The sequence below is a fragment of the Bacillus sp. AK124 genome, assembly GCF_053903085.1.
Genome location: NZ_CP096378.1, coordinates 2,211,054 through 2,326,396 on the forward strand (window position 1 = coordinate 2,211,054; position 115,343 = coordinate 2,326,396).

Here is a 115,343-nt window from a genome sequence, read left to right on the forward strand (position 1 = left end):
GGCGGTGTGTTGTTTCACGATTCGGCAGACAAAGCCGCAAAGTTTATCAATTTGTGCGATGCCTATCATATCCCGCTGCTGTTTCTGGCTGATATCCCCGGCTTTATGATCGGAACAAAAGTCGAGAGGGCGGGTATTATCAGACACGGTGCGAAAATGATCTCAGCGATGGCCGAAGCAACCGTGCCGAAAATATCTGTCATCGTCAGGAAAGCTTATGGCGCAGGCTTGTATGCGATGGCGGGACCGGCCTTTGAGCCTGACTGCTGTCTGGCGCTGCCTACGGCTCAGATTGCTGTGATGGGTCCGGAAGCAGCGGTAAATGCCGTTTATGCCAAAAAAATCGCACAATTGCCTGAAGAAGAGCGGTCCGCCTTCATTGCCGAAAAACGGGAAGAGTACCAAAAAGACATAGACATTTACCGGCTTGCTTCAGAAATGATTGTCGACGGGGTCATTCCGGCCGATTCGCTTCGTACGGAACTCATCAAACGGCTGAATGCATATATGACCAAATACATGATATTTACGGAACGGAAGCATCCTGTTTATCCCGTCTAAAGGCCAATGAAACGAAAAGGGGGAAACGGTATGGCCGAAAAAGCGGTTTGGCAGCCTGATCCGGAATTTGTAAAAGCGACCCGGCTGTTTCAATGGATGACAGCTCTCGGTTTTTCCGACTATGATGATTTTTTGAAAGCAAGTACAGACGATATCGCCTGGTTCTGGGAAGAGGCCGAAAAAGCGCTCGGCATCAGCTGGTACAAGCGGTACAGCCAAACATTGAATCTCGATAAAGGCATAAAATGGCCGAAATGGTTTTCCGGCGGACGCTTAAATGCCGTTTGCAGCGCCGTGGAAAAATGGTCCCGACAGCCTGATACGGCCGAGAGGACAGCCCTCATCTGGGAAAGTGAAGACGGAAAAACAGAACGGATCACCTATTCTTCTTTACATCAAAAAGTCGCCCGTGCGGCAGCAGGCTTTAAAAAACAAGGCATATCAAAAGGGGATGTCATTGCGATTTACATGCCGATGATCCCGCAAACGGTCATCGCCATGCTTGCCGCCGCTAAAATCGGCGCGGTATTCTCCCCGGTTTTTTCAGGCTACGGGGCCCATGCGGCAGCCGCGAGACTCAGCGCTGCCGGAGCAAAAATTCTTGTCACGGCAGATGCCTTTTTGCGAAGGGGAAAGAAGGTCTGTATGAAGAAAGAAGCTGACAAAGCAGCAGACCGCGCCCCCACTGTCCAAAAAGTTGTCGTCTGCCGGCTTCACGATGGCGAACAAGATTGGAATCATAAGAGAGATATAGACTGGAATGAATTGATGAAAAGCGATCCTCTCCAGATGACAGAAGAAATGGACAGTTCAGATCCGCTCATGCTGCTTTACACATCAGGCACGACAGGACAACCGAAGGGAGCGGTTCATACCCACGCCGGTTTTCCGCTGAAAGCTGCATTTGATGCGGGCTTCGGGATGGATGTCAAACAAGGGGACACGTTTTTCTGGTTTACAGACATGGGCTGGATGATGGGACCGTTTTTAATATTCGGGGGACTCATAAACGGAGCGGCAGTTTTGCTGTATGACGGAGCACCGGATTTCCCGGCCCCGAGTCGGCTGTGGGAGCTTGTCAGCAGACACCAGGTGTCGCATCTCGGCGTCTCTCCGACGCTCATTCGCTCACTGATGCAGCACGGCGAAAATTTTCTTCATCAATGCGACCTGAGCAGTCTGAAGGCAATCGGCTCAACGGGAGAACCATGGAATTATGAACCGTGGATATGGCTGTTCCGCCATGCTGGAAAAGAGCGGATTCCTATTTTTAATTATTCAGGAGGAACGGAAATTTCAGGCGGCATTTTGGGCAATGTGCTCCTGCGGCCAATCACGCCGATGACGTTTAATTCGCCTCTGCCTGGCATGGCGGCCAATGTCTTCAACGAAAAAGGGGAGGAAGTCGTCAATGAAGTCGGGGAGCTTGTCCTGACAAAGCCGTGGGTCGGCATGACGAACGGTTTTTGGAAGGAGCCTTCCAGATATGAAAAAGCATATTGGAGCCGCTGGACTGACGTCTGGGTGCACGGCGATTGGGCAAAACGTGATGAAAACGGCTACTGGACGATCAGCGGACGTTCTGATGATGTGATCAATACTGCTGGGAAAAGGATCGGGCCCGCCGAAATAGAGTCCGTACTGGTCGGCCATCCAGCGGTGGCGGAAGCAGGCGTTATCGGCGTTCCGGATCAGCTCAAAGGTCAGGCTGCCGTCTGCTTTGTCGTCCTCACACAGTCGGAAAAGCCGTCGGAAAAACTAAAAGATGATTTGCTGAACCTCGCCTCTGACGCGATCGGTAAAGCGATCAAGCCAAAAGCGGTTTACTTTGTCAGCGGTCTGCCGAAGACGAGAAATGCAAAAGTGATGAGACGGCTGATCAGAGCTGCCTATTTGAACGAGCCGGCAGGCGATTTGTCAACATTGGAAAATCGTCAAACATACGATGAAATTGCCGGCCTTTCAGCGCAAAAAAATCTGTAGTATACTGGATAAGGCTTGCAGACAAAGAAGAAGGACACGTCCTTCCTCTTTTTATTTTAAGACCAAAAACTCACATTCTGACGATAACCGAACCTCCGCCGGCCGCGCAGACGCGGTTTTGCTGCTCTTCAATTGAACGCAGCAGCTGATTGTTGCATTCCATGAGTTTGATCAGCAATTCCATTTGATCTTCGAGATTTTTCAGCCTTTGATTCATCTGCTGAGAAGATTGGCCGGTGTGCATGTGCGGGGCTGAAGGCGGATAAGACGTTTCAGAATTCCATTTTGAATACATAGAAATAGGCCTCCATCATCTAAACTGATATATCTTATCGTATGATCCTAAAATCGCAACGTTCGCCTAAATCAAAACGAGAGGAACTAAAACATGTACTTGACGATAAAGGAAACCGCAGAATATTTAACGCTTTCAGAAGCACATGTTGAACAGCTTGTGAGAGAAAAGAAAATTCGCACCGTCTTCGACGGACAGCAGCATTTAATCAACAAAGATCAATTCAATACCCATATGGAACAGATGGAAAAGTATAAAGAGTGGGCGGAATCCGTTCTGAACGAACCCATCCCCGAAGATCCGGATGTTAAAGATGAAGATTAACCGAGATAACGATAATTTCATTATGTAAACTAGATGCGTTTCTGGGAAATATTCGCACGACTCTATCATGACGTGTGAATGGGACGTTTCGTAAAAAAAGACACAATATAGGAAATGAAAGGGATGAAAGAAGCCCTATATATAAAGTTTTCTATGATTTTATTTCATTTCCGAAACAATCACGTTCATTTTTTGTTCAAAAAGTGTTATCATTTAGTAGTAAAAAATACAGCGTGTTTTGAGATTGCGGGTTTTCGGGAATTCCAGACTGAAAACAGCAAAACAAACACAAAAGGGGAGAACCTTTTTGCGGACTTGTTTGTGCACAAATTCACAAACTGTGAAAAAGGGGTTCCTTCAAAAAACAGCACATCGCTTATTGAAAAGGAGAATTGGTTATGCCGGAAACAATCGATCAAACAGCTGATCAAACAAACGAATCTGTAAGCCAAAGCCAACGCGATCTTATCGATCAACTGCTAAAACCTGAAGTACAGGAGTCTTTGACTGTTTTAGTCGACCAGCTTCCAAAGCTGACAGAACTGGTCAACATTTTGACAAAGTCTTACGATTTCGCACAATCCGTTGCAACTGATGAAGTATTAAAAAATGATACGGTCGGTGCCATCACAGAAATTCTTGAGCCTGTCAAAGATACGGCAAAAGAAATCGCGGCTACCGCCATTGAAGCAAAAGACCGCGCTGACGAAAGCAATGAAGTCATCGGACTTTTCGGTTTGCTGAAAATGCTTAAAGATCCGCAGGCCCAAAAGATGTTCCGCTTTGTTCAAAGCTACCTGCAAATCATGTCAGAACGCGAAAAACAAAAATAATCACTATACATTCAGAATAAGGACGGAGGATTCACGATGTCAAAACATATCGTCATTTTAGGCGCTGGTTACGGCGGATTACTGTCTGCTTTAACAGTTCGCAAACACTACACAAAAGAAGAAGCAAAGGTCACAGTGGTTAACCAATACCCGACACATCAAATCATCACAGAACTGCATCGCCTTGCTGCGGGCAACGTGTCAGAACAGGCCATTGCGATGCCGCTTGCAAAGCTTTTCAAAGGAAAAGACATCGATCTTAAAATCGCCAAAGTCAACTCGTTCTCAGTTGACAAAAAAGAAGTCGCTCTTTCTGACGGCTCTACCCTGACGTATGACGCGCTTGTCGTCGGTCTTGGTTCTGTCACTGCTTACTTCGGCATTCCTGGCCTTCAAGAAAACAGCATGGTGCTCAAATCTGCAAACGATGCAAACAAGATCTTCAAACATGTTGAAGAGCGCGTGCGCGAATACGCTAAAACGAAAAACGAAGCGGATGCTACGATCCTAATCGGCGGCGGCGGACTAACAGGCGTCGAGCTTGTCGGTGAACTCGCCGATATCATGCCGAACCTTGCGAGAAGCTACGGTGTCGATCCGAAAGAAATCAAGCTGAAGCTTGTTGAAGCCGGTCCGAAAATCCTGCCGGTTCTTCCGGATGAGCTGATCGAACGTGCGACAAAGAGCCTTGAAAAACGCGGCGTTGAATTCTTGACAGGACTGCCTGTCACAAATGTAGAAGGAAACGTTGTTGATTTGAAAGACGGGCAAAAAATCGTCACAAATACATTTGTCTGGACCGGCGGTGTTCAAGGCAATCCGCTGATCGGCGAGTCAGGTCTTGAAGTGAACCGCGGACGCGCAACTGTAAACGATTTCCTTCAATCCACATCACATGAAGACGTATTTGTTGCAGGAGACAGCGCCGTTGTCTTCGGTCCGGATGGCCGTCCGTACCCTCCGACAGCTCAAATCGCTTGGCAAATGGGCGAGCTGATCGGCTACAACCTGTATGCATACTTAGAAAACAAATCAATGGAAACGTTCAGCCCTGTCAACTCAGGCACGCTTGCAAGCCTTGGCCGCAAAGATGCAGTTGCCGTTATCGGCGCGAACAGTACATCTCTTAAAGGCCTGCCTGCTTCATTGATGAAAGAAGCGAGCAACGTCCGTTATCTGACTCATATTAAAGGTCTGTTCAGCCTTGCTTATTAATGGAAATGAAGCGCTACTTATAGTTTAAACTATAAGTGGTGCTTTTTTTTGCTTTAAATTTGACGGGCAAATGAAAATATTGTGGTAAATTTGAACCAAAATGCATTGACAAAAAGACGGTCTCATCGCATTATATGAATATAAAATAAAAATATTCACATGTTTATAAATCAAGGAGAGACTGACATGCCGAAATTTACCGAAAAAGAAAAGGAAGCGATACGCTCAGCTTTAGTGCAAAGCGGAAGAGAGCTTTTTGCGCAGCTTGGATTGAAAAAAACGAGCGTTGGTGAGCTAACAGCCTCGGCCGGAATTGCCCAAGGCTCATTTTATACATTTTTCGACTCGAAAGAGGAGCTTTATTTTGAGATTTTGCAGCAGGAAGAAAGTAAGATCCGCGCCCAGCTTGAGGCATCATTTTCTGAAAGCGGGGAAACATTTGCACAGTTTTTGCGTGAAGCATTGGCGGTGGTGGAAGATAACCCGTACATTCGCCAAGTTTACGATGACAACTTACTCGAGACACTCTTCCGCAAACTCCCCGAAGAAAAGCTGCAGGCGCATTTCGACAGCGACGAAGATTTTTTCAAGCCTTTAATTGAAATGGGCCAGGAAAAAGGTTGGCTTGTCAGAAAAAAACCGGAGACGATCGTCAGTGTGATTCGCGCCATTGTTCTTTTATCCTTTCAAAAAACAAATATTGGGGAAGACCGCTATGACGAAACGATGGATTTGCTTATCGAATTGATCGGACAGGGGCTTTCGGCCAAGGAGGATGCATCCCATGATTGAAGTCAGCGGGCTTCGCTTCACATACCCCGGACAAAAAACGCCCGTATTGAAAGGAATCGACTTTTCGATTCAAAAGGGTGAAATTTTTGGATTTCTCGGCCCGTCCGGTGCTGGAAAAAGCACGATTCAAAAAATATTAATCGGTATTTTAAAGCAATATGAAGGCCGGGTTTCTGTGATGGGGAAAGAATTGAGTCAAGCCGACAGCTCCTTTTATGAGAAAATCGGCGTCGCCTTTGAATTTCCGAATTTCTATCAACGATTAACGGCACTGGAAAACTTAAATTTGTTCCGTTCCTTGTATGCATCTGAAACCGAGGAGCCGGAAACGCTGCTCGCTTTTAACGGGTCTTGAAGAGTACGGCCGGACAAAGGTATCCGCTTACTCAAAAGGCATGAAAATGAGGCTGAATTTTTTGAGAGCCCTGATCAATCAGCCTGATCTTTTATTTCTAGACGAACCGACCTCGGGGCTCGATCCCGTGCATGCCAAAAAATTAAAACAGCTTATCCTGAACAAAAAGGCGGAAGGGAAGACGATCCTGATCACAACGCACCACATGCAAACAGCTGAAGAAATCTGCGACCGCGTAGCTTTCATCGTTGACGGCAGGGTGGCTTTGATTGATTCTCCACGCGCCTTAAAAGTGCAAAAAGGAAAAAGGCACGTAAAAGTGGAGTACCGCAGCCGCAGGCAGCTGGAAACTGCTCAATTCGACCTTGATCAGATCGGCAGCAGCCCGGAATTTTTGAACTTGATCAAGGAGCACCCTGTGGAAACCATTCATTCCCAAGAAGCATCGCTTGAAGACATCTTTATCGATGTGACGGGGAGGCGTTTAAGTTGAGGATCTTATCAGCGATTTCCCATGATATCAAACTTCAGTTCAAGCACGGTTTTTATTATGCCTATTTGCTGATCAGCGCGGTGTATATCGCCGTGTTGCAGTTTCTTCCGGCTGATTACAGGGAGGCGGCCAACATTGCCTTGACGTTTTCAGATCCGAGCTTCCTGGGGTTTTTCTTCATCGGGGGTCTTGTTTTACTGGAGAAAGGGCAAAACATCCATGACAGCCTGTTTGTAACGCCGCTAAGTCCGAGTGAGTATATTTTTTCCAAAACGGCGTCCTTGTCCGTTTTGTCTCTTGGATCGAGCATTTTCATCCACAGCAGTGTGTTTGGCTATGGAACAAATTCCGGTTTGTTCGCTTGCGGCGTGGTGTTCACTTCATTTTTCTTCACGATGATCGGCTTAGGTTTGGCGGTGCGGTGTGAAACCTTAAACGGATTTTTCTTTTTGTCTTCTTTGAGCACCTTTGTGTTCGTTCTGCCTTTGTTTGAAACAGCGGGCATTTGGAGCAGCCCGCTGTTTTACGCTCTGCCGTCAAAGGCCTCATTAATGCTGTTAGGTTCCGCCTTTACCGGCCTTCAGCAGTGGGAGCTCTTCTACGCGATTTCCACTCTCTTGTTGTGGAACGGAGCCGCGTATTTCTGGGCGAGGCATTCACTTCAAACATTCATCACATTAAAGCTTGGCGGAGGTGATACACGATGATGAAAATCATTCAGCTGATACGCGGAGATATGAAACAGATCAAACGTGATTCAATGCTTGCTTTTTACGGTCTGGCGCCTTTTCTGCTCATCATCGTGACAGCCGCTGGCATTCCTTTGTCAGCGGAACTGGCGGCATTCAATATCACCCCATACCGTCATTTGATCATGAGCTTTGCCATGCTTTTCATCCCCCTGATTCTCGGTATCATGTCGGGGTTTGTCCTGCTTGATGAGCGCGACGAAAATATGATTCAGTATTTTGCCGTGACGCCCTTGTCGAAGCGCGGATATGTCTTGATACGCCTCATCCTGCCAATGGCGCTGACTTTTTGCTACAGCATTTTGCTGTTTGCATCCGGCGGTTTAATGGCGCTCGGCTCTGTGTACCTTTTGTTCATCCTGATCATGGTCACGCTTGAAGCCCCGATTTACACGCTGCTTTTAGCCGCTTACGCTTCGAACAAAGTGGAAGGGCTCGCTTTAATGAAAGGGTTCAGCCTGCTCACTTTCATGCCGGCCGCGGTTTATTTTATTCCTTTGCCGTGGCAGCTTTTCGGCGTTTTCACGCCGACCTACTGGACAGCGAAAACGTACTTGGCAGGAACTTCTCATGAAGGGCTTGTTTTCGTTTTCGGGTTCATCGGAGTTGTGCTGCATGTAATGATACTGCTGCTTTTATACCGGAGGTTTTTGGTGAAAACCGACCAATAGGAGTATATCCCGCCGCGTTTTGCAATAAAGTATTAGAACCATCAGCGGGAGGCGGGATATTCTATGAAGAAAAATATGAAGCTTTGTCTGTGTATGATGATGATCTTTGTATTGACGTTGGCCGGCAGCATAGACGGCTTGGCCGCCGGGGAAAAAGGCGCCGGGCTCAAAGAGCAAATTGATCAGCTGTTAAAGACCGAGCCTGATTTAAAAGGAGCGCTCGCAGGCATCAGCGTCAGGTCCGCAGAAAGCGGGAAAATGATATACGGCCATATGGGCGATACACGGATGAGACCGGCGTCCAATCTGAAGCTTTTAACGGCAGCAGCTGCCTTTTCCGTCCTGGGTGAGGACTATACCTTTCCCACAGAAGTGATGACAGACGGCGCACGATCCGCGAGCACACTCAAAGGCAGCCTTTATCTAAAAGGAAAAGGCGATCCGACGCTTTTGAAAGCCGATTTTCAGCAAATGGCCAAGGCACTCCGAAAACAAGGGATCACTGTCATCCGGGGAGACTTGGTCGGCGATGATTCCTGGTATGATGAGGTCCGCTACTCTCAAGACCTTTCCTGGAGCGATGAAGACGCATACTACGGAGCGCAGATCTCGGCTTTAACAGCTTCGCCAAACGAAGACTATGATGCCGGAACGGTCATCATCGACGTGAATCCTGACGGCAAAACCGGGAAAAAACCCGTTGTATCGCTTACTCCGCAAACTAATCATGTCAAAATCGAAAACGGTGCCAAGACCGTTGCTGCAGACGGAAAAAAAGATATCACGATTAAAAGGGAACACGGCGGAAATACCATCCAAATCAAAGGGACGATTCCACAAGGCGCTTCAAGGGTCAGACAATGGGTTGCGGTTTGGGAGTCGTCAGAATATGCACTCGATTTATTTAAACAGGCTTTACAGCAACAAGGCATTCGAATCCTGGGAAAGACTAAAACCGGCAAAGCGCCAAAAAAAGCGCGCCGCATCACCGCACATCAATCCATGCCGCTTTCAGAGCTGATGATCCCCTTTATGAAGCTCAGCAACAACGGCCATGGCGAAACACTGATCAAGGAAATGGGAAAAGCCGCGAGCCGTGAAGGAAGCTGGGATCAAGGTCTTGAAGTGTTGAATAAAGAACTGCAGGGATTTGGAATGGACACAGAAAAGATCGTTCTCAGAGACGGCTCAGGCATCTCGCATATCAATTTGATTTCTGCCGACCAGATCACAAAGCTATTGTATTCCGTTCAAGAAGAGAAATGGTTTCCGTCGTTTGCCCGTTCACTCCCGGTTGCGGGGGAAAGCGACAGAATGGTCGGCGGCACATTAAGAAACCGGCTGAAAGACCCGGCTCTAAAAGGCAAAGTCAGAGCGAAAACAGGCTCTCTTTCAACCGTCAGTACCTTGTCGGGCTATATCGATACTGCAAGCGGCAAGACATTGATTTTCTCCATTCTTCTCAATCAGCTCGTGGATGATGAAAAAGGAAAGGATATTGAAGATAAAATCGTTCAAATATTAGCTTCTTCATGACAGCTCCCATTGCTTAAGGCAATGGGTTTTCTTTATTGAAAAGGCTTTCCATTCACTTCGTACTTTTTTCAGCTGAGGCCATATAATGCTAAGAGATTTCATTTTCTATAAGTTTAACAGCAGGCAGGGGGAAATATATGAACATTTTGCTGGCTTATTATCGATACTCTCCACATACAAACGGCCCGTCTACCTATATTGATATCCTTAGAAAAAGCTTGGAAGGAGAAGGGCATTCTGTCGATTTAATGTCGCACGATACCCGATGGCTCAACATTCAGGTCGCCGATCAGCAGCCGGCCGATAAACACCGGTTAAAACATGAGCTGATTCACCGTCTTCAAACAGCTTATACCGAAAAATATCCCCTGTGGATATATTGGCGTGAAATGGAGCGCTACAGTTTGGAACAAGCTGTTAAACAGTTTGATCTTAAGAAGTATGATTTGATCCACTGCCACGATTTTATGACGGCAAGAGCACTGGCCCGTTCCAAACCTCAGCACACGCCTTTAATCGTGTCCCTCCATAACTTTAAATATCATGAAGCAAAGATTACCGGGGAATTTGACGAGAAAAGCGGCCAGGAACAGCAATACATGAAAATCGAAGAATGTTTGGGCGCAATGTCTGGAGACGTTGTGGCCGTTCCGTGCGAATGGCTGAAACACGAGCTGATTCAAATTGGTGTGACGCCTTCGAACATCCGAGTCATCCCGTATGGAATTGTAAAAACACCCTTTATCGAAAAGAAAAATAATCTCCCTAAAAGCCTCCCGCATCAAGGAAAAAAGATCATTCTCTGTCCGGCGCGGCTCGTTCCGGTGAAAGGACACCGCTATTTGATCGAAGCGCTTTATAAACTGCGGTGCGAAAGGGATGATTTTCACTGCCTTCTCGCAGGCGAGGGTCCGGAGCTCGAAACTCTGCAAAGCCTGTCCGAAAAGCTCGGTATCGCGTCGGCGGTCTCTTTTCTCGGAAAGCGAAAAGATATACCTGACTTAATGAATATTAGTGATGTCATTGTTTTGCCGTCACTTCACGATACATTTCCGCTCGTCATCCTGGAAGGGCAGTTCTCCGCAAAACCTGTGCTGGCGACAAACGTAGGCGGGGTAAAAGAAATCATTGATGACGGTGCGAACGGATTGCTTGTTCCCCCGGCAGACAGCGAAGCGCTTACTGAAAAGCTGCGCCTGCTGCTCGACGATGACAAAACCCGGCAAAAATTGGGGCGCCAAGCGTTTCAAAAAGCTATGAAACATTGGGATATCAGCTTTCACATGAGGTCGATCGAAAACCTGTATCAAACATTCGAGACACAAAAAAGAGCAGTGCGGTCCTGCAAAAATCATCGAAAAGAGCAGGGGCTGGACCTGGAAATCCTCGAACAAATCGGTGAAAAGAAAACGTCAGAAGCGGAGTACACGATTGCCGGGGAAATCCCGGAACATCTCAAAAGCCAACTTAAAAAAGAGGACCATTACATTCATGTTTATGATTTGTCAGGCGTTTTACTGCAGACAAAAGCGGTCGATTCGAAAGGGTGCTATGAATTTCACCAGCTCCCCCGAGGCAGCTATGTCTTGAAAAGCACTATCGAAGCATTCGGCAATCAGTTCATATCCCTCGACTGATGATAAATACTTCTGCGCAAGCCGGCTGTTTAGCCGGTTTTTTTATATAACAGTTTTCATTTTATTTGACTTTATTATAATACAGATTCAAATAAGAAAATTGCTTCAAACAACATCCTATATTAGGAAAAACGCGATGTTCAAAGAACTTTCTTAAATTTGTTAACTATTTCACAAAATATGTGATTTTTATCACATTCAAAACTGTTATATTAAACATAAGATATAAATGCAACAACTGTTATATCATTTCAACTTGAAAAGAGGGGGATTTAAATGGAACAATGGAAAGGTTTCACCACAAACGTTTGGCAAAAAGAAGTCAATGTCCGCGATTTTATTCTCTCGAACTTTGAGCCATATCAAGGTGACGAATCGTTTCTCGAACCTCCGACGGAAGCTACATCGGCATTATGGGATCATGTAATGGACTTGACAAAAAAAGAGCGTGAAAACGGAGGCGTCCTCGATATGGATACAGAGATCGTCTCAACGATTACCTCGCACGGTCCCGGCTATTTGGACAAAGACTTGGAAAAAGTCGTCGGCGTTCAAACCGATGAGCCGTTTAAACGGTCGCTTCAGCCTTTCGGCGGCATTCGCATGGCGAAACAAGCATGTGAATCCTATGGTTTTGAATTGAATGAAGAAGTGGAAAGAATCTTTACCGATTACCGCAAAACCCATAACCAAGGCGTGTTTGACGCGTATACGGACGAAATGAAACTCGCCCGAAAGGTCGGAATCATTACCGGACTGCCTGATGCTTACGGGCGCGGGCGCATCATCGGCGATTACCGGAGAGTGGCGCTTTACGGCGTGGACTTCCTGATCGATGAAAAGAAAAAAGATGCGGCCGGCACCTCTCGCGTGATGTCTGAAGAAAACATCCGCCTTCGTGAAGAATTGTCAGAACAAATCCGGGCATTGAATGAACTTAAAGCACTTGCAGCAAGTTATGGCTTTGACATTTCCGAGCCTGCGGCGAATGCAAGAGAAGCATTTCAATGGCTGTATTTTGCCTATTTGGCTGCCATTAAAGAGCAAAATGGAGCAGCAATGAGCCTTGGCCGCGTGTCCACGTTCCTTGATATATACATCGAAAGAGATTTGAAAACGGGCGCATTAACAGAACAGGAGGCCCAAGAGCTTGTCGACCATTTTGTCATGAAGCTGCGCTTGGTCAAATTTGCACGCACACCTGACTACAATGAGCTGTTCAGCGGCGATCCGACGTGGGTGACAGAATCAATCGGCGGAATAGCGCACGACGGACGCGCACTCGTCACGAAAAACTCGTTCCGTTTCCTGCATACGCTTGACAATTTAGGTCCGGCGCCGGAACCAAATTTAACCGTCCTTTGGTCTGTCAGGCTGCCGCAAAAGTTTAAAAACTACTGTGCCAAAATGTCGATTAAAACGAGCTCGATTCAATACGAAAATGACGATATCATGCGTCCTGAATACGGGGATGACTACGGCATCGCCTGCTGTGTATCGGCAATGGCAATCGGCAAACAAATGCAGTTCTTCGGAGCACGCGCCAACTTGGCGAAAGCGCTTTTATATGCGATTAATGGCGGAAAAGACGAAAAGCATAAAATGCAAGTCGGTCCGGAAATGCCTCCGGTTGCTTCCGATGTGCTGGACTATGACGAGGTCATGCATAAATTAGATCAGACGATGGAATGGCTTGCAGGCTTGTACATCAATACGCTCAATGTCATTCACTACATGCATGATAAATATTGCTATGAAAGAATTGAAATGGCGCTACACGACACGGACATTTTGCGGACGATGGCCACCGGGATCGCCGGCTTGAGCGTTGTGGCCGATTCGTTAAGCGCTATCAAATATGCCAAAGTCAATGTTGTCCGCGATGAAAACGGCATTGCGGTCGATTTTGAAACAGAAGGCGACTTTCCTAAGTACGGAAATAATGATGACCGCGTCGACGCGATCGCCGTTGACATTGTCAAGCGCTTTATGAAAAAACTGCGCAAGCACCAGACATATCGCCAGTCTGTTCATACCATGTCAATTTTAACGATCACGTCAAACGTCGTTTACGGCAAGAAAACCGGAAATACGCCGGATGGACGCCGGGCGGGAGAACCGTTTGCTCCAGGCGCGAATCCGATGCACGGCCGCGATACTAAAGGAACGCTTGCATCGCTGTCTTCAGTGGCAAAGCTGCCTTACAGCTATGCGCTCGACGGCATATCCAACACCTTTTCGATCGTCCCGAAAGCGCTTGGCAAAGACGAAGAGAGCCGCGCCGTCAATTTATCAAGCATCCTTGACGGTTACGCCGCAAAAACAGGGCATCACTTAAATGTAAACGTATTTAACAGAGAAACATTGCTCGACGCCATGGAACATCCGGAGGAATATCCGCAGTTAACGATTCGCGTCTCAGGCTATGCGGTCAACTTTATTAAGCTGACGAAAGAACAGCAGTTAGACGTTATCAGCCGTACCTTCCATGAATCGATGTAACGAGCATAAAGCGGAGCGCGGCCGAGGCGCTCCGCCCCATAAAAAGAGGTGATCTTCATCATGGATGGAAATATTCATTCGATCGAAACATTCGGCACCGTTGACGGTCCGGGCATCAGATATGTCGTCTTCACACAAGGCTGCCTGATGCGCTGTCAATTTTGCCATAATGCTGATACATGGGAAATCGGAACCGGAAAACAAATGACGGTTTCCGAAATCGTTCAGGATGTCCAGCAATATCTCCCGTTTATTCAATCATCAGGCGGAGGCATCACCGTTAGCGGAGGCGAGCCGCTTTTACAACTGCCATTTTTAATCGAGCTGTTCAAAGCCTGTAAAAGCCATGGCATACACACGGCGCTCGATTCGTCCGGCGGATGCTATTCGGCGGCGCCGGCATTTCAAGAGCAGATCAAAGAGCTGATCCAGTATACAGACCTTGTTTTGCTTGATCTCAAGCATATCAACAGGAAAAAACATATCAACCTGACAGGAATGCCGAATGACCACATATTGGATTTTGCCCGGTTTCTCGCTGATCATCAAGTCCCCGTCTGGATCCGCCATGTACTGGTTCCGGGGATCTCTGATATCGATGACGATTTAGCAGCCCTCGGCACGTTTATCGGCACGCTGGGGAACGTTCAGAAGGTGGAGGTTCTTCCTTATCACAAACTCGGCGTCTACAAGTGGGAAGCGCTTGGCCTGGATTATCCATTAAAAGGGGTTGAACCGCCAAGTGCCGCCAGGGCCGAAAACGCATACAGACTACTCACCGCCCACTTGCAAGGCGGAGCCATGCTGCAAGAAACATAAACCCTTTTAACCGGACAGACTTTTTCCAACAAAAAGCTGTCCTTTTTGTCTTACCGCACAACCGTATAAAAAATCCCTTTTTTTACAATAGTAAGATGAGAAAGATGCGCCTGCTGCGGCAGGCCGACAATAAAACAGCAAGGTGGGCGGGAAGCATGTATCATTTGTATTCTCACAACGACTTGGACGGAGTCGGCTGCGGAATTCTCGCAAAGGTGGCCTTTGGCGAACGCGTCGAGGTCCGCTACAATTCGGTCACCGGACTTGATATGCAAGTCGGACGTTTTCTGGAACGGACAAAAGGAAAAGAAAAACAGCATGAAGGCCTGTTTATTACGGACTTGTCCGTTCATCAAGAAAATGAAGAAAGGCTGGACCAATATGCTGAAGCGGGCGGAAAGGTCAAACTCATCGACCACCACAAAACTGCGCTTCATTTGAATGAACGCTCTTGGGGCATGGTAAAAGTTCAATATGAGGACGGCAGGCTCGCTTCAGCAACTTCTCTTTTTTATGAATACTTAATAGACAACGGCCATATTCAAGAGACAAAAGCGATGGATCAGTTTGTCGAACTCGTACGCCTCTATGATACATGGGAATGGGAACAGACGGACGCGCTCGAAGCAAAGCGCCTGAATGACCTGTTTTTTATGGTCTCCATTGACGAATTTGAGGAAAAAATGGTCCGGCGCCTTAAAGAAAGCGACGCGTTTTCATTTGATGAATTCGAAGAAAAAATCTTGGATATGGAAGAAGAAAAAATTGAACGGTATATCCGCAGGAAACGGCGGGAAATCGTTCAGACCTTCATCAATGCACACTGCGTCGGCATCGTGCATGCGGAATCCTATCATTCCGAAGTAGGGAACGAACTCGGAAAAACGTATCCGCACCTTGACTATATCGCCATCTTAAATATGGGCGGCAAAAAAGTGAGCCTTCGCACCATCCATGATGAAACAGATGTATCAGAAATCGCCGGCACGTTCGGCGGAGGCGGCCATGCCAAGGCAGCGGGGTGCCCGCTGACAGATGAAGCATTCAAGCTGTATGTGACTGAACCGTTTCCGCTGGAGCCCTTGAGAGCGGATGCCTTTAAAAACGTCTATAATGTAAAAGAGTCGGACAACGGCAGCCTTTATATCAACAGGGACGAAGACCAGTTTTTTCTCTTTCCTGGAGAACACGGCTGGAACATTCAATTAAACGGCGTGACTCAGCATGAGACATTTACTTCATTCGAAGAGGCAGAACGGTTTATTAAAAGAAATTATGCTGCATGGCTCGCAAGGGATGAAGCATTTGTCCAATATTTGATGCAGCAGGTCAAACAGGCGATCCAAACGACAGGCTAAAGACTTCGACAGTCTAGGCCTGTTTTTTTATATACAAAAAAGAACAGCCGGCATATAATAACAGAAAGTTCCGATTTTTCCAAAAGGGGAGATGTTCATGAAAGAAAAGAACACAAGCTGCGAAACAAAAGAATTTCGGGCCGTGTGGATCGCCACCGTCACAAACATTGACTGGCCTTCGAAAAAAGGGCTGACAATCGAAGAGCAAAAAACAGAATATGTGAAGCTTTTGGATGCTGTGACAGCCATGGGGATGAACGCAGTTGTCGTTCAAATTAAGCCGGCGGCGGATGCGTTTTATCCTTCCGCATACGGGCCGTGGTCGGAATACTTAACAGGCGTTCAAGGAAAAGACCCCGGCTACGATCCGCTGTCATTTTTGCTCGAAGAAACCCACCGGAGAAAGCTTGAATTTCATGCATGGTTCAACCCTTATCGGATCACGATGAATCATACGGATTTGAACAGGCTCTCACAGGATCACCCGGCTAGAATGCACCCCGATTGGGTCGTTGCCTACGGCAGACAGCTGTATTACAATCCCGGCATTCCTGAGGCACAGGAATTCATTGTCCAAGGCATAGCAGAGGTCGTCAAGAATTACCAAGTCGACGCCGTTCATATGGATGACTATTTTTATCCGTATAAAATTGCGGGCGTCGAATTTCCCGACTTGAGCACGTATGAACAATATGGAAAGGACCGTTTTTCAAATATTGAAGATTGGCGGAGGGACAACGTCAACCAGCTTGTCAAACAGATCAACGCCGCCGTCAAAAAAGAAAGAGCATCGGTCAAATTTGGAATCAGCCCCTTTGGTGTATGGCGCAATATAGCAGATGATCCGACGGGATCGAATACAGCCGCCGGAATGACAAACTATGACGACCTTTATGCTGACACGAGGGAATGGATCAGGCAGGGATACATCGATTACATCGCCCCGCAAATCTACTGGAGCATCGGCTTTGCCCCGGCTTCCTACGACATTTTAGTAGACTGGTGGAAAAATGAAGTCAGCCAACGCCCCGTTCATTTATACATCGGACAAGCAGCCTATAAAATCAATCAAAACTCAGATCCTGCCTGGTCAGACCCTGAAGAATATCCGCGACAGATCGCCTTAAACCGCGACTCAATGGTGATGGGAAGCATCCATTTCAGCCTGAAAGATTTAAACCGGAACCCGCTCGGCATAAAAGACAGGCTGATCCAGGACTTGTACAAAAAACCGGCAGCTATTCCCGGTATGCCTTGGCTTGACAGCGTAAACAGCAAACAGTGAAAACTGATATTTTAGTGATACGGCCGCCGGTAACAGTACCAATCCATTTTGACAATGTTCAAAATGGATTTTTTGTGTTAAAAATCGCATGAATAGAGCACCTTAATAGATAAAAACAAGGAAAGAAAGGTTTACATCAAATGGACATTTTCTTAGCGATTTTACCAGCGATTTTCTGGGGAAGCATTGTGCTCTTTAATGTAAAGCTTGGGGGCGGACCGTACAGCCAGGTGCTCGGTACGACATTCGGCGCTTTAATTTTTTCAATCGGAATCTACTTCGTCGTCCAGCCTGAATTATCCCCCCGTATATTTGCCGTCGGCGTCGTCTCCGGACTATTTTGGGCGCTCGGTCAGACCAATCAGCTGAAAAGCATCAAGTTGATCGGCGTGTCTAAAACGATGCCGATCTCAACGGGACTTCAGCTTGTATCCACTTCTTTGTTCGGCGTGCTTGTTTTTCGCGAGTGGGCGACGACAATCTCGATTGTTCTCGGGATTCTGGCGTTGATTTTCATCATCGTGGGAATCGTGCTGACATCGCTGGAAGACCGCAGCCAAAAATCGGAGGAAAAAACCGGCGACATGAAAAAGGGAATCGTGATTTTGCTGATTTCCACATTCGGCTATCTCGTGTATGTCGTCGTCGTACGGCTTTTCGATGTCAGTGGCTGGGCGGCTCTTTTTCCTCAGGCTATCGGCATGGTAGCCGGTGGCTTGATCTTGACATTCAGGCATAAGCCGTTTAATTTTTACGTCATCAAAAATATCATTCCGGGTTTAATCTGGGCAGCCGGAAACATGTTTTTATTCATTTCCCAGCCGCGGGTCGGCGTAGCGACCAGTTTTTCGCTATCGCAGATGGGAATCGTCATCTCAACGCTCGGCGGCATTATTTTGCTCGGCGAAAAGAAAACGAAGCGGCAGCTGATCGGTATCGCCATCGGCATTATATTAATCGTCGCAGCCGGCGTTTTGCTGGGCATTGCAAAAGCTTAAAGGACGGCTTCTCAAGCCGTCCTTTAATATGTGACAATGCCCTTAAGCGGCAGGTGGTCGGAAGCGTTCGGATCAACGGCGACAACTTCAGCCACTGACACATGAAAAGACCGGCTGAGGAAGATGTAGTCCAAGCGTCGTCTCGGGCGGTGCGAAGGGTGAGTGAACCCCTGTCCGTATTGTCTTTCATCCCACAGGTCGGCCAGTTTTTCCGCGACCTTTTTCCACCCCCGTGAATGAGGTTTCATATTAAAGTCTCCCATGACGATCACAGGCAGATCACTCTCTTGAACCCTCTCGATTAAAAAATCCGTCTGCTTGCCGTGAAGCCACGGATTCAGGCTCAAATGCGTAACAAAAACGCGAAGGAGCCGATCACCGATCCGGACATCAGCCTCAAGAAGAGACCTTCCTTCGATCAGCCCTTTGACAAAGTTGAATGAATGATGCCGTTCTTTCACAATCGGAAAACGCGTTAAGAGAGCGTTCCCGTATTGCCTGTTCACTGAAGAATCACCGGAACTCAATGAAAGGGAGGGGCAGTACGCATAGTGCATGTTCAATTGTTCTGCTAACGAGCCGATTTGGTCTTCGTAATCGCTTCTATTGGAGAAATGCTGATCTACTTCATTAAGGCCGACGATGTCGCAGCCGCTCTCGGCGATCACACCGGCTGTTCTCTCTAAATCAACACGACGGTCCCTTCCTTTTCCATGATGGATATTAAATGTCATGATGCCAAATTTCATAATCAACCCGCCTCTTCTTTAAGCTAAGCATATTGTACCTCCGGAACGATTAAAATATTTCTGCTGTCGGCGGAGCGAGATTAGGTTAAAATGACATTATGATATAAAGAGGAGTGTTCCTTGATGACAAATAGCAGAACGAATCCAAAGGTTGATGAATTTTTAAGCAAAGCCGAGAAGTGGAAGGGAGAGTTTGAGAAGCTGCGTCAAATCGTTCTTGACTGTGAGCTGAACGAAGATTTCAAGTGGAAGCATCCTTGCTATACGTTCGAGAATAAAAACATCGTATTAATCCATGGATTTAAAGAATATTGTGCGCTCTTGTTTCATAAAGGCGCCTTGTTAAAGGACCCCAACGGGATTCTTATCCAGCAGACGGAGAATGTACAAGCCGCGCGGCAGATTCGATTCACCAATGTACAAGAAATAGCTGAAATGGAAACCATCTTGAAAGCTTACATCAATGAAGCGATTGAAGTGGAAAAAGCCGGTCTTGAAGTAGAGTTTAAAAAGGCTGCGGAATATACGATTCCAGAAGAGCTTCAAAAAAAATTCGCTGAAATCCCAGCTTTAAAAACGGCGTTTGAAGAATTGACGCCGGGACGGCAAAGAGCATATATTCTTTATTTTTCTAAACCAAAACAATCCAAAACCCGAGAATCGAGGATTGAAAAATATACAAAGCAAATTCTTGATGGAAAGGGATTGAATGACTAGTCTATTTCGCAACTACCGTTTTCATGAGAGAGGCGAATCATAACCATATGGCCGAAGAAGCGGTGAATTGATTAGTGAAGGGCCGCTCAATTTTTCGAATGGCACGAGATCCATACCTTGATGATCACCGCTTGATTATATAAAAAGACATTTATATAATGGAGGCAATATACCGGCTGCAAAGCGCCTGAGATTGGAGGGAATGTCATGACCGTACAAACGAAGCTTGATTCGAAAAGCACGGTGAGCTGCATGAAGATATTGAACGATTCGACCCGGCTCTTGATCCTGAAACTGCTTCAGGAGAAACCTTATTGCGTCTGCCAGCTTGTCGATATGTTTGAAACAAGCCAGCCCGCCATCAGCCAGCATTTACGAAAGCTGAAAAGTGCAAATATGATCAAGGAAGAAAGAAGGGAGCAATGGCGCTTTTATTCGCTTCATGACAACTTTCCGGAACGCGAATTGGTCCTTGCCATTCTCAATCAGATCGATGAACACGATGAGGTTCTTCAAACCGTTAAAAGAAAAGAAAGACCCGTTTCGTGCCAATAAAAAAGCAGAGGGAGGACGGTTCCCTCTTTTTCATTTCACTTTTTATATAAGCATTGACTTATATAACGATTTTATTATAAGATGTGTCCGGAGAGGCAACCTATGAAGGAGGCGTACACGCGATGACGACAGTCTTAGCCATTTTGATTTTTCTGCTGACCCTCACGCTTGTCATTTGGCAGCCGAAAAATCTATCCATCGGCTGGTCGGCCTGCGGAGGTGCGGTGCTGGCTTTAATTGCCGGGGTCGTCAATTTTCAGGATGTATTAGATGTGACGGGAATCGTATGGAATGCGACTTTGGCTTTTGTCGCGATCATCATCATCTCCCTGATTCTTGATGAAATCGGATTTTTCGAGTGGGCCGCCCTGCACATGGCCAAGGCAGCGAAAGGAAACGGCATTCGGATGTTCGTCTATGTCTCCCTGCTGGGAGCCATAGTAGCCGCGCTGTTTGCCAATGACGGAGCTGCTTTAATTTTGACGCCGATTGTGCTTGCCATGGTACGCGCGTTACATTTTCAAGAAAAGCTCGTTTTTCCTTTTATTATCGCAAGCGGATTTATCGCGGATACAACATCGCTGCCGCTTGTTGTCAGCAACCTTGTCAATATTGTCTCAGCAGACTTTTTCAACATCGGATTTATCGAATATGCAACAAGAATGATTGTTCCAAACCTGTTTTCGCTTATTGCAAGCATCATCGTGCTTTTTTTGTTTTTCAAAAAAAGCATTCCGCGGCATTATGACATGACAAATGTAAAACAGCCGGCGGAAGCGATTAGAGACAGGAAAATATTCCGCTTGTCATGGCTCATATTAGCCGTTCTATTGGCCGGTTACTTTATCAGCGAGCTGTTCTCGATCCCTGTCTCGATCATCGCAGGCGTGATCGCCGTCATTTTCTTAATTACAGCGAAAAACAGCCCCGCGGTACAAACGAAGAAAGTGCTGAAGGGAGCGCCTTGGGCGATCGTTTTCTTCTCAATCGGGATGTATGTCGTGGTATATGGTTTAAGAAATGCCGGCTTAACAGATATTCTCTCACAGGTCATCCAGACCGTCAGTGATCAAGGGCTGTTTGCCGGAACAATCGGAATGGGCTTTATTGCAGCCACCCTGTCTTCATTCATGAATAATATGCCGACGGTGATGATTGATGCGCTTGCGATTCACAATACCGACACACACGGGATTCTCAGAGAAGCGCTGATTTACGCCAATGTCATCGGCTCTGATCTCGGTCCGAAAATCACGCCGATCGGCTCCCTGGCGACGCTTTTGTGGCTTCACGTCCTTTCACTGAAAGGCGTAAAGATTTCTTGGGGAACCTATTTTAAAACAGGTGTCATTTTGACCATTCCAACCCTGTTCATCACGCTTGCCGGACTTTATGTGTGGCTGCTGATTATCCACTAAACATGATAGGAGACGATGACCAATGTCAAAAAAGACCATCTATTTTTTATGCACAGGCAACTCCTGCCGCAGCCAAATGGCTGAAGGCTGGGCGAAGAAACACCTCGGAGACGAGTGGAACGTCTACAGTGCAGGGATTGAAGCGCACGGTTTAAACCCGAACGCGGTCAAAGCCATGCGAGAAGCAGGCATCGATATTTCTGAGCAGACGTCCGATATCATTGATCCCGATATCTTACACAACGCAGACCTCGTCATTACGCTGTGCGGGGACGCGGCTGATAAATGCCCGATGACACCGCCGCACGTCAAGCGCGAGCATTGGGGTTTTGACGATCCCGCCAAAGCAGAAGGGACAGAAGAAGAAAAATGGGCATTCTTTCAGCGTGTACGCGATGAAATTGGAGAGCGGGTCAAGCGTTTTGCGGAGACAGGCGAATAAATACAAAGCTCAGGTATTGTTACCTGAGCTTTGTATTTTTTAGAAACATCTATTTTTGATAAAGAAAGAACGTACCAAAAGGCATGCGGCCGTTCATGTAAAAATTCAAAAATCAATTTACCGAGAAATTCTGTAAGATCCATTGCCAGAGGCTGAATGAGTACCAAGGGATTCCCGGCAAACACTAAAAAATCCCCAGGCCGGGGATTTTTCACTTTAATAAGAAAAGATGACCTGAAAGACTCGTTTTAAATGTTAATTGTTTTCTTTACCTAAAACTGCTGGAGAAGCGCATGACATTCTGACGTTTAATTCAGGGTCCATTTTTTGAGTTAATGGTATTGAGCCCGGCTCACGAATAAGAGACAGCAGAGAATCGACCATTTTGTGAGCCAATTGATCGATTGGAACCCCTACGCTCGTCAGCGGGGTTTCAAGGCTTGCCATTTGAGGAATATTATCATAAGAAATTAAAGATAGGTCTTCGGGTATGCTGAGCTGTTGTTCCTTTACGGCTCGTAAAATCCCTACACTGATATCGTAGCTTCCGCTAATAATAGCTGTAGGTTTTGAGGTTTGTTGTAACAGTTTTTTCGCAGCGGTGTAACCGTTATACCAGCTTAACCCATTAGTATTTAAAATACTGTTTCGACTTAACTTTAAACCGGCTTCCATCATAACCTCTTCAAACCCTTTGCTTTTTTCAATCTGACGCTTATCGGCAGGGGAAAGGTCTCCGACGTAGCTAATGTTTTTGTGGCCAAGTTGATACAGATACGCAACGGCTTTGTAAATTGCTTTTTTATGATTGACATCGATAATAGGATGTGTATGTTCACCTGACACTCCGTAAGATAAGATAGGAATCGTTAATCCAGTATCATCACTGAGCTGAGTTTCGCCGCCTTCTTCAAAAATCATGATCCCATCCACGCGAAAACTCTTGAACAATTCCACTGCCTCTTTAGCTCTGTTAACGGATAAAATCATTGAATAGCTGTTCTTTTCGACCACTTCATTTATTTTTGTAACAAGTGCCGATAAAGCGATTCTTTCAATTGTAGGCCAGACAAGTCCGATCGTTTGACTTTTTTTAGATGCCAAGCTTCTCGCTGCAAAATTCGGAGTATACCCTAATTGTTCGGCAACTTGCAAGACCTTTTTCTTTGTATCCGGTTTTACAAGAGGGCTGTTTCTTAAAGCCTTTGAGACTGTTGAATAGCTTACTCCGGAAGCGTGGGCGATGTCTTTAATAGTTACAGTCATTTTGGACCTCCAAAAAATCCTTAAAAATATAATATTGCAAATTTTCGAAAATGATTTTATGATAATAAATAACAACGTTGTTATTATAAATGATACATTATAAAATAACAATCATATACATCTTCCGAATAAAATAACAACGTTGTTAAAAGGGTTTTCGGATGATGAAGCAGCGTTGATTTTTAACAACGTTGTTAAACTTTACATAAAGGAGGGGAAGTGTGAGAAAGACGATCATCTAATGTCTTGCGCCGCTAAAATATTACACAAATTGTTACTGAACATCATCGGAAACGGTATTCAGGGGATAAACCGAAACATACAATGCAAAAATTTTACTTATTCGTTCACTATTTGAGCGAAATTGTAAACGCTATCAAAAAAATATGACGATGAAAGAAATCATGAATCGCAATCAATCATTGCTTAGAAAGCAACGGTCATGAGATTCAAGGAGGGTAGTTCATGAGAAAAATGCTATCCGTGTTTTTTGTATGCGCTTTAATCTTTGGGATGCTTACGGGATGTAAAAGCAGCGATGTAATAGGCGCCGATAAAACCGTAACGTTACGGCTTGCTCACAACCATAATGAGGAGCACCCCATCCACAAGTCTTTACTCAAATTTTCAAAAGACGTAGAAAAGAAAACCAATGGCACCGTTAAAGTGCAATTGTATCCAAATGCTCAGCTCGGTTCAGAGCGTGAAGTGATTGAATTGACACAAACCGGGGCTGTCGATCTGGCTAAAGTAAGTGCGAGCGCTTTAGAAAGTTTTTCAGAGGTCTACTCCATCTTCAGCCTGCCTTATTTATTTGACAGCAAACATCATTTCTATGAAGCCATGGACAGTGATATTGCAAAAGAAATGTATGATACAACGAAAAACATAGGTTTTATTGGATTAACCTACTATGATGCCGGTTCACGGAACTTTTACACAAAGAACAAACCGATTATGCACCCAAATGACCTTAAAGGTTTAAAAATTCGGGTGCAGCCGAGTGCTACAGCGATTCGAATGGTCGAACTCATGGGTGGAGCACCTACTCCAATGGCTTATGGAGAAGTGTATACAGCATTGCAGTCAAGTGTAATCGATGGCACCGAAAACAACGAAATGGCTTTAACAAGCAGCAATCACGGGGAAGTGGCAAAAGAATATTCATACTCAGAACATGCGATCGTTCCGGATATTTTAATCATGAATTTGGACAAAAAGGATCAATTAAGCGAAGAGCAGCAGCATGCGGTGATCGAAGCGGCGAAAGAATCTACTGAGTATCACAAAATCGTTTGGGCTGAAGAAACTGAAAATGCGGTTAAGAAGGCAAAGGAAATGGGAGTGAAGTTCCACAAACCAGACAAGACTCCATTCCGGGAAGCGGTAAGCCCGCTTCATGATGAGTTTGCCAAAAAAGAATTGATCGGAAAATACTATAGGAAAATTGTGCGAAAGCTAAAAAAGTAAAATGACTCTGGATGAATGAGGGACTCGAATATGTTTCGATAAGGGGGGATGTATATGCTAGCTTTAAAAAAAGCAGTGAATAAAACGATTGAATGTTTGACTTGCACACTAATGGCCATCATGGTTTTGGTTGCGATATGGCAAGTATTTACGCGATATGTACTGAATTCTCCCAGTACGTTTTCAGAAGAATTTTTACGCTATTCACTGATATGGATCTCTATGTTGGGCGGTGCCTATGCATTTTGGAAAAAAAAGCACTTGGCGATTGAATTTATCGTTCGAAAACTTCCAATAAAAGCAGCTGTTTTCGTTCATACTTTCATTCAGATTCTTTTGATTGCTTTTGCTCTGATTGTGTTGGTCTTAGGAGGTTCGAAAGCAGTGATCACCACAATGGAGCAATCTTCAGCAGCATTAGGGATACCGGTGGGATTTGTTTATCTATCACTTCCTGTTGCAGGCATACTCATCATTGGATACAACTTGGCCGGTTTATATGAATCTTTACATGAATTCAATTCAAAACAAAAGTCAGGTGATGATGTAAAAAAAGCAGCAAAGATGTGACTGAGGCTTTTTGAAAACTAAAAAAGAGGTGAAATGATATGGCCATAGCAGCAGGTCTCATTTTATCGGCAGTATTCTTCATATTGTTGTTTCTCGGCGTTCCGATTTCTGTAAGTATTGCGGCGGCATCCATTGTAACAATGCTTACCATTTTTCCTTTTGATGTTGCCATTTTCACTTCGGCGCAAAAAATGGTCACTGGAATCGACAGCTTTGCTTTATTAGCGGTACCGTTCTTCATTTTATCAGGCATTATTATGAATAATGGCGGTATTGCAATGCGGCTCATTAACTTCGCAAAATTGATCAGCGGCAGGCTGCCCGGTTCTCTGGCCCATACAAATGTTGTCGGAAACATGTTATTCGGTTCCATTTCCGGTTCGTCTGTAGCTGCGGCGGCGGCAATCGGCGGGGTCATGTCGCCGCTGCAAGAAAAAGAAGGATATGACCGGACTTACTCTGCCGCAGTAAATATTGCTTCTGCACCAACTGGTTTGCTTATTCCGCCTAGCGGTCTTTTGATCATTTTCTCATTAGTCAGCGGCGGAACATCTGTAGCCGCTTTATTTATGGCGGGCTATTTGCCCGGAATCTTGTGGGGGCTGGCTACGATGGTTGTCGCCTGTATGATTGCAAAAAAGAAAAAGTACCCTGTTGCGCCAAAAATTACGATTAGTCAAGGTTTTAAAGTGCTGCTCGATGCGATTCCAAGCCTGTTGCTCATTGTAATCGTAATCGGGGGTATTATCGCCGGTGTTTTTACAGCAACTGAAGGAGCGGCAATAGCGGTGGCTTATTCCTTATTGTTATCGCACTTTTATAGGACATTGAAATGGAAACAGCTCCCCCAAATGCTGCTGGAAACGGTAGAAATCACAGCCGTTATTATGTTTTTGGTTGGGACATCAACGATGCTCTCATTGGTCATGGCGTTTACAGGCATACCGACGGCAATCAGCAATGGAATTCTAGGGATTACAGATAACCCAATTTTGATCTTGCTGTTGATGAATATCATCTTATTAATAATCGGTACATTTATGGACATCACTCCGGCTGTATTAATTTTCACTCCAATCTTTCTGCCAATTGTTCAAAGCTTTGGCATGGATCCCGTGCATTTTGGAATTATGATTGTATTTAACCTTTGTATCGGCAATATCACTCCTCCTGTGGGAAGTGCTCTGTTTGTGGGCTGCAGCATAGGTAAAGTTGATATTGAACGAGTGGTTAAACCGATTCTGCCATTTTATGCTGCGATCATGATCGTCCTTTTAATTGTTACCTACATTCCACAAATCAGCTTAATGCTGCCTCAATTATTTGGACTTTAAGACAGGAGGCGTCTATTTAATGTCAATTAAAGAAACCTACATGTTTACATTTATGAAAGAAGAGAAAAATGTGCTACATTTTCATTTAAATGACGGTCATGCACATGCGAAAATATTCATTCTTGAAGAAGATATAATTCGGATTTTACTGACGGAGGGAGAAGCGTTAACGCTTGAAAAAACGTGGAGTGTCGCGCCTGGACAGATCGATGTGCCATGGGAGGGACGCCATCGTTTAGACATGAGCGGATTTACATTGCCTCAATACGAATTCCAGCAAGTCAAAGATGTTTTTATCGTGAAAACCGGTAAGGTCAAGCTTCATGTTCAATTGAACGGCTTTAGAATCAGCTGGTTTTATCACAATGGTTCTGAATGGATCAATGTTGCAAACGATCGGCAAACACAAGGGTATAATTTTGAAGGGGCTTTTGGAAAGGACGTATACCATTATTTACAACGCGATGTCCAGGAACAATATTTTGGATTTGGCGAGAAAACGGGAAACGTCGATAAACACGGGAAACGCTACCGGATGTTAAATATCGATGCGATGGGGTACGACGCAGAGTGGTCAGATCCGCTATACAAACATATCCCATTCTATATTACACGTCATAAGAAAACAGGCATCTCCTATGGAATGTTCTATGATAATCTATCAGCTTCCATTTTTGATATGGGTTCAGAGCTTGATAACTATCATGGACTGTACCGCTATTATCAGGCTGAAAAGGGGGATTTAGACTACTACTTCATAGCCGGTCCGAAAATAAAAGATGTAGTCGAAACATTCTCTTGGCTGACAGGCAAAACGATCTTGCCGCCAAAATGGAGCCTGGGCTATTCAGGCTCTACGATGAGCTATACCGATGCGCCAAATGCACAGGAACAATTAAAAAACTTCGTTCGTCTTTGTGAAGAACATGATATGTTATGCGATTCGTTTCAATTATCGTCAGGATACACATCTATCGGTGATAAACGTTATGTCTTTAACTGGGATGAGAGCAAAATCCCTGCTCCAAAAGAGATGGTGCAACACTTCCATGAGAAGGACGTCCGTTTATGCGCCAACATTAAACCGTGTTTGCTAAAGGATCATCCGTACTTTGATGAACTACAAGAAAAAGACATGTTCATTGTAAACAGAGAAACACAAAAACCGGAAATGGCCCAATTTTGGGATGATATCGGAGCTTATTTAGACTTCACGAAGCGCCAAACGTTCGACTGGTGGAAGGCTCAAATAACAGAAAAGCTGTTGGAATACGGAATTGATTCAACTTGGAACGATAATAACGAATTTGAAATATGGAGTCAAAACGCCAAGTGTCACGGCTTCGGCAAAGAAGTGGAGTTTGAACTGATCCGCGCGCTTCATCCGCTTTTGATGATGAAAGCGTCTTTCGAAGCTCAGCTAGAATACAACCCGGAATTACGCCCGTACCTGATCTCAAGATCCGGATGTCCCGGCATGCACCGTTATGCACAAACTTGGACCGGTGACAACCGAACAAGCTGGAAAACATTAAAATTTAACATTAAAACAGGCATCGGTCTAAGTTTATCAGGCATTTACAATTTCGGCCATGATGTCGGCGGATTTTCAGGACCGGCCCCTGAACCGGAGCTATTCGTAAGATGGATTCAAAACGGCATCTTGCATCCGAGATTTACCATTCATTCGTGGAACGATGACGGGACAGTTAATGAACCATGGATGTTTCCTGAAACAATCGATGAAATCCGTGAACTCATTAAGTTTAGACATAAGATCATCCCTTACATTTACACCGCGCTATATGATGCGCACGAACATTATCAGCCGATCATTCGACCGACATTTTATGATTTTGAACATGATGAGAAAACATTTGAAGAGAACGATGAATTTATACTTGGTGAATCTTTGCTGGTTGCATCTGTCGTCGAAAAAGGAATGACGGAGCGGGAGGTATATTTACCGAACCATGAAAAAGGCTGGTATGATTTCCATACGGGAACATGGTATGAAGGAGGGAAGACAGTCGTTCTGCCGGCACCATTACATTATACTCCGCTATTAGCGAAAGCGGGAGCGATCGTTCCGGTAAATGGTGCAAAAGTGACATTCCAAACAAAGAACCAAGATGAAAGAGGATTTTTGTTATTCCCATTCAAAGGAAAAGGAAAATCGACTTATCGTTTGTATGAAGATGATGGGTTAACAAATGAATATACTCGTACATTTGCCTTTATACATGTCGATATGGAGACAACAGAAGACGGGATCAATCTTTCAATACAAAAGGAAGGAACATACGAGTTATCGTATGATCAACTCACTTTTCACGTACCAAATGGAGAAAAGAGAAAACTGATCGTAAATGGCACAGAGCTGGAAAGCAAGAACGGAGCGTTTTCTTACAGTTTGCCGTATGATTAAAAGATTAAGGCCACATGATGATGATGTTTCCATTAATCGAGCAAGAATCTTTGTCCGCGGTTACATCCCGGCCAGCTGAATTTTGTCATCTAGCACGACACATGAATCATGATCATGAAAATTTATGTAAGCGGATACTAATCGGCAAATTCTTTTAAAAAAAACCGCTCCAATATATTGTTTTTGTCATGCGAAATGATGATATCGATTGTTAAATAATAAGAGTGAAGAGGATGGGAGAACCATGCAAATGACGTTTCGATGGTACGGAGACAGCGACCCGGTCACATTAGAGTATATTCGCCAAATTCCCGGCGTTACTGGAATTGTTTCGGCCATTTATGATATTCCTGTAGGGGAAGCATGGCCTTATGAGAAAATTGTAGAGTTAAAAGAAAAAATTGAAAATCATGGTCTATCGTTAAGTGTCATTGAAAGTGTACCTGTCCATGAAGATATTAAATTAGGTCTTCCGACAAGAGATCAATATATTGAAAACTATAAAACGACGATACGCAACTTGGCAAAAGCGGGAGTTAAAATCGTTTGTTACAATTTCATGCCTGTATTTGACTGGACTCGTTCTTCTTTAGACTATGCACTAGAAGACGGTTCTACAGCATTAATTTATGAAGAAGAAAAAGTTAGACAAATGAATCCATTACATGGTGAACTAAAACTTCCCGGTTGGGACACAAGCTATGAAGATGGACAGCTAAAGAATCTTTTTCAACAATATCAGCACATTACGGAAGAGGATTTATGGGAAAATCTTTCGTATTTTATTAAAGCGGTTATACCGGCGGCAGAAAATGAACAAGTCAAAATGGCGATTCACCCGGATGATCCGCCATGGCCTATCTTTGGACTGCCTCGAATCATAACGAACAAAGAGAATTTGGAGCGATTGATTAATCTCTATGACAGCTCCTTTAACGGTTTGTGTTTATGCAGCGGGTCACTGGGTGTGAATTCAACAAATGATATTCCGGAATTGATTCGTTATTTCGGAAAAAAAGGAAAAGTCAACTTTGTGCACCTGAGAAACATTAAGATCATTGGAGAAAAGTCATTTCAAGAATCCTCCCACCGTTCAGAAGACGGTTCTTTAGATATGTATGAAATCGTAAGAGCATTAAGAGATATAGATTTTGCCGGACCAGCCAGACCGGATCATGGAAGAATGATTTGGGGAGAGGCCGGTAAACCGGGTTATGGTTTATATGACCGTGCGCTGGGTGCAGTGTATTTAAATGGAATGTGGGAAACATTGACGAAAGAAAAGAAGCGGATAGCCTTTGAATGCAATAAATGAACAAGCACTAACTAAAATGCAGAGACGAGGGATGAATGTGCAGATTCCTTTTCATGTCAACTTGAAAGATAAGGTGGCTGTAGTGACAGGTGGAGGCGGCATTTTATGCAGCTGTTTCGCTAAAGCAATAGCTCAATGCGGTGCAAAAGTAGCAGTAGTCAGCCGAAGAGCTGAATCGGCAGACAGAGTAGCGAAAGAGATCCAAGAAAACGGAGGCGAAGCACTTGCCGTTACAGCAAACGTCCTTGATAAACAAAGCCTTGAACAAGCGAAACAACTCATTAACAGAACATTCGGCAGATGCAATATCCTAATTAACGGTGCAGGCGGCAACCATCCAAAGGGAACAACAGATAAAGAATATTTTTATAAAAAGGACTTGAATACTAAAGAATTGACTACGTTTTTTGATTTAGAAATAGAGGGTGTAAGGTCTGTATTTGATGTAAACTTTCTTGGCACACTGTTAACCACTCAAGTATTTGCAAAAGACATGGCTGATCACGACGGAAATGTGATCGTTAACATCTCATCCATGAACGCCTATACGCCGCTGACGAAAATTCCCGCCTACAGCGGTGCAAAAGCGGCCGTCAGTAACTTTACCCAATGGCTTGCTGTGCATATGTCAAAAGTCGGAATTCGTGTCAATGCCATTGCCCCAGGCTTTTTTCTTACCGCCCAAAATAGGAGCCTATTGCTCAATGAAGACGGAACATATACGGAGCGAGCACAAAAAATTATCAACCAGACGCCGTTGGATAGATTTGGGGTTCCGGAAGATCTAATCGGAACGTTATTATGGTTGGTAAGCGATAAAGCCTCGCGATTTGTCACTGGAACCATCATACCGGTCGATGGAGGATTCTCCGCCTATTCTGGAGTATAACTAAGAGAGGATTTGCTTCAAAAAGCTGATTTTCAACACTGAAAAAATCCCAATTTCTCTGTGCCACATTGAGAAATTGGGATTTATTAATTCAATTTTTCCTTTTTACAGGCAAGAAGATAAACAATTGTATGATCTGCTTCCTTATTTCATCAATATTACCGAATCACTACCGCCGTGCAGGAAGCAGGAGGTTTTCCGCTGCTAATATGTATTGTTTTGTTATTGTTTGACAAAGGTGTTATATCTGTTTATATTGTATATATACAGTTATAACGAATAGAGGGATGTCATGCATTGAATATCATCATTTCAAATTCATCGGATGAACCGATTTATTTGCAGATCGTCAACCAATTAAAAGATCAAATCGTCAAGGGAGAACTCTCGGAGTCAGAGGCGCTCCCATCGATCAGAAACCTGGCCAAAGAGCTTAAAATCAGCGTAATTACAACAAAAAGAGCCTATGACGAACTGGAGAGAGAAGGGTTTATCGTCACAGTCGCGGGAAAGGGCTCGTATGTCGCAGCGATCAACAAAGACGTGCTTCGAGAAACAAAAGTCAAATTGATCGAAGAACACATAGCAGAAGCCGTCACTGAAGCGAAACAAATCGGCTTTACATACGAGGAACTTCAAAAGATGCTCAAACTGGTTTATGAGGAGTGGTAAAAATGACCAGCATACTGGAATTAAAAAATGTATCAAAACATTATCAAGATTTCTCTTTAAAAAACATCAACTTCTCGCTTGAAAAAGGATATATTATGGGCTTTATCGGCCCGAACGGAGCCGGAAAAAGCACGACCATCAAGCTGATCATGAACCTGATCAAAAAAGACGAAGGAGACATCAGCATTTTCGGTCTCGACAATGAAAAGCACAATATCGAAATCAAGCAGAGGATCGGCTTTGTATACGATGAAAATCATTTTTACGAAGAACTGACACCGAACGAAATGAAAGGAATCATCAGACCGTTTTACAAAAAGTGGGATGAGGCTGTTTTTCAGCGGTACGCAAAAGACTTCCAGCTCCCTTTAAACAGGCAGATCAAAAACTTGTCAAAAGGAATGAAGATGAAATTCTCACTGGCGGTCGCGCTTTCCCATCATGCCGAATTATTGATCATGGATGAACCGACATCAGGACTCGATCCTCTTGTCAGATCGGAGCTCCTCGACGTGCTGCAAACATTGCTGCAGGATGAAAACAAGTCGATTTTCTTTTCGACGCATATTACCTCTGATTTAGAAAAAGTAGCGGACTATATCACTTTCATTCATAACGGCCGGCTCGTGCTGAGCAAAACAAAGGATGAGCTGTTGGAGGAGTACTGCATTGTAAAAGGAGACCTCGATACGCTGCATAAAGGAAACGAAGACGCCTTAATCGGCATTAAGAAAAACAGCTATGGCTTCGAAGCGCTCTCCAAAGATAAGCGGGGAGTCGTTCAGCATTTCGGGGATTCGGTCATGATCGAAAAACCGACTTTGGAGGATATTTTGGTATTTTCAACCGGCAGGAGTGATCAACATGTATCATCTTATTAAAAAGGATATTTTAATGCAGAAAAGAGCAATGAAACTATCGCTGTTATTGATGATATTTTTTACTTTTACATTGTCACAGCTTGAGCTCGTCGGATATACAGTGGCGGTTTTGGCTGTCACATATCAGCTGGCATTAGGCGCAAGCTCCTTAGAAGACAAAAACAACAGTGATAAAATCCTGATCAGCTTGCCCATTAAAAGAAACATCATCGTCTTATCAAAATATGTATCGGTTTATGTCTATGCGGCTTATGCCATTCTCTTCTATTCTTTGATCAATGCAATCGGACATATGCTGCACTTGCCGCTTGATTTCCCATTGACACTTTCAGGCGTCATGGGTGCTGTTGTGGCTGTCACATTATTTAGCTCGATCTCATTTCCTCTGATTTTTAAGTATGGCTATTTGAAGTCCAAAATGGCCAATATCATCATATTTTTCGTCATTATATTTGGAGGGACGGCCTTTTTTAAATTTATAAATGCGGGGGAAAACCTTGCACTAAGCCAAAAATTAACGGCTTTTCTGAGTGAAATGTCAAATGCGGGCACATTCATCCTTTTAGTTGGCGTACTGCTCGTGATGATTTCTGTTTCATATGCGATATCGCTCAGCTTTTATAATAAAAGAGAATTTTAGTTTAAGGATCAGCGGGAGGAGCTTTCGCTGATCCTTTTTTCGTTGCTTAGAACCGTACGGCTGTTTTACTTTCCTCCCACTATCATCTATTATAAAAAATTCCTATAAAAGAAAAATTTCCGTGTTGATAAAAGCATTTTTTCCGGAAGTTTCGGTAAAAAACGAAACTTTTGACCCTTTTATTTCACTGTATAATGTAAACGGTTACGTTTGTAGTATACTTATACTATCATTTCTTTTTAGGGAAGGATAGAAAAACAGGTGAGAGAGATATGAATACAAGGCAAAAAGACATTCTGAATCTGTTGTTATCTGAACCTGAAGACTATTTAGTCGTACAAGATTTCGCAGACAGGGTAAAGTGTTCTGAAAAAACGATCAGAAATGATCTAAAAACGATTGAAGATTATCTCAATCAGCACTCTGATGCTCAATTGATTCGCAAACCGGGACTGGGCGTTTATTTGAATATTGAAGATCATGAAAGGGTCCGTTTAAGCCGGCAGTTATATACCGAACATCACGCCGCACAGCAGCAATCCGATGAAGAAAGGATGCTGCAAATCGCTTATCAGTTATTAATGAATCCAAAGCCGGTTTCTGCAAAAGAAATGGCTGCCGAGCACTTCTTGAATAAGTCTTCCATTAAAAGGGATTTGAATCAAATCGAAGTTTGGCTCCAGCGGTTTGGCCTCACTCTTGTGTCCAAGCAGCGCCTCGGTTTAAAGATCGAAGGAAGTGAAAAAAATAAGAGAAAAGCGCTGGCGCGCATCTCGGAGTTGATTGATAACCCGGAGTTTACAAGCCGATTTATTAAAAGCCAATTTTTAAGCCATGAAGTGGAATTTGTTAAAAGCGAAATCAGATCATTGCAAAAGCGACATTCTTTATATTTCACTGATGAAACGTTCGAAAATTTACTGTTGCATACACTGCTGATGATTCGCCGCATCAAAATGAAACAGCCGATTACCATTTCTCCGGAAGAAATAGATGCAGTCAAAAAGAAAAAAGAATTTCAGTGGACGTTTGCTTGTTTAAAACGGCTGGAAGCTGTTTTTGCGATCCGCTTTCCTGAAGAAGAGGCCGTCTATTTAACATTGCATATATTAGGCGGCAAAGTTCGTTATCCATTTGGGAAAGAAGGGGAGAACGGACTGGAAAACCCTTTGCTTCCAAAGGTTGTCGAATATTTAATCCGGCGTGTCTCAGAGTTGAAAATGATGGATTTCCGCGAGGACCGGGTTTTGATTAACGGATTGAAAATTCACCTTAATACCGTTTTAAACCGGCTGAGCTATGACCTTTCCGTATCAAATCCGATGCTCAACGATATCAAAAAAATGTACCCATATCTGTTTCATATTGTCATTGATGTTCTTGAAGACATCAACCAAACGTTTTCACTTTCAATTCCCGAGGAAGAAGCCGCCTATCTGACATTGCATTTCCAAGCGGCGATCGAGCGCTTCAGCTATGGAAAAGACAAGCATAAAAAAGCGATCATTGTCTGTCATATGGGCATCGGGATGTCACAACTGCTGCGGACAAAAATTGAACGGATATTCTACCAAATTGCCGTGATGGACTGCATCGCAAAAGCTGATTTGGCGGACTATACTGCACGACATGAAGATATCGATCTTGTCATATCAACGGTCAGCCTGGAGGATTTATCAATTCCCCATATCGTTGTATCTCCGCTGCTCGAGTCGGCCGATGAGAAAAAGCTCAGCGCTTTTATGGATCAGCTCGGTGAATCGTCCCGGCAAATACAAAAAACGTTTAAAGTGCTGAATGACACGACTCCTTTCCTCGTCTTCCTGCAGCAAGAATCAGAACACCGCTACAAGCTGATTGAACAGCTGGCGATGGCTTTATACGAGAAAGGCTATGTAGAAAAAGAATATGCTGTACAGGCAGTCATGAGAGAAAAAATGTCGGCGACAAACATCGGAGCGGGCATCGCCATTCCTCACGCGAACGCCAAATTGATTAAACAATCAGCCATTGCGATCGCCACATTAAAAGAGCCGCTTGACTGGGGCTCTGAAAAAGTATCGCTCGTCTTTATGCTGGCTGTCAAACACGAGGATCAAAACATGACAAAACAATTGTTTCAAGAGCTGTCCAGCTTAAGCGAGCAGCCTGCTTTCATCCAAAAGCTGACGAAAGAAACAAATGTCATGACGTTTTTATCTTATTTGGATTATTAAAGGCGGGGCGCTGCCTTGACCTTCATTAAAATTCAAGAAAATATCGATATGCATTTGATAAATGACAACAGAATGGGATAGGTGAACAGTGACCAGTTCTGCTTATCCTATTCTTTTTTGTATTGCTGAACTGAGCAAGAATCCAGATGAATACACTGGGTAATTTATCCAATCGAGAGCAAACTGCTCTTTTTTAGTTCGTAATAACTGTTTCTCGTAAATCAGAAGGGGCTCGTTTAACCCACCAACCTCAATGATCTGTTTAACATCCATCTCTTCTGATATAATTTAACAATACAGCAAACAATTGGAGACTTTCAATCCAACGGGAGTCGTTCGCTCATCTGCTTAAATATAAACCTTCTTTGGATATACCTAAATATTTTTTAATAGAATTAAGAAGGGCATGATATTTTATGAGAATTCTTTTGGTTTTTTTAGGTGGTGCTCTGTTTGGAATAATAATGAGTACTATTAGAGAAAATTTTTCGTCTGCTGTGACAACAACTGTTTTAGTGGTTCTTATGACTGCTTGTTTGATTTTTGACCTGGTTAAACATAAAAAGAGCCAAGAGAAGGGTGATAAAGAATATGAGTTTGTATGGTGGATTACAACACTCCTCATGCTTCTAGTGATGACTTTTAATACTTTCTTTTTAAAAATTGACCCTAAGTATAATATCATCGTTGTATTGATTTACATTTTGTTCATGGTGATTGTTAAGAGTAGATGGAAGAAAACTAAGACAGATTAAGCAGGTGGACGGCCTGCTTTTTTTGTTCCATCCTGGCAGAATCATTTCCGGTTTCTGCAATGATTTTTCACCCCCTTCAATTTCAAAATAAAAGAGACATCCATTAGGATGCCATTTCTTTCTCCGATTTCATCTGTTCAAGTAGCTCCTATATTGTGCTGCTCGTGATCGATGATCACTTCCATTTTTAATAACGAATATAAACACGAAGAAAATAAAGCCTGGATACAGATCAATTGAAATTTTTCATCATCTGTATAAAAATTGAAAACTTGAGTACGCATAAAACACAGTTGCCGCTATAAAACAGGGAACTGTCTTCGAATTGTCAAAAGACTCCTCGATTTCTTTCATCCTTGCGATACCAAGTATTATTGTATGTAAATCAAGCCGTCTAAGTCGAGGTATTTTATTAAAAGTCAAGATATTTATTGGAACCCTTAATAATATGGGTTTCTTATTTAATGTCAGACATTATAGATACCTCTTTATTGAAGTATCGCACCCAGTAGTCTAAGCAAAACCCCTCTCAAATTTATTCATTTTAATCAACCATATTTATTTTTAATCACGGTTATTTAGAGCTATTACTATAGTGTCTAGGCGAAAATACGTTTTTTAATGCACTTATTATTCCTGGCACAAGAAAGAAGACGCCAAAAAAGACAGTAAGTAAATTTAATTGTGGTGTTTCATAAAAAGTAAACCATTCTTTAAAAATTGACGATTCCGTAATTCTCCCAAATAGTGTTCCATCAATCTCTCTATAATTAGGTATCCATCCTGTTGTTTCAAATGTAATAAAAATTATCTGTGACAATAAAAATACACCAATTTGAGAAACCCAATATTTTTTAAAAAATGGAACCCTTTTTTGCTTTTCAGCCAACGAATATTCCTCCCCGCATTAGATGCCATTTTTATATTGATATACGGAAAATTAAAGAATAAGTTTCAAAATTTAATCCTCTCGACATGATAGGAGGAAATACCTTCTTTTTTACATTTCACTAAAAAGCAAAACCCCTCAAGAAAGGGATCTTGGTTTTTGAATAAAAGAGTGATTTTACATAAATATTTGATTCGAAGATCATAGTTTTTCATTGTAGTGGAAACATCTTCGTGTTCAGCAAGGGATTTGCTGACAAGTTCAACCTTGATTTTCTTGATTTCGAGATATCCTTCATTAAAAAGGAATGTCCTCACTTTACACCTCTTCGAAAAATTTCAGTCCCCAATTGTTGCAATACGGCACATTTTCACAATCAGTCCCAAGTGTTACAAGTCGCCCCTTATTGCAGTCCGGTTTTTTTAAAAAAGCCGGTTTTTCCGGAACATGCGGTAAAAAACAACGCTTTTACACGCACGTTTTTATTATAAAGTAATGACAAGAGCTGCTCACTACTTTAGTTTCAGAAGGAGGATTCGCATGAAACTGTTAGCGATTACATCATGTCCAAACGGAATTGCCCACACGTATATGGCTGCGGAAAATTTGCAAAAAGCGGCCGATCGAATGGGCGTTCAAATGAAAGTCGAAACACAAGGCGGCATCGGGGTGGAAAATGAGCTGACCGAGCAGGAAATCCGCGAGGCAGACGCGATTATCATAGCCGCAGACCGCTCGGTCAACAAAGACCGTTTTATCGGGAAAAAACTTCTGGCTGTCGGTGTTCAGGAAGGCATCCGAAAACCGGAAGAATTAATACAAAAAGCGATCAGCGGCGATATACCTGTCTATCGGCCGGCTGCGAAAACGGAAGCCTCAGCTCAAACTGAGAAAAAACAAAATCCGATTTACCGGCATTTAATGAACGGTGTATCGTTTATGGTTCCTTTCATCGTCGTCGGCGGATTATTGATTGCGGTCGCACTGACGCTTGGAGGTGAAAAAACGCCGAAAGGGTTAGTGATTCCTGATGAATCTTTTTGGAAAACGATTGAGCAAATCGGGGCTGCCTCATTCTCATTCATGATCCCGATTTTAGCCGGTTATATTGCCTACAGCATCGCCGATAAACCGGGGCTTGTGCCAGGGATGATCGGCGGATACATCGCAGCGACAGGAAGCTTTTACGGCAGCGGAAGCGGTGCGGGGTTCCTCGGCGGCATTATCGCGGGCTTTTTAGCCGGATATGCGGCGCTGGCCATCAAAAAATTAAAAGTGCCAAAAGCCATTCAGCCGATCATGCCGATCATCATCATACCGGTGGTTTCCTCGCTTATTGTCGGCTTGGCATTCGTATTGCTGATCGGCGCGCCTGTCGCGCAAATCTTTGAATCTTTGACGGTTTGGCTGGCTGGTATGCAGGGCTCAAGTTCGATTCTTTTGGCATTAATTTTAGGGGCGATGATTTCGTTTGATATGGGCGGCCCCGTCAATAAAGTGGCATTCCTGTTTGGTTCGGCCATGATCGGTGAAGGAAACTATGAAATTATGGGTCCGATCGCCGTCGCCATTTGTATTCCTCCGATCGGGCTTGGCATCGCAACGTTTTTAGGAAAAAGAAAATTTCAGGCGCAAGAAAGAGAAATGGGAAAAGCAGCATTTACAATGGGGTTATTCGGTATTACTGAAGGTGCTATACCGTTTGCTGCACAGGACCCGCTTCGCGTCATACCAAGTATTATGGCGGGTTCAATGACTGGTTCTGTGATCGCCATGATCGGTAATGTAGGGGACAGAGTCGCCCACGGCGGACCGATTGTAGCAGTGCTTGGCGCTGTCGATCATGTGTTGATGTTCTTCATCGCCGTTATTGCCGGATCCCTGGTCACCGCTCTTTTGGTCAATGTACTCAAAAAAGAGGTCGCAGCCGCTCCTGCAGGGGCAAGTGAGACTGCTGCAGTTCATGACATTCCGCAGCCGAACATCGAAATAAAAGCGGAAAGCAAAAAATCCGAAATACCGGAAATTAAAAAGCTCACAGACATCATTGATACAGATTTGATCGAACCTCATTTATCAGGGGATACGAGAGACGACATTATCGATGAAATGATTCAAAAATTGTCCCGTAAAGGTGCACTGCATTCGGAAAGCGAATTTAAACAAGCGATCATGAACCGCGAATTAGAGGGGACAACGGCAATCGGCATGAACATCGCGATCCCGCACGGGAAGTCTGACGCCGTCAAGAAGCCGAGTGTAGCATTCGGCATCAAACGTTCGGGCGTCGACTGGAAGAGTCTTGACGGAACTGACGCCAAACTGATCTTTATGATCGCCGTCCCGAAAGAAAGCGGGGGAAACGAGCATCTGAAGCTTCTGCAAATGCTCTCCCGAAAACTGATGGATGACACCTACAGGGACAAGCTTCTCTCTGCTCAAACAAAAGTAGAAGCATACAAACTTCTGGATGAAATCATCTAAAAAAGGAGGATGCCCGTCATGACTGAACCATTATTTTTCGAGCCTGTTTTTAAAGAAAGAATTTGGGGCGGCACAGCTTTAGCCTCTTTCGGCTACGAGATTCCATCCGAACAAACGGGGGAGTGCTGGGCTTTCGCCGCCCATCAAAATGGGCAAAGCGTCGTGAAAAACGGCATGTATAAAGGGCTCACACTCAGCGAATTATGGAATGAACATCGCCATTTATTCGGACATATAAAGGGAGACCGCTTTCCTCTTCTGACAAAAATTTTGGACGCCGACCAAGACTTATCCGTACAAGTGCATCCAAACGATGAATATGCAAAACTGCACGAAGACGGGGAGCTTGGAAAAACGGAATGCTGGTATATCATTGATTGTAAAGAAGATGCGGAGATCATTTACGGCCACCATGCCAAAACGCGGGAAGAACTGGTCTCAATGATCGAACACGGGAAATGGAACGAGCTCTTGCGCCGCGTCAAAGTGAAGCCGGGAGATTTCTTCTATGTGCCGAGCGGAACCGTCCATGCGATCGGAAAAGGTATTTTGATTTTGGAGACGCAGCAGAATTCAGACACAACCTACAGACTATATGATTATGACAGAAAAGATGCTGAAGGAAACCTGCGCGAGCTCCATTTGCAAAAAAGCATAGAAGTGATCGACGTCCCGTCTTCGCCTGGCCGCGAAGACGTTCGATATGAAACATCGGGTAATGTCAAGACTGCCGCACTGATTGAGTGTCCTTATTTCTCAGTAGCAAAATGGGATGTAAAAGGATCAGCCTGTTTCAAACAGGATAAACCGTTTCTTCTTGTCAGCGTCATAGAAGGGGAAGGGCAGATCAATGCGTCTTGCGGCAACGACTTTTCTTTTAAAAAAGGAGATCACATGCTGCTGCCTGCGGGCTTTGGAGAATTTACAATCGCCGGCCGTGCAGAATGTATCGTCTCAAGCCTGTCAAATGAATAAGCCATCAACGGTCACTTTCTAAACAGACCATCAAAACGATGGTCTGTTCAGACTGTTGACAAAATAGGTCGGATTTTTATAATCCGACCTATTTTTGTCCAATTTATTCTGTTTTTTCGATGAGAATGCTGGCGAATTGGACTTTTCCAAGTCCAATTCGCCAGCTTTTTGAGATTCATGGCAGCGAAAACAAGCATCGCCTGCATGGACAATTTTTTCTTTCCCCGCAGGGTTGTCCAGCGCAGGCCATGCTTGTGTTTTAAATCCGCAAAAACTCGTTCGATCGTTTCTTTGCGTTTGGCGTAGATTCGCCTATTCTCATCCGTGTGGCGAAGATGGTCGGCTTCATCCAAATGATCCTGCCAGAGATGCCTGTGAATCATCTTTCGATGATTTCGACTTTCCGTACATTGCTTCAGAAAAGAACAGTGTTCACATCGGTTTGGATCTGATGCATAAATCCGATAGCCTTCACGGTTGGTTGTGCGATATGTCAGAACGTGATCGTCAGGGCAAATATAAGCATCGTAATATTCATCGTATACATATTCATGTTTTCTCATGAACCCTTTTTTAGTTTGTGGTCGAGTGTAAGGCATGACGGGACGGACATTTTGATCACTTAGAAACTTTGCGATAAACGGCGTTTTATATCCGGCATCAACTGCGACTGTATGAGGCTTAGCGACGTGCTCTTTCACCTGTTGAAACAGGGTCGTGAACACTTGGCTGTCATGAATATTGGCAGGCTCAACAACCGCCCCCAGCACAAATCCATTCCGGTCACAAGCTGTATGAAAACCATAAGCAAAAAGACGTTCCCGTTCACCTTTTACAAAATAACCGCTCTCAGGATCTGTCGTACTTTCTTTTATTTCCCGTTCTTCTGAGCATTGCCTGGGCTTTAAGGGCTTTTTGCCGTTGGCTTCGCGATCGGCATTAATTTCTCGATCTAATTGTTCCTGATAAGCTCTTGTTTCTTTTCTCACAATCTTCTTCACAAACTTTTTCTTATTCGCATTGGCTTTGACATGGGTTCCATCGATAAAGGCGACCGACGGGTCGACAAGACCGAGATCCATGGCCTGACGCAAGATTTTATAGAAGATTGTTTCAAATAGGTCCGTATCATGAAAACGGCGCTCATAGTTTTTACTGAAGGTTGAAAAATGAGGGATTTTTTCAGAAAATCCATATCCAATAAACCAGCGATAAGCGACATCGGTTTCGATCCGTTTAATGGTTTCGCGCATCGAGCGGTGGCCAAACACGTACTGAATCAGAACCATTTTGATCAATACAACGGGATCAATGCTTGGGCGCCCTTTTGAAGAATAAAGGGGAGCAACTTTTTCATAAATAAAAGAAAAGTCCATGGCTTCTTCTATTTTCCTGACCAGATGGTCTTCCGGGACAAGTTCACTTAAGGCAAAGACTTCAAGCTGTTCGCGCTGATCTTTAGAGTGCTTAGACAACATGGCAAAACCTCCAAAAACTAGATTTCACTCACATTTTAACAAAAAAAGCTTGTCGATCAAGCCACTTTTTGTGGCTTTGTCGACAAGCTGAACAGACCATCAAAACGATGGTCTGTTTTATTTTTTCAAAAAAAGCATGCCGGCTTGCCAAAACGCGTTCGCCACAAGGCGGACAATGCATATTCCCAAGCTTTCACAAGTAAAATAGAGTAAACCAAAAAAACATTTGGAAATCTTCCAATTATTTGATAAGCTGATATTAAAAGCTTCATAACTTACACATCAGCTGCACTGCCCGGAGCTTTTCGCGGAACAGTTGCTTCATGAAACAAAAAAGCGGGGCTGTGTTCCGGCGACAGGCAGAAGAAAAGCCTGCTAAATGACCGAAACAACCGTGCCCTTCATAATTGGTTGGTCCTTATCTGGATGAGAAAAGGAGACGATGATTCGTATCAAGTAAAATGTAAGCGGATTCATCGTCTTTTTATCTCAGTTTATCACTCTTTTTAGCGGAAGCGAGGAGGAAAGCAATGGGGAAAGCAAAAATTCGATGGAATGAACCCTTGATTTCTCAACACGAATCGGCTGCTGAAGGATTTACGCCGGAAGATTTCACAGAGGAAGATCAACTGATTTCAAAAACGACAGAATCATTTGTCAAAAATGAAGTCATGCCCCTTCTTGAATCGATCGATCAGCAGGATCACGAAAGCGTGAAAAAATTGTTTCAAAAAGCGGGAGAGCTCGGATTGCTCAGTATCGAAGTTCCTGAGGAATACGGCGGCCTTTCACTCAGCAAGAAGCTTTCCGGGTTAGTAGCAGAGAAAATGGGAGCCGGCGGATCGTTCAGCGTCTCCTTTAATATTCATGCGGGCGTCGGGACATTGCCGTATATTTATTATGGAACAGAAGAACAAAAACGAAAATACCTTCCGAAACTGGCATCGGGCGAATGGATCGGAGCATATGCTCTGACAGAGCCGGGCGCAGGCTCAGATGCTTTAAACGCAAAAACGACGGCCGTCTTGAATGGGGAAGGAACAGCCTGGGTTTTAAACGGGGAAAAACAGTGGATTACGAACGCGCAAGTAGCTGATGTATATGTTGTCTTTGCAAAAACGGCGGAAGGCATGACAGCATTTATCGTCGAACGTTCGTTTAAAGGCGTTTCCATCGGACCTGAAGAGAAGAAGATGGGAATCAAAGGGTCTTCGACGGCAACCTTAATCCTCGAAGAAGTCGAGGTGCCAAACGATAATGTTTTGGGTCATGTCGGGAAAGGTCATCACGTCGCTTTGAACATTTTAAACATGGCCCGCTTAAAGCTCGCGTTTTCGAACATTGGAATGGCAAAGCAAGCATTGAACCTTGCCGTTAGCTACGCCAAACAGCGCAAACAATTTAACAAGCCGATCATCGGTTTTTCAATGATTCAAGAAAAGATTGCCGACATGGCAATTTCGATTTTCGGCGCCGAAAGCGCTGCTTACAGAACGGCAGACTGCCTGGACCATGTTTTAAATTCGGCTGAGCCATTAGACGACAGACTGAGAAAACTCACAAACTATGCATCCGAATGCGCGATCAATAAAGTTCACTGCTCCGAAATACTCGACCGAAATGCAGACGAGGCGGTACAGATTCATGGCGGCTACGGATACATGCAGGAGTACGAAGTCGAACGTTTGTACCGGGACGCGAGGATCAGCCGGATTTTCGAAGGGACAAACGAGATTAACCGTTTGACGATCGCCAAACTGATGATGAAAGAAGTGAAGCAAAACGGCATCTCAGAGCCGGAAGCTCAATTAAGCAGCGGGGAAAACCGAAACCGGCGGTTTATTCAGCTGTCCAACAGGCTTTTCGGCAAAACATTAAAAGCGCTTAAACGCTCCCGCGTGAACATTCAAAAGGAGCAGGAATACGCGCGGATTCTCGCCGACATGCAAAAAGAACTCTATGTGATGGAATCCGCCGCCCTCCGGACCGAAAAGGCAACCAAAAGATACGGAAGCGAAAAAGCACGGTTGAAAGAAATGATGACGAACGTTATTTGTGAAGAAGGCTTCCGCAAAATCGAAGAGATGGCGGTAACCGCCTTATCAGGCATAGAATCTGATGAAGCTGAAAGAAAGCTCGAATTGGAAGAGGTTCACAGCCTTACTTTGCCCCTTTTCAGCAATCTGTTTGCTCAAAAACGCGAAATCGCAGAGAAAATAGCCGCTCATGAAAAATATACGGTGTGATCGGAGGGAAACCGTTTGAAAAAAATCGGGTTTATCGGTTTGGGCAACATGGGTCTGCCCATGTCGAAAAATTTGCTTCAGGAGAACTTTGCGGTATATGGAACGGACCTTAACAAAGAAGCTGAATTGGCCTTGCATCATGCAGGGGGAACGATCGGGATTTCAGTTGAAAAGATGGTAAAAGAGTGTGACGCCATCCTGACAAGCCTTCCTTCATCAAAAGCTGCAGAGGAGGTTTTTCTGGGGAAAAAGGGGCTCGTACACCTGGCTGAACCAGGCGTCCTTCTGATTGATACAAGCACGGTCGCTCCTGAACTGAATATCCGGATTGCAGAGGAAGCGAAAAGCAAAGGAATTGATTTTCTTGCGGCGCCGGTCAGCGGCGGTGTAATCGGAGCGGTCAACCGGACGCTTACCTTTATGGTCGGGGGGCCGAAGTCTGTTTTTGATAAAGCATTGCCTATTTTCAACGTATTGGGCGAGAATATTTTTCATGTGAACGAAAACATCGACAGCGGAACGAATACGAAGCTGATCAACAACCTCTTAATCGGTTTTTATACAGCCGGCGTCAGTGAAGCCTTGCATCTTGCCAAAAACAGCAATCTCGATCTCGAAAAATTGTTTGAGATGCTGAACGTCAGCTATGGGCAGAGCCGAATCTATGAGCGCAACTATAAAAGTTTCATAGCGAATGAAAACTATGAACCTGGCTTTTCTTTGAAGCTGCTGCTGAAAGACCTTGGCTTTGCACTGGATTTGGCTGAGAAAAATGAGGTTGAACTGCCGGTAAGCAAGATTCTCTTCGGCATCTATGAAGAAGCCGATCAGAACGGATATGGCGACAAAGATATGTCTGTTTTATACAAAAAAATAAGCGAACAGAAGACAACTTATCGGTAAGGAGAGGTGAGAAAGTACATGATCACAACGAATGCCAAGAAAATTATGAACCATATCGACGGGGAGTGGGTGAATTCCTCAGGTACGGAAGCTGAAGAAGTCGTCAATCCTGCAAACGGAAACGTCATCGCTTATGCGCCCCTATCTGTGAGAGCGGATGTAGATCATGCCGTGCAGGCTGCCAAACACGCTTATCAGACCTGGTCACTTGTGCCTGTCCCCAATCGGGCGAGACTTTTATATAAATATTTGCAGCTTCTTCAAGAGCAAAAAGAACAATTGGCAGACATCATTACGACGGAAAACGGCAAAACGTTAAAAGACGCCCGAGGCGAAGTGCAGCGCGGAATCGAAGTTGTTGAGCTTGCAACAGCCACACCTACTTTAATGATGGGAGAATCCCTGCCCGCGATAGCAGGGGGCATCGACGGATCGATTTGGCGCTATCCTTTGGGGGTCGTCGCCGGTATTACGCCGTTTAACTTTCCAATGATGGTTCCTCTGTGGATGTTTCCGCTCGCCATTGCTTGCGGAAACACGTTCGTCCTGAAACCTTCGGAACGCACTCCTATTCTTGCCGGAAAGCTTGTCGAGCTGTTTTATGAAGCAGGGTTTCCGAAAGGTGTGCTGAACCTCGTTCATGGAGGAAAGGATGTTGTAAACGGAATATTGGAGAACGATGATATTAAAGCCGTCTCCTTCGTCGGTTCAGAACCGGTCGCAAAATATGTGTATCAAACGGGCACAGCCAACGGGAAGCGCGTTCAGGCGCTGGCCGGCGCTAAAAACCATGCGATTGTGATGCCGGATTGTCATCTTGAAAAATCGGTTCAAGGCATCATCGGGGCGGCATTCGGAAGCAGCGGAGAACGCTGTATGGCCTGCTCCGTCGCGGCGGTCGTTGATGACATCGCCGATGACTTCATGGAAATGCTCGTGTCTGAAACACGGAAGCTGAAGACAGGGGATGGCAGATCAGAGGATCACTTTGTCGGCCCGCTGATCCGCGAAGTTCATAAAGAACGCGTTCTTGACTATATCGACAGCGGTATAAAAGAGGGAGCCGCACTCGCCGTGGACGGACGCAATCCGGATGTTCAGGAAGGATATTTTGTGGGAGCCACGATTTTCGATCATGTAACACCGGAGATGAAAATCTGGCAGGACGAAATCTTTGCGCCGGTCTTGAGCGTCGTCCGCGTACAAGACCTTGATGAGGGGATCGAGCTCGCCAATCAATCCAAGTTTGCCAACGGCGCTGTCATTTACACGTCGAGCGGGAAAAGCGCCCAGCAGTTCCGCGACAAAATCGATGCCGGAATGATCGGCGTCAATGTCAACGTACCAGCTCCGATGGCATTCTTCTCCTTCGCAGGGAACAAGGCCTCTTTCTATGGAGACCTTGGGACAAACGGAAAAGATGGCGTCCAGTTTTACACGCGCAAAAAGGTCGTCACCGAACGCTGGTTCTAATTCTTAACATAAGGCTCCCTCTCATGCGCAACAGATTTTTTCAGAGGGGCCTTTTCTATTTCAACAGGGAGGGATCCATATTGAACTTGAAATATGCCACACTTAAAACCGAACATAGCATCACGACCGTCACGTTGAACAATCCGCCGGCAAATACACTCTCTTCTTCCTGTATCGCCGAATTGCGCTCTCTTTTTCGGGAATTGGCCCGCGACGAGGAGACAAAAGCGATCATCGTCACAGGAGAAGGACGATTTTTTGTGGCGGGAGCGGATATAAAAGAATTCGTTTCAAAACTCGGGGACCAAAAACAAGGGCTGGCACTCGCACAAGGGGGCCAGGCGCTCTGTGATGAAATCGAAGCTTCCAATAAGCCCGTCATTGCGGCGATAAACGGACCGGCTCTTGGCGGAGGCCTGGAACTCGCAATGAGCTGCCACTTCAGAATCGTATCAGACGATGCAACACTCGGCCTTCCCGAATTAAAGCTCGGCTTGATTCCCGCATTTGGAGGTACACAGCGGCTTCGCAATATAACGGATACAGCGACAGCACTCGATCTCATCCTGACGGGCCGAACGCTTTCAGCTCAAGAAGCGGTAGAGCTGAAAATTGCGCAGATGGCGGTAAAGGGGGAGGAACTGATGAAGACGGCAGAAGGGGTCGCGTCGTCTTTTATCGAAGGAAAAAGCATGACCAGCGTGAGACGCGCCGTCGAATGTGTCGTACAGGGCGCCTCTGAAAGCATGGAACAGGCACTGGAGAGAGAGCGAAACAGATTCGCCGAGCTGTTTGTCACTTCAGATGCCAAAGAAGGAATTCACGCATTTGTCGAAAAGCGCAAACCAAACTTTCATCATTCATAAAAGGAGTGGATCCAGATGTCCGATGATGTGCTGTTTTCCCTTAATCAAAACGGCGCCGCAGCGATTGTTTTGAATCGCCCGAAAGCGCTCAACTCCCTCACATACGACATGGTCCGTCTGATTGGTGAAAAATTAAACGAGTGGGAGACAGATCAAAACGTTTCTGTTGTATTCATCAAAGGTGCAGGACCAAAAGGACTGTGTGCCGGAGGGGATATTAAGGCACTCTATGAAGCACGTTCGTCAAAACAGGCCCTGCAAGAAGCCGAGCGCTTTTTTGAAACAGAGTACGAAGTCGATATGGCAGTCCATCGATTTCCGAAACCGATCATCGCCTGCTTGGATGGGATCGTCATGGGGGGAGGCGTCGGCCTGACATACGGGGCCAGCCACCGGATTGTCACGGAGAGGACAAAATGGGCGATGCCTGAAATGAATATCGGTTTCTTTCCGGATGTCGGGGCAGCCTATTTTTTAAACAGAGCTCCGGGACACATAGGAAGATATCTTGGATTAACGGCATCTGTCATCCATGCGGCAGACGTGCTGTATATCAATGGGGCAGACGCCTACATGGAGAGCGGCGCTTTAGAACGATTGATCCAAACAGTGGAACAAACAGATTGGCGCCTTGTAAACGTTGAAGAAAAGCTCAATCAGCTGATCGGCGAATCGAAAACGAAGCCCTCCCAAGAAAGCACGCTCGCCCGTGATCAGCAAGCGATTGACCGGCATTTTAAGTATGATAAGCTCGAAGAGATCCTTCAATCGCTCGAAAGCGAAGGAAGCACTTTTAGCTCGAATGTGAAAAAAACGATGCTTTCAAAAGCGCCATTTTCATTGAAAATCACATTGAAACAGCTGGCGGACGGACGTCAAAAAACATTGGAAGAATGCTTTGCCACGGATCTTGTGCTGGCGAAGAACTTTTTGAAGCACGACGATTTCTTCGAAGGCGTCCGGTCCGTCCTGATCGACCGTGATCAATCGCCGAACTACAAGTACCGGCACGTTTCAGATGTAACCTATGAAGCGGTGGACCGGTTTTTCCAACCTTCTGAATCTGTCCGATTTTAAAAGCTGGAGCTGACGATTAACGTCAGCTCTTTTTTTGTAAGAGCCTTATGAAAGAGGTATATATTTCTATCTGGAGAATATGTATACTAACAATATTTGGTTGGAGGCTGACAACATGAACATCGGAAAATTAAGCAAGTATTTCTTGTCCCTTGCCGTGGCTCTCGCGACGGTGATGTCCTTTCATGCCGTCTCTGTAGATGCCGCATCGGTCGGTACCATTAAACCGAGCGAATGCTCAACTCATATTCTCACCGTATATGACGAAACAGTCGGCATTGGCGGTTCCGGACGTGCACACTTTTATTGCGGCAGTATAAATGGCGGTCCTCAAATTGAATTTTCGGACGACGATTTAGAGGTTGCGGTCGATGATCCCTTTATTCTTCACGCATATGCTAATCCGGGCTTAAATTCGGTAGACTACGAAGGACGCCAAAAGGGGGATGCGGAGGTAACGATTTATTGGAAAAACAAGCCGGAGGGCACCAAATACACATTTTTATTGGTGAAAATCATATAATTACGGCACGCATTTACCTCATAAAAAAGAACTCTCCAAATTGGGAGGGTTCTTTACATTTACGATGGTATGATCCCATACACAGCAGCGTTACACTGGCGATGATGCAGGTATAATCGGTAGAATAAGAGGAAGCAAGAGATCATCCTAAAAAGGAAGGAACAATGAAAAAAATCATGATGTTTTTATTCATTTTTATCATCGTATTTTGCGCGGGTGTTTTGTTATTCATCAATTTACACCCCGTGTTTGGGGGAAATCCAAGTACAGAACAAAAAAAGCTGTATCAAAACTTTGACAATTATGCAGATGGCAAATTTGTCAATCAGACTCCGGAAAAGATGGATATGGGTGGAATCTCCGGCGTTTTCTCGATGATAAGAGACGCTGTTTCCGGCGGCAAGGAACGCAACCCTTCCGGTCAAATCCCTGTTTCTAAGATCGATTGGAGCACAGTTAAAAGTAACGAAGACAGTTTAACGTGGTTTGGACATTCCGCTTTTTTACTGAGTATCGATCGCAAAAAAATACTCGTAGATCCTATGCTGGGGCCAATTGCTTCACCCGTATCATTTATCGGAAGCAGACGCTACAGCGAAGACATCCTGCATATGGTCGATGATATGCCGCCGATTGACGCCGTCTTGATCACACATGATCATTATGATCACTTAGATTATCCATCCATCTTAAAACTGAAGGAAAAGGCCGGTCATTTCTTCGTTCCCCACGGAGTCAGCGCACACTTGATACGGTGGGGAGTTGAGAAAGAAAAAATCACAGAGCTCAATTGGTGGGATGAAACGGAGTTTCAAGGTTTGACGATATCCTTAACACCGTCCAAACACTTTTCGGGTAGAGGGTTGTTGAATCGAAATACGACCCTGTGGGGCGGCTGGGTTATCCTCGGAAAGCATACGCGTTTTTATACGAGCGGTGACGGGGGATATGATGAACATTTTAAGGAAATCGGCAAAAAATACGGCCCTTTTGATATCACCTTAATGGAGGGCGGTCAATATGACAGACGCTGGTCCGGAATTCATATGACACCTGAACAATCTGTACAGGCCCACAAAGATGTAAAAGGAAAGAACATGATGTTGATTCACTGGGGCGCGTTCACCCTCGCCTATCATGGCTGGAAAGATCCGATTGAACGTGCTTTGAAAGAAGCTGAGAAAAAAGGCGCCAACATGATTGCTCCCGCGATTGGTGAAACAATCCTGTTAAACGGCCAATACTCGCTTCCCGAATCCTTTTGGTGGGATATGTAAACATGCCGTTTATCCGTATAAAAGTCACACCCTTTGCAACTCTAAAAAAAGCCGTTTCCAGCGCAGGCTGGAGACGGCTTTTATCAGGAAATTTCACAAAAACCCTTGCGTTAAAGTGGACTTTAACGATTATTCTGTAGATGCAGCTTATTCGCAGCCTTAATCGAAAAAAGAAAGGAGAGTTATGATGAATGGGGAGGCGGAATCTTTCCAATGGTTCCGGGACATGAAATCGCCGGCGTTGTCAAAGCAGTAGACCAGACGTTAAAAAATTTGCTGTCGGCGACCGCGTCGGGGTCGGCTGCTTCGTCGACTCCTGCGGCGAATGTGAATACTGTCGGAGCGGAGAGGAGCAATTTTGTACGAAAGGCGTGATCCAAACGTATAACTGTTTAGACTACGATGGTCATCCGACATACGGCGGTTACAGCCAGTACATCGTGGTCAAAGAAGATTTCGTTGTCCGCATTCCGGACAGTCTGAACTTGGATGCTGCCAGCCCGCTCTTATGCGCGGGCATTACCACGTACTCTCCTTTGAAGCATTGGAACGCAGGTCCCGGCAAGAAAATTGCCGTTGTTGGAATGGGGGGACTCGGCCATGTCGCCATCCAATTCGCGCATGCCATGGGGGCAGAAGTAACGGTCCTGAGCCGCTCTTTGAATAAACAAGAAGAAGCCTTGCGTTTTGGCGCAGACCATTATGTTGCAACTAGTGATCCTGCTGTATTTATTGAACTGGCCGGCCGTTTTGACCTCATTTTAAACACGGTGTCCGCCAATCTGGACGTTGATGCCTATTTATCGCTTCTTCGCGTAGATGGAACACTTGTTAACGTCGGCGCGCCGGCAGAACCGGATCAATACAGTGTGTTTTCCTTAATTATGGGCCGCCGCAGCATTGAAGGTTCGCTAGTCGGCGGCATTCGCGAGACACAAGAGATGCTTGATTTCGCTGCTGAACACGGCATCGCTCCGCAAGATGAAGCGTATGAGCGCGTACTTCGCAGCGATGTGCGTTATCGATTCGTGATTGATATCTCCACTTTGTAAATCATATGTAATACAGAGAGGCCAGTCATTTTATTTGACTGGCCTTTTTTGGCATGATCCGGCAATTTCAGCAGAGTGGATGGACATACAGCTTCATTCTATATGGCATTTCACAACCTCCCAAATGTAAGATTTCTTTTCCAATTACCATTTTACATGATGTAACAGAATTGTAAATTATCTTCATAGGGAAGAGCTATCTTCATGCATACATGTTGGCAAGGCCGTAATTAATCAACTTATCCAAGATACTGTTTTAATATATCCAACCCTAATTTCAGCTCATCTAATGAATTTGTAGAAGAAAGCGCAATGCGCAAATATTTTTCGCGCGTCGTCTGCCCGCTGAGAAAACGGTCGGAATGAAAAACCCGAATCCCACGCTTCCTCAAATCCGTCTCCAATTGTGATGAGTCAGCATGCTCTTCAATCGGAAGCCATCGGTATAAACTAAGAGGATGTTCACCAGGCTCAGTTACAGGAAAATATGCCGCATAAAGATCATTGGCCGACTGTGCAAGCTTTTTCTTTTGAGCAACGATTTCATGAGCCTTACCTGATAAAATCAGCTCAGTAATGACCTCCGCATCTAAAGATGACGTTTTGACATTGATGTTAAAAATGCCCTGCAATATCTTTTCCCGTAAAGCATCCCCATACACCATATAGGCAACTCTTAACCCGGAGCATATCGACTTTGAGGTGCTGCAAATGTATATGCTCTGATCTGGAAGCAAACTAAACATTGGCTGCTGATAATCTGATACAATCCCTGCCGTCAGAAACGCATGAATATCATCCTCGATCAACAGCAAATCATGCTTGCGGATGGCCTCCACTAATTCATGCTTTCGAACATCTGATATCATCACGGTTGTCGGATTACAGCATGAGGGCATCAGAAATATGCCGTGAATTTTCGTCTGGCAGCACTGCTTTTCAAGTTCATCCGGCAGCATTCCATACTGGTCACCGGAAACAGGTACCAATTGAATATGGAGCATTTTGGCCAGCTCAATAAAGTTCGAATACGTGTATAGGTCAGTTGCAATGCGGTCACCAGGGTCAAACAGCGAGGTCAATGCAATGGCCAACGCATTTTGAGCACCGGAAACAATCGCAATATGTTCTTGGTCTGCGTGAATACCGAAAGATTCCATCCAGTTTAGCCCTGCCGTTTTTTGATGCGGAATACCAGTCGGGTCATTGTAGTCCATTAGCTTCTCCAAATAGCTTTTATCTGCAGCTTTTTGAACAACCTCCGCTACCATTCCGTTGGTTTGCTCAAAAGAGGCTACAAATCCGAGATCAATGCAGTTTGTCACCTTATCTGCGGAAATGGTGATAGAGCGGGCAGCATTAGGAGCGACGAAGGTGCCGCTTCCGGTGACAGCATAAATCAGCCCCTTGAACTCACATAGTTTGTAGGCGCGTGTAATCGTGGTAAAGTTTAAATCAAGAAAATCTGCCAGTTCCCGTTGCGGAGGCAGCTTTGTCCCAGGCGCCAAAAAACCGTTTACGATATCCTCTTCAAGCAATGTCGCAATCGAATAATAATAAGGACGCTTCAATGCTTTCTTATCAGGTTTCCAAGACATTGGATAGTTGTCAAACGAATTGACTGGCATTTTGCTCCTCCTACATTTAAATTCCATACAATAATATCATCAATAGTTTGGAATTCAAATGCAGAACGGGAAGTTTTAAAGAGGGGACAATTAAAGGAGGCCCGATCTGTAAAAGTCCCTGAAAATGGGGCTTTTTTTAAACTAAATAATTGTAATCCATACAATTATCTTGTTTATTGTATGGATTTCGTATGTTAAATTTGTATGGAATAAAGCTGGTAACAGAGGATGTGAACCATGTGACAAAAAGAGATCATATATGGAGTGCATGTCGAGCGGCTTTTCCATATACCGTACCTATTCTTGCAGGCTTTGTTTTTTTGGGGATCGCCTATGGAATTTATATGAATTCCTTAGGGTTCAATGCAATTTACCCTATCATAATGAGCTTCGCTATTTTTGCAGGATCAATGGAGTTTGTTGCGGCCAATTTACTTCTTGCCGCCTTTAACCCGACGAATGCCCTATTTCTAACCCTCATGGTGAACGCACGCCATTTGTTTTATGGCATTTCTATGTTGGATAAGTATAGGGGAACAGGCAGAAAAAAGTTTTATCTGATTTATGGACTGTGCGACGAATCTTTTTCTATCAATTGTACCGTAAATGTTCCAAAGGATATAGACAAGGGCTGGTTTATGTTCTTCGTGACGCTGTTCAATCATTTCTATTGGGTGATAGGAGCGGCGATCGGCGGCGTTTTCGGATCTTTTGTCCGGTTCAACACAGAAGGGCTCGATTTTGTGATGACTGCTCTTTTTGTGGTAATTTTCATAGAACAATGGATGAAAGAGAAAAAGCACCACAGCGCGCTTGCAGGACTCGGACTTACTGCAGTCAGTCTGATCATCTTTGGCGGAAATCACTTCATTATCCCAGCTATGCTGGCCATTCTCGGGGTACTTACTGTCCTTAGAAAACCATTAGAGAAAGCTGAGGTTACTGTATGACGATGAGTTTTACACAGCAAATGATCACGATTGCCATGATCGTGTTAGGCACAATGCTGACAAGGTTTCTTCCTTTTATGATTTTTCCATCGGACAAACCTACGCCGACATATGTTCAATACCTTGGAAAAGTGCTTCCTTCAGCGGTAATCGGACTTTTGATCGTTTATTGTTTTAAGGATGTGAGCCTGCTTTCCGGCAGCCGCGGAATCCCCGAACTGATCGGGGCAGCGGCAGTTGCGCTGCTTCATTTTTGGAAGAAAAATATGCTCCTTTCTATTGCCGGAGGAACGATTATCTATATGATACTGGTGCAATGGGTTTTTAATTGAACAACCTCATGACCAAAGGAGGAGACGATGATGAAGAGAAAAATCGATGAAGTGAACATTCACGAAAAACACTATGACCAAATCCATAGGCAAGTAAAGAACGATCCGTATGCCCGATCGCTGGGAATTGAGTTAACAAAGTTTCGGGCAGGTCTTGCAGAGGCCGTTCTTGAAGTACAAAGCCATATGGTAAATGCTTACGGGACAGTTCACGGAGCCGTCATTTATGCCTTAGCCGATCACGCTTTTTCAGCGGCATGTAATGCATACGGAAAAACATCTTTAGGACTCACCACAACAATCCAGTTTATTGAATCAGCTAAACCAGGAGACAAGATAACTGCCCGTGCGAAAGAGGAAAAACGAAACTTCCGCACAGGCTTCTACCGAATCGACATCTTGCATGGAGAAAATCTGATAGCTACAATGGATGCCGTATCTTATCGTAAAAATCACTACTTTATTGAACTTGATGAACATGTTTAAGATTTCAAGTTACTTGATCTTGTATTTCAGCAAGAAAGAGCGTCCGGTTCTATCATTACAAACTAAACCTTTGACAATACAAGCAACAGCTACTATAGTAGGATAGTACTTTTATTTAATATTTACTGATAATTCAGGACATTCATTTATGAAATTTTTATCGTGCTACACTACTGACTACTACAAACACACTAATAGCTTAACCCGAATCGGAGGACTCATGATGGCAAAAAAAATTCCTTTTTCATTTATCCTAATCATAGGACTAATGCTGTTTGCATTATTTTTCGGTGCAGGAAATCTCATTTTCCCGCCTATGCTTGGTCAGATGGCCGGAGAGAATGTATGGACAGCCAATGCAGGATTCTTAGTGACCGGAGTCGGATTGCCATTACTCGCCATTACCGCATTCGTTTTTTCAGGAAAAAATGATTTGCAGTCTCTGGCCAGTCGTGTGCATCCATTGTTCGGCATTGTATTTACGACGGTTCTCTATTTAGCAATCGGCCCTTTTTTCGCGATTCCCAGATCCGGTAATGTATCGTTTGAAATAGGGGTTAAACCTTTTTTATCTCATGATGCAAGCCCTGTTGCCTTAATCATATTTACCGTATTATTTTTCACGGTGGCCTGCTTGCTGTCTCTGAATCCAACTAAAATTATTGATGTTATCGGAAAATTTTTAACTCCTATTAAATTAACATTTATCGGATTACTCGTCGTTACGGCAATTATTCATCCAATCGGAAGCTTTCAAGCTCCGTCTGCAGGATATGCATCACACGTGTTTTTTAAAGGGTTCAAAGAAGGTTACTTTACACTTGATGCCCTTGTCGCTTTTGTATTTGGAATCATCATTGTGAACGCCATGAAAGAGAAGGGAGCGGTCTCCAAAAAACAGCTCATGATCGTTTGTGCAAAATCGACGGCGATTGCAGCAGCGCTCCTGGCTCTGATCTATTCAGCGCTTTCATACATGGGGGCTTCCAGCGTTGAAAAACTGGGTCTATTAGAAAATGGAGCCGAGGTTTTAGCGAAGGTTTCATCCTATTATTTCGGACCATATGGTTCCGTTTTTTTGGGCTTAATGATCACAGTGGCATGTCTGACAACAAGTGTGGGACTCATCACAGCATGCTCTTCGTTTTTCCACGGCTTGTTTCCAAACATCTCCTACAAAAAAATTGCTGTCATTCTATCAATGTTCAGCACCCTTGTAGCAAATATAGGATTAACACAGCTGATTAACGTTTCAATGCCGGTTTTAACAACTTTGTATCCCATTGCGATTTCTTTAATATTCTTAACATTTTTACATCCCTTATTTAAAGGGAAGAGGGAAGTGTATCAAGGCAGTCTGATAATGACCTTTATCATCAGCTTGTTTGACGGCCTGAATGCTGCCGGACTCAAAATTGCAGCTATTAATCAATTTTTCAATCAGTTTCTCCCGATGTATGACATCGGATTAGGATGGGTGCTTCCGGCGATTCTAGGAGGAATAGGCGGCTATATTATTCATAGACTGCGGAAGTGCTGAATAAACTCATAAACATGGAGGCAACCCTTTGATCACAGGGTTGCCTTTTTCTTTCAAATGTTTGCGATGGTTTTCCATAAATGGATATTCTATAATGGTGTTAGTTTATCCATTTTGAAAAGAAAAGAGAGCTGAGTATGAGAAAATGGTATTTTATTTTATCAGCGTGTATTTTAGTTTCTGTTATCATCGCTTTTGCTTACGATAAGACCGGAGCAAAAGAAGCAGAACCGGCTAACAGCTTGTATGTTTCCCCCGATGGAAATGATCAAAATGAAGGAACGAAAGAAAAGCCGTTTCGAACTCTGGGACATGCAGCAAAAAAAGCTGTCCCCGGCACAACTGTTATGATTCGGGAAGGCACGTATCATGAAACGCTTGATGTGAGGGAGAGCGGGTCGGCTGAAAAGCCTATCACATTTCAAAACTATGAGAATGAAAAAGTCGTCATCAGCGGAAAATCTATTCAGGACGCTGAATATGAAACACCGCTCATTCAGATTCACAATCAACAGTACATCACAATCAACGGCCTGACGATTCAAGACCTTTCCGTTTCATCGGAAGAAGCAACCGCCATGGGAATTTATGTTTCAGGCTCCAGCAGTCATATCACCATTAAAAACAATCACGTCCGGGATATAAAAACAACAGCGGATGACGGCAATGCCCACGGGATTGCCGTCTATGGCTCCGGCAGCATGAAAGACATTAAGATCGAGGACAATACGGTTGAAAAGCTGACACTCGGGGCGAGTGAAGCGGTTGTGCTGAACGGAAACATTGACGGTTTCACGGTGAGAGGCAATGTGGTTCGCGACAATAATAACATTGGAATTGATCTGATCGGTTATGAAGGAACGGCCGCTCAAAACGATTTTGTGCGCAACGGTATCGTAGAAAACAACACGGTTTACAATAACTCCACTTACGGAAATCCCGCCTATGGGGATGATTACTCTGCGGGCGGAATTTATGTTGACGGAGGACAAAGCATTGACATTAAGAAAAACACGGTCTACGGCAACGATATCGGGATAGAAGCAACGTCTGAACATAAAGGGAAATATGCTGATGATATTCAAATAACCGACAACAAAGTGTATGAGAATGCGTACACGGGCATTTCTATCGGCGGATACGACCAAAAGCGGGGAGGCACCAGCCATTCTGTTATTGCGCACAATATTGTTTACCGCAATGATACAAAGGGGCTGGACGGCGGACAGCTTTTGCTCCAGTATGACACAAAAAGCAACAAAATTGAAAAGAACATCATCACAGCAAGCGATTCGCGAATATTTATCGCAAACGATTTTACGAAAAATGAAGGAAATAAAGTAAATCATAACGTGTACCACAAGGAAGCCGGCAAAGACGGTCTGTGGATTTGGAAACAGAATGAATACGACTCGTTTTCGTCGTATCAACATGCGACAAATCAAGATCAAGACTCGATTTATGCCGATCCGATGTATCGCGACGAGACGTCTTATGACTTTACATTAGATCCGGCTTCACCGGCTTGGCCGGTCGTTAAATAATTTCATAGGAAAACAGGCTTAATTTATGAAGCGTATGGAAGTTTAATGCCTGCACGCACCACAAAAGCTACTCTTTGAGAGTAGCTTTTTTATTTATTGGAAGATACCCTTTGCGACTCAACTTCTATCTGTCAACAGTCAGTTTAATCAAGTTTTATTTTTTAAATTCTGCTTATTAATAGCTTAAATTATATTTACAAACTGACCGTGGTCAGTTAAAGTGAATGCTTAAGAAGGAAAATAAAATCAGTGAGTGAGAGGTAGCCAAATGGAATTGAATGTAGAAAAAATAAATACTGCAAAAATATGGTCATTGTCATTTGTTTTTGTGACGTTTGCAAATGCTTTCTTGTTTATGGTATTTGAAATGTTATTGCCGACATTGCCTTTGTTTGTGACGGCTATTGGGGGAGGGGCAAAACAAGTCGGGTATGTTACAGGTATTTTTATGATCTCTGCAATTGCTGTTCGTCCTTTTGCAGGGGCACTGGCTTTACGGTTTAATAAAAAATATTTGCTCATTTTAGGACTTGTGATCAGCGCTTTCTCAACAGGCGCCTATTACCTGGCGTCTGATGTCACCGCTTTATTACTGATTCGCTTAATACATGGCGCCGGGTTTGGATTGGCGACGACCTATTTTGCAACAATCGCAGCTGAAATTATTCCTAAAGAGCGCAGGGGTGAAGGAATTGGATATTTTGGAGTAGGTGAGACAATTGCAGTTTCCGTTGGACCGATGATCGGTATCGCGGCTCTGGAGCTTTATGATTTTCAAAGACTTTTTTTAGGCGGGATGTCCGTTCTTTTGCTGGCGGTACTTATGGCTGTTTTCGTGCGCAGACAGCCGGAAACAACTGGCACTGGCGGAAAAGGAACTGCAAAGTTAAAAGTATTGGAAAAACGTGTACTGTTTCCGTCAATACTTATTTTATTCGTTGGTATTGCTGCGTCTGGAATTATGTCTTTCTTTTCGCTCTATGCAATCGAAAAGGGGTTTCATAGTGTCGGGATGTTTTTCTTTTTGATTGCAGGAGCCAGTTTTTTTATACGGCTTATTTCCGGCAGAACATTTGACCGATACGGAGCTGCCGCCATCCTTATTCCCGCCTCGCTATTTTCAATAGCAGGGCTGTCAATATTATATTTCGCGCAAACAAATGCAATGTTTTTTACAGCGGCTATATGCTACGGTTTTGGATTCGGCTCAATTTTTCCCGCCATCCAAACATGGTGTATCAATCTTGTGGAAGAGCATGAACATGAGGATGCAATGGGAACGTTCTTTAATTTTTTCGATATGGGGATTGGCGGAGGGTCCTTATTATTAGGTTTGGTGGCGACGGTTTATTCCTATCGGGAGATCTATATTACCGCCATTTTCATGTACCTTCTGTTTCTTTTATTATATATTTTATATATCTGCATGAAGAGAAAAACAGCCTGAAAAATAGGGGAGGACGGTATATTGACCAGAGAGAATATAAAGCGTACAGCGGTTCGCCAATTTAATGAATTGGGATATGAGGGAGTCAAAATGTCGCATATCGCACAAGAATTGGGAATCAGAAAACAATCTCTCGCTTATCATTTTTCGTCAAAAAAAGAGCTGCTGATGGAAATATACCCCGAGATTGTGGAAGAGGAAATTTCATTTATCAACGAATTCTTCGATTCAAGAAAACATATGCCTGCAAAGAGTCAAATATATGACTTTTTAAAAGAAACCCAAGTCCGTTTTCATGCATTGCCAAATGTGGCTTTTTTGCAGGCAATGTCCTTTAAGGCGCCTGCTGAAGTAAGCGATTTTATTTCAGCCCAATACCTTTTATATCTGCATACTTTAAAAGAACGGGTAGCGAATGTTTTTAAGGAATCGGATGTGAACTGTCCGCCGGAGAAATGTGCGATAGGCTTTATTACGCTTTATGACGGGCTTAACATTCAACTGGTATACGAAAACAAACAATCATTTGAACGGTCTTTAGAGATATCATTTGATATTTTTTGGCGCGGACTATTGTAGGTGCATCTGATTTAATTTAGAGCTGGAATCCATGGTTGAAAGGCAGAAAGGGGGGAGGCCGCTTGTCTGGAGTTATTTTTGGAATCGTATGCTTCTTTCTTGTGTTTTATTTCCTAAACTATATCGGTCAAAAGTTAATATCTAGAAAATCACCTGTGAATCATAAGATTATCATTTCGATTTCATTTGTAGAAGCTCTTATTTCACTAACTTTAGTCTATTACCGTCCCCCATTTTTATAATAACAAATTAATTTTAAGTTACCTCCATTAAGAAGTGTCTATATCTAATTGTGGCTTTTCTTTGAATCTTCAGCAAGTACTTTGCTGACTTTTATTAATTAAGGGGGAACAAGAAAATGAAAACTTATGACGCATTTCCAGAACCAATTGGCGGCTATACTGTCGGTCGAACCCAGATGGATTTTGATTACACGGCATCAGACCACTCAAAAAGAGAACTGATGGCGTTTGTGTACTATCCGTCCGACAGTAGCGAAGGCAAGACTGCATCAACGTACATGTTTCCTGAGGTCTACGAAATGCTTGATGAGCAGCCACTTCTCACTGCGTTGAAGGATGCTTACTCTATAGATATCAAGACCCAGTGTTACGACGACCTTGCTCTCTCCGCGCAGGAAAAGCGCTATCCGGTGTTATTCTATGTTTGCGGCGGGGGCGGTTCTCCAGAATGGGGTACAGTGATCTGTACAGACTTGGCAAGCATGGGATATGTTGTGGTAAGCATCGGCCATCAGAATAGCACGATGTATAAGCGTAAAGATGGGCGCCTGTTTAATGTATCAAAGGATTTTTCGGATGCCATTATGGCGTTTTCTGAAGATCCGGAGATGCTGGCGTTGGCTGGTAAGATGGAGATGCGGCCTGACGATGAAACTGCCATTGAGATGTGCCGTAACGTGCTTACACTGCCGATACTTGCCAAGTTAACAGAGTATAGTGAATTACAGGCAGAAGATGTAAGGTATGTAGCCGATTATCTTTACAAACTGGACTCTGGAGAACTGAATTCCATCTTTAAGGGCAGATTGTTGCTTGACATCGGCATGGGCATAGTCGGACATTCTTATGGAGGGCCTACGACGGCGATTGTTTGCCGGGACGACGACCGGTTCGCCTGCGGGATTGGCTTGGATAGCGGTGCGTTCGGCCTTCGCGACAGCGACCTGAAGAAACCCTTTTTGCTACTGTTTTCTGAACCTAACTATAATATGAATGCGATCATTGGCGCTAACAACAGCATGGAAACCTATTATTTCTCTGTTGATCGTGTTGCGCATTTAGATTACTGCGACATCGTGTTTACCAGTGTTAATGAGGAACTCAGAGGCGAACGGGATGCTATGGAGATGCGAAATCTTGTTACAAACTATACGAAGAACTTTTTTGATCATTACATACTGCAGAAGGCTGCAAGTGTGGAAAGTCTGGCATACGATGGCGTGGACTTGATCAAGAAGACCAGCAACAAGTGACATAGCCGAGAGGTTGCTGATAAACGCATGTCAAAGAGCTAGCCGTACAGACACAGAGCCGATAACCCTATTACGCGGTTATCGGCTCTCTCATATTTCAGGCATTGTTTTTAAGTGATACAAGCTTTTGTCTAGATACTGAGATGAGTGTTGATTTGGGAGAATCGCGTCCAATTAAAACTAAATGAATATGCAAACTGCATGCTTAATGTATGGAGTGAAGTTAATACATTACATGTGAATGCTGATGTTGAAGTCAATGAACTATTACATATAATGTTGTGGACATTTCAAATCAGTAAAGTAAAGTTGAGAGAACCAGCCAAAATTACAATGTAAGTTAAAGGAGTTTGCGAAGAATGGGTTATAGGAATGGAAATTATGGCTGCATTTTATGTCAAAGAACTGTTTAGTGAAAGTAGTTCAAGGGCTAATGCAACCAAGGGTTTTGTGTCGTACAGCTGATGGAGGAACATTGCATAATCCTGACCTTCATTTCTTTCTAGTTTACATAATATATATTCTCGGAAGTTAAGGATTGAAAAGAAATTCTGTCTCAATCTCAAAGTATACTCAAGTTAGTGAGACAGAATAAAAAATTTTATCGATAAACTGAATATACGGCAATTTCTTTTCCCCATTTATGTATCGTTTTTTCTAAAGTCATGCCGATTCGTTCGGCAACTTTTCTGGACGGCAGATTTTTCGCATCAGGTAAAGATACGATTTTTTTCAGGTGAAATGCCTCAAATCCATACTGTTTGCATGCTGATGCTGCTTCGGTTGCATAGCCGTTTTTCCAGACGCTCCGTTTAAACAAATAGCCGATTTCCATTTCGTCCGATCCTTCGACTTCCTGTGGCACGATGCCGCATTGACCTAGAAATTCGCCTGTTTGTTTATGTTCGGCAACCCACAGGCCGGTTCCATGTTTTTCATAGTTTTCAAGTGTCCAGTCGATCCATTGCAATGTCTGTTTTTCATTCTTTGTCGATGGATAATATTCCATGGCTGTCGGGTCAGAAAAGATTTCGAGCAGGTTTTCGGCGTCATCACGCCTCATTTTTCGCAAAATCATCCGGTCTGTCTTCATGATCGTATCTTTCATGGTTCTTCTCCCCCTTATTTTATTGATTATGAAGACGTTAATTCCCGATAAACCGTTTCTAATTCTTCCATTGTCAGATCTCCGTATGCGCATTTAATCACGGCATCTGCGAATTCATCATAGTCGTCATCTGTTGAAAAACCTTGCTGGAGCGTTTTGGCGTAAAGCTCGATTTGTTTTTTTCGCTTTTCAATGTCTTCCTCTTTGCCTGCGTAATCAGGTCCATTGATCGTGTCGTAGTTTTCCTTGACAAGCATCATGTATTGCTGCAATGTTTCATTCATACATCCATCTCCTTTCATGTTTACAAAAATATTCCTCATTCCTTCCATTATAATATATACGAAAACGGACACCAAATTCGGTGTCCGTTAAAGTGCCGTTATTTAGGTTCAGCGCCCCAAATCAGTTTTCCATTCTCATACAACGTGATTTTTTTCGTATTTTTAAATGTGTTTGAACCTGAAGAAAATGAATAGTCGCCGATTTGGGCATAATTGCTCCAGTTGTCATTGTGAAGACGGATCTGGATTTCGCCTGTACTTGCACCCGGCGCTAATGTACCGTTTTTAAATCCTACTTCAAGATACGTGTCTGCTCCGTTTACCGCTTTTTTTAATTGGACGAATTTGTGCGTGAGTTTGCTGCAGCCGATTTGGGCATAGTCGCAGTCAAAATTTTGTCCTTTGTGATTCGTTTTATACCAATAGCGGACAGTGATTCGATTTAAAGACACGGTTTTTTTGCTGTTGTTTTTAATGTTGAGCTGAGGGCGGATTTGGTTGCCGTTTACATTGTTGTCCCCCGCTCTGTATTGTACTGCTATCGTGTTGGCTGCAGCGCCGCTGTCTTGACCTGGTTTATCCTGATCCTTTTTCTGGTCTTTTTGATCTGACCCTTTCGAATCCGATCCAGAGTCTCCTGACGAACCGTTTGATCCGCTGCGGATGTTTTCCCTGACGAATTTACCTGATGAGGATAAGTCGGATTGAGACCATCCTCCCTTTTTAGAGGCGCCGGAGTTTAAAGCAGCTGACGACTCTTGTTTGTCGCACAAGCTCCAGTTTACCCAGCTGATTTTTTTGCTGTCTAAATATTTCAGCCACTCCCTGGATTGGTCGAGGTAGACACCGCCGTTTCCGGAAGCATCGCTCGTTCCCCATTCTGTGACGAAAATCGGCGCTCCTTTGCTGAGTGCATAGTCTGCTTTATCCCGCAAAGACTGACCGTGCGTACCCGCATAAAAATGGAGCGCGTACATAACATTGCCGTCTTTCAGCTGATTGTCCGCCGCATCGTTGACATCTTGGCTCCAAGTGCCTGTCCCAACGATCACAATATTTTTCGGAGAATTTTTGCGGATCACGGACAAAATGTCTTCAGCGTAAGGTTTAATGTCACGGTTCCAGTTGACATCGCCGTTCGGCTCGTTGGCAATTTCAAAAATGACGTTTGGCGTCTTGCCGTAAAGCCTTGACATTTCGTTGAAAAACTCTTTTGCTTTCGCTTTGTTTTGGTTTGGATTGCCGTCGCTCAGTATGTGCCAGTCGATGATCACATAGATTCCGAGTTCTTTTGCCGCTTCGACGGCTTCCTTCACTTTGTTTTTAACCGACGGATTGTCAATATAGCCGCCTTCACCCGTATACATAGCCGCGCGGAAGACATTGATGCCCCAGTCGTCTCTCAGCCATTTTAACGAGTCTTTGTTGACATAATCGCCATACCACTGCAGCCCGTGTGAACTGATTCCTTTCAGCTGAACCGCTTTTCCTTTTTGATTGACGAGCTGCGTACCTTTCAAGGTGAGCTGTCCGTTTACAGCAACGGGTGTTTGAGAAGCGGCAGACGCTTTAGGTGCGATGATACCGCTGATGCCGAGTGCTGCTACCATGAAGCAGGCGATGAAGACAGAAATGGAACGTTTCATGTATGACATTCTTTTTCCTCCAATGATGTTATTTTCCAAAAACACTTTCTGGCAGACATTTTCACCCCTTTCTTGGCTTGTAGCACGTTACTGATTGTAAAAAAACTATTCATTGATTGTCTATCAACCATATTTCACGTTTTTTTCGTTTTGAAAATCTATCTATTTCCTCTTTTCGTATGAAATGGGAGGTCTGAATGCTAATGATGAAAAGCTAAAAAAGTATGACCGGGGACTTTGTGCTTCCTTTTTCTCTCAATTCAAAATTTTAAAACCTGATTCTTCTTCAAAATAATGTCTTCCCTCTGCCTAAAATGCGGCAACCGGGAAAAAATCGCTGTAAAAAGTTCACAAAGCGGACATGTTCTCTCTGCTGTTTGTGTCACTTTATTGTCAAAAAAATAAAACCATCCGCTTGGAGTGGTTTATTTCTTTAAATCAGAGAAAAAGCTGACAAGTTTTGTTGCGACACCGACAAACGTTTCAAGAATCGCCTGTCCACCTGCGACCGATAAAATTAAAATTAACGGGAATATCGTTTTTGGGACAATCAGATACCCGACAGCGATGATCAAAGCGCACCATATCCCTGCGCACCAATAGCAATTCAGCAAATAGCCGAAGTTTGATTTCGGCACTTTTTTCGTTTCTACATGCCCTTGTTCATCAACCGTCTGCTTTTTCTTCATGAACGGTTTCCGGATAAACTCCGTGATCTTGTCAAAAACAATCAAATGAGTTAGCCGGTAACTGGCGAGAATCAGCATCGTAAATGTAAGCCAGGATAAATGCTCCATTGCAGGCCTCCAACATGAAAAGTTATCTATAGCTATTTCCCGATTTCTTCTGACTTATTGCTTTTTCTGTCATTTTTCCCGAATGTGATGTAGATCACGATTTTCCATCGGTGAACCCGTTACATTTAACCCATAGCATAAAAAACACTTCAGGAGGTTTTACAAATGGAAGCAGTATTTGATCAAAACACAAAAACAGGTGATATTGTTACGCGTTTTCCAAGAGCCAGCCGGTTGCTGAAAGAATATCGCATCGACTTTTGCTGCGGGGGCAACCGCCCGATCGGTGAAGCGATAAAAGAACAGGATTTAAATGAAGAAGAGATCTTAGCAAAAATCAATACATTATATCAAGAGACAAAGGCATTGAACGCAAAAGAGACGAACTGGAGTGAAGCCCCGTATTCACAGCTGATCGACCATGTGATTCATACGCACCATGCTTACCTGTATGAGGTGCTTCCTGAACTATCAGGCTTTGTCACAAAAGTCTACCGGGTTCACGGCATCCATCATCCGGAACTCGCCCAGGTCCATCAATTGTTCCATCAGCTGAAAACTGAACTGGAACACCATCTCTTTCAGGAAGAGGAACTCATTTTACCGAAAGTGACGACCTATGAAGAGACGCGATCAATGGACAGCCTGGCAGAAGCGGTTCAGGCGATCGACGTCCTTGAACAAGAGCATGAAGCCGCAGGCAGCATCTTGAAGGAACTGAGAAAAGTGACCAATGACTATACCCTTCCTGAAGGGGCATGCACAACATATACACTGACTTACTTAAAGCTTGATGAATTGGAAACAGATCTTTTTCAGCACATTCACCTGGAAAACAATATTTTGTTCCCGCGGCTTGAAGCGGAAGCCAATCAATAAAATAAAAAGACAGAGGATTTCACTTCCTCTGTCTTTTTGTTTATCTATTCATCTGAAGCAATGTCTTTAACTGGAAGCGCTTCTCCTTCCTGATGCGTCGGTTTGCGGAGATGGAATAATGCTCTGATGCTGAATATGACCAAAATCACGATTCCGGCTAAAAAGATCGTATCCGGCACAGCCCTCCAAGTCAGCAGCGTTTGCACCGTATCCTGCTGTAAAAACTCAGGCGCCCTTGAGCTCCAGTACCCGTCTTCAAACGCTTTTTTCAATTGAAGAAAACCGACCGGCAACAAATTGATAAACACCATTCCGAACAAGCCGATGTTCAGCGACCAGCAGGCTATTTTCAGCCATTTATCATTCCACGCTTCTTTTTTGGCGATATTGCGTAGCGTATACAGCCAGACAGCAATGGCAAACATGCCGTACACGCCCATCATCGCCCCGTGCCCGTGGGCAGGTGTCAGGAACTGGCCGTGCTCAAAATAGCTGACAGCAGGCAGATTGATCAAAAAGCCCAATACCCCTGCACCGACCAGATTCCAGATCGCCGTTGAAATCAAGAACCAGAACGTTGCTTTATACGGGAAATGATGGCCTCCGTCTTTCATCATCTTGTATTGTTCATAAGCTTCCAATACAAGCAGGGTAAGAGGAATCACTTCCAGGCATGAGAAGACGGAACCGAGGCCGATCCAAACTTCGGAAGAACCGTTGTAATAGTAATGATGTCCGATCCCGATGACACCGCTCCCCAGCAGGATCGTCAGTTGAAAATAAAGCGTTCTGACGGTCGATTTTTTCGTAACCAGGTTCATTTGCACGAGCAAAAAGCCGATGACCACGACGGCAAAGACTTCAAAAATCCCTTCCACCCAAAGATGGATAATCCACCACCGCCAAAAATCCGACATTGTAATATTTGTGCCGGGATTAAAGAAAAAGGCTGCACCGTAAAACAGCGGAATGGCGATCGAAGAATAAAACAGCAGATGAATCAAACCGCCTTTATCAGATTCCCGCTTGAGGCCGCTCTTAATGCCTCTGAAAACGATAAACAGCCATATCAGCATGCCGAGTGCGAGAATGACCTGCCAGAAGCGGCCGAGTTCAATATATTCCATTCCTTGGTGGCCGAATAAGAACCAGTTGTTTCCTAAAAGGCCTTTCGCTCCGAGCCATTCGCCAGCCATGCTTCCGCCGACAAGGACGATCAGCGCCCAAAACAGAATATCGACAAGCAGCCCCTGCCTTTTCGGCTCGCGGCCTCCGACAAGCGGCGCTGCATAAATGCCCATACCGAGCCATGAAGTCGCAATCCAGAAGATCGCCAGCTGGAGGTGAAATCCCTTAGATATGCTGAATGGCAACATATCCCTGATCCAATCGATCCCAAAAAAGCTGTCCGGCTCAATATAATAGTGGGCAAGCAAAGCTCCGAACATGGCCTGAACAAAAAACAGCAGCGACACAACGGCGAAATATTTTCCGGTTTTAACCTGTGATGCCGTAAGCGGCTGTTTATCCAGATCAAATACCGGAAACGCCCCTTCCTGATAAGCCTCTTTCATTCCAAGCTTGTAACGGTAAAACACGAATAAAATAATGCCGACAAATAAAATAAGGATGGTGACGCTTGCGCCGCTCCACCAAACGGCGGCAAATGACATCGTGTTTCCGGCATCTTCATCATACGGCCAGTTGTTCGTGTACGTAATGTCGTCGCCAGGCCTTAATGTACTGGAAAGCCATGCCGTCCAGAAGATAAAATCGGAGATCTGCGTGATTTGGTCTTCGCTGTCAACCCACGCTCTGTCGCGTTTAGGCATGTGGCTTTCTTTAATTAAACCGGGCTCAAGCCCCCAGCCGTCTCCTTTTGTAAAGACATTGCGGTAATGATCACGCACTTGCTGCAATCCATAAACCTGCGCATCTGTCAGCTTCAATGTATCTGACGCGCGATTATAACGGTTTTTTCTCATTTCGCGGATGACTTGATTCCGGATGGTGGACTGCTTTTCATCTGAAAGTTGTTTAAAGCGCTTGCCGTATCGTGCCTCCGCCTTAAAATCCTGCATCCCTTCCGTATAGATTTTCAGGGCTTCGGCCGTGTAATCAGGCCCCATGTAAGATCCGTGCCCCAAAATCGTGCCATAATCCATCAGCGCGTATTTTTGAAATACGGCCTGACCGCCTGAAATGGACGATTTGGTCATGAGCACCTCTCCGTTTGGCCCGGACACTTCAACTGGTCTTGGTGCAAGTCCTTTGAAGATCCAATAGCCTCCCAAAAGCAGCACCGAAAAACTAACGATTAAAGTAAAGACGAGAACAGATTTCAAAAAACCGTTTTTCGATGCTTTTTTAACGGGCACCGTCTTTCTTTGAACTTCCATTGCGGTTCACTCCTTTTTTGATTTTGCATGTCCTAAGATACTGGATATGCAGCACACCGGTTGTGAACCAGATCACTTAAATAATGGCGGATTTGTGAACAAAATAAAAACAGGCTTTCCATCTGTTGTTCAATGGAAAGCCTTCATCTTATCCTTCAATTGCAGCCGTTCAGCCAGTCTGTATCATGTATGAAAATTCCGCTCCTGTCAGCTGTCAGCAGATTTTTCTTTTTCATTTCATTTAATGTGCGGTTAATCGTTTCCCTTGACGTTCCGACCATGTTCGCAAAATCCTGATTGGTAATGGGCAGGCTGATGTAGACCCCTTTTTCTTGAGGAATGCCGTGTTCTGCAGCGAGCTTCATTAATACATGCGTCAAGCGGTGCTGGACATCTTTTGAAATAAAACCCTGGATCCGCTCTTGCAAATCGAGAATCTTTTTCCCCATGATTTGCATCACTTTTATTGTCATTTCCGGATATTTCATCAAAAGTTCATTAAAATCAGCGATGCGGATTACGATCAACTCGGTTTCCTGAACGGCTTCGGCTGTTGCCGGGTATGGGGAGCGGTCAAAAAAGCCGACATGGGGAAACATGTCCCCGCTTTGCAGAATCGAAATCACTTGCTCATTGCCGTCTTCATCGATTTTAAAGGCTTTAACAAGACCGGATTTAATGAAGAATACCGCTTCCCTCTCTTCCCCTTCCATAAAAACAAACATTCTCGGCTGATAGGTGCGCTTGACCGCGATTTGCTCGATTTGTTTGAACTCTTCATCATTCAGCCCGCTGAAAATCATAAATTGCTTCAGAAACTCCATTGGTCTTTCAATCCCTTCGGTTTTGCTAAAGGAGAGCGCGTTGTCACAGACGGCGCTCCAGCGCAAAGAGCTCTTCTTCAATCGCCGCTGCCTTCTCTTCCACGACTCTGCGGCTGTCCTTCAGCGCCTGATTATAAAAGTAAGGGCCCAGCTTTTCCTTTACGAATTCAAACATTTGAATCGCCGCGATGTCTCCAACCTCTTCTCCCCTTTCTTCAACATAAAAGCGTTTGATTTCCTCGATGATCGCTTGCTTTTCTTCTTGCGTAAGCTTTATAAACATAAAAGCGGCACTCCTTTTTTTATTTTCATGATAAACGAAAAAGTCCGCAAATGAACCATTTATTTTTTACATCCGTTTACTATCCCTCACTTACCGATATTAAACACGAATCAAACGAATGACCGTGTGACGTAATTCACAATGTTTTTAAAAGACTTTTTGTAAGATAAACATGCTGATTGATTTATTCATTTTTCCCTTTGAAAGGAGCAAAAACGCAATGGTAAATCGTCAAAAAATACAATTACCGCTGCAGTCATTTAGTTTAGTCGCAGGATTTATGGTTTGGGTGTTGATTTCCTCTTTAATGCCCCACATTAAGCAGGACATCGCCCTGACAGACAGTGAGATATCCCTTGTCACGGCCATTCCGGTCATACTCGGCTCGCTTCTGAGGATTCCGCTGGGATACTACACAAACAGATTCGGTGCGAGAATCACGTTCATGATCAGCTTTGTGCTGCTTCTGTTCCCGATTTTTTGGATCAGCACAGCCGATTCGCTGTTCGACTTGATCCTTGGCGGATTCTTCCTCGGCATCGGCGGAGCGGTCTTTTCCATCGGGGTCACATCATTGCCGAAATACTACCCTAAAGAAAAACACGGGTTTGTCAATGGGATCTACGGCGCCGGGAACGTCGGTACAGCGATTACCACGTTTGCCGCTCCTGTCGTAGCAAAGACAGCCGGGTGGGAAAATACGGTGCGGATGTACATCGTGTTAGTCGCCGTATTCGCTTTATTGAACTTTATCCTTGGAGATCGAAAAGAAACAAAAGTGACGGTTTCTGTAACAGAGCAAATGAAGGCAGTCTACCGAAATCAGACATTATGGTTTTTAAGCTTGTTTTACTTCATTACATTCGGATCTTTCGTCGCGTTTACGATTTATCTTCCGAACTTTCTTGTTAATCACTTCGGGCTTGATCCCGTTGATTCAGGGCTTAGAACCGCCGGATTTATCGCTGTCGCAACTTTTCTGAGGCCTGTCGGCGGCTGGCTCGCGGACAAATTCAACCCGCTGAAGCTGTTGATGTATGTATTTGCCGGCTGTACCTTGTCAGGGATTTTATTGGCCTTTTCACCCAGCCTCGGACTTTACGGATTTGGGGTATTAACCGTTGCCGTGTGCGCCGGTCTTGGAAACGGGATCATCTTTAAGCTTGTGCCGCTTTATTTTTCAAATCAGGCCGGCATCGTCAATGGGATTGTATCAGCGATGGGCGGCTTGGGAGGATTCTTCCCGCCACTCATCCTGTCAAGCGTTTTTCAGGCAACCGGCCATTATGCGATCGGATTCATGGCGCTGTCAGAAGCAGCCCTTGCCAGCTTTGTGATCGTGGTCTGGATGTATTTTCAGGAAGTGAGCAAAACATCGACCAAAACGAAGACGAACCATTTATAAACCTTTCCTGCAAAAGGAGCCTTGAGCTGATGTGCTCAGGCTCTTTTTTGGGACTTTATTCATAAGTTCACAATATTGTTTATATTTAAAAGGTCACTCAGCCTTATTTAACGTTAAAATAAGAACTGCTAAAGGGGTGACGCTCAATGAATATTTCTGTTAGAAAATCAGACACAGATTTGCTCTCAGACGATCTGCATCACTTGCTGGAATCAATCAGTACACGACGAAAAATCAGGCAGGACACATTCCTTTTTCAAGAAGGGATGGATGCGGAGGAACTGTATCTTATTCAGTCGGGACTTGTCCAAATCGGCAAATTGACGTCCGATGGCAAAGAACTGACACTCAGAATGTGCAAAAAAAATGATATTGTCGGGGAGCTTACGCTTTTTACAGAAGATGCGAAATATATGCTGAGCGCAAAGATCCTCTCTGATGGCGAAGTGTTGGTCATCAATAAAGATAAGCTTGAAAAAGAACTCATACAAAACGGTGCACTGACGTTTGAGTTTATGAAATGGATGAGCACGCATTTGCGAAAGATTCAATCGAAAATCCGCGACCTTTTGCTGAATGGTAAAAAAGGCGCGCTCTACTCCACCTTGATCCGTCTCGCAAACAGCTACGGCATCACAAGAAGCGACGGGATTCTCATCAATATTGTGCTGACGAACCAGGATCTGGCGAAATTCTGTGCCGCCGCAAGGGAGAGCATCAACCGCATGCTGAGCGACCTCCGGAAGAACGGTGTCATTTCAATTGAGGACTCAGGAAAAATCGTCATTCATCAACTCAACTATTTAAAACGCGAAATCGACTGTGAAAACTGCCCGCTCGACATCTGCAATATCGACTGAAAAAACGAAAACAAACAAGGACATGAAGCACAGTGTCCTTGTTTTTTACGTTTGCAGCAGAAAAACGATCAACACGGCCATAAAGAAACAGGCATTCACCAGCTCTGAGATTCCGATTGTCTTAATCGACAGTTTCTTTCCATGTAAAAACCACGCTCTGAAACTGCTCGGCACTACACCAAGCACGGCCCATCCTGCCCCCGCGGCCAGCGAGATGAACGGCAGGAATACGTGGTATCCCCATGAATAAAGTTTAAACCGATTGTTTTTCTTTTCGCGGATCATCGACTTGACATAAAAGGCGCTCCCTGTGAAAAACAAAGCGGACTGGATAAAAACAAACAATGCTTCACCATCAAGCTTCCCCGCTCCCATCCAGAAGCTCGCAAGCCCGCCCGCGCTGAAAACAAGGATTGCCGCAATATCATTTAAAAGCGCCCTGTCGTTGTTTCTTTTCGCATAATAAAGATTGATGAGAAAGAGCGGAAACAGCGGCAGCCCGAGAAAAACGAGCCGCGGCTCCAGCCAGACCGAAATAAGCAGGAAAACGATGGCCGGAATGCCGTAGATGAGAACCCATTTTTGATAGTAAACGATATTTTTCTTCTTCACCATCATCGTAGCCGGAAATGCCGCTAGATATAGAAACAGCCATCCGCAGAACAGCGGAATATGCTTTACATCCGCGCCCCCGGCGAACATGCCGAGAACAAACGGGATGACAAGCATCGCCCAGGCGCCGTGCTGCTTCGGTATGAACACTTTCATCACGCATCCTCCCTTCTTTTCTATTACATTATAAAAGTTTCGTCTTTTTTACACAGTGACATTTTGCATACAGGCGTGTGAAATAAATCACTGCGCCCTCCAGCCCGGCGCTTTATACTAAATGCTAATATATAGAAGGAGGATATACCATGGACCGGTTTGACTACTTATTGTTTCTGAAAAATCTTCCTATGTTTCTCGGGGTACCCCTTCCGATCATCAAAAGGCTGCTGAAAAACGGGAAGGTGATCGATATCCAGCCATCTCAGCATTCGCGATCGTTCCTTCATTCGCAATCCGTCTATTTTGTTTTAAAAGGGGAAGTTCATTTTTCTGACAGAAGACTTCCAGAAGAATCCCGAACGATCGCCGAGTGGGAAAAAGGCGATGTTTTCCCTATTGATCAAAAAGGCGAACCTTTCGTATCTCCGTTTATTTCAGTCAACACTGCCGCAGAAACCGCCGTACTTGAAATTCCATTTCATACTTTCAAAAAAATGATGACTTATAACCGCCAATTACAGACGAACTTTCTCATGCTGCTTCAGCAGAATTTGTATTTTTCCTACCAGCTTTTTTTGCGTTACCTCAACTCCTCTGCAGAAGACGACGCGTGAGAAGGGCCTCCCCCTTCTTTCCCTTCCTTTTCTAAATGTGATCTACTTAACTTTTTTTCTTTTTCATTTCCGCTACGATACACATGAATGCAAACGAAAGGACAGATGAAAGATGATACATTGCGATTTCGACAAGTCTCCGTTTATCGTCATTTGGGAGCTGACAAGAGCGTGCGAGCTCAAGTGCCTTCATTGCCGGGCATCGGCTCAAAATAAACGCGATCCGCGGGAGCTCACCCTGAAAGAAGGAAAAGATTTAATCGATCAAATTCATGCGATGGACAATCCCCTCCTCGTGCTGACAGGGGGTGACCCTTTAATGAGAGACGACGTATTCGCCATTATTGAGTATGCCGTCCAAAAAGGGGTTCGCGTCTCTATGACCCCGAGTGCCACGCCGAATGTTACAAGAGAAGCGATTCAATCAGCAAAAGAAATCGGCTTATCCCGATGGGCGTTCAGCTTGGACGGGCCAACCCGAGAGATTCATGATCATTTTCGAGGAACGGACGGTTCCTTTGACCTGACCATGAAGGCCATACGCTACATTCATGAATGCCATCTGCCTCTGCAGATTAATACCGTTATATCCGCTTATAACATCGATTACCTGGATGAAATGGCAAAGCTGATCGAAGAATTGAACTGTGTATTATGGAGTGTATTTTTTCTCGTCCCGACAGGCCGCGCGAAGCGGGAAGATATGATTTCGCCGGTGGACCATGAAAAAGTCTTTCTTTGGCTCAGCCGTTTGGCAAAAGAAGCGCCTTTTGACATCAAAACGACAGCAGCCCAGCACTACCGACGGGTCGTTATTCAACAAAAAATGCGGGAAGCGAAAGACCCCAACATGAAAATCCGCTATGAACACGCATTGCAGAAAGGGAAAATGGATGCGATCGGCGGATTGGGCCGGGCTCCGAAAGGTGTGAACGATGGCAACGGCTTTATGTTTATCTCCCATATCGGCGATGTATATCCAAGCGGACTCCTGCCGTTTAAAGCCGGAAACATCCGCGAACAGCCGCTGGCTGAGATTTATCGCGAATCACCGATCTTTAAGAATTTGCGAAATCCGGACGGATTTAAAGGAAAATGCGGCGTCTGTGAATTCCGCCATGTGTGCGGCGGTTCGCGCTCACGTGCCTATGCTCTGACAGGCGATTATCTGGAAAGCGACCCGAGCTGTATTTATATTCCGAAGGCTTTGCGCTGAAAAATGTGATGTACGTCACATTTTTTTCAGCATACTTGTATTACGGTATAGATGAGAATGATCATCACTATCAAAGGATGTGATCCCTCTGCATAAAAAAATTGATTTGAACGATTCCGTATACGAACTTTGCACATTGCATCCTGAACTAAAAGCCGTGATGAAGGAAGCCGGGTTTAAAAACATAACGAAGCCCGGCATGCTGGAAACAGCCGGGCGTATCGTGACGATTCCGAAAGGCGCGCGAATGATGCAAATCGAATGGCCGCATGTCTTAGACATATTGAAAGCGCACGGATTTGACCCCGTTTGGAAAGGAGAAAAACGATGAGCGAAATGATTAACAACCGGGAAACGCAGCAAGGTCTGCCAGAGGAAAAAAAGCAGCTTCTGAAAGAAATCATCATCGACCTTCATAAAGGAAAACCGCTTGCCGACGTCAAAAAACGGTTTGAAAAGACGTTCGGTTCAGTCAATGCTGAAGAAATCGCTCAGCTGGAACAGGCGTTAATGAAGGAAGAAGGCATTACCCCCGAAGAAATTCAAGAGCTTTGTTCCGTTCACGCCGCTGTGTTTAAAGGATCGATTGAAGACATTCACCGCGCTGACGCCGATAAGCAGCCAGGCCATCCCGTTCATACTTTTATGAAAGAAAATAAAGAAATCGACCTCCTTTTGAACTTTAAAATGCAGCTTCATTTGGAACGTTTTGAAAAAGAAGATCACCGCGACAACATTCTCAAGCTGCTCACAGACTTGAACTTGCTCGCCGATGTCGACAAACATTACAGCAGAAAAGAAAATCTTCTCTTCCCCTATTTAGAAAAGTACGGAATTACTGGGCCCAGCCAAGTGATGTGGGCTGTCGATGATTTTATCCGCAAGAGCATCAAAGAAGTGAAGCGTTTGTTGGAAGAGTATACGCCGGACAAAAAAGATGAAGTCATCCGCGAGCTAACGTTTATCATTCAAGAAGGCACGGAAATGATTTATAAAGAAGAAAATATCCTCTTGCCGATGGCGCTCAGAACGCTGACAGAAGACGAATGGCTGAAAATCGCGGCTGAAAGCGACGAGATCGGATATTGCCTGACTGCTCCGGAAACGGTGTGGAAGCCTGAACGCCATCAGCTCAAAACAACAGAAGAAGCGGCTGACGGATATGTCAGGCTCCCTACGGGTATTCTGTCCGTGGCCCAGCTTGAGCACATGATGAACCATCTTCCGGTCGATATCACCTTCATCGATGAAAACGATGTGGTCCGCTATTTTTCACACGGAAAGGAACGGATTTTCGCAAGGACAAAAGCCGTAATCGGCCGGACCGTCCAAAACTGCCATCCGCCGGCAAGCGTCCACATCGTCAACAAACTTCTTGACGACTTTAAATCAGGCAAAAAAGACGTTGAAGACTTTTGGATCAAATTTAAAGACAAATACGTGTTCATCCGCTATTTTGCCGTACGCGATGAAAACGGCCGCTATATCGGAACTTTGGAATTCACCCAGAACATCGCCCCGATTCAAGAGATTACCGGGGAAAAGAGAATTTTGAACACGAGCGATTGACCCATTCGACAGCCCGCTTCCATGCAGGCTGTTTTTTTGTCCTCCCTCTCCCCCTCCTGAAAATGTGACAAATTTGTGAAAACCCGAAACCATGTGACAAATTTAACAAGGTCCAGCGCCTCCTCCATATATAGTGAGGGTAGCATCACTGACTCAGAAGGAGTGAACCAGCAATGAAAAAAAAGAAACAGAGTCCCATTTTCAGGAGATTAAATTATTTCTCTCCTATTGAACGCCATTCCAATCAACACAGCCAAACCACTTATGAAGACCGGAATTGGGAAGATGTATACAGAAATAGATGGCAGCATGATAAAGTGGTTCGCTCTACCCACGGGGTGAACTGTACAGGCTCCTGCAGCTGGAATATCTACGTCAAAAACGGAATCGTCACATGGGAAGGGCAGCGACTCGATTACCCTTCGACTGGCCCTGATATGCCGGACTTTGAACCGCGCGGCTGTCCGAGAGGAGCGAGCTTTTCCTGGTATATATACAGCCCGCTCCGCGTGAAATATCCGTATGTACGCGGTGTGCTGATCCAGATGTGGCGCGAGGCGCTAAACAGCAGCAAAAATCCGCTGGAAGCATGGAAATCAATTATCGAAAACCCTGAAAAAGCAAAGGCCTATAAACAGGCGCGCGGAAAAGGCGGATTTGTCCGCGCCGAATGGAGCGAAGTCCTGAAGCTGATTTCGGCTTCCCTTCTGTACACCATTGCCAAATACGGTCCTGACCGAAATGTCGGCTTCTCGCCGATTCCAGCCATGTCGATGCTCAGCCACGCAGCAGGGTCACGCTTTATGTCCCTGATCGGCGGGCCGATGCTGAGCTTCTATGACTGGTATGCCGACCTCCCTCCTGCTTCACCGCAAATTTGGGGAGATCAAACCGACGTTCCGGAAAGCAGCGACTGGTACAATTCAGGCTACATCATGACATGGGGTTCTAATGTGCCGCTTACCAGAACGCCTGACGCTCACTTTTTAGCCGAAGCCCGCTATAAAGGGGCAAAAGTGATTTCGATCAGCCCGGACTTTGCCGAGTCCTCAAAGTTTTCCGATGATTGGCTGAGCATCAGACAAGGCACGGACGGCGCACTGGCCATGGCGATGGGCCACGTCATTCTCCAAGACTTTTATGTCAACCAGAAAACGGAGCGTTTTATTGATTATGCAAAACAATATACCGATTTCCCGTTTTTGGTGACTTTGAAAGAGGAAAACGGAACGTTCACAGCAGGCCGCTTCCTCCATGCTAAAGATATCGGGCGTGCGACAGAACATGATGAGTGGAAGCCTGCCGTTTGGGATGAAGACACAGATGGATTTGCGATTCCGCAGGGCACGATGGGCTCCCGCTGGGACGGCCAAGGAAAATGGAATCTGCGCATGGTTGATGAGGATTCAGAAAAACCGATCACACCTCGGCTTTCCATGCTTGGACACGAAGATATGATCGGCACGGTCAACATTCCTTACTTCTCACATGACGGCAATAAAGTGCTTGAAAGACCGCTTCCGATCAAAAAAATGATTCTGGACGGAGAGGAAGTTTTTGTTTCTACCGTTTTCGACCTGACGCTCGCCAACTATGGCGTCAACCGCGGAATTGACGGGCAGACGCCGGCATCATTTGATGATCCTGAACCGTTTACACCGGCTTGGCAAGAGCCGATTACCGGCATTAAAAGTGAAATGGTGATCAAAATCGCAAGGGAATTCGCGCAAAATGCGATTGACACAGAGGGCCGTTCAATGATCATTGTCGGCGCCGGGATTAACCATTGGTTCAATTCAGACACCATTTACAGAGCTGTGCTGAACCTTGTGCTTCTCGTCGGAGCTCAAGGGGTTAACGGAGGCGGCTGGGCCCACTATGTCGGCCAGGAAAAACTCCGGCCGGCCGAAGGATGGCAGACGATCGCGACGGCAAAAGACTGGGGAGGCCCTGCCAAACTGCAAAACGGAACATCATTTTTCTACTTCGCTACCGATCAGTGGCGCTATGAAGATCAGGAAATCAGCGGGCTTGCTTCCCCTATCGCAAAAACATCGCGCTACAAGCACCACGCCGATTACAATGTGCTGGCGGCAAGACTCGGATGGCTTCCATCGTATCCGACGTTTGAGAAAAACGGTATCGATCTGTATAAAGAAGCAGAAAAAGCAGGCGCTGAGAACGCTCAGCAAGTCGGAAGCTATATCGCCAGACAGCTTGAGGAGAAAAATCTCAAGTTTTCGATTGAAGATCCTGACAATGAAAAGAACTTCCCGAGAAATCTATTTGTCTGGAGAGCCAACTTAATCTCGAGCTCCGGCAAAGGTCATGAATATTTTCTGAAGCACTTGCTCGGCACGACTAACGGACTGATGAACGATGATCAGGACAGCATCCGTCCCGAAGAAATCACATGGCGTGACAAAGCGCCTGAAGGCAAACTCGACTTACTGGTCAATCTCGATTTCCGGATGGCGGGAACAGCCCTTTATTCAGACATCGTGCTCCCTGCGGCCACATGGTACGAAAAACACGATCTCAGCAGCACGGATATGCATCCGTTCATCCACCCGTTTAACCCGGCAATCAGCGCGCCGTGGGAAGCAAAGTCTGATTGGGATATTTTCAAAGCATTGGCAAAAGCGGTTTCCAATCTGGCTGAAGAAATGGACATGGAACCTGTAAAAGAGGCTGTTGCGACTCCTCTTCTCCATGACACTCCACAGGAAATGGCGCAGCCGCTCGGGAAAATCAAAGATTGGAGCAAAGGCGACTGCCCTGCCGTTCCCGGCAAAACAATGCCGCAAATTCATGTTGTGGAACGGGATTACAAGCAGATTTTCAATAAGATGACATCGCTTGGGCCGAATGTTGTCAAACAGCCGTTTGGTACGAAAGGTATGAACTGGTCTGTTGAAGCGGAATATGATTCCCTCAAAAAAACGCTCGGCGTCGTAAAAGACGACACGATCGCCAAAGGCTGTCCTGACATCAGTGATGCAAGACAGGCTGCGGAAGCGGTATTGACCCTCTCTTCCACTTCAAACGGGAAAGTAGCCGTTAAAGCGTGGGAATCGCTTGAAAAAATAACGAATCTTGAGTTGAAAGACTTAGCTGAAGAACGGGAAGAGGAATGCTTTACATTTGAGCAAATTTCGGCTCAGCCGAAAACGGTGATCACCTCCCCTGCTTTCAGCGGTTCTGAAAAAGGCGGACGGCGCTATTCTCCGTTTACAACGAACGTTGAAAAACTGATTCCGTGGAGAACGCTGACCGGCAGACAGTCTTTTTACCTTGATCATGAAATGATGACGGAATTCGGCGAGAACATGGCGACATTCAAGCCGATCCTGATCCACCGCCCTTTCTTGAACAAGCGTCCGGATCAGGAAGGAAAAGAAATCGTTTTAAACTATTTAACGCCGCATAATAAATGGTCGGTTCACAGCATGTATTTTGATTCCCTGCCGATGCTTACCCTTTTCAGAGGCGGGCCGACAGTCTGGATGAATAAAGACGATGCGGAAGAAACCGACATTCAGGACAACGACTGGATCGAATGCTTCAACCGAAACGGAGTCGTCGTCGCACGGGCCGTGACATCACACCGGATTCCAAAAGGAATGGCCTTTATGCACCATGCCCAAGACCGGCATATCAATGTACCGGGAACAAAGCTGACGAATAACCGCGGTGGAACCCATAACAGTCCGACCCGCATCCATGTCAAGCCGACGCAGATGATCGGAGGCTACGGCCAGCTCAGCTACGGATTCAACTACTACGGGCCGACAGGAAATCAGCGCGACCTCAATGTCGTGATCAGAAAATTGAAGGAGGTCGATTGGCTTGAAGATTAAAGCTCAAATCGGAATGGTAATGAACCTTGATAAATGCATCGGCTGCCATACATGCAGCGTCACATGCAAAAACACATGGACAAACCGTTCCGGTGCAGAATATATGTACTTCAACAACGTCGAAACAAAACCGGGCATCGGCTACCCTAAACAATGGGAGGACCAGGATAAATACAGAGGCGGCTGGGAGCTGAAAAAAGGCAAACTTCAGCTCAAATCAGGCGCCAAAACAACGCGGCTCATGAATTTATTCTACAACCCGTACCAGCCGACGATCGATGACTACTATGAACCTTGGAACTATGATTATGAAACGCTGACAAACAGTCCGGAGAAAAAACACCAGCCTGTTGCAAGGCCGAAGTCTTCCATTACGGGAGACTTCATGAACCTTGAATGGGGTCCGAACTGGGAAGACGATCTTGCCGGCGGCCACATTACAGGCCTTCAAGATCCAAACGTCAAAAAAATGGAAGAATCGATCAAGACTGAATTTGAAGACGTCTTTATGATGTATCTGCCAAGGATATGCGAACACTGCATCAATCCTTCCTGCGTCTCCTCCTGTCCGTCGGGAGCGATGTACAAACGCGAAGAAGACGGGATCGTTCTCGTCGATCAAAATGCGTGCCGCTCATGGAGACACTGTGTATCATCATGCCCTTATAAAAAAGTGTATTTCAACTGGCAGACGAACAAGGCGGAAAAATGCACATTGTGCTTCCCTCGTCTTGAAGCAGGACTGCCGACAATCTGCTCTGAGACATGTGTCGGCCGAATCCGCTATCTCGGAGTCATGCTTTATGATGCAGATAAAGTCGAAGAAGCGGCTTCAGCCGAAAATGAAAAAGATCTATATCACTCCCAGCTGGAAATTTTCCTTGATCCGAATGATCCCGCTGTCGCAGAAGAAGCAAAAGCTCAAGGCATTCCGCTGGAGTGGATCGAAGCAGCGCAAAAATCTCCGATCTACAAAATGATCATCGATTGGAAAATCGCTCTGCCGCTGCATCCTGAATACCGGACATTGCCGATGGTATGGTATATTCCGCCGCTCAGTCCGATTATGAATATGTTTGAAGGAAAAGGAACGGCCCAATCAGCTGAAGATATCTTCCCTGCCATTGATGAAATGCGGATTCCGATCGAATATTTGGCCAATTTGCTGACTGCCGGTGATACACACCATATAAGAACGACATTAAAGAAAATGTCTGTGATGCGTATGTACATGCGAGCGACTCAAACAAACAAACAGATCGATTCAGCTCTGATTCAAGATACCGGATTGACTGAAGAGCAGATTGAAGATATGTACCGTCTGCTTGCGATCGCCAAATACGATGACCGCTTTGTCATTCCGCAAACCCATCGCGAAGAAGTCGCGGATCTGTACATGGAACAAGGAAGCTGCGGATTATCGTTTGCCGGAGGACCCGGCTCTTGCCAAAACATATAACACTGGAGGGAAGCTTCATGAATGGAACAGACAAACAAACCGTTTTTGCCGCTCTTTCTCACCTCCTCTCCTACCCTGATGAAGAGTGGAGAAAAGAACGTTCCGAATGGCAGCAGATCATCGGCGAAATCGAACATGAAGCGCTGAAAGGGCATCTGCTTGCCTTTTTGGAAAGCGCGGCTTCCTATTCGTCTGAGGAATTGATCGAAACGTACGTATATACGTTTGATTTCGGCAAAAAAACGAACCTTTATGTCACCTATTTCAACTCCGGTGAACAAAGGGAGCGCGGAATTGAATTGCTGCAGCTGAAAGATCTGTATCAGCAGTCCGGTTTTCAGCCGACAGACAAAGAGCTGCCGGATTATCTGCCGCTCATGCTTGAATTTGCTGCAGTCGCCGATCATGAAAAAGCTGCGGCTGTATTCCAAAAATACGCAGCGAACCTGGAAGAATTAAGATTGCAGCTTTCAGAGAATGAAAGCATCTATACGCCGTTATTAGACGGATTAATGATGATTTTAGAGGAAATTGGTGTTGAAAGGAATGTACAGCCATGATCGAACAAATACTGTGGGTCATCCTCCCCTATATCGTCATCACCATTTTTATCGGAGGGCATATATACCGCTATCAACATGATCAGTTTGGCTGGACGGCCAAATCAAGCGAAATGCTCGAAAAGAAAAAATTGGCGCTTGGCAGCAGCCTTTTTCACTGGGGAATCTTTTTTGTCATCGGCGGGCATGTGATGGGAATTTTAATTCCGGAAAGCCTTTATCAAGCGCTCGGCGTATCAGAGCATATGTACCATAAAATCGCGATCGGTTTCGGACTGCCAGCGGGCATCGCCGCGCTGTCAGGACTTATCATATTGACCTACCGCAGATTCACGGACAAACGAATTCGAAAAACGAGCTCTGCCGGTGATTTCATCACGCTGGTCGCTTTGTTATTCGTCATGACGACTGGGCTTGCGGCAACCTTCTTGAACATCGATTCAAAAGGATTCGACTATCGGACAACAATCAGCCCGTGGTTTCGCAACATTTTCTTATTCAAGCCTGATGCCGGACTTATGGCGAGCGTGCCCCTCTGGTTTAAGCTTCATATTATGATGGGCTACGTCATTTTCATCGTCTGGCCGTTTACTCGGCTCGTCCACGTATTCAGCATGCCGCTAAAATATTTGACAAGAAGCTATGTTGTTTACCGAAAACGGGCGCCCCGCAAAAGCATTTAAACATTTTCCCTAAAGCCAAAACGGCTTTAGGGATTTTTTTCTCTATAGGCAAGCTACCCTTATTCCCTATCAATCATACGATAAAGCAAACCATCAGAAAGGAGCGTTTTTATTGTATCCATACGATCCTTCACTATATGATCCGTATCGCCAGCAATTTCCACCGGGGCCGCCTCCAGGAGTTGGAGGACAGCAGCAACAGCAGTTTCTCCCCCCGCCGCCGAGCCAATTTCCGCAAGACACCGGCCCTTCGGTATTTGCCGTTGATCCCGGCGGAATCAGAAGATGCCTGTTCAAATATACATTCATCCGCTTAAGAAACGGCAGCCGCTTTTGGTTCTACCCGGTTTTCGTCGGACGTTATTCGATTGCGGGCTACCGCTGGAGACCGCGTCAATTCCGCTGGGTTTACTTCGGTATTGACTTGAACGAGATTACCTCATTCAGCTGTCAGTAAAAAAACAAGAAAAAGGCGCCCCAAGGACGCCTTTTTTCATATTGTTTATTTCGATTGCAATGTTTCCTTCTCGTCTTCCCAAGCCTCTGTGTTTTTCAGACCTGGAATCGAGCTTGCCTTAAAGACAGGGTTCTTCCCTGTTTTACGCTGATCAGTATAGTCTTTCAGCACTTTCGCGGCAATTCCGGAAAGAAGCAGAATCGCAATCAGGTTAATGATCGCCATTAATCCCATAAATAAATCCGCCATGTCCCACACAAGCTGAAAACCGGATACAGATCCGAAGATGACCATTGCGACAACAGCTGTACGGTAAACGGCAAGCGTCGTCTTGCTCTTTTTAATAAATTCAATATTCGTCTCACCATAATAGTAGTTTCCGACGATTGAGCTGAAAGCGAACAGGAAAATCGCCACTGCGACAAACGCAGGCGCCCAGCTTCCGACATGATGCTGCATGGCTGCTTGTGTAATTTGAATGCCGTCAAGCTCTTTGCCCGGCGTCAGATTGAACAGCAGAATCATAAAGGCTGTCGCACTGCAGATAACCATCGTATCAAAGAATACGCCAAGCGTTTGGATAAAACCTTGCTTCGCCGGGTGAGAGACATTGGCAGTCGCCGCTGCGTTCGGCGCGCTTCCCATTCCGGCTTCGTTTGAAAACAAGCCGCGCTTCGCACCGATAATAATGATGCTGCCGAGCGTACCCCCTGCAATCTGCTCGATCCCGAAAGCATCTTTCACAATCATCGCGAAAACGGCCGGTATTTGAGAAATATTCGTCAGCACGACAAATAAAGCAAGTCCAAGATAAATGACCGCCATAACCGGAACGATCAACTGCGAAACTGTCACAACGCGTTTCAAACCGCCGAAAATGATAAATCCGGTCAATACCGCCAAAACAATTCCGACCGTTGTTTTATCAAGGTTGAAAGCCCCTTCCATCGAACCGACGATCGTATTGGCTTGCACCGCATTAAAGATCAATCCGAATGTAATCGTAATCAAAACGGCAAAGATAATGCCCATCCATCTGGCGCCCAGCGCTTTTTCCATATAATAAGCTGGGCCCCCTCTGAAATGATCGCCGTCTTTGACCTTGTACACTTGAGCCAGCGTACTCTCCACAAAGCTGGAAGCCATACCGACAAGCGCGACAACCCACATCCAAAAGACCGCTCCAGGTCCTCCTGTTGCAACAGCAAGCGCGACACCGGTCAGGTTACCCGTGCCGACACGCGAAGCGGCGGAAATAAAGAAAGCCTGCAAAGACGAGACGCCTTTTCCTTTCTCCTCCTTTTGTCCGACGATACGAAACATCTCGAAGAAATAGCGGAATTGAACGAATTTCAATTTAAAAGTAAAGAACAGGCCTATTCCTATTAATATATAGACTAAATAAGTCCAAATAAAACGGCTCGGGACATTGATGATTTCGCTTAAAATTTCTTCCATAGCACCCTCCTGAAACAAACGAATTTTGTTTTGATGTTAAGTTTTCTAACATGATAGGATTATATCATAATAATGACACAAGAAAAACTAGATAGAATTTTCTGTTTTTTAAACATAAAGGCTGTTAACATCATGATTACTTTAGTCCCAATGCTCATTATAGCAGAGTATTATCTTTATTCATATATAAAAATGCGCTTTCATTCCAAATACGTTGCGAAAAATCTCATATTGTCAATAAATATTTGCCAACTGTCACAAAATAATCATCTTTTCTTATAACATAAAATATGCTAAGATGATGAGATACTAAGGGGATGAGATCAAATGAAAAAGACATTGTTTCTGCAACTGTCCATATTCTTTTTAGTCATTGCGAGCCTTCATTCGTTCTCAATGCCCCAGATGCCGGCAAATCACCATACGCAAAAAGCCGCTGTTTCAGGAGACGAACTCCATGAACTGACAGCCGGCAAATATGGTGAAGAAAAGGCGAAATCATTGTGGAATTCACTCGGCTTCGGAGCTGAATCTATCCTTCTCTTCATCTTAGCTGCGGCTTCCGGCCAGGCGTTCATGATGAACAGGCGGAAAGAGCATCTGAAGGCATTTATGCTCGCGGTGTTCTATCACTCTTCTTATTTCGATAAAGCGCATGTTTTAAAACCATAACCATACGAAAAAAAACGGGAGGTTTTAACATGTTATTTATCATAAGAACGGTGATTATTGGACTATTTTCATTAGCAGCAATCAATTTGTTTGTTTTTCAAGGAATTGAATTCATGCACGCGATTACCGACCTTTTCAATCGCCAGGACAGCTGAATTTGAAGCGATTTGAAAAAGCTAGACAATAAAATTCATGAAACAGTTTGATTGGCATGAGTCCGGCACTGCACGGATTCATGCCTTTTCATTTGGTCTTCCTTCGTCTTGTGATTGCAGTAAAAGCGGAACAATCCTATTATACTTAAATAAAGCTTTTCCATCTTCTTCAAAAACAATTAAATTTTTTCGAAAAATTTTAAACATTTTTTCAACAACTGCCGGGATTTTATTTCAAATCTACAAATATAAGATATAATGTTTCTGTACCAATTAAATACCAATTACTTATAGAAAGAAGATGTTCATATGAGTAAAGTATCTGGAAAAATTGCTTTTGTTACTGGCGGAGGCCAAGGAATTGGCGAAGCAATCTGCAAACGCTTGGCGGAGGATGGGTTCGCTGTTGCAGTTGCCGATTATAATGTAGAAACTGCAACACAAGTTGCTGAGGACATTAACCAGCATAACGGTAAGGCAATTGCAGTTAAAGTGGATGTTGCTGATCGGGATGATGTTTTTAAAGCAGTCGATGAAACGGTTAAACGCCTCGGCGGTCTTGATGTGGTGATCAATAATGCAGGTCTTGGACCAACCACACCTATTGAAAGCATTACATATGAAGATTATCGGAAAATCTATGATGTTAACGTCGGCGGTACTTATTGGGGAATTCAAGCAGCTGTAAAAGCCTTTAAAGAACTTGGACACGGCGGGAAAATCATTAATGCTTCTTCTCAAGCCGGTCAAGTCGGTAACCCGGGCTTGGCAGTTTACGGCGGAACAAAGTTCGCTGTTCGTGGGATTACGCAAACGGCGGCAAAAGATCTAGCTGAATTAGGCATTACGGTTAACGCCTTTTGTCCGGGTATCGTAAAAACGCCTATGATGATGGGGATTGCACAGCAAACCGCTGATGAAGCAGGCAAGCCATTTGAATGGGGAATGGAACAATTCGCTAAAAATATTGCATTAAAACGCTTATCAGAGCCGGAAGATGTAGCAGCATGCGTTTCTTATCTTGCAGGGCCGGATTCAGATTATATGACCGGCCAGTCTCTTATCATTGATGGCGGAATGGTATTTAATTAATTTTAAAATCATATTCAATATGGAGGGCGGAGTTTTCCGCCTCCATATTGAAATAACAAGCTAGAGCTGATATGTCACGGTTCGTCCAATCACGCCCCGTTTAAAAATTTGGACCAAAGAGCGTCTTCCCTTTTGAAACCCCCTGTTTCAAAATGAACTAGTGCGAAGATTTCCCCTGCGATAAGCGGCACCCAAGATAGCTCCTTTCGATTCCCCACTCCAAGCCTCATAGGTTTATTTGCGCGCTTTTTCCGCCAATTTGTTTATTTCCTCCATTTTTTTCGATTTCCTCTAAACTGCGACCTCGAGTTTCAGGGACGCGTGTCCGGATAAATACAACTCCAAGTAAACAAATAACACCGAAGATTGCAAACACAGCTTCTTGAGACATCGAAGCGGTCATAATAGGAAATAGCAATCCAACCAAGAAAGAGCCGATCCAGTTAAATGATGAAGCTATTCCAGACGCGCGCCCGCGAATGACCAGAGGGAAAATTTCTCCAACGATGACCCAAGTTAAAGGAGCCCACGTGAATGAATAAAGTGCTACATAGATACTTAAAAAGACAACCATCATCATCGGATTTGCATTAGGAATTAATATATTCAATATTGCCGGCAAAATAAAGGACAGCCCCATAACGGTTCCGCCTACTGTTAATAAAGTACGGCGATTAAATTTATCAGCGATCATGATGAATAGCAATGAACCTAGCACGAGAATAACACCTTGAATAATCGGCCACATCAACGCTGAACTTGCCGCATTCCCTGTTGCTTTTTCTACAATCAAAGGAATGTAATAAAAAATTGCGTTAGCACCCTGGAATTGTTGAAAAGCGGCAACACCCACACCAGCAATTAATAAAAAACGATATTTATTACTTAAGAGTGTAGCCCATGATGCTTTTTGATTTGCCTTTGTTTCCTCTCTGGCAGTTTCTTGTATTTGTGCTATTTCAGAATCAATCTCTCCTTTGTTAGAGCGAATATAGCTCAACACCTTGCGTGCTTCATCAAGTTTATTGTTCTTGATTAAAAAACGAGGTGATTCAGGTAACTTTAACATTCCAACATATAAGATCACAGCAGGTACGGCAGCCAAACCAAGCATCAACCGCCACGCCATTGTTTCCGGCAAATCTTTCAATAGAAAATCAACAATGTAAGAAAGCAACATTCCAGAACAAATCATGGTTTGATTAATTCCTGACAGCCGTCCGCGTAAACGTGCAGGCGCCATTTCCGACATATAGGCCGGGACCAATGCAGAGGCAGCACCAACGGCCAATCCTAATAAAACCCGAGAAACAATTAAAAACAGTACCCCATTATGAGGTGCTATTCCTGACAAAATGGATCCAACAACAAAAATGACAGCGGAAATTAAAATCATTTTGCGACGTCCCAAACGATCAGAAAGTTGTCCGGCCAGGGCGCCTCCAAAAATAGCGCCTAACATGACCGAAGAAGTAATCCAGCCAATAACCCCGGCGTTGTCTTGAAGGTTCCAATCGTGTTGCAGAAAAGGCAAAGCACCCGTCATAACGCCGATATCATAACCGAAAAGAATGCCGGCAAAAGCCCCGAAAAAATAAATGAAGCCACTTGAGATTTTCTTTTCATTAACCATTTAAGTTCCCTCCTCAAGGTTGAAATTATATTGTGTAATCCAGCCACCAAAATTATCGATGGCTTTTTCAGAAATCATTAAAGTGTTTCCAAACTGCAAATACATGCTAGGATATTGGTGGGATTTCTCACTAAACCTCATGGTTTTATTCGCCTATTATTAAACGCTTTCAATTTTTCCGGAACATAACGATAACGCTTACAAAATCATGAATATTTTGATATCTGATATCCCTATTTTTCACCTCCAAGGAAGCAGAGCCTCCTCGGAGGTTAGAGGCATTACTTAATCACTACATATTCCAGGTCAACCAGCTTTGCATAAGTGATCATTTGGTCTGTTGTTAAATTCAATGAAACAACTGTATGGTGACCGCCGCCGTTTTCAAGCCACGCTTTCACTCCATCCTGAAAGTTAGGCTTCACTTCCCAAAGCACCCGTGCCACCGGAAGGTTTGGTGCCGGAACAGTTGGTTCAAATGCAGAAACTTCGTTAATCAACAGTTTGTAATGCGTACCAAAGTCTGCCATCGAAACAACCACACCATCTCCTGCTTTTCCGTCGAACACTAAGCGTGCCGGGTCTTCACGATCACCAATACCTAATGGAGATACGATAATTTTCGGTTTGTTGCTTGCTAAAGATGGGTCAACTTCAAGCATATGTGATTGAAGGATTGATTCTTGACCGGCAGCTAATTCATATGTGTAATCTTCCATAAAGCCGGTTGATTGGTTACGGCTCATCACTTTGAGTAAACGATCGAGCGCTGCAGTTTTCCAATCTCCTTCACCAGCAAAGCCATATCCTTGGGCCATCAAACGTTGGACGGCAAGACCCGGAAGTTGTTTCATCCCATATAAATCTTCAAAGTTAGTTGTGAAGGCATTATAACCACCATCATCCAGGAAACGTTTAATGGCGATTTCATAGCTTGCTTGTACTTTTACGCTCTTCTCCCAATCTTCCTGACTGTAAGTACCATAATCAAATTCATAAAGGTCTGCATATTCAGCAAACAATCGATTAATTTCTTCATCTGTAACCGCATTCACGTATTGAACAAGATCACCAATGCCAAAGTAATCAACTGTCCAGCCAAATTGAATTTGTGCTTCAACCTTATCCCCTTCAGTAACAGCAACGTTACGCATGTTGTCACCAAATCGGGCGACCTTGATGTTGAAGCTTTCGTTATAAGCAACCGCTACGTCCATCCATTCCGCAATTTGCTGTTGCACTTCAGGGCGTTCCCAATAACCTACGACAACTTTATTTTGTTTTTGCAAACGGGCATTGATAAAACCATATTCACGGTCCCCATGAGCAGATTGGTTTAGGTTCATAAAGTCCATGTCAATCGTTGTCCACGGAATACTTTCATTAAATTGTGTCGCTAAATGAAGTAACGGTTTTTGTAATAATTTTGTTCCGCGAATCCACATTTTTGCAGGTGAAAAAGTATGCATCCAAGTGATAACACCGGCAACTTCGTCACGATAGTTCACTTCTTTCATGATGCTTGTGATTTTATCTGCACTAACAGCTAAATCTTGCAATACAAGCGGGTATGGCAATACAGCGCTTTCATTTAATGCATCAGTCACGGCTTGCGCGTGCGCTCTGACTTCTTCAAGCGCTTCTTCCCCATAAAGATGTTGTGAACCTACGACAAACCAGAATTCTTTTTTTCCTTGTGTTAACATCATAACCCTCTTTTCTTAAATGAATAGTTTGATAGAATTGACTTTACTTTTGACCATAATAAGCATTTTTACCGTGTTTTCGTAAATAATGTTTATCTAAAATACGTTGTGGTAATTCTTTTGCAAAATGATTTAATTCTCGGGTAAATAAATTCATTTTCGCGACTTCATCCAACACCACACTATTCAATACTGCTGATTTTACATCTTTGCCCCAAGTAAATGGACCATGACCATGAAGTAAGACACCGGGAACAGCTAAAATATCTAACCCGCGCTCTTCAAATGTTTCGATAATGACATTACCTGTTTCTACTTCGTAACCTCGATCAACCTCCTCTTGTGTCAAGTATCGGGCACATGGCACGGAACCATAGAATGTGTCTGCATGAGTGGTCCCCATCGCCGGAACATCAAGGCCTGCTTGAGCCCAGATTGTCGCCCAAGTTGAATGAGTGTGTACAATTCCTCCAATTTCAGGGTAATGCTTATAAAGTACCGCGTGAGTCGCTGTATCTGATGAAGGTCTCAGCTCTCCTTCAACAATATTGCCATCTAAATCAACAACCACCATATCACTAGCTTTCATTGTTTCATAATCAACACCACTAGGTTTGATAACGAATAAACCAGTTTCACGGTCAATGGCACTTGCATTTCCCCATGTGTATTTCACAAGTCCGTATTTAGGCAAGTCCAAATTTGCTTGTAACACTTCTTCTTTCAGTTGTTCTAGCACGTCAACCCCTCCACTTTCCACTCATTAAATCAAATGATCCACAGCGGCCTGCTCAATCATTAAACCTTTTTTGTACCGTTCGATAAATGCTTCAAATCCTTCAACATCTAATTGATCAGGGTAAATTTCTTGCCCGGCATCCTCTTCAAAGACTTTTTTGTCGAGGAAATCTTCTAAGCTTTCTTGTTGATCTTTGTTCATCATGTAAGAAGCAAGAATAGCCATTCCCCACGCACCGCCCTCTCCGGCAGTTGCCATAACTGATACTGGCGTATTCATTGCAGCTGCAACAATTTTTTGTCCGACAAGAGGGGTTTTGAATAAACCGCCGTGAGCTAAAATGCTATCAATATCAATATTTTCCTCTTTGGTCAAAATATCCATTCCGATTTTCAAAGCTGCAAAAGCTGCAAAAAGGTGTGTCCGCATGAAGTTTGCTAAATCGAAACGACTCTCTGGTGAGCGGACAAATAACGGCCGGCCTTTTTCTAGTCCTGTAATATTTTCACCAGAGAAATAACCGTAGCTTAGTAAGCCACCGCCGTCTGAGTCAGCCTCCAATGCTTTATTCAACACCACTTCGAATAATTTATTCATTTCAACCTTTTGTCCCATTGCCTCAAAAAATTCACGAAACAACCCTAGCCAAGCATTTAAATCGCTTGAGCAGTTATTCGCATGAACCATTCCAACCGGACTGCCGTTTGGCGTTGTTACCAAATCAATTTCTGGATATACTTTCGAAAGTTTTTTCTCTAATACAATCATGGCAAAAACTGAAGTTCCTACTGAGATGTTTCCAGTGCGTTTCCTCACACTATTCGTAGCAACCATTCCTGTTCCAGCATCGCCTTCCGGCGGACAAACCGGGATACCTGGCTGTAAATTTTTTGATTGATCCAGAATTTTCGCGCCAATTTCGGTTAATTCGCCTGCTTGCTCGCCTGAAATATAAACTTCAGGAAGAATATCCTTTATACTCCAAGGATAGCCTTTGTTCGAAATCAGTTCATCAAACTGCTTGAGCATCGATTCATTGTAATTTTGCGTTGATTCATCAATTGGGAACATGCCCGAAGCATCTCCAACGCCAATTGCTTTATTACCAGTCAGCAACCAGTGAATGTACCCAGCTAAAGTGGTGATATAATCAATGCGAGGCAAATGTTTCTCTTCATTTAATATCGCTTGATATAAATGAGCAATACTCCACCGTTCAGGGATATTGAATTGAAATTGATCAGTTAATTCTTTTGCTGCAGCACCGGTTGTTGAGTTACGCCAAGTTCGAAACGGAACAAGCAGCTCCCCTGTGTTGTCAAAAGCCATATATCCATGCATCATTGCAGAAAAACCAATAGAACCGATTTTGCGAATGGTGATGCCATAATTTCGTTCAACATCATTCTTCATTTCACTATAAGCTGTTTGCAACCCAGTGATAATATCTACTAAGTTGTACGTCCAAAATCCATCTTCCAAGCGGTTTTCCCACTCATAACTTCCAGATGCGATTGTTTCAAAACTGCTATCAATCAACACTGCTTTAATACGTGTGGATCCGAATTCAATTCCAAGCGATGTTTCTCCCTCAGTTATCGCCTGCTTGATGTTTACTTGATTCGCTTTCACGTTATCCCCCCTCTGATAGCGATTTCAATATTATTCGAAAGAAGGCATTCCCCTTTTCGCTTAACTTAATTACAGACTTAGTATATTTTTTGTACGTACATTTGTCAATCGATAATATAATATGTTCATATAAATATCACAACGATATTTATATTCTTTTTCTCTTCATGCTTATAATAAAAAGTATTTGTATAACATGAAATTTAAAGAAAAAAATTAGAATTACTTATTCATTTTCACGAAAATAAGGTGAAATCTTTTCATTCATTGAAAGCCATGATAAAATATGTCCACACAAATCATTCAATTAAAAAAATTAGAATGCGAACAACTATGAAAGAAGTGAGTGAAATGAAACCAAAGTATAAGGTCATCATTAATGATATAAAGAGTAAAATCCTTTCAGGAGTTTACAGGGTAGGAGAACAAATTCCTACTGAATCCGCCATACAAGAAGAATACAAAGTCAGCCGGCACACTGTTCGAAAGGCGATTTTAGAGCTGGCGAACGAGGGGTTTTTAAGAAGTGAAAAAGGGTCTGGCACTTATGTAAGTAATCAGTATCAATCAAAACCTGGAGGGAATTCCAATAATAAAATAATTGGTGTAATTACGACCTACATTTCAGATTACATTTTCCCGTCAATTATTCGCGGAATTGAAGGGAGATTGAATGAGGCTAATTATTCGTTACTATTAGCTAGTACAAATAATGATGTCGAACAAGAAAAAAAAGCTTTGGAAATGATGTTGTCATTTGGCGTCGATGGTTTAATTGTTGAACCTACGAAAAGTAATCTATACAATCCGAATATTGCTTACTATTTATCGTTTAAGGAACAGGATATTCCTTTCATCATGATCAATGCTTATTATGAAGAATTAGATGTTCCTTTTCTTTGTCTCGATGATGTGCAGTCCAGCTATCTCGCAACAAAAGAATTAATATCAAAAGGACATACACAAATTGGTCTCATTTCAAAAATGGATGATTTACAAGGAAAGTATCGAATGAAGGGGTATATAAAAGCGCTTGGTGAAGCCAAATTACGATTTCAACCAGAGCATGTGCTTTCGTACAATACAGAGACGAAGCTGGAACTATACACAAACCTGAAGAAGTTTCTAAATGAAAAGAGAGACGTGTTGACTGCAATTGTTTGCTATAACGACGAAGTAGGGTTGGAAGTAGCAAATGTATGCAGACAACTTAATATTTCTGTCCCGGACAAATTGTCAATTATTGGACAGGACAATTCGTATATTGCCAAAAATGCGAATATCAAACTAACAACATTGACACATCCTCAAGAACAAATGGGACACGATGCAGCTGATTGGGTCATCAAGAAATTGCAAGGAAAGAAAGACTTACCAAACGAAACCTACTATCAGCCTGTGTTAATTGAAGGTGAAACCGTAAAAGAGTTAGATGTACAATAATCTTGGTGTGATCAAGGAAAACCCAGTCCATGTGCACTAAAGGCGTGAACGCGGACTGGGTTGTTTTACTCTGTTATTAATTAAGCAGCAGAGAATTTTCATGTATTTGACGCTTACTCCAAAAAGAAAGCGAAAATCTCACCGATACGGGAAAAAGCTTGTATCACAAGAAAGTAGCCTAGCATTTAAAAATGAACCTGTGTAAAGTTTATCTGGCATGCTCTTTTTCTGCAGCATTCTTCGTTGTCTTGCAGAATGGCTCTATTCTTGATAGGCATGTGGTGATATCCCTAGAATTGGGCGCAGGTCGATTTCACTCCCGTTCATGTTTGCTGATCCATACATCCGTTACTTCCCCTGCCTCATCTTCGTCGATGATGAAAGAACCGTTGCTGTACCGGTCATGAAGCTTGATATCTTTGACAAGCATCTCCTCTGTGATGCCTTTTTCGGTTTGAAGCGTGATTTGAGCATGATATGAGCATGCGAGCAGCCCGGTGATGCGGTGAGGTTTTTTCTTCAATTCCCTCAGCATGAGAACCCCTCGTTTCGCCCGTGACGTTTTTTCAAATTCGGTGCGGTTCATCCGCTTAATAGATCCGCGCTGGGTCACGAGCACAAGCACATCCGATTCTTCTAAAACCTGCCCGCTGGCGACAAAGTCGCCGTCTTTCAAATTGACGCCTTTGACACCGGCCGCCCTTGCGCCGACGACGCTGACCTCATCTTCTGAGAACCACAGACCGTAGCCGGAATGTGTCGCGATAAACAAATCTTTCGTTCCGTCCGTTACATGAACATCAACCACTTCATCGTCGCCTTTTAAGTTAAGAGCGACCAATGCTTTTGAATAGCGCTGTGCTTTATACTGCATCAGCTGAGTTCTTTTCGCCATTCCGTTTTTCGTAAAGAACAGCAGGTATTCAGATTCGGTAAACTCTCTGACAGGGATCGCCTTGACGATGGATTCATCGCTGTCGATCGATATGATATTCGTGATGTGCTGACCCAAGTCTTTCCATCTGATATCAGGAAGCTGGTGAACCGGACAATACACATAGCTTCCTTTATTTGTAAATAAGAGCAGTACGTCTGTCGTATTCATTTCCAGCTGACAGAGCAGACGGTCGGTATCTTTCATGCCGAAGTCCTGGCCGTTTGATGCAGCAAAAGACCGCTGGCTCGTTCGTTTAATATAACCGTCTTTCGTCACGGTCACATAAACGTCTTCAGACGCCACCATCACTTCAAGATTGATTTTGATTTCTTCAATTTTCTCCTCGATGACAGAGCGCCTTTGACCGGCATAGGTTTTTTTCACCTTTTTCAAGCTGTCTTTGATCACTTTCAAGAGTTTCTTGTCATTGGAAAGGATCTCTTCCAGCTCTTTGATCTTCTGGTCGAGTTCTTTTGCTTCTTCCTGGAGAGCCGTAATATCTGTGTTTGTCAGCCTGTACAGCTGCAATGAAACGATCGCTTCAGCCTGCGGCTCTGTAAATGCGAACTTTTCGATCAGATTGTTTTTGGCATCGCGCTTGTCATTGGAGGAGCGGATCGTCGCAATGACTTCATCCAAAATGGACAGTGCTTTCATCAATCCTTCTACGATATGATGCCTTTCCTTCGCTTTTTTCAGCTCATACTGAGAACGGTTGGTGATGACTTCTTTTTGGTGGCCGATATAAGCGTCCAAAATTGATGTGAGATTCATCAACATCGGTCTTCTGTTATGAATAGCCACCATGTTAAAGTTGTACGGAATCTGCAAATCCGAGTTTTTGTACAAGAAATTTAAAATACCTTGTGCATCCGCTTCTTTTTTCAGCTCAATCACGATTCTGAGTCCTGTCCGGTCGGTCTCGTCACGGACTTCGGAAATCCCTTCGACCTTCCGTTCAATCCTGAATTCGTCCATTTTTTTCACTAAATTCGCTTTGTTGACTTCAAACGGAATTTCAGTAATGACAATTTGCTGGCGGCCGCCTCTGATGGTTTCGATCTCGGCTTTGCCCCTGATGATGATTTTACCTTTTCCGGTTTCATAGGCTTTTTTTATGCCTTCTTTACCCTGAATGATTCCTCCGGTCGGAAAGTCCGGTCCTTTTACGAGCTCCATGAGGTCATCCACACTGCAGTTCGGCGAGTCAATCCGCCTTATCACGGCATCGATCACTTCCCCGAGATGATGCGGCGGAATGTCAGTCGCATACCCGGCGGAAATCCCTGTCGATCCGTTGACAAGCAGGTTCGGGAACATCGCCGGAAGGACGACGGGCTCCTTGCTTGTATCATCAAAGTTTGGCACAAACTCGACCGTTTCTTTGTCAATATCTCGCAAAAGCTCTGAAGCGATCGCTGCGAGCCTTGCTTCTGTATAACGCATCGCAGCCGGCGGATCACCGTCGATGCTTCCGTTGTTACCGTGCATTTCAACCAGCACGTTGCGAACCTTCCAGTCCTGGCTCATCCGCACCATCGCTTCGTAGACCGAACTGTCTCCATGAGGATGATAGTTCCCGATTACATTACCGACCGTTTTTGCGGCCTTGCGGAAATTCTTATCGTGCGTGTTCCCTTCCGCATGCATGGCGTATAGGATTCTTCTTTGAACAGGCTTCAGGCCGTCCCTGGCGTCAGGGAGCGCCCGATCCTGAATAATATATTTGCTGTATCGGCCGAAACGGTCGCCGATCACGTCTTCCAATGGTAAATCATGATAAATCTCTGGCTGTGCCATTTATTTAAACCTCCTCAGCGACCGATAAATTCTCGTTTTCTAAAATGTTGCTTTCTTCATCAAGTCCGAAAGCGACATTTTTCTCAATCCATTTTCTTCTCGGCTCAACTTTGTCGCCCATCAATGTCGTCACGCGCCTTTCCACACGGGCTGCGTCATCGATTTTAACCCTGACAAGCGTTCTTGATTCGGGGTTCATTGTCGTTTCCCAAAGCTGGTCAGCGTTCATTTCGCCGAGACCTTTATAGCGCTGAATCGTATATCCTCTTCCGACTTTTTTGAGGACGTCGTCCATTTCTTCATCAGACCAAGCATATTCAATGATTTCTTTTTTGCCAGACCCTTTGCTGACTTTATAGAGCGGCGGCAGCGCGATAAACACTTTTCCGTGCTCGATCAGCGGCTTCATATAGCGGTAGAAAAAAGTCAGGAGCAGCACTTGGATATGAGCGCCGTCTGTATCCGCATCTGTCATGATGATGACTTTGTCGTAATTGATGTCCTCAATGTCAAAATCAGCGCCGACCCCTCCGCCGATCGCATGAATAATCGTATTGATCTCTTCATTTTTAAAAATATCGGCCAGCTTCGCTTTTTCCGTATTGATAACCTTTCCGCGGAGCGGCAGGACAGCCTGGAATTTCCGGTCTCTTCCCTGCTTTGCTGATCCTCCGGCAGAGTCACCCTCCACGAGATACAATTCGTTTTTGGACGGATTCCTTGATTGTGCAGGCGTCAGCTTGCCGGAGAGCGTCGCTTCGGATTTCTTTCTTTTCTTTCCGCTTCTTGCCTCTTCTCTTGCTTTTCTCGCAGCTTCTCTTGCCTGGGAGGCTTTAATCGCTTTTTTGACGAGCAATGTTGCCGTTTCCCTGTTTTCTTCAAGGAAATATGCGAGCTGCTCGGAGACGATCGCATCAACGGCTGATCTTGCTTCACTCGTGCCGAGCTTTCCTTTTGTCTGTCCTTCAAATTGAAGAAGCTCTTCTGGAATCCGGACGGAAACGATGGCTGACAGGCCTTCCCGGATGTCCGTTCCTTCAAGGTTTTTGTCCTTTTCTTTTAAAAGGGCCACCTTTCTCGCATATTCGTTGAATGCTCTTGTCATCGCCGTTTTCGCACCGGACTCATGGGTTCCTCCGTCCTTTGTTCTGACATTATTGACGAATGACAGGATGTTTTCGGAATAGCCGTCATTAAATTGAAACGCAAAGTCCACCTCGATGCCGTTGTGCTCCCCTTCAAATGAGACCACTTCAGAAAGCGCGTCTTTCTCCTCATTTAAATAAGCGACAAAAGCTTCGATTCCGTTTTCGTATAAAAACGTTTCTTTTGTTTGATCGCGTTCATCGATCAATTCGATTTTTAATCCTTTTAACAAAAAGGCTGATTCTCTCAGACGCTCTGAAAGCGTTTCAAAGTTAAAAGTCGTTGTGCTGAACATCGTAGGATCAGGCTTGAAATGAATCAGGGTGCCGGTCTTTTTGGTCGTTCCGATTTTATCAAGGGATGTCACCGGTTTGCCGCCGTTTTCAAAACGCTGCCTGTAAACATTTCCGTCCCGCTCAATTGTGACTGTCAGCCACTCAGACAGGGCGTTTACAACGGATGCACCGACGCCGTGCAGCCCCCCGCTCGTTTTATAGCCGCCTTGGCCGAACTTTCCTCCGGCATGCAGCACTGTCAAAATAATTTCGGGAGTCGGTTTGCCCAGCTTATGCATTCCTGTTGGCATTCCCCGGCCTCTGTCTTGCACCGATATGCTGTTATCTTTATGTATCTTTACTATAATATGATTCCCATGGCCCGCAAGGACTTCATCGACGGAATTATCGACGATTTCATATACGAGATGGTGCAGGCCCCGGCTGTCTGTCGAACCGATGTACATACCGGGGCGTTTTCTGACCGCTTCAAGGCCTTCGAGCACCTGTATGGAATCATCATTATAGTCAAATTGCTGTTTCTTAACCAAATGCATAAACCCCTTTCAAAAATCAAACATTGCTTATAAAGAATAATACACACTCTGTCATGTAAAGCAAAGTATTATCCGATTCTTTTCCAATCGCTTCAAGCATTGTCGGGAAAATGTTAAAATGAAAGCCGTTTTTTTGCACAGCCGTCATTTTACACGATTCGTCCCTTGGAGGACAAGGCTTTTCCACCAGCAATTGGAAAATCATTCTTAAAAAAACTGTCCAAGACTTATTGTAGCCGTTTTTCACAGCAATTCGCAAACATATTCTCGCATAAAAAAGACAAAAACCCTTGAATAAACAAGGATTTTTGTCTTTTTTATGCCGATTTTGTTAACGCGTGTGCCACTTTTATACACAAATCCATAATCACCGTATAGCCTTTTTCGCTCAGAAGCCGATAAGCTTCTTCGTTGACAAGCCCCTGCTGCGCCCAAAACACATCTGCGTCTATCTCCAAGAATTCCTTTGCGACATCGCGCAGATGTTCGGATCTTCTGAACACATTGACGATATCGACATGTCCTTCAATGTCTTTTAATGATGCCACAGCCTTGACGCCCAGCGCCTCATCTATGGACGGATTGACAGGGATGATGTCATATCCCGCGTCCTGCATCGCTTTTGATACCATGTACGATGTTCTTTCAGGATTGTCGGACAGGCCGACTACCGCGATTCGTTTACTGTTTTCAAGAATGCTTTTGATTTCCTGTTTAGAAGGGTTTTCCATGGCGATCACTCCTTTTACGTTCAGTTTACACGAAATCAAAGGCGATAATCAAAATTTTCATATGATTAGGGCGCATTATCTTGTATGATATATACGGTACTTCTAAAGAAAAGCCGTCATGAAAAGCGCCTCTCATGTTAAAATAAAGAGAAGGGATCATCTAAAAAGGAGAAATGAAATGTTAATTGCTTTATTATTTGTTTTAGCCTATCTACTCGGCAGCATTCCGTCCGGCTTAATTGTCGGAAAGGCCGCCAAAGGAATCGACATCAGGGAACACGGCAGCGGCAATCTTGGCGCCACCAATGCATTCCGGACACTTGGGGTGAAAGCCGGCTCCATCGTGGTGGCTGCGGATATTTTGAAAGGGACGCTCGCCGCCTTTCTGCCCACCATCCTCCACATCGGCGTACACCCTTTGTTGGCCGGTGTAGCCGCAGTCATCGGGCATATGTTCCCTGTGTTCGCCAAATTTAAAGGCGGAAAAGCTGTCGCTACTTCCGGAGGCGTATTGCTTTGCTATCAGCCTTTTCTGTTTCTCACAATGATTGCGGTGTTCTTTCTGTTTTTGTATATCACAAAATATGTATCGCTTTCTTCCATTTTAACCGGCTTGTATACAACGGTTTACAGCCTGTTTACGAAAGATCTTTTATTGGTGGCAGTCGTCGCCTTTCTAACGGCGTTTGTCGTATACAGACACAGGACGAACATTAAACGCATTATGGATAAAACCGAGCCCAAAATCAAGTGGATGTCCGGCAAAAAATGAGCCTATCCGAAAAACATTATATTTTCATGATCGGACAAAATCGTTATATACTATAAATAGATTCAGCATGCTTTGAAACAAATGATGAAGGAGTGCTTGCCCGTGAATTTGAAAATTAATGAAGAGGCGCTTAAATGGTATAAGGACGAGCTTGATTTAAAAGAAGGAGATCAGGTTCGCTTCTTTGTCCGTTACGGAGGCTGCAGCAATGTTCAAAAAGGCTTCTCCCTTGGGGTTTCAAAAGATGAGCCGCAGCAAATCGGTGTGAGCGCGGAAAAAGACGGCATTACGTTTTTCGTTGAAGAAAGCGATGTATGGTATTTCGACGGCCATGATCTGCTTGTCACCTATAACGAATCTTCGGAAGAGCCTGTTTTTGAATATCAGTAAAAAAGAGCATTTTATAAAGCTTGCAGAGAAACTCTTGTTTTTCTGCAAGTTTTTTTATTTTTCATCTTAATTAAAGTACCGAAAAAAGCCTTCCAACACATAGACTGGCTCGCCTGAGTGTGCGGCAGCTGCACACCGTACGCTGCGTACACCTCCCGAATAACCGAGTGAGTATAGATTCTGTATATCTAAAATGCAGTTCGTCTAAAATAAACCGGCAAGGATTTTCCCATATTATACAGAGTCATTGAGATCGAGGTGTTTGACATGGTTTACGGTGTGAAAACCTTTATTTTGCTAGCTGTTTTTCTGATCTTTTATTTAACGGACCGAAGAAGGATCATCAACGGTTTTTTATTCAATCTATTTTTTTGTTCATTTCTTGTTCTATCCTACTATCTGGCATACGTTGTCGGAATCGGTTTTTTCAGACTGTTCGTCATTGTACCGCTGCTGATCTTTTTCTTTATCCTAACGTTTGGTCTATTTGCTTTAATGATCGGGTTATTTCTGAATGCGAGAATTCTTATCAAAAGAGAAGGACGGCGATTGTCTAATTGTTTGACTTTAATTTCCGGGTTAGGCATTATCATATTTTTCCTATTATCCGTGATTGACCCCGCTCGTTTTTTATCGCCAAATGTTCAGCCATTGTTTGCGGAATCATCGCTTATTACGATCTATTTCTTTTTTCATTTAACAAATTTCTTAACAGCTTATTTTCTATATCAATTTAACAGACCGAAGCTTAATCAGGATTACATCATCGTTCTCGGGAGTGGATTAATTAACGATACAGTACCCCCGCTTTTAGCAAGCAGGATCAATAAGGCTGTCGATTTTTATTTGAAACAGACAGCTGTTGCTTCTCCGCCTAAAATCATTTTCTCCGGCGGGCAAGGACCTGATGAAAATCTTTCTGAAGCCGAAGCTATGCAAAGATATGCTATAAAAAAAGGGATACCTGGAGAGCACACTTTGAAAGAAGACCGTTCTGTAAATACATATCAAAATATGCTTTTCTCCAAACAACTGATGGACTCATTAACAGACGGCAAATATAACAGCATCTTCACAACAAACAATTTCCATCTGTTCCGTGCCAGCCTATATGCAAAACGAGCAGGCTTGAAAAGCGATGGCATCGGTTCAAAGACCGCTTTTTATTATTGGCCGAACGCCATGATCCGTGAATATATCGCTGTTGTGGTGATGAATCGTAAACGGCATAGCATTGTCGTGGGAACTATATTGGGTATTTCTATCCTTTTGACCGCATTTAATTTTTTCATTGATTAAAAAATGGCAGTCTCAATTGATTATGATGGGTATTTTCGAAGGACATCTTCACCAAAAAGGTGTCTTTTTGCTTGGAAAATATAATTTCACTGCACTGATGCTTCAAATATATTTTTAATAGTCAGCATAACAGCGATTGATAGAATGGAAAACGATTTTCCCCCTATTTCGCAAAAACCTCCCCTTCTTTTATCTGCAACAAGCCACAACTGAAAAGTGATTTTCTCAAATGCTAAAGCCTCAATTTACCCTTATCAGATCTAATGGTGAACAGGTTCTTTTTTCTCAATGCTTCTCCCTGCTTCAAGTAGCTGTTTTTTTGGTGCGCTTGGACTTTAAATGCTTACAACAGTGAAAGGAATATGTAAGATAAATCAATGGTTTCGTTTGGAGGTTTTATATATGATGGGTTCGAGGTGATAAAAGATGAAATGGTTTTTAGGGATTTTAACGGTAGGACTGATGATTTTGGCCGGGGGCTACTTTTTATATTCCGGATATTATTCAACGGAAGATTATTACGTCAAAATTACAACAGATCCAAAAGTCGTTAAAGAAAAAACAAGTGATGGATACACATATATAAATTATAACTATGATGTTACGGGTTATGATAAAGATGGAAAACCCAAAAACCTAAAACTCTCTTCTCAGGAAAAAATGCAGAAAGGTCAGTATTATATTATTCATTGGGAAGACAGAAGGGAAATCATATCCAGCAAAGAAAAAGCAAGCGAGAAGCAAATAGATCAGGACATCATGCACAAATTAAACAATCAAAGTCAATGAGACGCTTACTCTGCTCCCTAAAACTTCTTGTTTTAGGGACTTTTTCACGAAAAATAAAATGACTGCGGCCTTATCAAGGCATGAAAAACACTAAGGTACGACATCATTGAAACTAAAGATATCGTTCCGACTTTTTCTCCTTCAATGTTTGCTCATCAGGATGAAACAAGCAAGGACAATGCTTGCTTGTTTCAAGGGTGTCCGGGTATCTCTAAAACACCGGATTATTCGAGCCTGAAACGCTTGATATGGCTTGAGAGCTTTTCTTGTTTTAAAATCTCGATCTGCTTCTCTCCCAATAAATCAAAGTGAGGAAATTTGCTTCTTTTATGGATCCACTCTTTTTTCAGTCCGTACTGTTTGCCCCACTCTGCAAGCTTATCAATGTTGCCGCATCCGGCTTTTGTCACGGTATTGACATCCGGATACCTGTCATCGAGCCAGTAATGCGTGAGGAACGCAACTTCGCCGTTTAAAACGGCGCGCTTCCATTCGTTCAGCTCGTTTCTTTTAATACCGAATGCCATTACTTTTTGGCCTCTTCATAAGCTTCATGCCACTTTGGATAAAGCTTACGGAACTGAACCGGTTTGAAGCTGTCCCCGTCAACGCAAATATGGGACGATGTGGCCTTCACAGCGGTTTCACCAGCGGAATTGAAGATTTCATACCCATATACCGTTTTAAAGCCATTATATTCTTCAATCCATGTATGTACCGTCGCGGTTTCACCGTAGCGAAGAGGTTTGACGTAGCGGACATTGATATCCACGACAGGCGACAGGATGCCGTCTTTCTCCATTTCGGCGTAAGAGAAGCCGAGTTCTTTAATTAAAGCCGTCCGTCCAACCTCCATCCAAATCAAATAATTGGCGTGATAGACGACCCCCATTTGGTCTGTTTCGGCATAGCGGACTTCTATTTCTTTTTTTGAGACGTACAAATTCCTCTACTCCCTTTTCACAATATATATAATCCAATCTTAGCATATAGAATGGGCAAAAACACGACAGACGGCTTCATGCAAAAAAACCAGGTCGCCCTGGTTTATTGATGATATCCGTTTTCGCGGTCTTCCGCCTCGTCATGGATTTCATTGCGCATCGCCTCAATGCTCTCATTTCGGCGTTGATTTTTTTCGCGGATCTGCTCCTGTTCCGCCTGGTTGGCAAAAGACAGCTGCTCCTCAGACTCCTCGATATTTTCGATTGTGTTCTGCACCATGTCTTGAAGCTTCTCCACGTTGTCTGATCTGTCATCCGGATGATGTTTTTGGTGTGTCATGCGGGTCTCTGCCTCCTTTTCTTCTTTACTCGCCTTTTGTCTGCATAATGATCGGCGTTTCTCCTGATTTATCATGCATCTTTTTTCCTTTGTTGCGCTTATATTCTACCGGTTTTGTCCCAAGATGGCTCGGGGCAAATTTAGACTGTTTGTCATGTTCCCTCGGCATGTCTATCCCTCCTTTTCAGCATTAGGATTCTCAAAAAGGAGCGTAAACATGAATCGATTTTTAAAAAGTCACTTCAGCTTAAATTTCTCTTCAAGCTTATCTTCCAGCCGATCAAGAAACTCCTGGTTGGTCATGAGCTCCTTTTTGTTTTCCAAGACAAGTTCTTCAAATGTCCGCCTTTTCGTTTTTTTCATGTTGAATCACCTCCAGCTTGTTTTCATTTTCACCATTTTTTGGGCGATATAAGCAAAAAAGCCGGGATTTTTTATAATCCCAGCTTTTCTTCCATATTCTTTTTCGACATCGTCCCAAGGACGATATCTTGAATCATTCCGTTTTCATCAATAATAAATGTTGTCGGATACGAAAAAATCTCGTATTTCGCATTGATGCCCGTGCGATCTAAGACGATAGGGAAATGTAAACCGTGCCTTTCGGCAAACGTTTTGACCGACTCTTCGTTTTTCTCGGAAGAGGTAAAGTTGACGGCCAAAACGGCAATGTCCTGATTTTCGTTTTGGAGTTCTTCCATTGCAGGCATTTCTATTTCACACGGTTTACACCAGGTGGCCCAAAAATTTAACAGCACTTTTTTTCCTTTAAAGTCTGATAAAGATACATCGTTTCCATCCTTTAAAGACGGAAGCGTAAAATCAGGCGCCTTGTCTCCTTTCGCAATGCCGATTTCGGCTTCCTTTTGCCCTGTGAAGTTCCATACCGCAAGACCGGCCAAAACGAAAAGAAACGCGGCAGCCAGCAATTTTTTCATCATCGGCATCCTCCAATTCAGGATCACGCTGAAAAAAGAAGAGAAAGCTAAAGGCTTTCTCTCCTCATTCAATTACTGTTTCATTTTATTGCGGAGCACCATTTGCAGGATTCCGCCGTGACGGTAATAATCGATTTCTACTTCGCTGTCAAAGCGTACAACAGCTTCAAACGACTTGACTGTGCCGTCTTCGGCAATCGCTTTGACTCGAACGAGATCCCGCGGGCGAACCGTCTCACTCACGTCAACTTCAATCGTTTCTTTCCCGGTCAAACCGAGCGTTTCAGCGTTTTCTCCCTCTTTAAATTGAAGCGGAAGAACGCCCATCAGCACAAGGTTGCTTCTGTGAATTCTTTCAAAGCTTTCTGCAATGACGGTTTTGATGCCGAGCAGATTTGTTCCTTTTGCCGCCCAGTCGCGGGAAGAACCCATTCCGTAGTCTTTTCCGGCAATGACGACCAGACCTGTGCCGTCTTCTTTATACTTCATGCAGGCATCGTAGATGGACATTACTTCTCCGGTCGGCCAATACGTTGTATAACCGCCTTCTGTACCCGGAGCGATCTGGTTTTTGATTCTGATGTTGGCGAATGTTCCCCTCATCATGACTTCATGGTTTCCGCGTCTTGAACCATATGAATTGAAGTCTCTAGGAGAAACGCCTTTTTCCTGCAGATATTTTCCGGCTGGCGTGTCTTTGCCGATCGCTCCCGCAGGAGAAATATGGTCTGTCGTGACAGAATCTCCGAATTTACCGACAATGCGCAAGCCTTTAAGCGGTTCAACCGTACCAGGCTCAACTGACATGTTTTCAAAGAACGGCGGGTTTTGAATGTAAGTGGATTCTTCATCCCATTTATACAGGGCTTCATCCGTTGTTTCAATCGCATTCCAGCGTTCATTGTCATCAAACACGCGCTCATATTCTTTTCTGAACAACTCAGGAGTAACGGTTTGCTTCACGACGGAGTTGATTTCGTCCATCGTCGGCCAAATATCGTTGAAGTATACGTTTTGACCGTCTTTTCCGACGCCGATCGGTTCGTTTTTCAGGTCAATATCTACCGTGCCCGCCAATGCATAGGCTACGACAAGCGGCGGAGACGCCAGGTAGTTTCCTTTGACAAGCGGATGAATCCGGCCTTCAAAGTTACGGTTTCCGGAAAGGACAGACGTAATCAGCAGGTCGTTTTCGGCAACCGCTTTTTCGATTTCAGGCGCAAGCGGTCCGGAGTTCCCGATACATGTCGTACAGCCGTATCCGACGATGTTAAATCCAAGCTCGCGCATATATGGAAGCAGGCCTGAATTGACTAAGTAGCCTGTTACGACTTTTGAACCCGGAGCCAGGGATGTTTTCACATAGTTCGGTACTTTCAATCCCAGTTCAACCGCTTTTTTAGCGACAAGGCCCGCACCGATTAAGACATAAGGGTTTGATGTATTTGTGCAGCTGGTGATCGCCGCAATCGCAATCGCACCCGTTTTCATGACGGCTTCTTCGCCGTTTTCAAGCTTAAATTTGATTTCTTTGTCAGCCTCACTCGCGTTTAAACCGAATCCCTGGTTCCCTGCAGGGCTTGCCAAATGCTTGTGGAATGTCTCTTTCATGTCAGTCAGCGGAATGAGATCCTGAGGACGCTTCGGACCTGAAAGATTCGCTTCAACTTTTGACAAGTCAATTTCAACGATATCGGTAAATACGGGATCTTCCTGATCAGGCGTGTAGAACAATCCGTTTTGACGGCAATATTCTTTCACCACATTGATATGTTCTTCATCACGGCCTGTTAAACGCATGTATTCCAATGCTTCCTCATCAACAGGGAAGAAACCGCAAGTCGCGCCGTATTCAGGAGCCATATTTGCGATTGTCGCACGGTCTGCAAGCGGAAGTTCTGCAACACCCGGTCCGAAGAATTCGACGAACTTTCCGACCACGCCTTTTTCACGCAGCACCTGTGTTACTTTAAGCGCCAAGTCCGTCGCCGTCGTGCCGTTCGGCAGCTTTCCGACAAGCTTCGCTCCGATTACTTCAGGTACAGGGAAATATGAAGGCTGGCCGAGCATGCCCGCTTCAGCTTCAATTCCGCCGACGCCCCAGCCGAGAACGCCGATTCCGTTGATCATCGTTGTATGGGAGTCAGTACCGACAAGCGTGTCAGGATAAGCGACAATCTCGCCGTCTTCTTCCACAGCATGGACAACGTTTGCCAAATACTCAAGGTTCACCTGGTGAACAATACCTGTAGCAGGGGGAACAGCCTGATAGTTATTAAACGCTTTCTTAGCCCAGCTTAAAAATTTGTAACGCTCTGCATTTCGTTGGAATTCAAGGTCCATATTAATTGTCAATGCATCTTCCGTACCCGCTTTGTCAACTTGTACGGAGTGGTCGATGACAAGGTCTACCGGTATTTCAGGATTGATTTTATCCGGATCTCCGCCGACTGAAGCCATCGCTTTTCTTAATGAAGCAAGGTCTACAACGGCTGGAACGCCGGTAAAGTCCTGCAAAATAACGCGGGATGGTTTGAAAGGAACGTCAATATCCTTTAATTCGGCAGTGCCCCATTTTGCCAAGTTTTCAACGTGTTCCTTTGTAATGACTCTCCCGTCTACTTGACGAAGAACGGATTCGAGCAAAACTTTAATGGAATAAGGAAGTTTTGATACGTTTCCGATTCCTTGATCCTCTAATGCTTTTAAAGAATAATAGCTGTACGTTTTGCCTTGTACTGTAAACGTTTTTCTTGATTGAAAAGCGTCTTTTTTTGCGACTTGTTGCTGATTCGCCATTTCTCCAAAATCCCCCTTTAAAGATCAAGATCATACGCCAGAAAAATCGGCATATTTCACCACAATTTTCTCACAATTTAATCTTAAAACAATTTTAAACATAAGTAAATATCAATGTTTTTATTAAATTCAATAAGAATGCCTTATATAAGGAAAAAAGTTTATTTTACTGGAAATACATTTTTTTATACAATACACCCGCTAAGGCTATACTACAGTCTGAGGTGATCGAAATTGGCCAAACGAAAAGCAAATCATGTCATCAATGGAATGAACAATGCTAAACGCCAAGGAAACGGCGCGGGATATATTGAAGATGACCAGCATATTCTCACTGAGGCGGAACGCCAAAACAACAAAAAACGGAAGACCAATCAATAAATCCTAAAAATCCTTCATGAATGGCTTAGGAGGTTAAGACATTGACAAATAAAAACGACGGCAAAGATATGCGCAAAAACGCACCGAAAGGAGCTCAGCCTGGGCAGCCAGAGCCTTTGAGCGGAAGCAAAAAAGTTAAAAACCGGAACCATACGAGACAAAAACATAATTCCAGTCACGATATGTAACATTTTCCGCGTCTTTCACGGCGCGGTTTTTTACTTACCTCTCTGGCGATGCAACCCCCTTCGAATCGCCTCCTTCACATGAATTCACAGCTGTGCATAATCTAACGGTAAGGCTAGGTATGGAGGAATGATCAAATGACAAATACAAAACGTTTCGATTCCGCAGATTTTGATAAAGAATGGATGAAACAGTTTGTTGACGACCCTTTTCTCCTCTATGATGAGACTTTTCCGATCGACCTTTATGAAACGAGCACTGAATATATAATCGAAGCAGATTTAAGCCGCTTGAATGCCCGGCACCTTGACATGACGTTTTCCGGCTACGATTTCAAGCTTGCGGTTAAAACCGATGAACAGCATTACGAAAAATCGCTGATGCTTCCTTTCTTTTTGAATGACAAACAGATCGAAGCGGAATGCGAGAACAGCATTCTTGCAGTTAAAATCAATAAGGAAGCAAGCCAAGATGAAGTTTCGCTTTCATTTCATATTCCTTTTATATCATACATGCACAACAAGCAGAACCCGGACAGCGCGTAAAACACTTTGCCATCCGGGTTTTTTTTCCGTTCGTTCGTCAAATATCCGCTAGCAATTCTCTATGGCCGATTAGGGAATTGCTATACAATAGATTATGTTCTAGCACCTCTTTTGATCAGGCCGGTGTCCCATTTTATATTATTTTTTCTATGTTCTTCTAAAACGCCTTCATGTAAAATAGGTTATAGACAAAGGAGTGATGAGAGATGCTGGAAGGATGGTTTTTATGGCTGATGCTCGCTTGGATCGTCATCATGATCGTCCTCTTGTCAATCGGCGGTTTTTTCATGTTTCGCAAATTTTTAAAAAGGCTGCCTAAAGAAGATGGGAAATCTGAGCTGGACTGGCAGGATTATTATATTGAACAGACAAGGCATTTGTGGAATGAAGAAGAAAAAGAACTGCTTGAAGAATTAGTTTCTCCCGTACCCGAACTGTTTCGCGATGTAGCAAAAGCGAAAATCGCCGGAAAGATCGGAGAACTCGCATTAAAGGAAAAAGCAGGTGCAATCGACCGGGATTTAATCGTCAGAGGCTATATTATGGCCACACCGAAAAAAGACCATAAGTTCCTCGTAAAGCGTTTAAAAGAAAAGAACATTGATCACTCTTCCTATCAAGAGCTTTTTAAATAAACAAAACCTTTCCTGAAAGAAGGAAAGGTTTTGTTTTAATTGACCTGTATGTGATTTGACGCTTCAATCTGGCTTGAAAGCTTTATGAACGATAAAAACATGGCAATCCGCCAAGGAACGATCATCCCGAAAGCCAGAATCCAAAACATTCCGCTCAGTGCGCCGTAATCGATCGTTGTGCTTAATATGCTCTTCATCGCGATCCGGATGACGAGCAGCGCAATTAAAATAAACACAAACGATTTGGAGCGTTTAATATAGATTTTATCATCGCGGATTTCAAATTTTGAGGTTTTAATTAAGAAAATAGAAAAGATCATGCCCACTGTGAGAGCTTCCAAAAATTCGGCACCGGTCACGTGGAACATCGGAAATAAAAACATGAGAGCACCGGTGCTCATAAAAATCGGAGGCAGTATAATTTTTTTGGCCGTAGCCGGTTTTTCAGATGACTTGATTCTGACAGCCATGACAATGACGGCCATCACGACGGCAAGTATAGATGAAACGACGATCATCATACATATCATCCCTTTTTCTAAAGCTAATTTCTCTACTTGTTACTATACTCCAAAACGAAGAAAAAAACCATGTTCAGGTTTTTCAGCTGCAAGGATTTCCGAGCACGTGGCGAATCGCTTCGACGACTTTCGTCTCCTCGAAAGGCTTGACGATAAAGTCCTTGGCTCCGGCTTCGATCGCTTCAACAACGATTCGCTTTTGCCGCATGGCCGTACACATGATCACTTTCACCTTCGGGTTCAGCTGGATCATGTCCTTTAAAGCTTCAATCCCGTTTTTCACAGGCATTGTAATATCCATGATAACCAAGTCCGGCTGCAGCTCTTGATAAAGCAAAACAGCTTCTTCCCCGTTCCCGGCTTCACCCGCGACTTGCAAGTCTTCTGTTTCAAGTATTTCTCTGATTTTATCTCTCATAAATTTTGCATCATCAACAATTAAAACCCTTGTCATACTCCCCTCCAACATCATTATTCAATTTTGCTGTGAATAAGTCCTATTATAACAAAAAACCAAGGCGGTCCTTAGCCAGGTATCTAAAAGCCTCTGAAATCGCCGAACAGGCCTGACAGTACGATAATGATTTTCGTCATCCAGTCAAAGAACAGCAGGATTCCGACTGCAATCATTGCAATTCCGCCGATCTTCATGATGATGAGCTGATGCTTCCGAAGCCATTTCATCTTTGTCATGAAAAAAGACAGGAGCAGAAACGGCAGGCTGAATCCGAGCGCATAAAGCACCATATAAGGTACGGCCGACATCGGGTTCGTTCCGGCGAGTGTGATGACCGCTGCAAGAATCGGACCGGTGCAGGGCGTCCAGCCGGCGGCAAATGCCATTCCGATTCCGACAGAACCGAGCAGGCCGCCGGGCCTGTTTTTAAAATGGAGGCGCCTTTCTTTCATTAAAAATTCAGGCTTAAAAACCCCCAGTGTGACAAATCCAAAAAAGATGATGAATACCGCGCCAAGCTGCCTGATGAGCTGATGATAATCCTTAAAAAAGGACCCGACAAGCGATGTGCTGTAGCCGAGAGCCACAAAGATCATCGAAAAGCCAATCAGGAAAAAGATCGTATGTATCAGGCTCCTTTTTTGAAACATAAGTCTGTCAGAATGGATTTCACTCATGCTGACACCTGTAATATATGATAAAAAAGCGGGATACAGCGGCAGGCAGCATGGCGAAATAAACGATAGAAACCCTGCACCGAAAGCGAGAATATAGTTGATATCAGCCATCTCTTTCTCCCTTCTATTTTTTGGAATACTATGAAAGAAAATCATTTGATATGACAATTACATTTCAATTTCCTAACATATCACAAAAAAGGATGTTGATTTCACGAATTTCTTTATATAATCAATTTTGACAATTTACCCTTATCACCTTCAGAATTGAAAAGGAACCTATATATGGATATAATAACATTTAGTAGGCAACAAAAAGATGATTTTTACAGAAGAAAGGATAAATTCCTGTGATGAAAGAAAATCTGCTTCATGAAATTGAGGAAAAAAGAAAAGAGCTGCTAAAAATCGTCATGACAAACGGCATGACTTCACATATCACCATTCAGCACAGCCAGCAGCTGGATATCCTTCTTTTGGAATACCAAAAACTATCTCTCGGACATACACAATAATCATAGATCAAAATAAAAAACCCGGAAGCGGGTTTTTTATTTTATAACCATGTTCCTTCTATGTCATAATCGCATTCGTATTATTTCGTTTGATTTTCCATGGCTTTCATCATTTGATTAATTTTCTTCTGGGATGGTTTCATACCCATCTGCATCATCATCATGCGCAGCATTTGTTCATTAATTGGCGGATTTTTTTTCAAATAGTTCATCATATATTTACGAGCAATAAAAAATCCGAGTGCAACACCTGCGAGCAAAGCTAAAACGCCCACTAGGATGACAACCCATAAATCCATTTAATTTCCTCCTTCATGTTGTCTCGTATAAAGTGTACTAAACCAAACGCTATTATACAACATTTACAGTCCAAATTCTTTTTTTTATACAAAATTTCTTTCTTTCACAGGGTTCAGCCAGCCGTAACGTTTCATATTAAAATCCATCGCAAGGAAACACGGACTTACTTTCCGCAAAACCTCAAAGAATACCGTTTCGGCATCGAATGGACCCTTCGCCAAAATCTCAATATGTCGGTCTTTGATAATAAAAGAAGCGCTTCCTTTTGGAACAATCAATCTGTATACATAGTCAACTTGTGTATAGTCTTCCCGGCAGAGGTTCATTTTCATTCTTTTGTGTATATGGGCTGCGGGAATCGGTTTTGTAATGAACTCGATCTGCTTGGCGGCTAATGGAGACTTTTGATCGGGGCTCGTCCAATGATAATCGTAAAACAGCTTGAACATGACAGACTCTCTTCCAAAATAATGGCTGGCAAATTCCTCTTCTATCAAATACGTATAATAATGGCGTTCCATCACTGTCTCATCCCCCTGTATCGAAGAATATATGCTTTCTATTATACAAAAGGGGGTTAGAAATAATTGTCTGATGATGATAAAAGAAGCGACTAATTTTGTCGAAATGAAAAAAAGAGAATGATCCGCAGATCATTCTCTTTCATATGCCCGATTAGCGATTTAACAGTTTTTTCACCCGGTCAACTACATTCGCAGGCGTAAAACCGTATTCTTTCATGATCGTTTCGCCGGGAGCTGAAGCACCGAAATGGTCGATTCCGAGAATGTCCCCGTCAGTGCCGGTATATCTCTCCCATCCGAGCGGTGATCCCATTTCAATTGCGAGACGCTTTGTCACATCAGTTGGAAGAACAGCGTTTTTATATTCGGCCGGCTGCTTGTCGAAACGATCCCAAGACGGAACGCTGACAACGGATACGTCAATGCCTTCTTTTTTCAGCTCGCTTTGTGCGTCAAGCGCAAGGCCAACTTCAGATCCGCTCGCAAGCAAGATCGCTTGCGGTTTTTCGTTTTGGCTTTTCGAAACGACATATCCACCTTTTTCAACGCCTTCATAAGCTGCTTCAGGAGACTGATCGATTGTCGGCAAGTTTTGACGTGTCAACACAAGCGCAGTCGGCTGATTTTTTGATTGAAGCGCCAGTTTCCAGGCTGCTGCTGTTTCATTTCCGTCTGCAGGTCTGATGACGGACAAGTTCGGCAGCGCACGAAGTGATGCCAGCTGTTCAATCGGCTCATGAGTCGGTCCGTCTTCTCCGACGGCAATGCTGTCATGTGTAAACACATATGTGACAGGAAGCCCCATTAATGCCGCAAGACGGATCGCAGGTCTCAGATAGTCGGAGAAAACGAAGAACGTTCCGCCGAATACGCGAAGGCCACCGTGGAGAGCCATTCCGTTCAAAGCTGCTCCCATCGCAAATTCACGTACACCGAACCAAATATTTCTGCCGGCGTAATCTCTCGCTGAAAAATCTCCGCCGTTTTTGATTGTCGTTTTGTTGGAGCCGGCCAAGTCAGCGGATCCGCCAAAGAAGAACGGCACTTGTTGTGCGATTCCGTTTAATACTTCCCCAGAGGATGCACGCGAAGCAAGGCTGCTTCCTTTCTCATACGCAGGTACTTTCTGATCCCAACCTTCAGGAAGCTCGCCCTTCATCGCAAGTTCAAGCTCTTCGGCAAGTTCCGGGTGGGCTTTCTTGTATGCGGAGAACAGCTCGTTCCATTCCGCCTCTTTTTTCTTGCCCGCTTCTTTCACTGTTTCGTTAAAGTGTTCGTACACTTCAGAAGGGACATGAAAATCTTCTTCGTATGTCCACTCATACGCTTCCTTCGTTAATTTCGCCTCTTCTGAGCCAAGCGGAGCACCGTGAACGCCGGATGTTCCCGCGCGGTTTGGAGAGCCGAAACCGATCGTTGTTTTCACTTCAATTAATGTAGGCTGCTTTTCATTTTGTTTCGCTTTCTCGACGGCCGCCGTAATCTCGGCAATATTATTGCCGTCTTCAACATAAAGCACTTCCCAATTCATCGCTTCAAAACGCTGCTTCACATTTTCAGAGAATGAGCGGTTTAATTCACCGTCAAGCGAAATATCATTTGAATCATAAAGCACGATGAGACGGCCGAGTTTCAAATGTCCCGCAAGCGAAGCCGCTTCCGATGAAATTCCCTCCATCAAGTCTCCGTCACCGCAAATGCTGTATGTATAATGATCAACGACGCGATAGTCGTCACGGTTGTAAGTTTCCGCAAGGTGACGTTCAGCAAGCGCCATTCCGACAGCCATTCCGATTCCTTGGCCAAGCGGGCCTGTCGTCGCATCTACACCAGGAGTATGTCCGAATTCCGGATGTCCAGGCGTTTTGCTTCCCCATTGGCGGAAATTCTTGAGGTCTTCAATTGAAACGTCATACCCGCTTAAGTGAAGCATGCTGTACAGAAGCATTGATCCGTGTCCGGCGGACAGCACAAAACGGTCCCTGTTAAACCAATTCGGATTTTCAGGGCTGACATTCATCATTTTTGTCCAAAGCGCATAAGCCATCGGAGCAGTCCCCATCGGCATGCCGGGGTGACCGGATTTAGCTTTTTCAATCGCGTCTATGGAGAGTGTTCGTATTGTTGCGACAGATTTTAATTCAATCGTTTTCATTATGATCCCCTTCCTGTATGGACTCTACTTTCTTATCATAAATCTACCCATCGGTTTTCACAACCATTTCAGCTCAAAAGCAGTGAAAAATGACGAATCTTTGCCTTCATTTTAAATTGTAGTATATACAAAAAGGGAATACGATATCGGCGTATTCCCCAAATTAATGCAATCGGCGGTTTCTTTTTTCCTGTTTGAGCTTTTCAGGCGTCACATCATTACCTTCAGGATCAACAATCGTCACAGTTTTCAACGTGTTTTTCATAGACGCGCGGACGCCTTGAAGATATTCCTGGCGAAGCTTCTGCTGTTCTGCTTTTTCTTCGTCTGTTAAAGATCCGCTCTTTGCTTTTTTGGCAAGCTCGTTAATTCTGGCTATTTTTTCATTAGAAATCATAAGATACTCCTTTGATTCGGTATATATCCATCATACTACTAAATCCGCTTTCGTTTGACAACAGATTAGTCTGCAAGGCCGTCCTTATACTCCTGGTAGCGGCGGTGAACGGTTGCTTTTGAAATGCTGTATCCGAACCCTCTCAACACGGCTGCAATCTCC

111 protein-coding genes and 2 pseudogenes (2 of these 113 cut by a window edge) are annotated in these 115,343 nt (G+C 44.2%); 75 read left to right on the plus strand and 38 right to left on the minus strand.

Translation table 11 applies throughout. From position 1 onward, the window contains the following. Together M1E06_RS11000 and M1E06_RS11005 are read left to right on the plus strand one after the other, a co-directional pair. Positions 1–561: the 3' portion of an acyl-CoA carboxylase subunit beta gene (locus M1E06_RS11000; protein ID WP_026579615.1), read on the plus strand. It extends 969 nt beyond the left edge of the window; the window shows 561 of its 1,530 coding nt (coding positions 970–1,530); its start codon lies beyond the left edge, outside the window; its stop codon occupies positions 559–561. 30 nt (positions 562–591) lie between these two features. Next, on the plus strand, positions 592–2,544 hold the full coding sequence (locus M1E06_RS11005; protein WP_080131407.1) for an AMP-binding protein: 1,953 nt from the start codon (positions 592–594) through the stop codon (positions 2,542–2,544). A gap of 70 nt (positions 2,545–2,614) precedes the next feature. Here M1E06_RS11005 and M1E06_RS11010 read toward each other — a convergent pair whose 3' ends face one another. Further along, entirely contained in the window at positions 2,615–2,839 is a 225-nt protein-coding gene (locus tag M1E06_RS11010; protein WP_020451692.1) for a hypothetical protein, read from the minus strand. A 93-nt stretch (positions 2,840–2,932) separates the two neighbouring features. Here M1E06_RS11010 and M1E06_RS11015 point away from each other — a divergent pair, with 93 nt between their 5' ends. From M1E06_RS11015 to M1E06_RS11085, 15 genes are all read left to right on the plus strand, one after another. Continuing rightward, positions 2,933–3,163, plus strand: a complete 231-nt coding sequence (locus tag M1E06_RS11015; RefSeq protein WP_025810773.1) for an excisionase family DNA-binding protein — start codon at positions 2,933–2,935, stop codon at positions 3,161–3,163. 398 nt (positions 3,164–3,561) lie between these two features. Then, the gene (locus tag M1E06_RS11020) at positions 3,562–3,996 is read left to right on the plus strand and encodes a DUF1641 domain-containing protein (protein WP_020451689.1); all 435 of its coding nucleotides are present in this window, start codon (positions 3,562–3,564) and stop codon (positions 3,994–3,996) included. Between the two features lie 36 nt (positions 3,997–4,032). Continuing rightward, the gene (locus M1E06_RS11025; RefSeq protein ID WP_025810774.1) at positions 4,033–5,211 is read left to right on the plus strand and encodes an NAD(P)/FAD-dependent oxidoreductase; all 1,179 of its coding nucleotides are present in this window, start codon (positions 4,033–4,035) and stop codon (positions 5,209–5,211) included. Positions 5,212–5,397: 186 nt separating this feature from the next. Further along, positions 5,398–6,003: a TetR/AcrR family transcriptional regulator gene (locus M1E06_RS11030; RefSeq protein WP_025810775.1), complete on the plus strand. Its 606-nt coding sequence runs from the start codon at positions 5,398–5,400 to the stop codon at positions 6,001–6,003. Beyond that, a complete protein-coding gene (locus tag M1E06_RS11035; RefSeq protein ID WP_315898013.1) occupies positions 5,996–6,358 on the plus strand; it encodes an ATP-binding cassette domain-containing protein in 363 nt (120 codons plus the stop codon). The genes M1E06_RS11030 and M1E06_RS11035 overlap by 8 nt, the downstream gene beginning before the upstream one ends. A gap of 61 nt (positions 6,359–6,419) precedes the next feature. After that, positions 6,420–6,851, plus strand: coding sequence for an ATP-binding cassette domain-containing protein (locus M1E06_RS11040; RefSeq protein WP_324254419.1), 432 nt, complete (start codon positions 6,420–6,422; stop codon positions 6,849–6,851). Beyond that, positions 6,848–7,558, plus strand: a complete 711-nt coding sequence (locus M1E06_RS11045) for a fluoroquinolone export ABC transporter permease subunit (protein WP_079289104.1) — start codon at positions 6,848–6,850, stop codon at positions 7,556–7,558. Before M1E06_RS11040 ends, M1E06_RS11045 begins: the two co-directional genes overlap by 4 nt. Next, entirely contained in the window at positions 7,555–8,271 is a 717-nt protein-coding gene (locus M1E06_RS11050; RefSeq protein ID WP_079289103.1) for an ABC transporter permease, read from the plus strand. The genes M1E06_RS11045 and M1E06_RS11050 overlap by 4 nt, the downstream gene beginning before the upstream one ends. Positions 8,272–8,334: 63 nt before the next feature. Beyond that, the gene (dacB, locus tag M1E06_RS11055) at positions 8,335–9,807 is read left to right on the plus strand and encodes a D-alanyl-D-alanine carboxypeptidase/D-alanyl-D-alanine endopeptidase (RefSeq protein WP_079289102.1); all 1,473 of its coding nucleotides are present in this window, start codon (positions 8,335–8,337) and stop codon (positions 9,805–9,807) included. A gap of 137 nt (positions 9,808–9,944) precedes the next feature. After that, positions 9,945–11,444 carry a glycosyltransferase family 4 protein gene (locus M1E06_RS11060; protein WP_023857518.1) on the plus strand — a complete coding sequence of 500 codons (1,500 nt, stop codon included), beginning with the start codon at positions 9,945–9,947 and terminating at the stop codon, positions 11,442–11,444. 276 nt (positions 11,445–11,720) lie between these two features. Further along, on the plus strand, positions 11,721–13,946 hold the full coding sequence (pflB, locus tag M1E06_RS11065) for a formate C-acetyltransferase (RefSeq protein WP_033155078.1): 2,226 nt from the start codon (positions 11,721–11,723) through the stop codon (positions 13,944–13,946). A 60-nt stretch (positions 13,947–14,006) separates the two neighbouring features. Further along, positions 14,007–14,765: a pyruvate formate-lyase-activating protein gene (pflA, locus tag M1E06_RS11070; protein ID WP_023857519.1), complete on the plus strand. Its 759-nt coding sequence runs from the start codon at positions 14,007–14,009 to the stop codon at positions 14,763–14,765. Between the two features lie 155 nt (positions 14,766–14,920). After that, a complete protein-coding gene (locus M1E06_RS11075) occupies positions 14,921–16,123 on the plus strand; it encodes a DHH family phosphoesterase (protein WP_025810777.1) in 1,203 nt (400 codons plus the stop codon). A 91-nt stretch (positions 16,124–16,214) separates the two neighbouring features. Beyond that, positions 16,215–17,408, plus strand: a complete 1,194-nt coding sequence (locus M1E06_RS11080; RefSeq protein WP_373367296.1) for a glycoside hydrolase family 10 protein — start codon at positions 16,215–16,217, stop codon at positions 17,406–17,408. 140 nt (positions 17,409–17,548) lie between these two features. After that, entirely contained in the window at positions 17,549–18,406 is an 858-nt protein-coding gene (locus M1E06_RS11085; protein WP_020451679.1) for a RhaT/GlcU family sugar-proton symporter, read from the plus strand. Positions 18,407–18,429: 23 nt separating this feature from the next. On the opposite strand, the gene M1E06_RS11090 is transcribed toward M1E06_RS11085, so the two are convergent. Beyond that, the gene (locus M1E06_RS11090) at positions 18,430–19,155 is read right to left on the minus strand and encodes an endonuclease/exonuclease/phosphatase family protein (RefSeq protein WP_023857522.1); all 726 of its coding nucleotides are present in this window, start codon (positions 19,153–19,155) and stop codon (positions 18,430–18,432) included. A 123-nt stretch (positions 19,156–19,278) separates the two neighbouring features. Between M1E06_RS11090 and M1E06_RS11095 the strand changes: the two genes are divergently transcribed. The 4 genes from M1E06_RS11095 to arsC all read left to right on the plus strand — a co-directional run bounded on the left by M1E06_RS11095 (position 19,279) and on the right by arsC (position 22,287). After that, positions 19,279–19,872, plus strand: a complete 594-nt coding sequence (locus M1E06_RS11095; RefSeq protein ID WP_020451677.1) for a YdeI/OmpD-associated family protein — start codon at positions 19,279–19,281, stop codon at positions 19,870–19,872. A 207-nt stretch (positions 19,873–20,079) separates the two neighbouring features. Next, on the plus strand, positions 20,080–20,427 hold the full coding sequence (locus M1E06_RS11100) for an ArsR/SmtB family transcription factor (protein WP_020451676.1): 348 nt from the start codon (positions 20,080–20,082) through the stop codon (positions 20,425–20,427). Positions 20,428–20,549: 122 nt separating this feature from the next. Then, a complete protein-coding gene (locus tag M1E06_RS11105; RefSeq protein WP_079289101.1) occupies positions 20,550–21,845 on the plus strand; it encodes an arsenic transporter in 1,296 nt (431 codons plus the stop codon). A 22-nt stretch (positions 21,846–21,867) separates the two neighbouring features. Then, positions 21,868–22,287: an arsenate reductase (thioredoxin) gene (arsC, locus tag M1E06_RS11110; RefSeq protein ID WP_023857526.1), complete on the plus strand. Its 420-nt coding sequence runs from the start codon at positions 21,868–21,870 to the stop codon at positions 22,285–22,287. A 255-nt stretch (positions 22,288–22,542) separates the two neighbouring features. Here arsC and M1E06_RS11115 read toward each other — a convergent pair whose 3' ends face one another. Beyond that, a complete protein-coding gene (locus tag M1E06_RS11115) occupies positions 22,543–23,553 on the minus strand; it encodes a LacI family DNA-binding transcriptional regulator (protein WP_023857527.1) in 1,011 nt (336 codons plus the stop codon). A gap of 465 nt (positions 23,554–24,018) precedes the next feature. Here M1E06_RS11115 and M1E06_RS11120 point away from each other — a divergent pair, with 465 nt between their 5' ends. The 11 genes from M1E06_RS11120 (at position 24,019) to M1E06_RS11170 (ending at position 36,723) form a co-directional block, all read left to right on the plus strand. Then, positions 24,019–25,023 (plus strand): TRAP transporter substrate-binding protein, encoded by a 1,005-nt coding sequence (locus M1E06_RS11120; RefSeq protein WP_025810020.1) that lies wholly within the window; start codon positions 24,019–24,021, stop codon positions 25,021–25,023. A 54-nt stretch (positions 25,024–25,077) separates the two neighbouring features. Continuing rightward, positions 25,078–25,593, plus strand: a complete 516-nt coding sequence (locus tag M1E06_RS11125; protein WP_026579627.1) for a TRAP transporter small permease — start codon at positions 25,078–25,080, stop codon at positions 25,591–25,593. Positions 25,594–25,631: 38 nt separating this feature from the next. Then, positions 25,632–26,927: a TRAP transporter large permease gene (locus M1E06_RS11130; RefSeq protein WP_023857530.1), complete on the plus strand. Its 1,296-nt coding sequence runs from the start codon at positions 25,632–25,634 to the stop codon at positions 26,925–26,927. 19 nt (positions 26,928–26,946) lie between these two features. Further along, entirely contained in the window at positions 26,947–29,355 is a 2,409-nt protein-coding gene (locus M1E06_RS11135; RefSeq protein WP_080131406.1) for a glycoside hydrolase family 31 protein, read from the plus strand. A 244-nt stretch (positions 29,356–29,599) separates the two neighbouring features. Then, a complete protein-coding gene (gene uxuA / locus M1E06_RS11140) occupies positions 29,600–30,670 on the plus strand; it encodes a mannonate dehydratase (RefSeq protein WP_035338683.1) in 1,071 nt (356 codons plus the stop codon). A gap of 16 nt (positions 30,671–30,686) precedes the next feature. Further along, positions 30,687–31,559, plus strand: coding sequence for an SDR family oxidoreductase (locus M1E06_RS11145; RefSeq protein ID WP_373926113.1), 873 nt, complete (start codon positions 30,687–30,689; stop codon positions 31,557–31,559). A gap of 297 nt (positions 31,560–31,856) precedes the next feature. Continuing rightward, a complete protein-coding gene (locus tag M1E06_RS11150) occupies positions 31,857–32,231 on the plus strand; it encodes a GntR family transcriptional regulator (RefSeq protein ID WP_035338680.1) in 375 nt (124 codons plus the stop codon). 2 nt (positions 32,232–32,233) lie between these two features. Next, complete coding sequence (locus M1E06_RS11155) at positions 32,234–33,112, plus strand: ABC transporter ATP-binding protein (RefSeq protein WP_035338678.1); 879 nt, start codon at positions 32,234–32,236, stop codon at positions 33,110–33,112. Then, the gene (locus M1E06_RS11160) at positions 33,096–33,752 is read left to right on the plus strand and encodes an ABC-2 transporter permease (RefSeq protein WP_023857535.1); all 657 of its coding nucleotides are present in this window, start codon (positions 33,096–33,098) and stop codon (positions 33,750–33,752) included. The genes M1E06_RS11155 and M1E06_RS11160 overlap by 17 nt, the downstream gene beginning before the upstream one ends. Before the next feature lie 272 nt (positions 33,753–34,024). Beyond that, complete coding sequence (locus M1E06_RS11165) at positions 34,025–35,968, plus strand: BglG family transcription antiterminator (protein WP_080131405.1); 1,944 nt, start codon at positions 34,025–34,027, stop codon at positions 35,966–35,968. 416 nt (positions 35,969–36,384) lie between these two features. Continuing rightward, the gene (locus M1E06_RS11170) at positions 36,385–36,723 is read left to right on the plus strand and encodes a hypothetical protein (RefSeq protein WP_224146076.1); all 339 of its coding nucleotides are present in this window, start codon (positions 36,385–36,387) and stop codon (positions 36,721–36,723) included. A 574-nt stretch (positions 36,724–37,297) separates the two neighbouring features. On the opposite strand, the gene M1E06_RS11175 is transcribed toward M1E06_RS11170, so the two are convergent. Then, positions 37,298–37,612: a YfzA family protein gene (locus M1E06_RS11175; RefSeq protein ID WP_075213313.1), complete on the minus strand. Its 315-nt coding sequence runs from the start codon at positions 37,610–37,612 to the stop codon at positions 37,298–37,300. 194 nt (positions 37,613–37,806) lie between these two features. Next, positions 37,807–37,899: pseudogene (locus tag M1E06_RS11180) on the minus strand (hypothetical protein); the annotation flags it as partial. 253 nt (positions 37,900–38,152) lie between these two features. On the opposite strand from M1E06_RS11180, the gene M1E06_RS11185 reads away from it, so the two are divergent. Together M1E06_RS11185 and manA are read left to right on the plus strand one after the other, a co-directional pair. Next, positions 38,153–40,096 (plus strand): PTS fructose transporter subunit IIABC, encoded by a 1,944-nt coding sequence (locus tag M1E06_RS11185; RefSeq protein ID WP_023857540.1) that lies wholly within the window; start codon positions 38,153–38,155, stop codon positions 40,094–40,096. Positions 40,097–40,114: 18 nt separating this feature from the next. Next, entirely contained in the window at positions 40,115–41,071 is a 957-nt protein-coding gene (manA, locus tag M1E06_RS11190) for a mannose-6-phosphate isomerase, class I (protein WP_065643169.1), read from the plus strand. A gap of 47 nt (positions 41,072–41,118) precedes the next feature. Here manA and M1E06_RS11195 read toward each other — a convergent pair whose 3' ends face one another. Next, positions 41,119–42,549 (minus strand): IS1182 family transposase, encoded by a 1,431-nt coding sequence (locus tag M1E06_RS11195; RefSeq protein ID WP_035338155.1) that lies wholly within the window; start codon positions 42,547–42,549, stop codon positions 41,119–41,121. Between the two features lie 530 nt (positions 42,550–43,079). On the opposite strand from M1E06_RS11195, the gene M1E06_RS11200 reads away from it, so the two are divergent. From M1E06_RS11200 to M1E06_RS11235, 8 genes and pseudogenes are all read left to right on the plus strand, one after another. Then, positions 43,080–44,795: an acyl-CoA dehydrogenase family protein gene (locus M1E06_RS11200; RefSeq protein ID WP_026579632.1), complete on the plus strand. Its 1,716-nt coding sequence runs from the start codon at positions 43,080–43,082 to the stop codon at positions 44,793–44,795. Between the two features lie 15 nt (positions 44,796–44,810). After that, complete coding sequence (locus tag M1E06_RS11205; RefSeq protein WP_020451657.1) at positions 44,811–45,698, plus strand: NAD(P)-dependent oxidoreductase; 888 nt, start codon at positions 44,811–44,813, stop codon at positions 45,696–45,698. Positions 45,699–45,716: 18 nt separating this feature from the next. Then, positions 45,717–47,171 carry a CoA-acylating methylmalonate-semialdehyde dehydrogenase gene (locus M1E06_RS11210; protein ID WP_020451656.1) on the plus strand — a complete coding sequence of 485 codons (1,455 nt, stop codon included), beginning with the start codon at positions 45,717–45,719 and terminating at the stop codon, positions 47,169–47,171. A gap of 80 nt (positions 47,172–47,251) precedes the next feature. Then, positions 47,252–48,037, plus strand: coding sequence for an enoyl-CoA hydratase-related protein (locus M1E06_RS11215; protein WP_020451655.1), 786 nt, complete (start codon positions 47,252–47,254; stop codon positions 48,035–48,037). Positions 48,038–48,052: 15 nt separating this feature from the next. Further along, entirely contained in the window at positions 48,053–49,114 is a 1,062-nt protein-coding gene (locus tag M1E06_RS11220) for an enoyl-CoA hydratase/isomerase family protein (RefSeq protein ID WP_020451654.1), read from the plus strand. Positions 49,115–49,229: 115 nt separating this feature from the next. Next, positions 49,230–49,637, plus strand: a complete 408-nt coding sequence (locus M1E06_RS11225) for a hypothetical protein (RefSeq protein WP_224067041.1) — start codon at positions 49,230–49,232, stop codon at positions 49,635–49,637. Positions 49,638–49,813: 176 nt separating this feature from the next. After that, positions 49,814–50,914, plus strand: coding sequence for an MBL fold metallo-hydrolase (locus tag M1E06_RS11230; RefSeq protein WP_096748462.1), 1,101 nt, complete (start codon positions 49,814–49,816; stop codon positions 50,912–50,914). A gap of 180 nt (positions 50,915–51,094) precedes the next feature. Beyond that, a pseudogene (locus tag M1E06_RS11235) lies at positions 51,095–51,966 on the plus strand (NAD(P)-dependent alcohol dehydrogenase); the annotation flags it as partial. 239 nt (positions 51,967–52,205) lie between these two features. Here M1E06_RS11235 and M1E06_RS11240 read toward each other — a convergent pair. Then, positions 52,206–53,594: an aminotransferase-like domain-containing protein gene (locus tag M1E06_RS11240; protein WP_023857552.1), complete on the minus strand. Its 1,389-nt coding sequence runs from the start codon at positions 53,592–53,594 to the stop codon at positions 52,206–52,208. Positions 53,595–53,785: 191 nt separating this feature from the next. Here M1E06_RS11240 and azlC point away from each other — a divergent pair, with 191 nt between their 5' ends. The 8 genes from azlC to M1E06_RS11280 all read left to right on the plus strand — a co-directional run bounded on the left by azlC (position 53,786) and on the right by M1E06_RS11280 (position 61,967). Further along, positions 53,786–54,544 carry an azaleucine resistance protein AzlC gene (azlC, locus tag M1E06_RS11245; RefSeq protein WP_051967052.1) on the plus strand — a complete coding sequence of 253 codons (759 nt, stop codon included), beginning with the start codon at positions 53,786–53,788 and terminating at the stop codon, positions 54,542–54,544. Continuing rightward, positions 54,541–54,876, plus strand: coding sequence for a branched-chain amino acid transporter permease (locus tag M1E06_RS11250; RefSeq protein WP_023857554.1), 336 nt, complete (start codon positions 54,541–54,543; stop codon positions 54,874–54,876). The genes azlC and M1E06_RS11250 overlap by 4 nt, the downstream gene beginning before the upstream one ends. A 27-nt stretch (positions 54,877–54,903) precedes the next feature. Continuing rightward, positions 54,904–55,362 (plus strand): PaaI family thioesterase, encoded by a 459-nt coding sequence (locus M1E06_RS11255; protein WP_230459171.1) that lies wholly within the window; start codon positions 54,904–54,906, stop codon positions 55,360–55,362. 223 nt (positions 55,363–55,585) lie between these two features. Continuing rightward, positions 55,586–56,902: a branched-chain amino acid transport system II carrier protein gene (brnQ, locus tag M1E06_RS11260; RefSeq protein WP_095290657.1), complete on the plus strand. Its 1,317-nt coding sequence runs from the start codon at positions 55,586–55,588 to the stop codon at positions 56,900–56,902. A gap of 137 nt (positions 56,903–57,039) precedes the next feature. Then, on the plus strand, positions 57,040–58,446 hold the full coding sequence (locus M1E06_RS11265; protein ID WP_035338665.1) for a right-handed parallel beta-helix repeat-containing protein: 1,407 nt from the start codon (positions 57,040–57,042) through the stop codon (positions 58,444–58,446). 268 nt (positions 58,447–58,714) lie between these two features. After that, positions 58,715–59,893 carry an MFS transporter gene (locus M1E06_RS11270; RefSeq protein WP_035338663.1) on the plus strand — a complete coding sequence of 393 codons (1,179 nt, stop codon included), beginning with the start codon at positions 58,715–58,717 and terminating at the stop codon, positions 59,891–59,893. 21 nt (positions 59,894–59,914) lie between these two features. Continuing rightward, positions 59,915–60,472: a TetR/AcrR family transcriptional regulator gene (locus M1E06_RS11275; protein ID WP_026579640.1), complete on the plus strand. Its 558-nt coding sequence runs from the start codon at positions 59,915–59,917 to the stop codon at positions 60,470–60,472. A gap of 358 nt (positions 60,473–60,830) precedes the next feature. Continuing rightward, positions 60,831–61,967 carry an alpha/beta hydrolase gene (locus M1E06_RS11280; protein WP_035338661.1) on the plus strand — a complete coding sequence of 379 codons (1,137 nt, stop codon included), beginning with the start codon at positions 60,831–60,833 and terminating at the stop codon, positions 61,965–61,967. 601 nt (positions 61,968–62,568) lie between these two features. On the opposite strand, the gene M1E06_RS11285 is transcribed toward M1E06_RS11280, so the two are convergent. The 4 genes from M1E06_RS11285 to M1E06_RS11300 form a co-directional block, all read right to left on the minus strand. Then, positions 62,569–63,075, minus strand: a complete 507-nt coding sequence (locus M1E06_RS11285) for a GNAT family N-acetyltransferase (protein WP_026579642.1) — start codon at positions 63,073–63,075, stop codon at positions 62,569–62,571. Positions 63,076–63,101: 26 nt separating this feature from the next. Next, complete coding sequence (locus tag M1E06_RS11290; RefSeq protein ID WP_023857562.1) at positions 63,102–63,359, minus strand: YnfE family protein; 258 nt, start codon at positions 63,357–63,359, stop codon at positions 63,102–63,104. 98 nt (positions 63,360–63,457) lie between these two features. Continuing rightward, positions 63,458–65,005, minus strand: coding sequence for a cellulase family glycosylhydrolase (locus M1E06_RS11295; protein WP_026579643.1), 1,548 nt, complete (start codon positions 65,003–65,005; stop codon positions 63,458–63,460). A gap of 425 nt (positions 65,006–65,430) precedes the next feature. Beyond that, positions 65,431–65,802 (minus strand): DUF1360 domain-containing protein, encoded by a 372-nt coding sequence (locus M1E06_RS11300; RefSeq protein WP_020451642.1) that lies wholly within the window; start codon positions 65,800–65,802, stop codon positions 65,431–65,433. 165 nt (positions 65,803–65,967) lie between these two features. On the opposite strand from M1E06_RS11300, the gene ric reads away from it, so the two are divergent. Further along, positions 65,968–66,681 carry an iron-sulfur cluster repair di-iron protein gene (gene ric, locus M1E06_RS11305; protein ID WP_216904514.1) on the plus strand — a complete coding sequence of 238 codons (714 nt, stop codon included), beginning with the start codon at positions 65,968–65,970 and terminating at the stop codon, positions 66,679–66,681. A gap of 44 nt (positions 66,682–66,725) precedes the next feature. On the opposite strand, the gene M1E06_RS11310 is transcribed toward ric, so the two are convergent. The 3 genes from M1E06_RS11310 to M1E06_RS11320 form a co-directional block, all read right to left on the minus strand. Further along, positions 66,726–69,080 (minus strand): nitric-oxide reductase large subunit, encoded by a 2,355-nt coding sequence (locus M1E06_RS11310; protein ID WP_020451640.1) that lies wholly within the window; start codon positions 69,078–69,080, stop codon positions 66,726–66,728. 155 nt (positions 69,081–69,235) lie between these two features. Then, positions 69,236–69,904, minus strand: coding sequence for a Crp/Fnr family transcriptional regulator (locus M1E06_RS11315; protein ID WP_023857565.1), 669 nt, complete (start codon positions 69,902–69,904; stop codon positions 69,236–69,238). A 43-nt stretch (positions 69,905–69,947) separates the two neighbouring features. Further along, a complete protein-coding gene (locus M1E06_RS11320; RefSeq protein ID WP_020451638.1) occupies positions 69,948–70,187 on the minus strand; it encodes a DUF2164 domain-containing protein in 240 nt (79 codons plus the stop codon). A 220-nt stretch (positions 70,188–70,407) separates the two neighbouring features. Here M1E06_RS11320 and M1E06_RS11325 point away from each other — a divergent pair, with 220 nt between their 5' ends. Beyond that, a complete protein-coding gene (locus M1E06_RS11325; protein WP_020451637.1) occupies positions 70,408–71,592 on the plus strand; it encodes a nitrate/nitrite transporter in 1,185 nt (394 codons plus the stop codon). A 146-nt stretch (positions 71,593–71,738) separates the two neighbouring features. Then, positions 71,739–72,452, plus strand: a complete 714-nt coding sequence (locus tag M1E06_RS11330; RefSeq protein ID WP_020451636.1) for a Crp/Fnr family transcriptional regulator — start codon at positions 71,739–71,741, stop codon at positions 72,450–72,452. A gap of 45 nt (positions 72,453–72,497) precedes the next feature. On the opposite strand, the gene M1E06_RS11335 is transcribed toward M1E06_RS11330, so the two are convergent. Then, on the minus strand, positions 72,498–73,220 hold the full coding sequence (locus tag M1E06_RS11335) for a YwiC-like family protein (protein ID WP_020451635.1): 723 nt from the start codon (positions 73,218–73,220) through the stop codon (positions 72,498–72,500). A 149-nt stretch (positions 73,221–73,369) separates the two neighbouring features. On the opposite strand from M1E06_RS11335, the gene M1E06_RS11340 reads away from it, so the two are divergent. From M1E06_RS11340 to M1E06_RS11380, 9 genes are all read left to right on the plus strand, one after another. Further along, positions 73,370–73,837 carry a cyclic nucleotide-binding domain-containing protein gene (locus tag M1E06_RS11340; RefSeq protein WP_020451634.1) on the plus strand — a complete coding sequence of 156 codons (468 nt, stop codon included), beginning with the start codon at positions 73,370–73,372 and terminating at the stop codon, positions 73,835–73,837. A 112-nt stretch (positions 73,838–73,949) separates the two neighbouring features. Further along, on the plus strand, positions 73,950–75,053 hold the full coding sequence (locus tag M1E06_RS11345) for a TIGR04053 family radical SAM/SPASM domain-containing protein (protein WP_020451633.1): 1,104 nt from the start codon (positions 73,950–73,952) through the stop codon (positions 75,051–75,053). A 106-nt stretch (positions 75,054–75,159) separates the two neighbouring features. After that, a complete protein-coding gene (locus tag M1E06_RS11350) occupies positions 75,160–75,384 on the plus strand; it encodes a DUF1858 domain-containing protein (RefSeq protein ID WP_229030011.1) in 225 nt (74 codons plus the stop codon). Further along, positions 75,381–76,622 (plus strand): DUF438 domain-containing protein, encoded by a 1,242-nt coding sequence (locus M1E06_RS11355; protein ID WP_020451631.1) that lies wholly within the window; start codon positions 75,381–75,383, stop codon positions 76,620–76,622. Before M1E06_RS11350 ends, M1E06_RS11355 begins: the two co-directional genes overlap by 4 nt. 173 nt (positions 76,623–76,795) lie before the next feature. Next, positions 76,796–80,482: a nitrate reductase subunit alpha gene (locus M1E06_RS11360; RefSeq protein ID WP_020451630.1), complete on the plus strand. Its 3,687-nt coding sequence runs from the start codon at positions 76,796–76,798 to the stop codon at positions 80,480–80,482. Then, a complete protein-coding gene (gene narH / locus M1E06_RS11365) occupies positions 80,472–81,941 on the plus strand; it encodes a nitrate reductase subunit beta (RefSeq protein WP_020451629.1) in 1,470 nt (489 codons plus the stop codon). Before M1E06_RS11360 ends, narH begins: the two co-directional genes overlap by 11 nt. Positions 81,942–81,958: 17 nt before the next feature. Continuing rightward, positions 81,959–82,501: a nitrate reductase molybdenum cofactor assembly chaperone gene (gene narJ / locus M1E06_RS11370; RefSeq protein WP_020451628.1), complete on the plus strand. Its 543-nt coding sequence runs from the start codon at positions 81,959–81,961 to the stop codon at positions 82,499–82,501. Beyond that, positions 82,498–83,184, plus strand: a complete 687-nt coding sequence (narI, locus tag M1E06_RS11375; protein ID WP_020451627.1) for a respiratory nitrate reductase subunit gamma — start codon at positions 82,498–82,500, stop codon at positions 83,182–83,184. The genes narJ and narI overlap by 4 nt, the downstream gene beginning before the upstream one ends. A gap of 112 nt (positions 83,185–83,296) precedes the next feature. After that, complete coding sequence (locus tag M1E06_RS11380) at positions 83,297–83,641, plus strand: hypothetical protein (RefSeq protein WP_020451626.1); 345 nt, start codon at positions 83,297–83,299, stop codon at positions 83,639–83,641. A 45-nt stretch (positions 83,642–83,686) separates the two neighbouring features. Here the strand turns inward: M1E06_RS11380 and M1E06_RS11385 are convergent, their stop codons facing one another. Next, on the minus strand, positions 83,687–85,099 hold the full coding sequence (locus M1E06_RS11385) for an alanine/glycine:cation symporter family protein (protein ID WP_020451625.1): 1,413 nt from the start codon (positions 85,097–85,099) through the stop codon (positions 83,687–83,689). 327 nt (positions 85,100–85,426) lie between these two features. On the opposite strand from M1E06_RS11385, the gene M1E06_RS11390 reads away from it, so the two are divergent. From M1E06_RS11390 to M1E06_RS11400, 3 genes are all read left to right on the plus strand, one after another. Continuing rightward, positions 85,427–85,771, plus strand: a complete 345-nt coding sequence (locus M1E06_RS11390) for a hypothetical protein (protein WP_020451623.1) — start codon at positions 85,427–85,429, stop codon at positions 85,769–85,771. Positions 85,772–85,800: 29 nt separating this feature from the next. Beyond that, a complete protein-coding gene (locus M1E06_RS11395; protein ID WP_020451622.1) occupies positions 85,801–85,926 on the plus strand; it encodes a hypothetical protein in 126 nt (41 codons plus the stop codon). 309 nt (positions 85,927–86,235) lie between these two features. Further along, on the plus strand, positions 86,236–87,018 hold the full coding sequence (locus M1E06_RS11400) for a (S)-acetoin forming diacetyl reductase (protein ID WP_020451621.1): 783 nt from the start codon (positions 86,236–86,238) through the stop codon (positions 87,016–87,018). 226 nt (positions 87,019–87,244) lie between these two features. Here the strand turns inward: M1E06_RS11400 and M1E06_RS11405 are convergent, their stop codons facing one another. The 4 genes from M1E06_RS11405 to M1E06_RS11420 form a co-directional block, all read right to left on the minus strand. Further along, positions 87,245–88,651, minus strand: coding sequence for a sugar porter family MFS transporter (locus M1E06_RS11405; protein WP_020451620.1), 1,407 nt, complete (start codon positions 88,649–88,651; stop codon positions 87,245–87,247). Between the two features lie 281 nt (positions 88,652–88,932). Further along, positions 88,933–90,357 (minus strand): L-arabinose isomerase, encoded by a 1,425-nt coding sequence (araA, locus tag M1E06_RS11410; RefSeq protein WP_020451619.1) that lies wholly within the window; start codon positions 90,355–90,357, stop codon positions 88,933–88,935. A 43-nt stretch (positions 90,358–90,400) separates the two neighbouring features. Continuing rightward, positions 90,401–91,096, minus strand: a complete 696-nt coding sequence (locus tag M1E06_RS11415; RefSeq protein ID WP_020451618.1) for an L-ribulose-5-phosphate 4-epimerase — start codon at positions 91,094–91,096, stop codon at positions 90,401–90,403. A 24-nt stretch (positions 91,097–91,120) separates the two neighbouring features. Beyond that, entirely contained in the window at positions 91,121–92,728 is a 1,608-nt protein-coding gene (locus M1E06_RS11420; RefSeq protein WP_020451617.1) for a xylulokinase, read from the minus strand. A 351-nt stretch (positions 92,729–93,079) separates the two neighbouring features. On the opposite strand from M1E06_RS11420, the gene M1E06_RS11425 reads away from it, so the two are divergent. Further along, the gene (locus M1E06_RS11425; protein WP_020451616.1) at positions 93,080–94,171 is read left to right on the plus strand and encodes a GntR family transcriptional regulator; all 1,092 of its coding nucleotides are present in this window, start codon (positions 93,080–93,082) and stop codon (positions 94,169–94,171) included. Positions 94,172–94,484: 313 nt separating this feature from the next. Here M1E06_RS11425 and parC read toward each other — a convergent pair whose 3' ends face one another. The 3 genes from parC to M1E06_RS11440 all read right to left on the minus strand — a co-directional run bounded on the left by parC (position 94,485) and on the right by M1E06_RS11440 (position 99,617). Continuing rightward, on the minus strand, positions 94,485–96,908 hold the full coding sequence (gene parC / locus M1E06_RS11430) for a DNA topoisomerase IV subunit A (protein WP_020451615.1): 2,424 nt from the start codon (positions 96,906–96,908) through the stop codon (positions 94,485–94,487). 4 nt (positions 96,909–96,912) lie between these two features. After that, on the minus strand, positions 96,913–98,880 hold the full coding sequence (gene parE / locus M1E06_RS11435) for a DNA topoisomerase IV subunit B (RefSeq protein WP_020451614.1): 1,968 nt from the start codon (positions 98,878–98,880) through the stop codon (positions 96,913–96,915). Positions 98,881–99,203: 323 nt separating this feature from the next. Further along, the gene (locus M1E06_RS11440; protein WP_020451613.1) at positions 99,204–99,617 is read right to left on the minus strand and encodes a CoA-binding protein; all 414 of its coding nucleotides are present in this window, start codon (positions 99,615–99,617) and stop codon (positions 99,204–99,206) included. Positions 99,618–99,795: 178 nt separating this feature from the next. Here M1E06_RS11440 and plsY point away from each other — a divergent pair, with 178 nt between their 5' ends. From plsY to M1E06_RS11460, 4 genes are all read left to right on the plus strand, one after another. Then, positions 99,796–100,389: a glycerol-3-phosphate 1-O-acyltransferase PlsY gene (gene plsY, locus M1E06_RS11445; protein ID WP_023857586.1), complete on the plus strand. Its 594-nt coding sequence runs from the start codon at positions 99,796–99,798 to the stop codon at positions 100,387–100,389. Between the two features lie 102 nt (positions 100,390–100,491). Further along, entirely contained in the window at positions 100,492–100,779 is a 288-nt protein-coding gene (locus M1E06_RS11450) for a HesB/YadR/YfhF family protein (RefSeq protein WP_020451611.1), read from the plus strand. A 267-nt stretch (positions 100,780–101,046) separates the two neighbouring features. Further along, complete coding sequence (locus tag M1E06_RS11455) at positions 101,047–102,078, plus strand: YdcF family protein (RefSeq protein WP_020451610.1); 1,032 nt, start codon at positions 101,047–101,049, stop codon at positions 102,076–102,078. Positions 102,079–102,504: 426 nt separating this feature from the next. Next, positions 102,505–102,867 carry a YxeA family protein gene (locus M1E06_RS11460; RefSeq protein ID WP_020451609.1) on the plus strand — a complete coding sequence of 121 codons (363 nt, stop codon included), beginning with the start codon at positions 102,505–102,507 and terminating at the stop codon, positions 102,865–102,867. Positions 102,868–103,091: 224 nt separating this feature from the next. On the opposite strand, the gene M1E06_RS11465 is transcribed toward M1E06_RS11460, so the two are convergent. From M1E06_RS11465 to acnA, 7 genes are all read right to left on the minus strand, one after another. Next, positions 103,092–103,394 carry a hypothetical protein gene (locus tag M1E06_RS11465; RefSeq protein ID WP_020451608.1) on the minus strand — a complete coding sequence of 101 codons (303 nt, stop codon included), beginning with the start codon at positions 103,392–103,394 and terminating at the stop codon, positions 103,092–103,094. Next, positions 103,394–103,810: a YbgC/FadM family acyl-CoA thioesterase gene (locus tag M1E06_RS11470; RefSeq protein WP_020451607.1), complete on the minus strand. Its 417-nt coding sequence runs from the start codon at positions 103,808–103,810 to the stop codon at positions 103,394–103,396. The genes M1E06_RS11465 and M1E06_RS11470 overlap by 1 nt, the downstream gene beginning before the upstream one ends. Positions 103,811–103,914: 104 nt before the next feature. After that, the gene (gene tlp / locus M1E06_RS11475) at positions 103,915–104,151 is read right to left on the minus strand and encodes a small acid-soluble spore protein Tlp (RefSeq protein ID WP_023857589.1); all 237 of its coding nucleotides are present in this window, start codon (positions 104,149–104,151) and stop codon (positions 103,915–103,917) included. Positions 104,152–104,176: 25 nt separating this feature from the next. Further along, on the minus strand, positions 104,177–104,320 hold the full coding sequence (locus M1E06_RS11480; protein ID WP_003182261.1) for an acid-soluble spore protein N: 144 nt from the start codon (positions 104,318–104,320) through the stop codon (positions 104,177–104,179). 68 nt (positions 104,321–104,388) lie between these two features. After that, positions 104,389–104,514, minus strand: coding sequence for an FbpB family small basic protein (locus M1E06_RS11485; RefSeq protein WP_023857590.1), 126 nt, complete (start codon positions 104,512–104,514; stop codon positions 104,389–104,391). A gap of 71 nt (positions 104,515–104,585) precedes the next feature. Further along, positions 104,586–105,092, minus strand: coding sequence for a redoxin domain-containing protein (locus M1E06_RS11490; protein ID WP_020451605.1), 507 nt, complete (start codon positions 105,090–105,092; stop codon positions 104,586–104,588). A gap of 69 nt (positions 105,093–105,161) precedes the next feature. After that, positions 105,162–107,888: an aconitate hydratase AcnA gene (gene acnA, locus M1E06_RS11495; protein WP_020451604.1), complete on the minus strand. Its 2,727-nt coding sequence runs from the start codon at positions 107,886–107,888 to the stop codon at positions 105,162–105,164. A gap of 234 nt (positions 107,889–108,122) precedes the next feature. On the opposite strand from acnA, the gene sspO reads away from it, so the two are divergent. The 4 genes from sspO to M1E06_RS11515 all read left to right on the plus strand — a co-directional run bounded on the left by sspO (position 108,123) and on the right by M1E06_RS11515 (position 109,635). Continuing rightward, entirely contained in the window at positions 108,123–108,269 is a 147-nt protein-coding gene (gene sspO / locus M1E06_RS11500; RefSeq protein ID WP_020451603.1) for a small acid-soluble spore protein O, read from the plus strand. Positions 108,270–108,310: 41 nt separating this feature from the next. Further along, entirely contained in the window at positions 108,311–108,457 is a 147-nt protein-coding gene (locus M1E06_RS11505) for a small acid-soluble spore protein P (RefSeq protein WP_003182250.1), read from the plus strand. A 135-nt stretch (positions 108,458–108,592) separates the two neighbouring features. Beyond that, entirely contained in the window at positions 108,593–109,000 is a 408-nt protein-coding gene (locus tag M1E06_RS11510) for an Hsp20/alpha crystallin family protein (protein ID WP_020451602.1), read from the plus strand. A 206-nt stretch (positions 109,001–109,206) separates the two neighbouring features. Then, complete coding sequence (locus tag M1E06_RS11515) at positions 109,207–109,635, plus strand: DUF2621 family protein (protein ID WP_020451601.1); 429 nt, start codon at positions 109,207–109,209, stop codon at positions 109,633–109,635. Positions 109,636–109,670: 35 nt separating this feature from the next. Here the strand turns inward: M1E06_RS11515 and M1E06_RS11520 are convergent, their stop codons facing one another. From M1E06_RS11520 to M1E06_RS11530, 3 genes are all read right to left on the minus strand, one after another. Continuing rightward, on the minus strand, positions 109,671–110,165 hold the full coding sequence (locus M1E06_RS11520) for a CcdC family protein (protein ID WP_456270553.1): 495 nt from the start codon (positions 110,163–110,165) through the stop codon (positions 109,671–109,673). Positions 110,166–110,238: 73 nt separating this feature from the next. Continuing rightward, the gene (locus M1E06_RS11525) at positions 110,239–110,610 is read right to left on the minus strand and encodes a response regulator (protein WP_020451599.1); all 372 of its coding nucleotides are present in this window, start codon (positions 110,608–110,610) and stop codon (positions 110,239–110,241) included. Positions 110,611–110,693: 83 nt separating this feature from the next. Continuing rightward, positions 110,694–111,401, minus strand: coding sequence for a cytochrome c biogenesis protein CcdA (locus tag M1E06_RS11530; protein WP_020451598.1), 708 nt, complete (start codon positions 111,399–111,401; stop codon positions 110,694–110,696). A gap of 242 nt (positions 111,402–111,643) precedes the next feature. Here M1E06_RS11530 and M1E06_RS11535 point away from each other — a divergent pair, with 242 nt between their 5' ends. Continuing rightward, positions 111,644–111,805, plus strand: coding sequence for an aspartyl-phosphate phosphatase Spo0E family protein (locus M1E06_RS11535; protein WP_020451597.1), 162 nt, complete (start codon positions 111,644–111,646; stop codon positions 111,803–111,805). Positions 111,806–111,885: 80 nt separating this feature from the next. On the opposite strand, the gene M1E06_RS11540 is transcribed toward M1E06_RS11535, so the two are convergent. From M1E06_RS11540 to M1E06_RS11560, 5 genes are all read right to left on the minus strand, one after another. Further along, positions 111,886–112,104, minus strand: a complete 219-nt coding sequence (locus M1E06_RS11540) for a YneF family protein (RefSeq protein WP_003182236.1) — start codon at positions 112,102–112,104, stop codon at positions 111,886–111,888. A gap of 84 nt (positions 112,105–112,188) precedes the next feature. After that, complete coding sequence (sirA, locus tag M1E06_RS11545; protein ID WP_020451596.1) at positions 112,189–112,626, minus strand: sporulation inhibitor of replication protein SirA; 438 nt, start codon at positions 112,624–112,626, stop codon at positions 112,189–112,191. A 154-nt stretch (positions 112,627–112,780) separates the two neighbouring features. Continuing rightward, on the minus strand, positions 112,781–114,784 hold the full coding sequence (gene tkt, locus M1E06_RS11550) for a transketolase (RefSeq protein WP_020451595.1): 2,004 nt from the start codon (positions 114,782–114,784) through the stop codon (positions 112,781–112,783). A gap of 163 nt (positions 114,785–114,947) precedes the next feature. After that, positions 114,948–115,181, minus strand: a complete 234-nt coding sequence (locus M1E06_RS11555) for a DUF896 domain-containing protein (RefSeq protein WP_020451594.1) — start codon at positions 115,179–115,181, stop codon at positions 114,948–114,950. 65 nt (positions 115,182–115,246) lie between these two features. After that, positions 115,247–115,343, minus strand: partial view of a YneB family resolvase-like protein gene (locus tag M1E06_RS11560; RefSeq protein ID WP_020451593.1) — the 3' end only. It continues 551 nt past the right edge of the window; the window shows 97 of its 648 coding nt (coding positions 552–648); its start codon lies off the right edge, out of view; the stop codon is at positions 115,247–115,249.

Coding starts and splice junctions, on each gene's coding strand:
- M1E06_RS11075 (WP_025810777.1), top strand. CDS start 14,921: ATGTATCATTTGTATTCTCACAACGACTTGGACGGAGTCGGCTGCGGA.
- M1E06_RS11525 (WP_020451599.1), bottom strand. CDS start 110,610: ATGACAAGGGTTTTAATTGTTGATGATGCAAAATTTATGAGAGATAAA.
- brnQ (WP_095290657.1), top strand. CDS start 55,586: ATGGCAAAAAAAATTCCTTTTTCATTTATCCTAATCATAGGACTAATG.
- M1E06_RS11315 (WP_023857565.1), bottom strand. CDS start 69,904: ATGGAGTTTCTGAAGCAATTTATGATTTTCAGCGGGCTGAATGATGAA.
- M1E06_RS11035 (WP_315898013.1), top strand. CDS start 5,996: ATGATTGAAGTCAGCGGGCTTCGCTTCACATACCCCGGACAAAAAACG.
- M1E06_RS11355 (WP_020451631.1), top strand. CDS start 75,381: ATGAGCGAAATGATTAACAACCGGGAAACGCAGCAAGGTCTGCCAGAG.
- M1E06_RS11465 (WP_020451608.1), bottom strand. CDS start 103,394: ATGGCATTCGGTATTAAAAGAAACGAGCTGAACGAATGGAAGCGCGCC.
- M1E06_RS11335 (WP_020451635.1), bottom strand. CDS start 73,220: ATGAAAGTGTTCATACCGAAGCAGCACGGCGCCTGGGCGATGCTTGTC.
- M1E06_RS11530 (WP_020451598.1), bottom strand. CDS start 111,401: ATGGCTGATATCAACTATATTCTCGCTTTCGGTGCAGGGTTTCTATCG.
- M1E06_RS11520 (WP_456270553.1), bottom strand. CDS start 110,165: ATGATATGTATGATGATCGTCGTTTCATCTATACTTGCCGTCGTGATG.
- M1E06_RS11540 (WP_003182236.1), bottom strand. CDS start 112,104: ATGGATTTATGGGTTGTCATCCTAGTGGGCGTTTTAGCTTTGCTCGCA.
- M1E06_RS11120 (WP_025810020.1), top strand. CDS start 24,019: ATGAGAAAAATGCTATCCGTGTTTTTTGTATGCGCTTTAATCTTTGGG.
- arsC (WP_023857526.1), top strand. CDS start 21,868: ATGTCAAAAAAGACCATCTATTTTTTATGCACAGGCAACTCCTGCCGC.
- araA (WP_020451619.1), bottom strand. CDS start 90,357: ATGTTAACACAAGGAAAAAAAGAATTCTGGTTTGTCGTAGGTTCACAA.
- M1E06_RS11030 (WP_025810775.1), top strand. CDS start 5,398: ATGCCGAAATTTACCGAAAAAGAAAAGGAAGCGATACGCTCAGCTTTA.
- M1E06_RS11085 (WP_020451679.1), top strand. CDS start 17,549: ATGGACATTTTCTTAGCGATTTTACCAGCGATTTTCTGGGGAAGCATT.
- M1E06_RS11155 (WP_035338678.1), top strand. CDS start 32,234: ATGACCAGCATACTGGAATTAAAAAATGTATCAAAACATTATCAAGAT.
- M1E06_RS11090 (WP_023857522.1), bottom strand. CDS start 19,155: ATGAAATTTGGCATCATGACATTTAATATCCATCATGGAAAAGGAAGG.
- M1E06_RS11170 (WP_224146076.1), top strand. CDS start 36,385: ATGAGAATTCTTTTGGTTTTTTTAGGTGGTGCTCTGTTTGGAATAATA.
- M1E06_RS11270 (WP_035338663.1), top strand. CDS start 58,715: ATGGAATTGAATGTAGAAAAAATAAATACTGCAAAAATATGGTCATTG.
- M1E06_RS11025 (WP_025810774.1), top strand. CDS start 4,033: ATGTCAAAACATATCGTCATTTTAGGCGCTGGTTACGGCGGATTACTG.
- narJ (WP_020451628.1), top strand. CDS start 81,959: ATGAATGGAACAGACAAACAAACCGTTTTTGCCGCTCTTTCTCACCTC.
- M1E06_RS11265 (WP_035338665.1), top strand. CDS start 57,040: ATGAGAAAATGGTATTTTATTTTATCAGCGTGTATTTTAGTTTCTGTT.
- M1E06_RS11320 (WP_020451638.1), bottom strand. CDS start 70,187: ATGTTTATAAAGCTTACGCAAGAAGAAAAGCAAGCGATCATCGAGGAA.
- M1E06_RS11395 (WP_020451622.1), top strand. CDS start 85,801: ATGTTATTTATCATAAGAACGGTGATTATTGGACTATTTTCATTAGCA.
- parC (WP_020451615.1), bottom strand. CDS start 96,908: ATGGCACAGCCAGAGATTTATCATGATTTACCATTGGAAGACGTGATC.
- uxuA (WP_035338683.1), top strand. CDS start 29,600: ATGCAAATGACGTTTCGATGGTACGGAGACAGCGACCCGGTCACATTA.
- M1E06_RS11425 (WP_020451616.1), top strand. CDS start 93,080: ATGAAACCAAAGTATAAGGTCATCATTAATGATATAAAGAGTAAAATC.
- M1E06_RS11135 (WP_080131406.1), top strand. CDS start 26,947: ATGTCAATTAAAGAAACCTACATGTTTACATTTATGAAAGAAGAGAAA.
- M1E06_RS11300 (WP_020451642.1), bottom strand. CDS start 65,802: ATGGAGCATTTATCCTGGCTTACATTTACGATGCTGATTCTCGCCAGT.
- plsY (WP_023857586.1), top strand. CDS start 99,796: ATGTTAATTGCTTTATTATTTGTTTTAGCCTATCTACTCGGCAGCATT.
- M1E06_RS11225 (WP_224067041.1), top strand. CDS start 49,230: ATGAACATCGGAAAATTAAGCAAGTATTTCTTGTCCCTTGCCGTGGCT.
- sirA (WP_020451596.1), bottom strand. CDS start 112,626: ATGGAACGCCATTATTATACGTATTTGATAGAAGAGGAATTTGCCAGC.
- M1E06_RS11100 (WP_020451676.1), top strand. CDS start 20,080: ATGACCGTACAAACGAAGCTTGATTCGAAAAGCACGGTGAGCTGCATG.
- M1E06_RS11480 (WP_003182261.1), bottom strand. CDS start 104,320: ATGCCGAGGGAACATGACAAACAGTCTAAATTTGCCCCGAGCCATCTT.
- M1E06_RS11160 (WP_023857535.1), top strand. CDS start 33,096: ATGTATCATCTTATTAAAAAGGATATTTTAATGCAGAAAAGAGCAATG.
- M1E06_RS11385 (WP_020451625.1), bottom strand. CDS start 85,099: ATGGAAGAAATTTTAAGCGAAATCATCAATGTCCCGAGCCGTTTTATT.
- M1E06_RS11240 (WP_023857552.1), bottom strand. CDS start 53,594: ATGCCAGTCAATTCGTTTGACAACTATCCAATGTCTTGGAAACCTGAT.
- M1E06_RS11390 (WP_020451623.1), top strand. CDS start 85,427: ATGAAAAAGACATTGTTTCTGCAACTGTCCATATTCTTTTTAGTCATT.
- M1E06_RS11095 (WP_020451677.1), top strand. CDS start 19,279: ATGACAAATAGCAGAACGAATCCAAAGGTTGATGAATTTTTAAGCAAA.
- M1E06_RS11010 (WP_020451692.1), bottom strand. CDS start 2,839: ATGTATTCAAAATGGAATTCTGAAACGTCTTATCCGCCTTCAGCCCCG.
- M1E06_RS11460 (WP_020451609.1), top strand. CDS start 102,505: ATGAAATGGTTTTTAGGGATTTTAACGGTAGGACTGATGATTTTGGCC.
- M1E06_RS11115 (WP_023857527.1), bottom strand. CDS start 23,553: ATGACTGTAACTATTAAAGACATCGCCCACGCTTCCGGAGTAAGCTAT.
- narI (WP_020451627.1), top strand. CDS start 82,498: ATGATCGAACAAATACTGTGGGTCATCCTCCCCTATATCGTCATCACC.
- M1E06_RS11145 (WP_373926113.1), top strand. CDS start 30,687: ATGCAGAGACGAGGGATGAATGTGCAGATTCCTTTTCATGTCAACTTG.
- M1E06_RS11330 (WP_020451636.1), top strand. CDS start 71,739: ATGAATATTTCTGTTAGAAAATCAGACACAGATTTGCTCTCAGACGAT.
- M1E06_RS11200 (WP_026579632.1), top strand. CDS start 43,080: ATGGGGAAAGCAAAAATTCGATGGAATGAACCCTTGATTTCTCAACAC.
- M1E06_RS11290 (WP_023857562.1), bottom strand. CDS start 63,359: ATGAATGAAACATTGCAGCAATACATGATGCTTGTCAAGGAAAACTAC.
- M1E06_RS11020 (WP_020451689.1), top strand. CDS start 3,562: ATGCCGGAAACAATCGATCAAACAGCTGATCAAACAAACGAATCTGTA.
- ric (WP_216904514.1), top strand. CDS start 65,968: ATGGAAGCAGTATTTGATCAAAACACAAAAACAGGTGATATTGTTACG.
- pflA (WP_023857519.1), top strand. CDS start 14,007: ATGGATGGAAATATTCATTCGATCGAAACATTCGGCACCGTTGACGGT.
- M1E06_RS11510 (WP_020451602.1), top strand. CDS start 108,593: ATGACAAATACAAAACGTTTCGATTCCGCAGATTTTGATAAAGAATGG.
- azlC (WP_051967052.1), top strand. CDS start 53,786: ATGTTAAATTTGTATGGAATAAAGCTGGTAACAGAGGATGTGAACCAT.
- M1E06_RS11005 (WP_080131407.1), top strand. CDS start 592: ATGGCCGAAAAAGCGGTTTGGCAGCCTGATCCGGAATTTGTAAAAGCG.
- M1E06_RS11485 (WP_023857590.1), bottom strand. CDS start 104,514: ATGAAAAAAACGAAAAGGCGGACATTTGAAGAACTTGTCTTGGAAAAC.
- M1E06_RS11210 (WP_020451656.1), top strand. CDS start 45,717: ATGATCACAACGAATGCCAAGAAAATTATGAACCATATCGACGGGGAG.
- M1E06_RS11220 (WP_020451654.1), top strand. CDS start 48,053: ATGTCCGATGATGTGCTGTTTTCCCTTAATCAAAACGGCGCCGCAGCG.
- M1E06_RS11535 (WP_020451597.1), top strand. CDS start 111,644: ATGAAAGAAAATCTGCTTCATGAAATTGAGGAAAAAAGAAAAGAGCTG.
- M1E06_RS11295 (WP_026579643.1), bottom strand. CDS start 65,005: ATGAAACGTTCCATTTCTGTCTTCATCGCCTGCTTCATGGTAGCAGCA.
- M1E06_RS11255 (WP_230459171.1), top strand. CDS start 54,904: ATGATGAAGAGAAAAATCGATGAAGTGAACATTCACGAAAAACACTAT.
- M1E06_RS11195 (WP_035338155.1), bottom strand. CDS start 42,549: ATGTTGTCTAAGCACTCTAAAGATCAGCGCGAACAGCTTGAAGTCTTT.
- M1E06_RS11250 (WP_023857554.1), top strand. CDS start 54,541: ATGACGATGAGTTTTACACAGCAAATGATCACGATTGCCATGATCGTG.
- M1E06_RS11125 (WP_026579627.1), top strand. CDS start 25,078: ATGCTAGCTTTAAAAAAAGCAGTGAATAAAACGATTGAATGTTTGACT.
- dacB (WP_079289102.1), top strand. CDS start 8,335: ATGAAGAAAAATATGAAGCTTTGTCTGTGTATGATGATGATCTTTGTA.
- manA (WP_065643169.1), top strand. CDS start 40,115: ATGACTGAACCATTATTTTTCGAGCCTGTTTTTAAAGAAAGAATTTGG.
- tlp (WP_023857589.1), bottom strand. CDS start 104,151: ATGACACACCAAAAACATCATCCGGATGACAGATCAGACAACGTGGAG.
- M1E06_RS11080 (WP_373367296.1), top strand. CDS start 16,215: ATGTTCATGAAAGAAAAGAACACAAGCTGCGAAACAAAAGAATTTCGG.
- M1E06_RS11340 (WP_020451634.1), top strand. CDS start 73,370: ATGGACCGGTTTGACTACTTATTGTTTCTGAAAAATCTTCCTATGTTT.
- M1E06_RS11130 (WP_023857530.1), top strand. CDS start 25,632: ATGGCCATAGCAGCAGGTCTCATTTTATCGGCAGTATTCTTCATATTG.
- M1E06_RS11285 (WP_026579642.1), bottom strand. CDS start 63,075: ATGAAAGATACGATCATGAAGACAGACCGGATGATTTTGCGAAAAATG.
- M1E06_RS11015 (WP_025810773.1), top strand. CDS start 2,933: ATGTACTTGACGATAAAGGAAACCGCAGAATATTTAACGCTTTCAGAA.
- M1E06_RS11345 (WP_020451633.1), top strand. CDS start 73,950: ATGATACATTGCGATTTCGACAAGTCTCCGTTTATCGTCATTTGGGAG.
- M1E06_RS11165 (WP_080131405.1), top strand. CDS start 34,025: ATGAATACAAGGCAAAAAGACATTCTGAATCTGTTGTTATCTGAACCT.
- M1E06_RS11360 (WP_020451630.1), top strand. CDS start 76,796: ATGAAAAAAAAGAAACAGAGTCCCATTTTCAGGAGATTAAATTATTTC.
- M1E06_RS11230 (WP_096748462.1), top strand. CDS start 49,814: ATGATGTTTTTATTCATTTTTATCATCGTATTTTGCGCGGGTGTTTTG.
- M1E06_RS11105 (WP_079289101.1), top strand. CDS start 20,550: ATGACGACAGTCTTAGCCATTTTGATTTTTCTGCTGACCCTCACGCTT.
- M1E06_RS11555 (WP_020451594.1), bottom strand. CDS start 115,181: ATGATTTCTAATGAAAAAATAGCCAGAATTAACGAGCTTGCCAAAAAA.
- acnA (WP_020451604.1), bottom strand. CDS start 107,888: ATGGCGAATCAGCAACAAGTCGCAAAAAAAGACGCTTTTCAATCAAGA.
- M1E06_RS11515 (WP_020451601.1), top strand. CDS start 109,207: ATGCTGGAAGGATGGTTTTTATGGCTGATGCTCGCTTGGATCGTCATC.
- M1E06_RS11440 (WP_020451613.1), bottom strand. CDS start 99,617: ATGGAAAACCCTTCTAAACAGGAAATCAAAAGCATTCTTGAAAACAGT.
- M1E06_RS11280 (WP_035338661.1), top strand. CDS start 60,831: ATGAAAACTTATGACGCATTTCCAGAACCAATTGGCGGCTATACTGTC.
- M1E06_RS11490 (WP_020451605.1), bottom strand. CDS start 105,092: ATGATGAAAAAATTGCTGGCTGCCGCGTTTCTTTTCGTTTTGGCCGGT.
- M1E06_RS11455 (WP_020451610.1), top strand. CDS start 101,047: ATGGTTTACGGTGTGAAAACCTTTATTTTGCTAGCTGTTTTTCTGATC.
- M1E06_RS11405 (WP_020451620.1), bottom strand. CDS start 88,651: ATGGTTAATGAAAAGAAAATCTCAAGTGGCTTCATTTATTTTTTCGGG.
- pflB (WP_033155078.1), top strand. CDS start 11,721: ATGGAACAATGGAAAGGTTTCACCACAAACGTTTGGCAAAAAGAAGTC.
- M1E06_RS11185 (WP_023857540.1), top strand. CDS start 38,153: ATGAAACTGTTAGCGATTACATCATGTCCAAACGGAATTGCCCACACG.
- M1E06_RS11325 (WP_020451637.1), top strand. CDS start 70,408: ATGGTAAATCGTCAAAAAATACAATTACCGCTGCAGTCATTTAGTTTA.
- M1E06_RS11060 (WP_023857518.1), top strand. CDS start 9,945: ATGAACATTTTGCTGGCTTATTATCGATACTCTCCACATACAAACGGC.
- M1E06_RS11310 (WP_020451640.1), bottom strand. CDS start 69,080: ATGGAAGTTCAAAGAAAGACGGTGCCCGTTAAAAAAGCATCGAAAAAC.
- tkt (WP_020451595.1), bottom strand. CDS start 114,784: ATGAAAACGATTGAATTAAAATCTGTCGCAACAATACGAACACTCTCC.
- M1E06_RS11050 (WP_079289103.1), top strand. CDS start 7,555: ATGATGAAAATCATTCAGCTGATACGCGGAGATATGAAACAGATCAAA.
- M1E06_RS11400 (WP_020451621.1), top strand. CDS start 86,236: ATGAGTAAAGTATCTGGAAAAATTGCTTTTGTTACTGGCGGAGGCCAA.